Genomic DNA, 105174 nt, shown 5'->3' with positions numbered 1-105174 from the left:
CAGCGCACGACCCTGGCCCAGCTCGAGGCCCGCCTGGTGCGCGCCATCCAGGGCCGGCTGGCGACCGAGCGCCGCCGCGAGGCGCACCTGGCCCAGCGGCTGGCCGCCCACCCGCCGGGACGTCAGTTGGAGCAGGCGAGCCAGCGCCTGGCCCGGGCCCGCGGCCGGCTGCTGCCGGCCATGCAGCGCGAGCTCGCCCGCCAGCGCGAGCGGCTCGGCGGCCTGGCCCGCGAGCTGCAGGCGGTGAGCCCGCTGGCGGTGCTGGGGCGCGGCTATGCGATCCTGGAGGACGACCGGGGACAGGTGATCCGCCGGGCGACGGACACCGAGCCCGGCCAGGCGCTCACCGCCCGGCTGGGCGAGGGGCGCCTGCGGCTCGAGGTGAAGCGACGGCTGAAGGGGTGACGCTCCCCTCGCCCACGGCCAGGGGAGATCGGATTACCGATCGGTCATTCACGCCGGTCACGACCGCATGCCGCGGCAGGTAATTACCGATCGGTAATTCACTCGATGCAGGTCGGTGGATTCGGCCTTATACTTACCGAACGGTAATTCAAGGTAGGGTATCCCATGGCCGACATCGACACGCCCAAGCCTCACCAGGTGGCCGAACGGATTCGCCACAGCGAGGACCTCGGCAAGCTGATTCGCCGGGTTCGGGCCGAACAGGAGCTGTTGCAGACCGATCTCGCAGGATTGGCCGGCACCGGGAACCGCTTCATCGTCGATCTGGAGCGAGGCAAGCCGACCCTGCAACTGCAGAAGGTCCTGGATGTGCTGGACCTGATGGGTCTCGAGGTCGTCGTCCAGCGCAAGGGTGCACGACGCCATGGCGATTGATGACGCCCTGCCAGCTCGACGGCACTCCCTCGACCATCAAGTACGAGAGCGACGGCGGTCCCGGCCTGGTGCGTTGTCGTGAGCTCTTGCAGCAGGCCGGTGCACCGGCCATGGATCTGCAGCGGTTGATCGGTTGGCTCTTCTTCAACCTGCTGATCGGCAACCACGACAGCCATGCCAAGAACCTCTCGATCCTGCAGACCGATGATGGGCCTCGGTTGGCGCCGTTCTATGACCTGATGAGCACGACACTCTATAGCGGCCTGTCGCGCCGTTTCGCTTTTCGCATCGCCGGTGAGGATCGGCCCGGCTGGATCGAGAGGCCGCATCTCGAGTCATTAGCCAGGTCGATGAGGTTCCAACCACGTTACTTCATCCAGCAGGGACTCGAGCTGGCCGAACACATGCCAGCGGCCGTCGACAGAACACTCGAGACCCTCGGCGAGGTGGCCCGCCCCGGTACGGAGCACACACTACTGGAAAGGCTTCAGCAACGCCTGACGGGCAATTGCCGCAAGCTGGCGGCTCGCTGGTCGGCCGATCCGGGCTGACCGGCGCTCCCGCGCCTTCTCACTCCTCGCTGTGGCGGGCGGCCGGCTTGAAGATGCCGGGCTCGAGGTCGTGGCGGGACAGCAGCTTGTAGAAGTCGGTGCGGTTGCGCCCGGCGATGCGCGCCGCCTGGGTGACGTTGCCCTCGGTGATCTTCAGCACCTTGATCAGGTAGCTGCGCTCGAAGCCGGCGCGGGCGTCGTTGAAGGTCGGCAGGGCGTTGTCCTCGGCGGCCAGCGCCTGGGCGACCAGCGCCTCGGGGATCATCGCCGAGCTGGTCAGGGCCACGCACTGCTCGACCACGTTGACCAATTGCCGCACGTTGCCGGGCCAGCCGCTGGAGGCGAGCAGGTTGAGCGCCTCCGGCGAGAACCCCTTGACGAAGGGCTTGTGGCGCTCGGCGGCCTGAGTCACCAGGTGCTTGGCGAGCAGCGGCACGTCCTCGGCCCGCTCCTTGAGCGCCGGCAGCTTGAGGTTGACCACGTTGAGGCGGTAGTAGAGGTCCTCGCGGAACTCGCCCTCGTGCATGGCGCGGTCGAGGTCGCGGTGGGTGGCCGAGATGATGCGCACGTCGATGGGGGTCGAGACGGTCGAGCCCAGCGGGCGAATCTGGCGCTCCTGCAGGGCGCGCAGCAGCTTGACCTGCAGCGTCAGCGGCATGTCGCCGATCTCGTCGAGGAACAGGGTGCCGCCGTCGGCGGCCTGGAACAGGCCGCGGTGCTCGCTGACCGCACCGGTGAAGGCGCCCTTGGCGTGGCCGAAGAGCTCGCTCTCGAGCAGCGGCTCCGGCAGCGCGCCGCAGTTGATCGCCACGAACGGCTTGCCGGCCCGCGAGCTGGCCTTGTGGATGGCATTGGCGAGCAGTTCCTTGCCCGTGCCGGAAGCGCCGGTGACCAGCACGCTCACGTCGGAGGCCGCCACCATGCGCGCCTGCTCGAGGATGCGCTCCATGTCGGGGCTGCGGGTGATGATCGCCGCGCGCCACGACTCGTCGCCCTCGGCGGTGGGGACGCTGGTCTGGGCCAGCGCCTCGTCGATGGCGGCGAACAGCTCGTCGCGATCGACAGGCTTGGTGAGGAAGCTGAAGACCCCCTGGCGGGTGGCGCTGACGGCGTCGGGAATCGAACCATGGGCGGTGAGCAGGATCACCGGCAGCCCCGGGGCCTGTCGCTGGACCTCCTGGAACAGCCCCAGGCCGTCCATCTCGTCCATGCGCAGGTCGGTGAGCACCAGCTCGGGACGGTCGGTCTCGAGCACCTTGAGCGCCTGACGGCCGCTCTCGGCGGTGGTCACCCGGTAGCCGCGGCTCTCCAGGCGCATGCCCAGCAGCTTGAGCAGGCTGACGTCGTCGTCGACCAGCAGGATATGGGCGCTGAGCTCGCGAGAGCCGGGCATCCGCGCCGCGGGCGCTCTGTTACCTGGTATGCGTGTGGCGTGCTTCACGTCTCATCCCCCTGTCAGTCGTCGTCGGTCTGCTGTCGCAGGTTGATGTTCTGTTCGATGGCGGTGAGCGCCTCCAGCTTCTCGGCCAGGGCGTCGTTCTCCTCTTCCAGGGCGGCCAGCTCCTCGCGGGTACTCGCGACGCGGCCGGACATGGCGCGGCGCCCCTCCACCTCGTTGAGCCAGTAGCGCAGCAGCGGCTGCAGCGCCGCGGGCGCGGTGTGCAGGTCGGCCTTGAAGAGCTCGGATGCGCGATCCCACTGGCTCTCGTCGCCCCAGGCCAGCACCACGGCCCGGGCCATGCGTTGATCCTTGGTTTCGCCCTGCAGGCGGCCCAGCATGACCTCGCGCCAACCACGCTCGCCACGCTGGGAGGCCAGCCCGAAGGCGACCCAGTCAGGCAACAGACAGGCCTCGTCGTCGAAATCGGGAATCACGGCATGACAGGCATTGGCCGACGGCTCGGCCGCGGGCCGTGCCGTCGTGCCCGGCTGCTCGGGTAGCAATTCACAACCGGCCAACCAGGTCACCGCCAGGCAAGCCAGCAGAGGGCGGAAATTCATCGTCATCGGTTCCTTGCGTGGGCGCTCGATTCGCCGACGAGCGCCAGATGGTCATGAGCGATCTGCTCTGCCACGAGGACACGTGGCAAGGTCAGGCGGAAGCAGACCGCGAAGTGCGGGTCGTCCACCAGTTCCAGGCTGCCGTGCTGCAGCCTGGCGCAATCGGCGGCCACCGAGAGGCCGATGCCGGAGCCCTTGAGGGGCCCCTTGCGTCGGGCACGGCCCTGGTAGAAGGCCTCGAACAGCCGTGGCCGGTCCTCGTCGGCGATCGGCGTCCCGCTGTTGGCCACCTCGATCGTCAGGCGATCGTGGCTGCGGCGGGCACGGATCTCCAGCTCACCGGCATCTTCGCCATAGGCGATGGCGTTGGAGATCAGGTTGTCGAGGATGCGGGTGGTGGCGGTGTGATCGGCCTGCCACTCGAGCGGACCGTCGAAACAGTCGACCCGCATGCCCTTGTTGTCCAGCGCCAGGCGGTGCTTGGCCAGCACCTCCTTGGCCACGGTGGCGACATCGAGCCGCTCGGTCTCCATCTGGCGGTTGTGCTGCAGCAGGTTGTAGTCGAGCAGCTGCTCGATCAACCGCTGCAGCTCGCCGCCGCTGGCGTCGATCAGCTCGAGGATCTCGCGCTGGTGCGGAGAAAGCTCGCCGGCCACCCCGTCGGCAAGCAGCGCCGAGCCCTCGCGCACGCTGGCCAGCGGGGTCTTGAGTTCGTGGGACATGTGGCGCAGGAACTGCTGTTTCTCGGCCTCGAGCTCATCGAGGCGCGACGAGAGCCAGTCGAGCCGCTCGTCGAGCCGAACCAGCTCGGCCGGGCCCTGGATGGGCCGCACGGCATGGGACTGGTGGCCGCTGCCGATGCTCAGCACCCGGCGCTCGAGCTGTCGCACCGGGCGGATGATCAGCCAGGTGAACAGCAGCATCAGCACCAGGCTGGCCGAGACCAGCGCGGCGGTCTGTAGCCACAGCTGGGTCTGCACGGCCTCGGCACGCTCGCGGATCGCATCGATGCGGATATCGATCTGGCGGTTGGTGGCGCGCCGCACCGCCTCGGTATGCTGGGCGAAGGGCAGGAAGTCGGTGAGCCGCTCCTCGAACTCCTCCAGGGGCAGCTCGGGCAACTGGGCGAGTTCCACCAACTGCTCCTCGAGCGCCGCCACGTCGGGGTCATCGGGCAGCAGCTGGCGCTGCTGGGCAAGCAGTTCGCGGTACTCCTCGATGCGCTCGGCGTAGATCTCCAACAGGCTCTCCTGCTCGACCACCGCGTACTGGCGAGCGCCACGCTCCATCTCCAGGGCCAGGGCGCTGAGCGAGCGCGCCCGACGGGTCTCCTCCACCGCCTGGCGGGCGCTGACATCGGCCAGTCGCGACAGTTCCGACAGGGCCGGTCCAGCCTGGAGCATCAGCACGGCCAGGGGCAACATGACGACGAGGAAAGCCAGCAGAACGAGCTGCAACAGGGAGCGAGGGCGCCAGCGACGCGAGACTCGGGTGGTCATGACCAGAGCTCTTTGCAGAATGATGAGAGACATTGCCATCGTATACGCCCAAAGAGTACCAGAGTTCCGCTGGACAGCGTTCCACTTGCCGCTATGCAACCACCAAAAAGAGCCAAAAAAAGGGCCGGCAGAGCCGGCCCAAGTACGCAGGGAACTGAAGGGTCTGGAAAACGCGCCTCTCGACTGCCTGGTCAGGTCGGTCGGCCCGCTTTCCATGGGCCAAAGGCCCCGAAGCCATGTGAAGACCGTTGATTACCAGGGCCCGTCTTCACATGCGGATGGCGAACCATCGCGTGGCGCACCGCCCTGCTTCGTTCCTGGCACCACCGCCTCGGCCTGCGCCGAAGGCGATGCTGCGCGATTCGATCCCCCCGGAAGGGGGGATGAGGCGTCCTTGCCTGGGCGTCCTTGCCCTTCTGGTACACTTCCGTGCCTGTCGGCGGTACCCGTCTCATCGCAACCTAAAGTCACACATCGCTTGGAGCAGACGCTGATCGCTTCCGGGGCCGGACGCACAGGGCAGTGTTTGACCGGACTCCCTTGGCGATCGAAAGCGGCTCGAGCCGTAATGAACCGCTTCCGTTGCTCACCCATACCATTGCCAATCTCGTGCCATAAAACCGGCATCACCACTAATTTCAACAAGTTATTTCGATGGTGGAGTTGGCATACCGCCTGCCGGGGGAGGGTTTGAGGCCGACTGGCGGATTCTCGGCGGCCTTTCGTCTCCATATGGCGACGCCAATCTGGAGAGAGAAAAAAATAACTGCTGAATCAGTAACTTGAAGCGTAGCCCGATGGCGACACCCACGCAAGCCACGACGCTGCGAGGCGACAGCGCTTCGCCCCGCCTGGATCGCGAGGGGACGGCAGGGCGCCGCTCAGGCGAGCGGCTTGACCAGGATCTTCGACTTGCGGGCGTGGTTGTAGGTGTCGCGCTTGAGCGGCGGCAGGGCGTCGATGTCGGCCAGGCGGAAGCCGTGCTCGAAGAACCAGTGCGTGGTATGGGTGGTCAGCGCGAACAGCGCCGTGAGCCCGAGGCGCCGCGCGCGGCGCTCGATCTCGGCCAGCAGCAGTTCGCCCCGGGCCCCGCCGCGGTAGTCGTCGTGCACCGCCACGCAGGCCAGCTCGGCCATCTCGGCGTCGCTGAAGGTGTGCAGGGCCGCACAGCCGATGACCATGCCGTCGCGCTCGATCACCAGGTAGTCGTCGATCTCGTGCTCGAGCCGCTCGCGGGAGCGCGGCACCAGCATGCCGCGGTGCTCCAGCGGCTCGAGCAGCTCGAGCAGGCCGCCGATGTCGCCGAGTTCCGCCGGGCGCAGCTGCTCGTAGCGGTGCTGGGTGATCATGGTGCCCACCCCGTCGCGGGTGAACAGCTCGCCGAGCAGGGCGTTGTGGTCGTGCCAGGAGATCAGGTGGGTGCGGGCCACGCCATGCCGGGCGGCGGCACAGGCCGCGCCCAGGTGGCGGGCCAGCTCGCTGCCGGGGTCGGCCTGGCGCAGCAGCGGTTCGGCATCGGCCGGGGTCAGTTGACGCTGCAACTGGCCGCTGTGGTCGTACAGGCCGCTGGCCTCGCCGAGCAGGATCAACTTGTCGGCACCGAGCGCCATGGCGGCGTGCTGGGCCACCTCGGAGGCGTCGAGATCGAACACCTCGCCGGTGCTGGAGAAGCCCAGCGGCGGCAGCACCACCAGTGAGCGCTTCTCCAGCAGCCCCTCGATCGCCGCGGCCCTCACCCGCCGCACCTCGCCGCTGTGGTGGAAGTCGATGCCCTCGCGCACCCCCAGCGGCTTGGCCATCACCAGGTTGCCCGAGACCGCGGTCAGCTCGACCCCGTGCAGCGGGGTATTGGGCAGCCCCAGCGAGAGTCGCGCCTCCAGCCACAGGCGCTGCTCGGCGGCGGTGCGCTCGACGCACGCCATGATCGTCGGGTCGGCGACCCAGCGCCCCCGGTGGTGCTTGGGCGCGATGCCGGCCGCCTCGAGGGCCAGCTCGACCTGGGGGCGGATGCCGAATACCACCACCAGCCGCACGCCCAGGGTATGAAGTAGCGCCAGGTCCTGGATCAGCTGCTCGCTTCGCCCGCGCGCCATGGCCTCGCCCTCGATCAGGATGACGAAGGTTCGGCCCCGGTGAGCGTTGATATAGGGCGAGGAATTGCGGAACCAGTCGACGAAGGGGAAGCGAGTATCCAAGGCCGCACTCCGGCAGCAGATGAGAGAAAGACGATGCGAGTCTCGACTATATCAGAGCCGACAAAACGGCGGCACCACTGCCGTGGTACCGCCGCTCGATCGCGTTCGAGGCGGCTCGGCTGCTAGCCGAAGATGCCCTTGAACATGAAGAAGAACAGAATCGCCAGGCCGGCGCCGGCCGGCAGGGTGATCAGCCACGACATGATGATGGTGCCGATCACGCGCAGGTTCAGCGCCGACATGCCGCGGGCCAGGCCCACGCCGAGCACCGCCCCCACCAGGGTGTGGGTGGTGGAGATCGGCAGGCCGGTGCCCGAGGCGAGCACCACGGTGGTGGCGGCGGCCAGGGTGGCGGCGAAGCCGCGGCTCGGGGTCAGCTCGGTGATGCCGGTACCCACGGTGGCGATCACCTTGTGGCCATAGGTGACCAGGCCGACGACGATGCCGATGCCGCCCAGCAGCAGCACCCACCAGGGCACCACGGCGGAACCACCCACGGCGCCGCCGCGATGCACCACATCGACTACCGCCGCCAGCGGCCCCACGGCGTTGGCCACGTCGTTGGAGCCGTGGGCGAAGGCCATGGCACAGGCGGTGAAGATCATCAGCACGCCGAACACCCGCTCGACATTGCCGTAGCCGAAGTTGTCGTCGGCGCGACGTTCGTAGACGACCCGCCGCTCCATCAGCACGCCGATGCCCATGATCACCAGGCCGATCGGAATCGACAGCAAGAAGCTCAGGCCGAAGCCCAGGTCGAGCCCCACGTGCTTGAGGCCCTTGTTCAGGGTGACCATGGCGACGATGAAGCCGACCAGGAAGACGTAGAGCGGCAGATAGCGCTTGGCCGAGGCGAAGGGGTCGCGGGCCTCGAAGATCAGGTGCTGAACCGACTTGAACAGCAGATAGGCGATGGTGCCGGCCAGCAGCGGCGAGACCACCCAGCTGGAGGCGATCTGGCCGACCTTGCCCCAGGCCACCGCTTCCATGCCCAGGCCCACGGCGGCAAAGCCGACGATGGCACCGACGATGGAGTGGGTAGTGGAGACCGGCCAGCCCCGGGCCGAGGCGATCAGCAGCCAGATGGCCGCCGCCAGCAGTGAGGCCAGCATGCCGTAGACCAGCAGTTGGGGGTCGTTCGCGAGCAGGGTCGGATCGATGATGCCCTTGCGGACGGTATCGGTGACCTCGCCGCCGGCCAGGTAGGCGCCGAGGAACTCGAAGATCACGGCGATGATGATCGCCTGCTTGATGGTGATCGCCCGGGACCCCACCGAGGTGCCCATGGCGTTGGCGACGTCGTTGGCGCCCACGCCCCAGGCCATGAAGAAGCCGAAGGCACAGGCCAGGATGATGAAGATTTCGCCGTGCTGCGCGATGATCGACATAGGGGAAGTCGTCCTATGTGGCTGTCAGGGAGTAGCGGATTGGCGTGATGGCGGACGCGCCGCGCACCCTGTCATGCGGTGCCGCGACGGATCGCATCCTAGCGAGCCGTGAGGATCTGCAGGCGACTGCCGACGCGTTCGGCACGGTCGGAGAGTTCGCCGACCCAGTCGATGATCTTGTAGAGGAAGATCACGTCCACCGGGGGCAGCTGGCTCTCGAGCTCGAACAGCTGGCGGCGAATGGCCACCTGCTGGCTATCGGCCTGCTGCTCGAGCACGTGCAGCTCGCGGATCAGCTTCTGCATCACGTCGGAGACGTTGCGACCGAAGCCGGACTCGAGCAGGTCCTTGAGCTCCTCCAGGGCATGGCGCGCCTGGGCCACGCAGGCCACGGCGGTCTGCATGTAGTCGCGCATCGGCTGGACGAGGGGCTCCGGCACCTGCATGCGGCGGCCGAGCATGATGCCGGTGATGTCGCGTACCTTGTTGGCGATCTTGTCCTGGACGCTGATCAGGTCGAGGATGTCGGTGCGCGATACCGGCAGGAACATGGTGTTGGGAAGGTTGAGGCGCAGCTCGGTCTTGAGCTCGTCGGCCTCGTGTTCGAGCCGGGTGACGGTCTCGCGGTGTGTCTCGGCGGCCTCCCAGTCACCGACGAGGGCGGCTTCGAAGAACGGCAGCAACTGATCCGCGCATTCGTTGGCCTTGACGATATGGGCCAGCAGCGGCTGGAATGGCGAGCGGCCGAACATCGCGGAGAAAGGATTGGGTGTGACCATGGGCATCCATGTGCGCTGAAGAATTGGCGGCGACAGTATAGTGACCGCCTCCGCTCCCGTCATGAAAATATCACCTGAAGTTAACGCAAGCGAGGCGGCAATGTCATGAGCCACGAGATCGAACTCAAGCTGGCCCTGGGCCCGGAAGGTCCGGCGGCACTGCGCGGCCACCCGCTGCTCGACGGCCTCGTGCCACGACTTACCACCCTCGGCAACACCTACTTCGACACCCCCGAGGGAGCCCTGGAAACCGCCCGCATGGCGCTGCGCCTGCGCCGGGCCGATGGCCGGCTGCTGCAGACCCTCAAGACCCGCGGCCAGGGCGGCGGCGGGCTCTCGCGCCGCGGCGAGTGGGAGTGGGAAGTGCCGGGGCCGGGGCTCGATCTCGCCGGGCTCGCCGCCCTGCCGCCCATGGCCGCCCACGGCGACGCGCTGCTGGCCCGGCTGGTGCCACGCTTTGCCACCGACTTCCGCCGTGAAGCCTGGCGACTCGACTTCGGCGAGGCGCGCATCGAGGTGGCCCTCGACCTGGGCGAGATTCGTGCCGCCGGCCGTACGGTGGCGATCCGCGAACTGGAACTCGAACTCGAGGCCGGTGAGCCGGATGCCCTGTGGGACCTGGCCGAGGCACTCGCCGAGTCGGTGCCGCTGCGCCCGGCGGACACCAGCAAGGCCGCCCGGGGCGGCGCCCTGCTGGCCGGCACCTGGCCCCTGCCCGAAGGCGGCAACGCCGGGGCCTGGCTGCATCGTGCCGTGGTGGCGCTGGATGCCTTCGTCGATACCGGCGATCCCCGGTGGCGTGAGCAGGCCCGCGAAGCCTTCCTGCACCTGGTCGACTCGGCGGGCAGCCCTCATGCCACCGCCCGCGAACTGGCCCGGGGGCTCGACGATCCCGCCTGGCCGACGCCGGCCTTCGGCCGCGCCGCACTGCGCCTGGCCCGCCGCCTGCCCGCGGGCAGGCAGGCGCCATGATGGTTGCATGAGATGGGCGGTTCGTGTGATGAGGGAGGTTCGTCAATGAGCAGGTCGGCAGCCAGGAGAGCGCCATGACCCTAGACTTCAAACCCGGTGGCGCAGGGCTGCGTACCCGCATCTTCCAGATCATCTTCGAGTCGGACACGCCCCTGGCCAAGGGCTTCGATATCGCCCTGATCGGCGTGATCCTGACCAGCGTGCTGGTGGTGATGCTCGAGAGCATCCAGAGCCTGCGCGCCGACTACGGCGACCTGTTCTACTGGCTGGAGTGGGGCTTCACCCTCGCCTTCACCATCGAGCTCGCCGTGCGCCTCTACTGCCTCGACAAGCCCCTGCGCTACCTGCGCAGCTTCTACGGTGTCGTCGATGTCATCGCCATCCTGCCCACCTGGCTGGTGCTGATCGTTCCCGGCGCCCAGTCGCTGGTGGTCGTGCGCCTGCTGCGCGTGCTGCGCATCTTCCGCGTGCTGCGGCTGATGCAGTTCGTCGGCGAGGGGCGCCTGTTGCTGGGGGCCCTCAAGCGCAGCGTCCACCAGATCTTCCTGTTCCTGTTCACCGTCTTCATGCTGGTGACCATCTTCGCGGCCCTGGTCTACCTGATCGAACCGGCCGAGGCCGGCTTCACCAGCATCCCCACGGCCATCTACTGGGCCATCGTCACCCTGACCACGGTGGGCTACGGCGACATCGTCCCGGTCACCCCCATCGGCCAGGCGATCTCGGTGGTCGTCATGCTGATCGGCTACTCGATCATCGCCGTGCCCACCGGGGTGTTCTCGGCGGAGGTGATCCGTTCGATCCGCGCCGACCGTTACTCCGACGAGGCCTGCCCCGGCTGCGGCCACGACCGCCACGAGAAGCGCGCGAAATACTGCCTGCGGTGCGGCACCTGGCTCGACGAGGATACGCCGGACCCCAGGAACGACGACGCGCCCTCCACCGACGAGGCGTAGGGCGCGTCCTGGGTGGGTCCCGGCCCACCGGCCTCCCCGGCCGGTGAACCGCGAGACTCAGTCGGTCTCTAGGGGCGCCTCCCACTGCTCCAGGGGGGCATCGCTCCAGGTGCCGTAGGTGGCATTGGGGAAGACGATCCAGTCACGGCCGAAGCGCTCGGCATGCTCCTCGGCCCGCGCGTGCTGGTCCGCCAGGGGCACCTTGCTGACGAACTCCTCGGAGAAGTCGTGCAGGGTATCGCCCAGCAGCATGACCAGGGTGTGGTTCTCCTCCACGAGGTCCCGGCGCTCCTGCTTGGGCGGCCCCAGCAGCAGCACGGTGTCGTCGGAGACCTGCGGCAGCCCCAGCTCGTTCAGGGTCGCCAGGGTCGCCGCCTTGTTCTCCTGGTAGCGGTCGGAGACATAGTAGATCGCCACGCCCTGCGCGTCGGCGAACTCGAGAAACTCCATGGCCCCGGGGATCACGCCCGGAGCGCCTTCGCGCTCCCAGTGCCGCCAGGTATCCCAGCTGGTGTAGTCGTGGCACCGCTGCATGTCCCGCGCCAGCAGCGCACTGTTGTCCAGCACGGTTTCGTCCAGGTCGGTGATGATCGCCAGGTCGGCGTCTTCCCCATGCCGGTCGATCTGCTGCTCGAGACGCAGGGTGGCCAAGGCAAAGCCCTGGCGCTGCAGGGCGGCGACTTCGGCCGACTGCTGCTGGTAGCGCAGCCCCATGGTGTAGGCGGCCTGCTCGCAGAGGGCCGGCGCGGCGGCGTCCCGGGTACTCTCGTCGGCGCCGGCGGAGGCGGCAACGGACAGGGTGGTCAGGGCGATCAAGGTGGTAGTCGCGACGTTGTTCTTGGGGAAACGGCTCATCAGGGACTCCTTGCGGTGTGTCGAGGCGGGCCGGCTGCCAGCCACGGGCGGCTCCTTCGCCTCGCTCGATTGGCTCGTGGCCTGGAAGCCACGAGCATCACCCTAGGCGATATTGATTGACCGTTCAATTAAAAACCATGACCGACCTGCCCCATGACGCCCCTCTCTTCCCCGAGATCGATGCCCCCGAATGCGAAGCGCCCGGCGGGTGGCCGGGCGCTGGGAGCAGACGAATCGGCGGACAGCCGCCGCGGATCACTCGCGGAAGGGTTCGACGTCGCCTCGCCCCTCGCGGATGATCTTCGGCGGCAGGTCACGCAGGTCGATGACGCTGGTCGCCTCCAGGTGGCAGGCACCGCCGTCGATGATCAGGTCGAGATGGGCACCGAAGCGCTCGCGGATCTCCTCCGGGTCGGTCATCGGCAGCGCCTCGCCCACCGGGATCAGGGTCACGCTCATCAGCGGCTCCCCCAGGGCACCGAGCAGCGCCCGGGTGATGCTGTGGTCCGGCACCCGCATGCCGATGGAGCGGCGCTTGGGGTGCAGCAGCAGCCGCGGCACCTCGGTGGTGGCGTTGAGGATGAAGGTATAGGGTCCCGGGGTGTGGGCCTTGAGCAGCCGGAAGACGGCGTTGTCCACCTTGGCGTAGGTGCCGATCTCGGAGAGGTCCGAGCAGATCAGGGTGAAGTTGTGCTTGTCGTCCAGCGAGCGCAGCCACTTGATCTTCTCGATGGCCTTCTTGTCACCCAGGTGGCAGCCCACGGCGTAGCCCGAATCGGTGGGATAGGCCACGACGCCACCATCGCGAATGATCTGGATCGCCTGGTCGATCAGGCGCTTCTGGGGATTCTCTGGATGGATCTGGAAGAACTGGCTCATGCGAGCTCCCTGTTCGATGGCCGATGGATATTGTCACTATAACGTTGCCCACCGTTCACGCCGCCACCCCATCGACGAGACCGGCCAGGCGCGGGTGGGCCCATACCGGCGGAGTGGCGGTACGCGGGACCGGGCTCATGCTGCCCGGGGCCAGGTGGCCGCCGGGGAAGTGGAAGTCGCTGCCCACCGAGGCGTAGAGGCCACGTTCCTGCAGTTGTCGTGCCAGGTCACGGGTGGCGTCGGGGTTCTGGAAACCGCTGACCAGTTCGGCGGCCTGCCCCCCGGCGGCACGGAAGGCGTCGAGCAGCAGCCCCCGCTTGCGCCGGGTCAGGCCGTGGCGCATCGGATGCGCCAGCACCGCCACGCCACCGGCATCGAGGACCCAGCCCACGGCCTCGGCGAGCTCCGGCCAGTGCGTCTTGACGTCGCCGGCCTTGCCATTGCCGAGATGCTTCCTGAAGGCCGTGGCCACGTCGGGCACCAGCCCCGCCGCCACCAGGGCCCGCGCGAAGTCGGGCCGGCCCAGGGGGCGCGGCGAGCCGGCCTGCTCCCGGGCCCGCAACAGGGCGTTCTCGAGCCCCAGCTTCTCCAGGCGCCGGGCGATCAGCTCGGCCCTCGCCTCGCGCGCCACGGCCTGGGCCGCGAGCCCCGCGACCAGGGTGCCCCGGGGCCCCTCCGGCAGCAGGCCCACCACATGGATATTGATGCCGGCCCAGCGGGTGGAGAGCTCGGTACCGGGCAGCAGCCGGATGCCTTCGCGCGCGGCGGCGGCGCCGGCCTCGTCGATACCGGCCATGGTGTCATGGTCGGTGAGCGCCATATGGGTCAGGCCCCGGGCCTTGCATAGCGCCACCACCTCGGCGGGCGGCAGGGCGCCGTCGGACGCGGTGGAGTGCATGTGCAGGTCGATGGGAAGCGGAGTGCTCTCGCCCTCGAAACGGGCGGGAAGTGCGTTCATTGGCATGACGCCGGCAGGTGACTTTGTCAGAATATGCGTCCATGGTGCTCGCCCGGCCGACCCTGGTCAATGGCGGGCCTTGCCGGACTCTCGCGGCCCGTGCCGCCTAACCCGAGGAAGCGACTGCGATGCTCTATGCGATCATCAGCGAAGACGTGAAGAACAGCCTGGAGCGGCGCCTGGCCGCCCGCCCCGATCACCTGGCCCGGCTCGAGAAGCTGCGCGACGAGGGCCGCCTGGTGATGGCCGGGCCGCATCCGGCCATCGACAGCGAGGACCCGGGCGAGGCGGGCTTCTCCGGCAGCCTGGTGGTCGCCGAGTTCGACAGCCTCCCGGACGCCCAGGCCTGGGCCGATGCCGACCCCTACATTATCGCCGGGGCCTACGCCAGGGTGACGGTCAAGCCGTTCAAGAAAGTACTTCCCTGACTTATCCACCGACGGTTTTTCACAGTTGCTGTGGATAACACTGTTGAAACGCCGCGGACGCCTTGCGACAGCCCAGTCACGATGGCGCTACGGCACCGATGATCAAATTCTGACCAGCCGCCGCCCACCGGAGTCATGCCTTGACCGCCGCCCCTGATGGCCTGCCCCCGCTGGCGGGCCTGGAGACCGCCCGCCTCGACTGGCGCCGGGACGAGACCGGCGAGTCCGCACCGCACTCGACCGCCTTCGACGACGTCTACTTCTCCCGCCACGATGGCCGGGCCGAGACCGAGCATGTCTTCATCGCCGGCAACGACCTGCCGCGACGGTTCGCCGAGTGGCAGGCGCCGCGCCCCTTCGTGGTCGGCGAAACCGGCTTCGGCACCGGGCTCAACATGCTCTGTGCCTGGGCCTGCTTCGACGCCCACGCCCCCGCAGGCGCCAGGCTGCACCTGGTCTCCACCGAGAAGTTTCCGCTCGCCAGGGAGGATCTCGCCCGGGCGCTGGCCGCCTGGCCCGACCTGGCCGAGCGCGCCGCGCGGCTGATCGCCCAGTGGCCCGAGCCGGTGGCCGGGGTGCACCGGCTGTGGCTCGACGCGCGGGTGACCCTCGACCTGCACTTCGGCGACACCACCGAGCGGCTGGCGCTGCTCGACGGCCGGGTCGACGCCTGGTTCCTCGACGGCTTCGCCCCGGCGAAGAACCCCGAGATGTGGCGGCCCGAGCTGTTCGTCGCCATGGCGGCGCGCTCGCGGCCCGGGGCGACCCTGGCCACCTTCACCTGTGCCGGCGTGGTCAAGCGCGGCCTCGCGGCCGCCGGCTTCGCCTGGCGCAAGGTGCCGGGCTTCGGGCGCAAGCGCGAGATGCTCGCCGGCGAGATCCTCGAGCCCCCGGTGGACGCGCGCCGGCGGCGCGCCCCCTGGTTCGTGCCGCCTGCCCCCGCACCGGCGCGGCATGTCGCCGTCGTCGGCGCCGGTATCGCCGGCGCCAGCGTGGCGCATGCCCTGGCGCGGCGAGGAATCGCCGTGACCCTGCTCGACCGGGAAGGCCCCGGGGCCGGCGGCTCCGGCAACCGCCAGGGGGCGCTCTACGTCAAGCTGGCGGTGGCGACCAACCCGCAGAGCCGGGTCTATCTCGCCGGGCTGCTGCACAGCCGGCGCTGGCTCGAGGCACTCGATCCGGCCCGCACGCTCTGGCGGCCGTGCGGCGTGTTGCAGCTGGCCATGACCGAGAAGGAACAGGGCCGCCAGGCGCGCTTCCTGGCCCACCACGCCCTGCCGGCAAGCGTCGTGGAAGGCCTCGATGCCGAGGCCGCCGACGAGCGCGCCGGCCTCCGAGTAGGCGCCCCCGCCCTGGACTACCCGCTGGCGGGCTGGGTGCGGCCGGCGGCGCTCTGTGCGCACCTGGTCGACACCCCGGGGGTGAGCTACCGCCGGGGCGAGGTCAGCGACCTGGTGCGAGTGGAGAGCGGCTGGCGGCTGACGCTGACGACCGGCGACACCCTGGCGGCCGACCAAGTGGTGATCGCCACCGCCGAGCTCGCCAACCGCTTTGCCCAGACCTCGCCGCTGCCGCTGCAGCCGGTGCGCGGCCAGGTTTCGCAGCTCGGGCTGCCGACGGGGGTACCCGCGCTCGAGCGGGTGGTGTGTGCCGGCGGTTATGTCTCGCCGGCGCTCGACGGCGTGCTCACCTTCGGCGCCACCTTCGCGCCCAACGACACGACGACCGAGCTGCGCGAGGCCGACCACGCCGCCAACCTGGCGGAGCTCGAACGCACCCTGCCGGCGTTCGTGGCGGCCCTGCGCGAGACCGGTACCGACCTCGACCCGGCCCGGCTGACGGGCCGGGCGGCGATCCGCGCCGCCAGCCCCGACAAGTCGCCCTACGCCGGGCCCGTGCCCGACGCCGCGGCCTGGCGCAGCGACTACGCCGCGCTGGCCAAGGACGCCACCCGCGTGCCCGAGACCCCGGGACGCCACCATGGTGGGCTGTGGATCAGCGCCGCCCACGGCTCACGGGGGCTGGCCAGCGCACCGCTGTGCGCCGAGCTGATCGCCTCGCGGCTCTGCGACGAGCCGTTGCCGCTGGAGTGGCCGCTGGCCGATCACCTGCACCCGGGGCGGCGGGTGATCCGTGACCTGATCCGCGGCCACTGACTCCGGCGAGGCTCCCCCTCCGGGTCGGTCATCCAGGAGAGAGGGACCGATCCCTGACGACACGCTGCGTGCCCTCAGGCGACGGGACCAGGCGCCTGTCGGCACCTTCCGTCGACCGCCGGGCACGTCACGGCCGGTCGGGCGCGGAGGACGGCAACCCGAGCTCGGTATCCAGCCAGTCGACGATGCGCCTGAGCAGGGTGTTGTCGGCATGGCGCGTCTCGACCGCATAGCCGTGACTCCCGCGGGTCACCGTCGGGCCCAGCGCCATCAGCCGCCCCGCGCGCAGCAGGTCATCGACCAGCGGCGACCAGCCCAGGGCGATGCCCTGCCCGGCCTCGGCGGCACCGATCACCAGGGGATAGTTGTTGTAGGCGAACAGCCGACCGGGCTCGGCATAGGCATGGCCGGCCAGCAGGCTCCAGTGTCGCCAGTCCATCCAGCGTGGGTTGCGCCGGTCCATGTGCAGCAGCGGCAGGGTCGACCAGGCCGAGGGCGGGGCATCGGCGCTCAGGCCATGACGCTCGGCGAAGGCCGGACTGCACACGGGGAAGACGCGCTCGGGATAGAAGCGGTCGACGCCCGGGACGCGCTCGTCGAACCGGATGCCGATGTCGGCGATGCGGACGGCCGGCTCATCGCGCCGATCCGTGGCGACGACCTCGAACTCGGCCTCTTCGACCACCGCCTCCAGGCGCGCGAGACGCGGCAGCAGCCAAAGATGCGCGAAGCCGAAGTCGGCCGCCATCAGCACCCGAGGGCGGGTGGAGGCGGCACGGCTGCGCAGCGCCGCGATGGATCCCTCGATGGTCTTCAGGGCCGGGGCGATCTCGTCATAGAAGCGCCGCCCCTCCCGGGTCGGCCGCAGCCCGCCGCCCCCGCGCTCGAAGAGGACCTGCCCCACCGCCTCCTCCAGGCCACGGATGCGCTGCGAGATCGCCGGTTGGGTGGTGGACAGTGCGCGGGCGGCCGCGGAGAGCGAGCCGAGACGCAGCGTCGCCTCGAAGGCCACCAGCGCCTTGAGGGTCGGCAGCCCCTCCCTGGGTCGTTCAGTCATAAGGCGACCTGATAGTCCCCATAAGGTGCACCCTCCTTCCCGTCGTCGCCGCCATCCCTAGACTGGTCATCGTTCATTGTCCCGGAGCGAGAGCCAGTATGATGTCGAACCCCCAGTTCCAGGTCCAGGCGCATCCCCCCGGCGTCTTCATGGTCGACACCGGGCGGCGAACCGAGTTGCCCGCCCTGTGGCTGCGCGAGCGCAGCCAGGACGCCGCGAGCCTCGATGCGGTGACCCAGCAGCGCCTGTTCAACCCTCACGACCTCGAGGAGGACCTGCGGCTGATCGCCGCCGAGGCCCTGGGCGAGCAGCGCGCCCGGCTGTCGTTCAGCGACGGTCATACCGGGGTCTACGACCTGACGCGCCTGGCCGTCGAGTTCGACCCCGACGACGGCCTGCCCGAGCCGCTGCCCTGGGATGCCGGCATCGACCGCGAGGCCTTCACCTTCGACTGGGAGCGGTTGGCGGACCGAGGCCGTTTCCGCGACTCCCTCGAGGCCTATCTGCGCTACGGCGTGATCATCCTCGAGAAGGTACCGACGGAGGGCGGCACCCTGGTCGAGGTCGGCGAGACCTATGGCCGTGTGCGTTCGACCAACTTCGGCCGGTACTTCGAGGTCTTCTCCCGCCCCCGGTCTAACGACCTGGCCTATCGGCCGGTGCCCCTGGCCCCGCATACCGACAATCCCTACCGCAATCCGGTGCCGGGCATCCAGCTGCTGCATTGCCTGGTCAACGAGACGTCCGGGGGGCTCTCCACCCTGGTCGACAGCCTCTCCGTCGCCGAGCGGCTGCGCGCCGAGGATCCCGAGGGCTACCGCCTGCTGGCCACCACCCCGGTGCGCTTCCGTTTCGTCGATGATGACGTGGAGCTCATCGAGCACCGCCCCATGCTCCACCTGGATGCGGCGGGTCGCCTGACGGGGGTGCACTACAGTCCCCGGCTGGATGCCCTGCCGCTGATGGACGTGGCCACGACCCGCCGCTTCCAGCGCGCCCGTCGCCGCCTCGGCGAGCTGTTCTCGCATCCCGATCACCGCCTGGCCTTCCCGCTGCGGGCCGGCGAGCTGATGATGTTCGACAACAATCGCGTGCTGCATGGCCGCACGGCCTACGAGCCGAACGAGGGCCTGCGCCACCTGCAGGGCTGCTATATCGACCGTGACGGGCCCACCGGGCGTTACCGCGCCCTGTGCCGCTGAGCCCCGCCCCCCTGCACGAGAGAGGTCCCACCATGACCACCGACGACACCCCGCAAGTGAGCTTCACCCGCATGAAGGACGGCACCCGCGAGGACTACCTGCTGCTCGAACGGCTCGAGGAAGCCTACATCGAGGGATTGCCCGAGCGCATCCTCGCCTCCCTGCGCGGGCTGGAGAACACCCTGAGCGGGTATCGGGTCTCGCGTCTCGAGCATGTGCTGCAGTCCGCCAGCCGCGCCGAGGACGACGGCGAGGACGAGGAGATGATCGTCGCCGCCCTGATCCACGACCTCGGCGACGACCTGGCGCCGCACAACCACTCCCAGTACGCCGCCTCGATCCTCCGCCCTTATGTCAGCGCCGAGGTCACCTGGGTGATCGAGCACCACGGCCTGTTCCAGAACTACTACTACATCCACCACTTCGGCGGGGATCCGCTGGAACGCGACAGCTACCGGCATCACCCCTGCTACCAGCGCTGCGTGGACTTCTGCGAGCGCTGGGACCAGGCGTCCTTCGACCCCGACTATCCCACCCGGCCCCTCGAGTATTTCGCACCGATGGTGCGGCGCATCTTCTCCCGCCCGCCCTTCGACCCCGCGATCATCGGCGAGTCCCCCGGCGATCGGGCTTGATCGCGCCGGGCCCGGGCCTCCCGGGTCCGGTGCGAAAACTGCCTAGCCTTCTTCCTCGTCGTCGGCCAGGTCGCGGCCGAAGGCACGCCACTGGGCCAGGGTCATCACCTCGGTGGTCTCGGTCTCGAGGTCGTGGGCGATCAGCAGGTCGCCGCGCTCGAGCTGGCGCTTGAGCTCGGCGACCCAGCCGCGCATGCCCTCGCCGGTGTCGGTGGTGTCGTAGCCCTGGCGGGTGACGAAGGCCTCGAGCAGGGCCTCCAGGGTCTCGCCCGGCAGCATGCGATGGGGCACCTCGATAAAGCGACCGTCATTCATTGCGCTTCCTCTCCGTTCTCCCAGGCCTCGAGCCGGGCGAGGAAGGCGTCCTCGTCGAGCACCTCCACGCCGAGCTGCATGGCCTTCTCGAGCTTGCTGCCGGCGCCCGGGCCGGCCACCACCGCGGCGGTCTTCTTCGAGACGCTGCCGGCGACCTTGGCGCCCAGCGCCTGCAGCCGCGCCTTGCCCTCGTCGCGGGTCATGCTCTCCAGGGTGCCGGTGAGCACCCAGGTCTGGTCCGCCAGCGGCTGGGGACGCTCGCCGACCTCCTCCTCGGCCCAGGTCACGCCCTGGGCGCGGAGGGCGTCGATGGTCTCGCGGTTGTGGGGTTGGCGGAAGAAGGTGTGCACATGGGCCGCCACCACCGGGCCCACGTCATCGACGGCCTCGAGGGCCTCGACCTCGGCCCCCATCAGTGCCTCCAGGGTGCCGAAGTGGCGTGCCAGGTTGGCGGCGGTGGCCTCGCCTACCTCGCGGATGCCCAGGGCGAAGATGAAGCGCGGCAAGGTGGTGTTCTTGGCCTTCTCCAGCGCCGCGACCAGGTTCTCGGAGGACTTCTGCGCCATGCGCGGCAGTTCGGCGAGGCGCTCGGCCTCGAGCCGGAACAGGTCCGCCGGGGTGGTGACCCAGTCGCGCTCGACCAGTTGGTCGATCAGCTTCTCGCCCAGGCCGTCGATGTCCATGGCCCGCCGGGAGGCGAAGTGCTTGAGCGCCTCCTTGCGCTGGGCGGCGCAGAAGAGCCCGCCGGAGCAGCGCGAGACGACCTCGCCCTCGAGGCGCTCGATCTCGGAGTCGCACACCGGGCAGCGCTCGGGGAAGACGATCTCCCGGGCATCGGCCGGGCGCTCCTCCTCCAACACCCGCACCACCTGGGGAATGACGTCGCCGGCGCGGCGGATGGCCACGGTGTCACCGATCATCACGCCCAGGCGGGCGATCTCGTCGGCGTTGTGCAGGGTGGCGTTGGAGACCGTGACGCCGGCCACCGAGACCGGCTCGAGCCGCGCCACCGGGGTGATGGCCCCGGTGCGCCCGACCTGGAACTCCACGTCGTTGAGGCGGGTGGTCTGCTCCTGGGCGGGGAACTTGAAGGCGATGGCCCAGCGTGGCGCCCGGGCGACAAAGCCGAGTTCGCGCTGCAGGCGCAGATCGTCGACCTTGATCACCACCCCGTCGATGTCGTAGCCCAGGGCATCGCGCCGCTCGCCCAGGCGGCGACAGTAGTCGATCAGGCCCTCGCTGCCGGTGACTACCTCGAGGGCCTTGCTGGTACGGAAGCCCAGCTCGCCGAGGTGCGCCATCAGCTCGCTGTGGGCGGTGTCCCCCTGGTCCGGCTCGATCCGCGCTACCTGGTAGGCGCTGAACTCCAGCGGCCGTGTGGCGGTGATCCTGGGGTCGAGCTGGCGCAGGCTGCCGGCGGCGGCGTTGCGCGGGTTGGCGAAGACCTTGCCGCCCTCCTCGCGGGCCTTGTCGTTCAGCGCCTCGAAGCCGTCATGGCTCATGATCACCTCGCCACGCACCTCCAGCAGTGCCGGGTGATCGCTGCCGCGCAGCCTGAGCGGGATGGAGCGCAGGGTACGCAGGTTGGAGGTGATGCCCTCGCCGGTGCGGCCGTCGCCGCGGGTGGCACCACTGACCAGCTCGCCCCGCTCGTAGACCAGCGACACCGCGGCGCCGTCGAGCTTGGGCTCGCAGCAGAAGGCAAGCGCCTCGCCGTCGGTCTCGAGGCGGTCGGCGACCCGCTTGACGAAGGCGCTGAGCTCCTCCTCGTTGAAGGCGTTGTCCAGCGACAGCATGGGCACGGCATGCTGGATTTCGGGGAAGCCGGCCGCCGGCGCCGCGCCGACCCGCTGGGTGGGCGAATCGGGGGTCGCGAGCTCGGGGTACTCGGTCTCGATCTCCTGCAGGCGGCGCAGCCGGCGGTCGTAGTCGGCATCGGTCAGGCGCGGTTCGTCGAGCACGTAGTAGCGAAAATTGGCGTCGTCGAGTTCGGCACGCAGGCGCGACGCCTCGGCGAGAATGTCCTTGTCGGGCTGGGTCATTGAGTCCTGGTTCCCGGTTTATAGCGAGGGCCGCGAAGCTCGAAGCTCGAAGCTCGAAGCTCGAAGCTCGAAGCTCGAAGCTCGAAGCTCGAAGCCAGCGTGATTCCCTAGCTTATCAAAGCGACAACCCCCGGTGGGACGCCACCGGGGGTTGTCTTCCAGCTTCAAGCTTACGGCTTACCGCTAATTCACCTGATAGCGATTGAGACGATTGCGCCGCTCGAACTCCTGGACCCGCTGGCGGGCGAATCCCACGGTCTGGGCGGTCATCACACTCTGGTTCTCGTCCTTCAACTCGCCGCCCAGGTGACGCACGACGACCATGGCGGTCTCGACCATCGCCTCGAAGGCGGCCCCGGTGTCGCTGGCCCCCGGCAGGGGCATCAGCAGGGTCACGCCAGGCGTGCGGAAGTCGCCCATGGCCTCGATGGGGAAGGTGCCGGGCTTGATCACGTTGACCATCGAGAACTGCAGCTGACTCTCCGGGTCCTCGGTCTCGAAGCGATGGAAGATGCCCATGTCGCGACTGTAGCGCAGCCCGCAGGCGAGCATCAGGTCGAGCAGCGCGGTGCCGGAGAAGCCCTGCTCGTCGCGGGACATCACGCTGATGACGATGATCTCCTCGGCGTGGCTGAGCGCGTGCCGGGCATGCTCGGCGCTGACGTCGTGACGCAGCGCCTTCTCGAGCACCGGGTGGGCACGCACCACATCGCTCTGCCGGAAGGGCTCCTCCTGCGCCGCGGCCTCGTCACCGGGCGCTTCACGTACCGACGCGTCGCCGTCGGGGCGCCGGGAGGCGTACGCATCCGACGGCAGCGCCTCGGCATCGCGCAGCCGGGGCGGGGCGAACAATGGGTCGTCATCGTCGGCTTGCTCGATCGCCTCGGCCTCGAGCCGGCGACGCTCCTCCTCGCGGGCAGCCTTCGCCGTTTCGGCCTGGCGTCGCTGCTCGGCATCGCGCGCGGCCTTCTCGGCCCTTTCCTGCTCGCGACGCTGCTTCTCGAGCCGCTTCTGCTCACGACGCTCGGCAATGGACTTCTGCAGCGACGCACCGAAACGTTGCATGGAGGCCCCTACCCGCAGCGTGCCACTCTTGAGCGAGTCACTCATCCCGTCGAGGTCGACCAGCCGATAGCGCTCGGCATCCTGGTGATCGTCATGATCCTCGGGATCCGCAGCCAGGGGCTCCGATCCCGTCACGCTCGCCATGGACGCCTCGTCTTCCAGCGCCGAGAGGCTGGGCTCGCGACGCTCGACGCCGGCCGGCTCGCTCGGCTCTGCCTGCGTGGCTCCCGAAACCGCCGCGGCGGCTTCGTGCCGGCGGTTGGGTGAGCGGGCCTCGGTACTCTCGGTGCCCGACGCTTCGCTGACTGCCTCTCGCTTGGCGACTCGCTGCTCTGCTTCGTCCGCAGGCGCGATGGCCTCCGGCTCCACCCGCGGCGTCGGGGCCTGGTCACGGTGGGCCGCTGCGGCATTCACCGCCTCGGCCGGCTCGGCGGACGTCCGCGATTGCGCGGTCGCCTCCTGCCCGGCGTTGGCCTTGAAGCCCGCCAGCACACGCGAAGGGCCGGGATGTTCCCGGCGCTCGAGCTTGGGCATGGGTTGCATGCCACTGTAGTCCGCGGGCCTGACGACTCGCGCCCCTCCGTTGGGCAGCTCCCAGTTGATTTCAGCCTCGCGGGCCGCCGCTTCGGGGTCGAGGTCCTGCCCTCGGGCGTCGCCTTCCACCTCGTCGAGACGAGGGATTCGACGCTGACGCTGCAGGCGACGCACCCCATCGATGACGATGAGGGTCACCAGCGCCAACCCCAGGATGATCAGCCACTCTCTAAGTTCCATGGGTCGTCATGCCTTTTGCTAAGGCGCCATGCCTGATGGTTGTCCGTCAACAGCATAGCGCGATTGCCAAAAAAAGGGCCACTTTTTTGTTTGTCAAGCCTGGCATTTTCCTGCCGAGAGTCGACGGTGCCCTGTGCAATCGCCCTTCCATAATCCCTGTGCATCCATGCAATGCAGCAACATTACCTTCCTTGTTACCCCTTTTGCCGTTCACGATCAAGTCCGTCAGGCCTCGGCGAGCGCCGCGGCCTCCTCGACGCCCACTGCCACCAGGCGGGAAACCCCCGGCTCCTGCATGGTCACCCCCATGAGACGTTCCGACGCCTCCATGGCGATCTTGTTGTGGGTGATATAGATGAACTGGACCGACTCCGACATCTCCTTCACCAGCTTGGCGTAGCGACCCACATTGGCATCATCGAGAGGTGCATCCACCTCGTCGAGCATGCAGAAGGGGGCCGGATTGAGCTGGAAGATCGCGAAGACCATCGACAAGGCGGTGAGGGCCTTTTCGCCACCGGACAACAGATGAATGGTGCTGTTCTTCTTGCCCGGTGGCCTGGCCATGATGGCCACGCCGGTCTCGAGTAAATCCTCACCGGTCAGGGTCAACCATGCGGTTCCACCACCGAAGACTCGCGGGAAAAGGGCCTGCAGGCCGGCATTGACTCGCTCGAAGGTCTCGCGGAAACGGGTGCGGGTTTCCTGATCGATGCGGCGGATCGCCCGGTCGAGGGTCTCCAGCGCCTCGCTGAGTTCGGCGTGCTGGGCCTCCAGGTAGTCGCGGCGCTCGGCCTGCTGGTCGTACTCTTCGATGGCCGCCAGGTTGATGGCACCGAGCCGGCGGATGCGCTCGCCGAGCTCCTCGAGGCGGGCCTGCCAGGCGGATTCGGTGGCGTTGGGATCGAGCGACTCGGCCAGCTCGCGCTCGTCGTGGCCCAGCTCCCGGAGCTGCTCGTCCTGGGTCTCGGCCTTGAGGCTGAGCGCCTGGACCTGCATCCGCGCCTCCTGCAGCCGCTCGCGGATGCCCTCGAGGTTGCGCTCGTGAGCCTGCCGCGCCTGCTCGTCCTCGCGCAATCGCTCGACCAGCTCGGCGGCCCGGCCTCGTACCTCGTTGAGCGCGCGCTCCTCGCGCTCGCGGCGATCGAGCAACTCGTCGAGGCGCTCGCGGCGCTCCTCCTCGGGCTCGCGCAGCAACTCGCGCTCCTCCTCGAGCTCGGCGGCACGCAGTTCGAGGCGCTCCCGCGCCTCACCGGCGCGGCCCTGCTGCTCGGCGAGCCCGGAGCGTTCGGTGGTCAGGCGCTCCTGCTCCAGGGCGAGCTGCTGGACCTTCTCGGCCAGCGGGCGCTGGCGTCCCCGTAGCGAGGCGAGCCGCTCGCGGGCCTCGCCGCGCTCGCGGTCGAGCCGCTCGCGCCGTTCGGCCCCCTCCTCGAGCCGCGCCATGGCCTGCTGCCAGCGGTCGCGCACCTCCTCGATGGCCAGCAGCGCCTCCTCGCGCGCCTCGCCGAGCCCGGCGAGCTCCTCGGCGAGCTCGGCGGCCCGCCCTTCCAGGTGCTCGAGGCGACTGGCCAGCCCGCTGTCCTGCACCGCAAGCTGCTGGTGCTGCTGGTCGAGGTCGCGCTCCTCCAGCCGCGTCGCCTCCAGGGCCGTTTCGGTCTGTTCGACCCGCTCGGCGGCGTCGGCGAGGCGCGCTTGCTGTTCGTCGAGGCGCGCCTCGACGATCTCGAGTTCGGCGCGGGCCTCGGCCTCGCGGCGACGGCTGACCAGCAGGGCGTCGAGCCCCTCGCCCCCACCACGGTGGCGGGCCCAGCCCGTGCCCAGCCAGAGGCCGTCGGCGGTGATCAGGCTCTCGCCTGGCGCCAGCGACTCGCGAGCCGCCCAGGCCGCTGCGCGGGACTCGACACAGCGGATGCCAGCCAGCCATTGGGCGGCGGCGCCGGCGCCCCGCACACGAGCGGCGAGACTCTGCGACGGGGCGGCGTCCTCTCCGGCCTCGAGCAGGCCGAGCTCGCCGGGGGCACCATCGAGGGCGGCGCGCCCCTCGCCAAGCGGGCCCAGTCGGGCCCGCAGCCAGGGGGCGAGCACCCAGGAGACGGCCTCTTCCCAGCCGGGCTCGACCTCGAGGCTCTCGCCCAGGCGCGGGGCCTCGGCCAGGCCGTGCTCGGCCAGGTGGGTGTCGAGTGCCTCGTCGTGATCGGCCAGGCCCGCCTGGATCAGCGCCTCCAGCGAGGCCAGTTCGCCCTGCAGGGTACTGCGCCGCTGGCGGTCCGCCTCGCGCTCGGCCTCGGCCTGGCGGACCCGCTCCCGGGCCTCGTCGCGGCCCGCCTGGAGCGCTTCGCGGCGCTCCTCCACCGCCTCGCGCGACAGCGCCAGCTCGGCCAGGCGCTCGGCCAGCTCGCCGCGCTGCCCGGCGAGCAGGGCGATGTCGGGCAGCTCCTCGTGCTGCTGGCGGCGGCGACGCGCGTCGGCCTCGAGGCGCTCGAGCCGCCCCTCGAGCTCGCGCAGGCGGTCCTGGGCGCGCTCCGCCTCGCGGCTCTGCTCCCGCCACTGCTCGTTGAAGGCCTCCCAGGCGGCATCGGTCTCCTCGGCCAGGGGCTCGGCGTCCTCGAGGCCAGCCTCGAGCTCGGCGAGCCGCTCGGCGACCTCCTCGCGCTCGGGGGCCAGGATCTCGAGGCGCTCGTCGAGCCGCGCCAGGCGGTCGCCGTCGTCCTCGCCCAGGCGGTCGAGCTCGACGAGCTCGCGCCGGGCGTTCTCCAGGTCACGGGCGAGCTGGGCGTCCCGGGAGCGGGCGTGCTCGATGTCCTGCTCGAGGCGAGCGATGGCGGTGGTGGTCTCGTAGAAGCGTGCCTGCTGGGCATCGAGCTCGGAGGCCAGGCGATCGTGGTCGGCGCGGGCCTCCTCGAGGCGGGTCTCGCACTGGCGCAGCCCCAGCACCTCGCGCTCGACGCCGGTCTCCAGCTCGCGGACGCGGGTCTCCTCCTCGGCCTGGCTGGCGCGCAGGGCGCGGGCGCGCAGCAGCGCCAGCTCGCCCTTGACCCGATGCTCCTCCTGCTTGAGGGTCTGGTAACGACGGGCGGCCTCGGCCTGGCGCCTCAGGCGCTCGAGCTGCTTGTCGAGCTCCTCGCGGATGTCCTCCAGGCGCTCCAGGTTCTCCTGGGTGCGGCGCATGCGGTTCTCGGTCTCGCGGCGGCGCTCCTTGTACTTGGAGATGCCGGCGGCCTCCTCGAGGGTGGCGCGCAGCTCCTCGGGACGCGCCTCGATCAGCCGCGAGATCATGCCCTGGCCGATGATGGCGTAGGAACGCGGCCCGAGGCCGGTACCGAGGAAGAGGTCGGCGATGTCGCGGCGACGACACTTCTGGCCGTTGAAGAAGTAGCTCGACTGGGCGTCGCGGGTGACCAGGCGCTTGACGGCGATCTCGGCATACTGGGCGTAGATCCCGCCCATGGTGCCGTCGCGGTTGTCGAACAGCAGTTCGATGGAGGCCTGCCCCACCGGCTTGCGGCCGGTGGAACCGTTGAAGATGACGTCGGTCATCGACTCGCCGCGCAGGGTCTTGGCCGAGGATTCGCCCATCACCCAGCGCACGGCGTCGATGATGTTCGACTTGCCGCAGCCGTTGGGGCCGACGATGGCGGTCATGTTGCCGTCGAAGGGCACGGTGACCGGATCGACGAACGACTTGAACCCTACCAGGCGAATCGACTTGAGGCGCATCCCTGCTGACTCCTCCGCTAGCCCGTGGCCATCATTCGAAGACCCGGTCGATCACCAGCTCGACGGGCGCGCCGTCGACGCTGCCCACCGGCACGCCCTCGCGGTCACCGAACAGGTCGCCGGCCTGGGGAGTCGCCTCGCCGCTGGGCGAGACGCGCACCACCAGTCGCGCCTGGCTCACCCGGGAGAGGCTCGCCTCGGAAGACATCGCGCGGCTGTCATCGAGCACCAGGTCGGCCGGCAGGTCGCCGAGGCTCAGCCGGGCCACGGCCAGCGGCGGCAGTTCGCCCTCCATGTCCCGGGCCACCACGAACACCGCGGCATCGTCGTCGACGCGATCGGCGAGAGCGTCGTCGAGGCTCACCCGCACATGGATGCCGGGCCCCTCGGCGGCGGCCTGTTCCCGCTCTTCCGGCGCCACCCCCAGGCGCTGCTGGGCCACGCGGATGCCCTCGCGCAGGGCCTCGCCGGAGGCCGGGTCATCCATGCCGGCGATGGCGCGCCGCCAGTTGTCGATGGCCGTCTCGTAGTCGCCGCGGTCGAAGGCCGCGATGCCGAGGATGCCGAGCACGGTGGGCTGGCTGGAGTCCAGCGCCAGGGTCTCGTCGACCAGTGCCTGCACCTCGTCGGTGAGCCGACGGTCGGCGGCGAAGAACTCGATCTGGGCCAGTTGGCCGAGCAGCGATGCATGGCGGCCCTCGATCTCGATCAGTCGCTCCAGGGCATCGATCGCCTGGTCGGCCCGGCCGGCATCGCGGTAGAGCGGGAACAGCATCATCCAGACGTTGGGGTTGCTCGGCTGGCGAGCGGCCTGCTCCTCGAGACGCTCGATCATCATCGCCATCGAGCCGTCGGGATGGTTCACCACCTCCTGCCGCACCCCCAGCAGGGCGAGGTCGCCCTCGGCGCCTTCGTGCTGATACCAGAGCACGCTGGCGACCACCACCATCACCATCACCACCGGCACCACGAGCCTGCCGGCGGCGGAGGGCTTGAGCGGGGCGCGCCCGAGGCTCTCGGTGTCCTCGAGCAGGCTGCGCTCGAGCTCGAGGCGGTCCTCCTCGAAGCGGGCCTGGTCGATGTCGCCGCGCTCCCGGGCGGCCTCCAGCGAGGCCAGCCGACGGCGATAGATGGCCAGGTTCTGATCGGCGGAGCGGTCGTTGGCCTCGAAGTCGCGCTGGGCGTCGCGCAGGGCACGCGCACGCCGCAGCGGCGACACCAGCAGCCACAGGGCCGGTAACAGCAGGACGGCGAAGGCGATCCAGAGCAGGGTCATTCGGTCCTCTCGCGATTGATCAGGGCGTCGAGGCGGGCGCGCTCCTCGGCGCTCAGGCGCCGGGACGCCGTGCGGCGGCGGGCGCGCACCAGGAGGATCACCACCAGGGCACCGAGCAGCACCAGGGCCGCGGGCAGGCCCCACAACAGCAGGGTGCGGCCCTCGAGCCGTGGATTGTAGAGCACATAGTCACCGAAGCGATTGACCATGAAGTCGAGGATCTCCTTGTCGGAGCGACCCTCCTGGAGCAGCACGTAGACCCGATCGCGCATGTCACCGGCGATGGGCGAGTCGGAGTCGTCGATCGCCTGATTCTCGCACTTGGGGCAGCGCAGGGTGGCGGTGAGATCCCGGTAGCGCTGCTCGGTCACCGGGTCGTCGAACTCGCGGATCTCCACCGCCGCCTGGCCCAGGGCCGGCAGCAGCAGGAGGGCGCAGAGCAGCCATCGCATCATCAGCGCCATTTCTCCACCTCCGGCAGTATCGTGTCGCGTACGTCCTCCGGCTTGATGTAGCCGGTGTGGTGGTAGCGGATCACCCCGTCGCGATCGACCAGGAAGGTCTCCGGGGCGCCATAGACCCCCAGGTCGAAGCCCAGGGTCCCGTCCGGGTCGAAGATGTTGACCTCGAAGGGGTTGCCGAACTCGTCGAGGAACTCGCTGCCCTTCTCGCGGGTGTCCTTGTAGTCGATCCCTACCAGGCGCACGCCGCGCTCGGCGAGGTCGAGCAACTGGGGCATCTCCTGCTTGCAGGTCGGGCACCATTCGCCCCAGACGTTGACCAGGGTGACTTCGCCCTCGAGCAGCGACGCGTCCACCACCCGCTCGGGGTCTTCCAGGGTGGGGAGCTCGAAGGCCGGGAAGTCGCGGGCCATCAGCGCCGAGTCACGCTCGAAGGGGTTGATCGACAGCCCCATGTAGAGGAAGACGCCGAGCACCAGGAAGCCGACAAGCGGCAGCAACAGCAGCAGGCGACGCTTCATGCGGTGGCCTCCCGGGACTTCTCGGCCGGGGCCCGTTCCGGATCGCGGGCGGTGACGCTGCGCCGGTAGCGCCGGTCGACCACCGCCAGCACGCCACCGGCGGCCATCAGCAGCGCCCCCAGCCACAGCCAGCGCACGAAGGGCTTGTACTGGACACGCATGGCCCAGCTGCCGTCGTCCAGGTCCTCGCCCATGGCCACGTAGAGGTCACGGAACAGTCCCGGGCGCAGCGCGACCTGGGTCATCGGCATGCCGCGGGCGATATAGAGACGCTTCTCGGGGGTCATGGTGAAGCTGCGCCGGCTGTCGCCGCGCCGCACCTCGACCTCGGCGGCATCTGCCAGGTAGTTCGGCCCCCGGCGGCTGGCCAGGTCGGTCATGGTGAAGGTGTAGCCGGCCACCTGGACACTATCGCCCACGCCCATCCGCACGTTGCGCTCGATGGCGTAGTTGGAGACCACGGTGACGCCGACGATGGTCACCGCCATCCCCAGGTGCCCGAGGATCATCCCCCAGTAGGCCAGCGACAGCCGCTTCACGCCGGCCAGGCGGCCGGACGAGTGACGCGTCCTGGTCCAGAGGTCGCGCAGCATGGGCAGCACGATCCACAGCGCCACCACCACCCCCAGGCTCACCTTGAGGTTCCACTCGCCGCGGTAGAGCAGCGGGGCGGCCGCGCCGATGACCAGGGCGACGAGCCCGGCGAGCCAGCTGCGCCGCAGCAGGTCGCCACTGTCGGTATGCTTCCAGCGGGCCAGGGGGCCGAGGCCCATGAACAGGCAGAGCATCACCGTCAACGGCACGAAGAGGGCATTGAAGTAGGGGGGGCCCACGCTGATCTTGCCCAGGTTCAGGGCATCGAGCAGCAGCGGATAGACCGTGCCCAGCAACACGGTGACGGTCATGATCACCAGCAGGATGTTGTTGATCAGCAGCAGGGCGTCCCGCGACAGCCAGCCGAAGCCGACCTGGTGGCTGACCCGGGGGGCGCGCAGGGCGAACAGCAGCAGCGAGAGGCCCACGGTGATGCCCAGCAGCACCAGGATGAAGAGCCCGCGGGCGGGGTCGTTGGCGAAGGCGTGCACCGAGGTGAGCACGCCCGAGCGCACCAGGAAGGTGCCCATCAGCGACAACGAGAAGGTGGTGATCGCCAGCAGCACCGTCCAGCTCTTGAAGGCGCCGCGCTTCTCGGTGACGGCCAGGGAGTGGATCAGCGCGGTGCCGGCCAGCCAGGGCAGCAGCGAGGCGTTCTCCACCGGGTCCCAGAACCACCAGCCGCCCCAGCCGAGCTCGTAGTAGGCCCACCAGCTGCCCAGCGCGATGCCCACGGTGAGGAAGGCCCAGGCGATGTTGGTCCAGGGCCGCGCCCAGCGGGTCCAGGCGGCGTCCAGGCGCCCGCCCAGCAACGCCGCGATGGCGAAGGCGAAGACCACCGAGAAGCCCACGTAGCCCATGTAGAGCATCGGCGGGTGCACGATCAGCCCGAAGTCCTGCAGCAGCGGGTTGAGGTCGGCACCGTCCTGGGGAATGTTGGGCAGCAACCGCTCGAAGGGGTTGGAGGTGACCAGCACGAAGGCCAGGAAGCCCACGCTGACCAGCCCCATCACGCCCAGCACCCGGGCCAGCATGTCGCGGGGCAGTTCCCGGGAGAAGCGGCTCACGGCGAAGGACCAGGCCGCCAGGATCAGGCTCCACAGCAGCACCGAGCCCTCGTGATTGCCCCACACGGCGCTGGCCTTGTAGTACCAGGGCAGCATGGAGTTGGAGTTGTTGGCGACGTTGGCCACGCTGAAGTCGTCGAGCAGGTAACTGGCGGTCAGGCAGGCGTAGGCGATGGCCAGGAACAGGAACTGGCCGGTGGCCATGGGCCGCGCATAGGCCATCCACAGCGGACGGCGGGTCGCCGCGCCGGCCAGGGGCATCACCCCCTGGACCACCGCCATCAGCAGGGCGATGATCAGGGCGTAGTGGCCGATTTCGGGGATCATCAGGGTCTGCATGGACACTCCGGATCAGTTCTGGCCGGCGCCGTCGCCCTGGGCGTCGAGCCGCTTGCCCACCTCGGCGGCCTTGGCCTGGTAGTCGGCGGGCGAGTAACCGGCCTCCTCCAGGGCCTGGGCCACTTCCGGCGGCATGTAGTTCTCGTCGTGGCGGGCCAGCACCTGGTCGGCCCTGAGCCAGCCGTCGCTCTGGAGCTCGCCGACCACCACCACGCCCTGCCCCTCGCGGAACAGGTCGGGAAGGATCCCGCTGTAGCGCACCTCGAGGTCATCGACGTAGTCGGTCACGGTGAACACCACCTCGAGGCTCTCGCGGTCGCGCGACACCGTGCCCTCCTTGACCATGCCGCCGGCACGGATCTGGCGCTCGAAGGGGGCCTCCCCGGCGGCGATCTGCACCGGGCTGAAGAACAGGTTGATGTTGCTGCGCAGGGCGTAGAGGGCCAGGCCCACGGCAATGGCCGCCAGGGAGACCAGCCCCAGGATCACGAACAGCTTCTGCTTGCGTTTAGGTGTCATCGTTGTGTGCACCCCTCTGATGGGAAACCGTTGCCTCGCCGCCGACGAGCCGCCGCTCGCGCCGCGCCCGGCGCTGCAGGTGGCGCAGCAGGTGGCGACGCTCGCTGCGGGCGTGCAGCACGATCCCCCCGAGGAGTGCCGCGGTGACGGCCCAGGCGGCCCAGACGTAAGGGCCGTGGCCGCCCATGGCAAGAAACTCGCCGAAGGTCGCGAAGGCCATCACGCCTCCTCCGCGGCCAGGTCACGCACCCAGCGCTTGGTCGACTCGCGGCGCAGGATCTCGCTGCGAGTGCGCATCAGCGTCAGGGCGATGAAGAAGCTGTAGAACCCCAGCACCATGATCAACAGCGGCAACCACATCTCCACGGGCATGGTCGGACGCGAGGTGACGGTGAAGGTGGCCGGCTGATGCAGGGTGTACCACCAGTCCACCGAGTACTTGATGATCGGGATGTTGATCACGCCGACCATCGCCAGTACCGAGGCGGCCCGGGAGGCGCTGTCGCGGCTCGCGAAGGCGCCGCGCAGGGCGATCACGCCGAAGTAGAGGAACAGCAGGATCAGCATCGAGGTCAGGCGGGCATCCCACATCCACCAGGTGCCCCAGGTGGGTACGCCCCACACCGCCCCGGAGAACAGCGCGATGAAGGTCATGGCCGCGCCCAGCGGCGCCATCATCGCCGCCGCCATGTCGGCGACCTTGATCTTCCAGACCATGAAGATCAACCCGGCCACCGCCATGGCGACGAAGATCGACTGGGCCAGGAAGGCCGCCGGCACGTGCACGTAGATGATGCGGAAGCTGTTGCCCTGCTGGTAGTCGGCCGGCGCGAAGGCCAGCCCCCAGACGCTGCCGACCAGCAGCAACAGCGCCGCCGCGGCCCAGAACCAGGGTTGCAGGCGGGCGCTGATGGCGTAGAACCACTTCGGTGACCCGAGCTTGTGAATGAAGGCCCACATGCCTCGTCAATTCCTCAACCGTTGATACTGATTCGCAGCGACGCGGCAATCGCCCAGGGGGCGAACATCAGCGTCACCGCCAGCAGAGCGCCGAGAATGGCCAGATGCGCCGCAACGCCATCGCCCAGGATCGCCGCCTGCACGGCACCGGCGCCGAAGATCAACACCGGTATATAGAGTGGCAGCACCAGCAGCGAGAGCAGCACGCCGCCGCGCGCGAGCCCCACCGTCAGGGCCGCCCCGATGGCCCCGATCAGGCTCAGGCTGGCGGTACCCAGCGCCAGCGACAGGGCCAGCACCCCATAGCTGCCGGCCGGCAGCGACAGCATGATGCCGAGCACCGGCGCCATCATGGCCAGCGGCAGGCCGGTGAGCAGCCAGTGCACCGCCACCTTGGCGAGCCCCAGGGCGGCCAACGGCTGGGGCGTGAGCAACAACTGCTCGAGAGAGCCGTCGTCGTAGTCGCCGCGAAACAGGGTGTCCAGCGAGAGCAGGGCCGCCAGCAGCGCCGCGACCCACAGCAGGCCGGGGGCGATGGTGGCCAGCAGCTCCGGATCCGGCGAGATGCCGATCGGGAACAGGGTGATCACCAGCGCGAAGAACACCAGCGGGTTGAGCACCTCGCTGCGCCGACGCAGCAGCAGGACCAGATCGCGCTTCAGGGTCGCCCGCAATGCGACCACCAGGCCGCCGTGAGGTTCCCGATGGAGGGCCATGGCCGCCTCGGTGTCGGTCATCGGTGTCTCAGTGCCGGGCATCGTCCCCTCCCCGACCGAGACGGATACGCGTCAGCTCATCGGTGGCCCGCAGCTCATGGTGGGTGGTGACCAGCACGCACCCCCCGGCTCGCGCATGGGCGACGAGGCGCGCCTCGAGGGCCGTCACACCGTCACGGTCGATGGCGGTGAAGGGCTCGTCGAGCACCCACAGCGGCCGCGGCGTCAGGTCCAGCCGGGCCAGCGCCACGCGGCGCTGCTGCCCTGCCGAGAGCTGTCCCGTCGGCACGTCCTCGAAGCCGGCGAGCCCCACGCCTTCCAACGCCACCAGACGCGCCCGTTCGTCACCGGCCTCGCCGGCCAGCGCCTGGTACCAGGCGAGATTCTCCAGCGGCGTCAGGGCGGCCTTGATGCCCGGCGCATGGCCCAGATAGAGCAGGCTGGCGAGGAAGTCGCCACGCGCCCGGCGCATCGGCATCCCGTTCCAGAACAGCTCGCCCCGATAGTCGGTCAGCTGCCCCGACAGGATCTTGAGCAGCGTGGTCTTGCCGCTGCCGTTGGGTCCTTCGACCCGCACGATCTCGCCGGCGCGAATGTCCAGATCGAGATCCTCGAACAGCCAGCGATCATCACGCTCACAAGCCAGCTCACGGGCTTCAAGACGCAGGGGCAAGGCACTCTCCCGGCATGGGGGATTTCGCCCGGAACTCTACACGGAAAGGGCTTTTGCTGCCAGCGGAGCTCGTGCGTCAGCCGGTCGCAGTTGACCTGCATCAACGCTTCCGTCGGAGGCCGGCCCTTGCCAGATCCCGGCTCCCTGCTATGCTTCAGATTCACTGTACGTATCGACAGGGGTTTATCCACCGGTCTGCCGACAGGAGAGACGCATCATGCCAGAGGTCATACCGCAGTTCCTGCATCGCCGGCCCAACCTGCCACTGGCGGAGGCCTGGGAGGCCATCGAGGACGACGACCTGAACCGGGACGAACTGGTCGAGGTACCGCTGCTCGGCCGGGTCTCGGCGGGGCTGCCCATCGAGGCCTGCCTGGACGCCGGCAGCATTCACGTGCCCTCGCGCATGGTGCGCCGCAATACCTACGCGCTGAAGGTGCGCGGTGACTCGATGATCGATTGCAACATCTTCGACGGGGATGTGATCATCATCGAACGGCAGGAGAGCGCCGAGAACGGCGAGACCGCCGTGGTAATGATCAACGACCAGGAGGTCACCCTGAAGAAGCTCTATATCGAGAAATCGGGCGTCCGCCTGCAACCGGCCAACGAGAGCATGGCCCCCATCTACCTGAAGAACAGCGACATCCAGGTGCTGGGGCTGGTGATGGGCGTGGTGCGCCAGACGGGGCTGGCCGCCTGATGCGCTATGCGGTGCCCGACATCCCCGTCGGGCAGTGGCGCGAGAGCGAGCTGGAAGTGGAGAAGAGCCGCTTTATCGCCTGGCTCTGCCATGCCCCCGACACCGCCGCCTTCGATACCCTGCTGGCCGCGGCGCGCCGCACCCACCCCACTGCCAGCCACCACTGCAGCGCCTTCATCGCCGGCCCGCCCGGCGAGCAGGCCGCGATCGGCTTCTCCGACGACGGCGAGCCCGGCGGCACCGCCGGCCGCCCCATGTTCCAGGTCCTCGCCGGTGCCGGCCTCGGCCAGGTGGGCTGCGTGGTCACCCGCTACTTCGGCGGTACCAAGCTCGGCACCGGCGGCCTGGCCCGGGCCTACGCCCAGGCGGTCGCCCGGGCGCTGGAGGGCCTGCCCCGGCGCGAGGTCGTCGAACGCACCCCACTGCAGTTGCAGGTCGACTTCGCCGGCGAGGCCGAGGCCCGCGCCTGGCTGGCCGGCCACGCCATCCCCGTGGAGCGGGCCGCCTACGGCGCCGACGGCGTGCTGCTGACCGTCGGCTGGCCGCGAGACACCGACGTCGACCTGGCTTCGCTGGAGGCCCGGCTGCGCGGTCGGGTCAACCTCATCACCCCAAGTACTTGATCATCACCCCGGCGGCCACCGCCGAGCCGATTACCCCGGCCACGTTGGGCCCCATGGCATGCATCAGCAGGAAGTTGTGCGGGTTGGACTCCAGCCCCACCTTGTTGGAGACCCGCGCCGCCATCGGCACCGCCGAGACCCCCGCCGAGCCGATCAGCGGGTTGATCGGCATCTTGCTCACCGTGTTCAACAGCTTGGCCATCAACACGCCGCAGGCGGTGCCGATGGCGAAGGCCACCATGCCCAGCCCCAGGATCCCCAGGGTCTCGAAGGCCAGGAAGCGATCGGCCATCAGCTTGGAGCCCACCGACAGCCCCAGGAAGATGGTCACGATATTGATCAGCGCATTCTGTGCCGTATCGCTCAGGCGTTCGACCACCCCGCACTCGCGCATCAGGTTGCCGAAGCAGAACATCCCCAGCAGCGGCGCGGCATCGGGCAGGAACAGCACCACCAGGATCAGCAGCGACAGCGGGAAGACGACCTTCTCCAGCTTCGACACCGGCCGCAGCTGGGTCATGGCGATCTCGCGCTCCTGCTTCGTGGTCAGCGCCTTCATGATCGGCGGCTGGATCAGCGGCACCAGCGCCATGTAGGAGTAGGAGGCCACGGCGATGGCGCCCAGCAGTTCCGGCGCCAGGATGCTCGACACATAGATCGAGGTGGGGCCGTCGGCGCCGCCGATGATGCCGATGGCGGCGGCCTGCTTGAGCGAGAAGTCCATCCAGCCCAGCGCCGACATGCCCACCGCCCCGAGCAGGGTGGCGAAGATCCCGAACTGCGCCGCCGCCCCCAGGAACAGGGTGCGGGGGTTGGCCAGCAGCGGGCCGAAGTCGGTCATCGCGCCCACGCCCATGAAGATCACCAGCGGGGCGATGCCCGAGGCGATCGCCACGTTGTAGAACTGGTAGAGCACGCCGTGGGCAAAGCCCGCGTCCATGGCCACGTCGTTGGCCGCGCGGATCAGCGCCGGGGAGGTGTCACCATGCAGCACCTCGGCGACCTCATGCCGCCACCCCTCGACGCCGCTCGCCGGCTCGAGGCCAAACTGCAGCGCCGCGGCCAGCTGTTCCAGCACCTCGGGGCGCGCCAGGTGCGCCGCCTGCTCGGCGGCGGACAGCGCCAGCCCCGCCTCGGGAATGTTGGCCAGGATGCCGCCGAAGCCGATCGGCACCAGCAGCAACGGCTCGAAGCGCTTGTGGATCGCCAGCCACAGCAGCACCAGGCCGACCACGACCATCACGGCCTGGCCCAGCGTCAGGTTGTAGAGGCCCGAGCCTTCCCATAGCGTCAGTAACTTTTCCATGGGGCCACCCTCAGAGCTCGATCAGGGTGTCGCCGACGGCGACGCTGTCGCCCTCGTTGACCCGGATGGCCGACACCGTGCCGGCACTGGCGGCACGCACCTCGGTTTCCATCTTCATGGCCTCGAGGATGATCACCACGTCGCCGGCCTTGACGCTGTCGCCCTGGCGAACGTTGACCTTGAAGATGTTGCCGGCCAGCGGCGCGCTGATCGCCTCGCCGCTCGGCGCGGGCGCCGGTGCGGCGGCGGGCTGGGCCTGCTCCTCGACGGCACCGATCTCGCCGCCCTCGGCGACTTCGACGACGTAGGCCTTGCCGTTGACCTTGACGGTATAGGTCTCGGGGCCGGCCGGCGCCTTGGCGGGAGCGCCGCCCTGCCGCGAGGCGACCGGCAGCGTCGCGGCCGAGCCGGGGTTGTCGGCGGCCTGGGGCACCGGCTCGAAGGCGTCGGGGTCGTCGCGGTGCTTGAGGAACTTCAGGCCGATCTGCGGGAACAGCGCATAGGTCAACACGTCGTCGATCTCGCGCTCGCCCTCGGCCAGGCGGACGCCCTCGGCCTTGGCCTTCTCCTTGAGCTCGGCGGCGAGCCTGTCCATCTCCGGGGCGAGGTTGTCGGCCGGGCGGCAGGTGATCGGCTGCTTGCCCTCCAGCACGCGGGCCTGCAGCTCCTGGTTGAACGCGGACGGGGCGGCGCCATACTCGCCCTTGAGCAGCGCCTGGACCTCCTTGGAGATCGACTTGTAGCGCTCCCCCATCATCACGTTCATCACCGCCTGGGTGCCGACGATCTGCGAGGTCGGGGTGACCAGCGGGATGAAGCCCAGGTCTTCCCGCACCCTGGGAATTTCCTGGAGGACGTCGTCGAGCCGGTCGCCGGCGCCCTGCTCCTTGAGCTGGCTTTCCATGTTGGTGAGCATGCCGCCCGGCACCTGGGCGATCAGGATGCGCGAGTCGATGCCCTTCAGCGAGCCCTCGAAGGCGGCGTACTTCTTGCGCACCTCGCGGAAGTAGGCGGCGATCTCCTCGAGCAGCTCGAGATCGAGGCCGGTGTCACGCTCGGTGCCCGCCAGGATCGCCACCACCGACTCGGTGGGGCTGTGGCCGTAGGTCATCGACATCGAGGAGATGGCGGTGTCGACGTTGTCGATGCCCGCCTCGGCGGCCTTGATCGCGGTGGCGGTGGACATGCCGGTGGTGGCATGACACTGCATATGGATGGGAATCGAGACCGCCTGCTTCAGGCGTGACACCAGTTCATAGGCGTCGTAGGGCTTGAGCAGGCCGGCCATGTCCTTGATCGCCAGGGAGTCGGCGCCCATGGCGGCGATGGTCTTGCCGAGCTCGACCCAGCCGTCCAGGGTGTGCACCGGGCTCACGGTGTAGGACAGCGTGCCCTGGGCATGGCCCTCGACCTTGCGCACCGCCTGGATGGCGCGCTCGAGGTTGCGCGGGTCGTTCATGGCGTCGAACACGCGGAACACGTCGACGCCGTTGGTGCGGGCCCGCTCGACGAAGCGGTCGACCACGTCGTCGGCGTAGTGGCGATAGCCGAGCAGGTTCTGGCCACGCAGCAGCATCTGCTGGGGGGTGTTGGGCATGACCTCCTTCAACGCCCGAATCCGCTCCCAGGGGTCCTCGCCGAGGTAGCGGATACAGGCGTCGAAGGTGGCGCCGCCCCAGGACTCCAGGGACCAGAAGCCGACGCGGTCGAGCTTCTCGGCGATGGGCAGCATGTCGTCCAGGCGCATCCGCGTGGCGAACAGCGACTGGTGGGCATCGCGCAGGACGACATCGGTGATGCCCAGCGGGCGAGCAGTGTTGTCAGTCATGGGAGTGACCTTGTCGTTATGGGATGGAGGATGAAACCGGGAAGGAGATGCCTCAGCGGCGATGGCGCTGACGGTGACGGTGCAGGGCGGCGCCGATCACTACCATCAGTTCGCCGTCTTCCTGACGCGGGGCCGGGGGACGCGGGCCATCAGGGACGGACGGGCCCGGCTCGGGGAAGAAGCGCCCGATGGTCTTGGACATCAGGGTGGTGACGATCACCAGCACGGTAAGAAAAACAAAAACAAAGCCCATGCCGAGGCCCATCAGGGCAAGCCCTTCCTGTAGAAGCTCGGTGTCCTGCATGCGGCATTCTCCTGAATCTAGTCTCCAGCCGGGGCCTATCTCACGCGATCAGGGCGGCTTGCGTAATTTTTTCGATCGTATAACCTGCCACACTCCCGGCAGATTGCAATGGCGAGATGGTGGAAATCAGCGTTGTTAATTTACTACATGACGGCCGCATCGGCCTAGCGCCCATGGAGGGCGTCATCGATGCCGTGGCCCGCGACCTTCTGACGCGCCGCGGCGGCTTCGACTGGGCGGTCACCGAGTTCGTGCGTGTCGTGGACGCTCGCCTGCCGCCTCGCGTCTTCCTCAAGCACTGCCCCGAGCTCGCGAGTTCCCGGGTGGCCACGCCCAGTGGCACGGCGGTGCACCTGCAACTGCTGGGATCCGCCCCCCAGGCCCTGGCCGCCAACGCCCGCCAGGCACTCGCACTGGGCGCCGTGAGCCTCGATCTCAATTTCGGCTGCCCGGCGAAACTGGTCAACCGCCATGACGGCGGCGCCTCGCTGCTGCGCGACCCGCGCCGGGTGCAGGCCGCCGTGACCGCCGTGCATGCCGCAGTGGGCGACGCGATCCCGGTGACGGCCAAGATTCGCCTGGGCTTCGCCGACCGACGCCTGGCGCTCGAGTGCGCCCTGGCCGCCGAGGACGGCGGCGCACGACAGCTGGTGGTCCACGGCCGCACCCGAGACGAGGGCTATCGGCCGCCCGCCCACTGGGAGTGGATCGGCCGCATTCGCCAGCGGCTGCACATCCCGGTGGTGGCCAACGGCGACATCTGGACCCTCGAGGATTACTGGAAGGCCCGCACCCTCTCGGGCTGCCGCGATGTCATGCTGGGTCGCGGCGCCCTGGCCGATCCCTGGCTCGCCCCGCGCATCCGCCACTGGCAAGCCACCGGCGAGCAGCTGCCGCCTACCGACTGGTCACGGCGAGGCGAGCTCCTGGCCGAGTATGCTGCATTGCAGCGTAACACACTCCCCGACCGGGTTGTCACCTCCCTGGTGAAGCAGTGGCTGAATCAGATGCGCACGCGAGACCCCGAAGCGGCGCGCCGCTTCCAGGCACTCAAGCGCCTCACCGACCTGGACGCCCTGATGGCGGGACTGCAGGCAGCGACCCTGCTCCCCTCCGGCGGCGCGGCACGCACAGCATCGAGCCGGGCAGGCGCCGGAACACCGGGGGCGGACGGGAAGTGCATCGACAAAAAAGAGGCGCTCGTCACATCGTGACGGCGCCCCAAACGATCGCGGAACCGAGGTGCGAGCTGCGACGCCGACTCGGCCAGCAGACTATGCGGGTCCGGAAAGTGGAAGACCCGCCCTCGGACCGAGGACGGGTCGGAATCTGGCGCGCCCGGGAGGATTCGAACCTCCGACCACCTGATTCGTAGTCAGGTACTCTATCCAGCTGAGCTACGGGCGCTGATGGCAGCGATGGACTCACTGCGCGGAATGCGACACGAGGCGAGATGCCGTCGAAGCCACATTCGATCCGCTCGAAGATGGCGCGCCCGGGAGGATTCGAACCTCCGACCACCTGATTCGTAGTCAGGTACTCTATCCAGCTGAGCTACGGGCGCTCTATCTTCACACTGTGTCAAACCGTTCCCGACGGGCATCCGATGAATGCGTCTTCGGGGACTTGGCGGAGAGGGAGGGATTCGAACCCTCGATGGGGCTATAAACCCCATACTCCCTTAGCAGGGGAGCGCCTTCAGCCACTCGGCCACCTCTCCCTCATCGACACGGCGCGTATGTTACCGTTTCTGAAGGCCATTGTCCAGCGACCTCCATGGTTTTTTCGGGCCGACGGCGACCGTCTCTCGACCACGTCTCAGCTTTCCTGATCACCACCCTCCGTATCGGCCTTCTCGCGCTGTATGCGCTGGTAGATCTCCTCACGATGCACAGCGACATCCTTGGGGGCGTTGACGCCGATTCGGACCTGGTTTCCCTTGACGCCCAGCACGGTGACGGTGATGTCGTCTCCGATCATCAGGGTTTCGCCGACACGGCGGGTCAGGATGAGCATGGCTGATCTCCTTCTCAGACTTGTTCTCGGACTTGCTGGCAACGGGATGTTCGCCGACAGGGCAGCGCCGCCTCATTATGTGGCATAGCGTCGTCCCTGACCAATGGCGCCGACTCCATGACACCCGAGAGCCCCGTTGAAGGGAAGCACCGTTACACGGGAGTCACGGACTTCCCTACAAGCGTAGAAGGTGTCGGCCGCACGCGACGCCCTTATTCGCCCTCGATGTCGCTCTTGTCGAGGCCGAAGGCCGTATGCAGCGCGCGTACGCCGAGCTCCATGTGCTTCTCGTCGATCACCACGGAGATCTTGATCTCGGAGGTGGAGACCATGCGGATATTGATGTTCTCGTCGGCCAGCACGCGGAACATTTTCGAGGCCACGCCGGCGTGGGAACGCATGCCGACGCCGACCAGCGAGAGCTTGGCGATGTTGTCGTCACCGCGCACCTCGCCGCCACCCAGCTCGGGGATCACCTGCTCCTTGAGGATCTTCAGGGTCTGCTTGTAGTCGCCCTTGGCCACGGTGAAGGTGAAGTCGGTGTAGTCCCCGGCGGGCGCCACGTTCTGCACGATCATGTCGACTTCGATGTTGGCGTCGGCGATCGGCCCCAGGATGCGCGAGGCCACGCCCGGCACGTCGGGGGTGTTGAGCAGGGTCAGCTTGGCTTCGTTGGCGGTGAAGGCGATGCCGGAGATCAGCGGTTCTTCCATGGAATCCTCGTCTTGGTCGGAGTCTGCAACGATCAGGGTGCCGGGGCCGTCCTCGAAGCTGGACAGCACACGCAGCGCCACATTGTACTTGCCGGCGAACTCGACGGCGCGGATCTGCAACACCTTGGACCCCAGGCTCGCCAGCTCGAGCATCTCCTCGACGGTGATGGTATCCAGGCGCTGGGCCTTGGAGCAGACCCGGGGGTCGGTGGTGTAGACGCCATCGACGTCGGTGTAGATCTGGCACTCGTCGGCCTTCAGCGCCGCGGCCAGGGCCACACCGGTGGTGTCGGAGCCACCGCGCCCCAGGGTGGTGATGTTGCCCTCTTCGTCGACCCCCTGGAAACCGGCGACCACGACCACCTTGCCGTCGTCCAGGTCCTCGCGCATCTCGTCGGTCTCGATACGCTGGATGCGCGCCTTGGTATGGGCGCTGTCGGTGAGGATGCCGACCTGGGAGCCGGTGTAGGAGGTGGCCGGCACGCCCAGCTTGTGCAGGGCCATGGCGAGCAGCGAGATGGTGACCTGCTCACCGGTGGAGACCAGCATGTCCATCTCGCGGGGCGTCGGCTCGTCGTTGATCTCGTTGGCCATGCCGATCAGGCGGTTGGTCTCGCCGCTCATGGCGGAGACCACGACCACCACCTGATGGCCGTTGTCGCGGAAGCCCTTGACCTTCTCGGCCACGGCCTTGATGCGCTCCACGGAGCCCACCGAAGTGCCGCCGAACTTCTGTACGTATAGTGCCATATGCCGTTTTCCCTCGTATGTCGAGCGGGTCGCGCCCGGATGAGTGAAAGGTGTAACAAAGTGACCAGGGCCGGGGCATTGCTGCCACCGGCCCTGGGAGAACGGTTACTGGAGCCGCGACTCGACCCAGGCCGGTACGCTCGCGAGCGCCCCGGGCAGGGCCGCCACGTCGTTGCCACCGGCCTGGGCCATGTCGGGCCGGCCGCCGCCCTTGCCGCCGACCTGGGAGGCCACGTGGTTGACCAGCTCGCCGGCCTTGATGCGGCCGGTGAGGTCCGCTGTGACCCCGGCGATCAGGCTCACCTTGCCGGCACTCTCGTCGGCCACGCCGAGCACCACGATGCCGGAGCCCAGCTTCTGCTTGAGCTGGTCGAGCATGCCCCGCAGCTCCTTGCCGGAGACCCCCTCGAGGCGGGTGGCCAGCACCTTGACGCCGTTGACCTCGCGCGCCTGGCCGAGCATGTCGCTGCCGGCGGCGCTGGCGAGCTTGGCCTTGAGCCGCTCGAGCTCCTTCTCCAGGCCGCGGTTGCGCTCGAGCAGTGACTCGACCCGTTCCTCCGCCTGCTCCGGCCTGGCCTTGAGGCGCTCGCCGATGCGAGCCAATCGAGCCTCCTGCTCGCGGAACCAGGTCAGCGCGCCCTGGCCGGTGATCGCCTCGATGCGACGCACGCCCGAGGCGATGCCGGCCTCGCTGACGATATGGAAGCAGCCGATGTCGCCGCTGCGCGCCACGTGGGTGCCGCCACACAGCTCGACGGAGAAGTCGTCGGCGCCGATGGTCAGCACCCGCACGCTGTCGGCGTACTTGGCTTCGAACAGCGCCGCCGCGCCCTTTTCCTTGGCCTGGTCGAGGGTCATCTGCTCGATCTTCGTCGGCGCGTTGGCCAGGATCTGCTCGTTGACCAGGCGCTCCACCTCGGCGAGCTGCTCCGGCGTCATCGCCTCGAAGTGGCTGAAGTCGAAGCGCAGTCGCTCGGGGGTGACCAGCGAGCCCTTCTGCTGCACATGGTCGCCGAGCACCAGGCGCAGCGCCTGGTGCATCAGGTGGGTGGCCGAGTGGTTGCGCACCGTGGCCGCCCGCAGGCTGGCGTCGACCTGGGGGCGCACCTCGGCGCCCACCGCGATAGCGCCCTCGAGCAGCACGCCGTGGTGCAGATGGTGGCCGGCCTGCTTCTGGGTGTCGGTGACCAGGAAGCGACCGCCGTCGAGGTGCAGGTAGCCGGTGTCGCCCACCTGGCCGCCCGATTCGCCGTAGAAGGGGGTGCGGTCGAGTACCACCACGGCCTTCTGCTCGGGCGCGAGCGCCGCCAGCTCGTTGCCGGCACTGTCGACGATGGCGGTGACGGTGGCACGGTCCTCCAGGCGGTCGTAGCCAGTGAAGGCGGTCTCGCCCTCGAGCTCCAGGGCGGCGCCGTAGTCGGCGCCGAACTGGCTGGCGGCACGCGCCCGCTCGCGCTGGGCCTCGAGCTCGCGCTCGAAACCCGCCTCGTCGAGGGTCACGCCGCGCTCGCGGCAGACGTCGGCGGTGAGATCGTAGGGGAAGCCGTAGGTGTCGTAGAGCTTGAACACCGTCTCGCCGGGCAGCACCTCGCCGGCGAGACCGCCCAGCGCCTCCTCGAGCAGGCTCATGCCGTGCTCCAGGGTGCGGGCGAACTGCTCCTCCTCCTTGAGCAGGATGCGCTCGATCTGGGCGCGCGCCCGGCGCAGCTCCGGGAAGGCCTCGCCCATCTCGGCGTCGAGCGCCCCCACCAGCTTGTGGAAGAAGCTGCCCTGGGCGCCGAGCTTGTGGCCGTGGCGGATGGCGCGGCGGATGATCCGGCGCAGCACGTAACCGCGCCCCTCGTTGGAGGGCAGCACATCGTCGGCGATCAGGAAGGCGCAGGAGCGGATATGGTCGGCGATCACCCGCAGCGACGGCGTGGTGGTATCGCCGTGGCCGGTGGCCCGGGCCGCCGCCTCGAGCAGGTTCTGGAACAGGTCGATCTCGTAGTTGGAGTGCACGCCCTGCATCACCGCGGCGATGCGCTCCAGCCCCATGCCGGTGTCGATGGAGGGCTTGGGCAGCGGGTTCAGGGTGCCGGCCGCGTCGCGGTCGAACTGCATGAACACCAGGTTCCAGATCTCGATGTAGCGGTCGCCGTCCTCCTCGGGGCTGCCGGGAGGCCCGCCCCACACCTCGGGGCCGTGGTCGAAGAAGATCTCCGAGCTCGGCCCGCAGGGGCCGGTATCTCCCATCTGCCAGAAGTTGTCCTCGTCGAGCTTGGAGAAGCGCGCCGGGTCGATGCCCATCTCGTCCTTCCAGATGCGCTCGGCCTCGTCGTCGCTGACGTGCACCGTAACCCACAGCTTCTCCTTCGGCAGGCCCAGCGTCTCGGTGAGGAAGGTCCAGGCGAAGCGGATGGCGTCACGCTTGAAGTAGTCGCCGAAGCTGAAGTTGCCCAGCATCTCGAAGAAGGTGTGGTGCCGGGCGGTGTAGCCGACATTGTCGAGGTCGTTGTGCTTGCCGCCGGCGCGCACGCAGCGCTGGGACGAGGCCGCCCGCACATAGGGGCGCGGATCGCGGCCGAGGAAGACGTCCTTGAAGGGCACCATGCCGGCGTTGGTGAACAGCAGGGTCGGGTCGTTGCCCGGCACCAGGGAGCTGGACGGCACGACGGTGTGGCCGTGCTGCTCGAAGAAACTCAGAAAGGCCTGTCTGATGTCTGCGCTTTTCATGGGGTATCCGTGGCGATGGCATGGTGACCCGGCGGGCAGGCGGGAGTCCGGCGAGAGCCGGACACGTCGCACCAGCGCGCGCTGCTCGCGCCACCCGGGGCTTTCGCAAAGGGAGCCATTATACCGCAGTTGTCAAGCGACTGAAGGGGCGCCGCTGACTGCACCACTCAGGGCTGATTTCGGGGCTGATCCGGCGGTAGGCCTGCGAGGAGGCGCTGTAAACCCGTCCCTGGGCGCTACTTTTGCCTTCCTTGGCAAAAGACCTCCTCTCCGACCTGCCCCCGGCGCCCCTCGCCAACTGCGATTGCCCTGCCGGGCGGGCGCCTAGTCGTCGCTCGTCCAGGCATGGGCCAGCGCATGGCGCAGCTGGTCGAAGTCGAAGCCGCGCTGGGCCAGGAAGCGCTCGCGGCGGGCTCGCTCGCGGGGCGTGTCACCGGGGCCGGGGAAGCGCCTGGACAGGGTCTCGCAGGCCAGGGCGAACCAGTCGGCCTCGCCCGCCTCCTCGGACGCGGCGAAGGCGGCGCGAATACCTTCGCGATCGATGCCGCGCCGCTCAAGCTCGGCGCGGATCTTCAGCGGCCCCTGCCCTCGAGCGATCCGCGAGCGCAGGAAGCTCTCGGCGAAGCGGGCATCGGACTGCAACCCCTGTTCGGCCAGGTCGTCGAGGCAGGCCAGGATATCGCTCGCCTCATGGCCGCGGGCAGACAGTCGCTCGCGCAGCTCGGCGCGTGAGTACTCGCGCCGGGCCAGCAAACGGATGGCATCGTCCCGTGGGGAAGACGCACACTCTTCGGGCTGGGCAGGCATGGCTTAGAGCAGGCCGTCCTCGCGCTCGGCGTCGGCGGGCACCGGCTCCCCGGCCTCCTCCTCCTTGGGCGCGACCGTCGCCAGCAGCTGGCCACGGATCTGGCTTTCGATCTCCTCCATCACCGCCGGGTTGTCCTCGAGGAACTGGGCGGCGTTGGCCTTGCCCTGGCCGATCTTGTTGCCCTGGTAGCTGTACCAGGCTCCGGCCTTGTCGACCAGGTTGCACTGCACGCCCAGGTCGACCACCTCGCCGGCGTGGTAGATGCCCTTGCCGTAGAGGATCTGGAACTCGGCCTGACGGAACGGCGGCGCCACCTTGTTCTTGACCACCTTGACCCGGGTCTCGTTGCCGGTCACCTCGTCGCCCTGCTTCACCGAACCGGTGCGGCGGATGTCGAGACGCACGCTGGCATAGAACTTCAGCGCGTTGCCGCCGGTGGTGGTCTCGGGGCTGCCGAACATCACGCCGATCTTCATGCGGATCTGGTTGATGAACACCACCATGCAGTTGGCGTTCTTGATGTGACCGGTGATCTTGCGCAGCGCCTGGGACATCAGGCGCGCCTGCAGGCCGACGTGGGAGTCGCCCATCTCGCCCTCGATCTCGGCCCGCGGGGTGAGTGCAGCCACCGAGTCGATGATGATCACGTCGACGCCGCCGGAGCGCACCAGCATGTCGCAGATCTCCAGGGCCTGTTCACCGGTGTCGGGCTGGGAGACCAGCAGGTCGTCGAGGTTGACGCCGAGCTTCTCGGCATAGCTGGGGTCCAGGGCATGCTCGGCATCGATGAAGGCGCAGGTCTTGCCCTGCTTCTGGGCCTCGGCGATCACCGACAGGGTCAGGGTGGTCTTGCCCGAGGACTCCGGCCCGAAGATCTCCACCACTCGGCCGTAGGGTAGACCGCCGATGCCGAGCGCGATATCGAGCCCGAGCGAACCGGTGGACACCGACGGCATGACCACCCGCGGGGTATCGCCGAGGCGCATCACGGTGCCCTTGCCGAACTGGCGCTCGATCTGGGAAAGCGCGGCATTCAGCGCCTTGGAACGGTTGTCGTCCTGAGCCATCACGGGTCTCCTGGCAATGGAATGAAACGAGAGGAATGGATTGGGTACTGTATGACTGCACAGTAGTATGGCGAAAAAAACCTCGCTCGGCCAGCCTCGGCGACGGAGGCGTGTCAGTCGCGCTCCAGATGCCGGATCAGCCCGACGAGGGCCTCGCGCACCGCCTGCTCGCGCACCGCACGACGATCGCCGGGAAAGTGGCGACAGACCGCCTGCTGGCGCTCGCCGTCGCCCCAGGCCAGCCAGACGGTGCCCACCGGTTTCCCGGGGCTGCCGCCACCGGGGCCGGCCACCCCGCTGATCGCCACGCCGAGGTCCGCGCCGCTGTCGTGGCAGGCGCCGGCGACCATGGCCTCGACCACCTCGCGACTGACCGCGCCATGCTCGGCCAGCACGGCCTCCGGCACGCCGAGCAGACGGGTCTTGGCACCGTTGGCATAGGTCACGTAGCCGGTCTCGAACCAGTCGGAGCTGCCGGCCACCGCGGTGATCGCACTGGCCACCCCGCCACCGGTGCAGGACTCGGCGGCCGTCACCGTCACGCCACGTTCGCGGCAGGCCCGGCCCAGCCGCTCGGCGAGCAGTGTCAGGTCGAGGTTGGCCAGGCTGGCGGCACTATGGGGCATCGCATCGCTCCTGAAGGAATTTGCGTCGACTTTTCCGTACAATACTGCCTTTGTTCGCGACATGCAGGCCCGTGTGCGCCACGCCGCCGCGGCCCCACGGAACCCGACGGAGACTCACAGGAACCCCATGTCCCAGGCCAGCGCCCAGCATACCCCCATGATGGCCCAGTACCTGAAGATCAAGCGCGAGCACCCGGACGTGCTGCTCTTCTACCGCATGGGCGACTTCTACGAGCTGTTCTTCGACGACGCCAGGCGCGCCGCATCGCTGCTCGACATCACCCTGACCCAGCGGGGCCAGTCCGCCGGCAAGCCGATTCCCATGGCCGGGGTCCCCTACCACAGCGCCGAAGGCTATCTGGCCCGCCTGGTGGCCGCCGGCGAGTCGGTGGCGATCTGCGAGCAGTTCGGCGATCCGGCGACCAGCAAGGGGCCGGTGGAGCGCCGGGTGGTACGCGTCGTCACCCCGGGGACCCTCTACGACGAGGCGCTGCTCGACGCCCGCCGCGACAACCTGCTGGTCGCCCTGCATCCCCAGGGCGAGTGCTGGGGGCTGGCCTGGCTGGAGCTCTCCAGCGGCCGCTTCAGCGTGCTCGAAGTCGAGGGCGAGGGCGAGATGCTGGCCGAGCTCCAGCGCCTCGACCCGGCCGAGCTGCTGGTCGCCGAGGGGCTGGACCTGCCACCGAGCCTCGACGGGCGCCGCGGCCTGCGCCGCCAGAGCGACTGGCTATTCGATCGTGAGAGCGCCCACCGCACCCTGTGCGATCAGTTCCAGGTCCAGGACCTGCGCGGCTTCGGCTGCGCCCACCTGGAGGCCGCCATCACCGCCGCCGGGGTGTTGATCGACTACGCCCGCGACACCCAGCGCTCCAGGCTGCCCCACGTCACCGCCATCGGGGTGGAGAGCCGCGACGACGCCGTGGTGATCGATGCCGCCAGCCGCCGCAACCTGGAGATCGACGTGAACCTCGGCGGTACCGCCGACAACACCCTGGCCAGCGTGCTCGACACCACCGCCACCGCCATGGGCTCGCGACTGCTCAAGCGCTGGCTCAACCGGCCGCTGCGCGACCGGGAGCAGGTCGCGGCCCGGCAGTCGGCGGTGACCCTGCTGCTCGACGTCGAGGGTTTCGTGCCCCTGCGCGAGGCGCTCAAGGCGATCGGCGACATGGAGCGTATCCTGGCGCGGGTGGCGCTCTACAGTGCCCGCCCGCGGGATCTCGCCCGGCTGCGCGACGCCCTCGCGGCCCTGCCCGAGCTGGAGCGGGAGCTCGCCGTCTACAGCGCGGGCACGGCACTCGACGAACTGCGCCGGCACATTCGCCCCTACCCCGAACTGGGCGACACCCTGACCCGCGCCTTGGTCGAGAACCCGCCAGTGGTGATCCGCGATGGCGGGGTGATCGCCGAGGGCTTCGACGCCGAGCTCGACGAGCATCGCGGGCTCGCCGAGCACGCCGGTGACTACCTGGTCCGGCTGGAGACCCGCGAGCGGGAGCGTACCGGTCTGCCCGGGCTCAAGGTCGGCTACAACCGGGTCCACGGCTACTACATCGAGATCCCCCGCGCCCAGGCCCGCGACGCCCCGGCGGACTACGTCCGCCGCCAGACCCTGAAGAACGCCGAGCGCTTCATCATCCCCGAACTCAAGGAGTTCGAGGACAAGGCGCTGTCGGCCAAGTCCCGCGCCCTGGCCCGGGAAAAGCTGCTCTACGACGGCCTGCTCGACACCCTCAACGCCGACCTCGACGCCCTGCAGGCCACCGGCCGGGCACTGGCGGCGCTGGACGTACTGTGCGCCTTCGCCGAGCGCGCCCAGGCCCTGGACTTCGCCCGCCCCCGTCTCGCCGAGGCACCCGGCATCAGCATTCGCGGCGGCCGCCACCCGGTGGTGGAACAGGTCAGCGAGACGCCCTTCGTGCCCAACGACCTGATCATGAATGATGAGCGGCGGATGCTCGTCATTACGGGCCCCAACATGGGCGGCAAGTCCACCTACATGCGCCAGGCGGCGCTGATCACCCTGCTCGCCCATACCGGCAGCTTCGTGCCGGCGGACGCGGCGGAGATCGGCCCGGTCGACCGCATCTTCACCCGCATCGGTTCCTCCGACGACCTCGCCGGCGGGCGCTCCACCTTCATGGTGGAGATGACCGAGACCGCCAGCATCCTGCACAACGCCACCGACCACAGCCTGGTGCTGATGGACGAGATCGGCCGCGGTACCAGCACCTTCGACGGCCTGTCGCTGGCCTGGGCCAGCGCCGAGCACCTGACCCGCACCCGCGCCTTCACCCTGTTCGCCACCCACTACTTCGAGATGACGGCGCTGGCCGAGCAGGCCGGGAGCGTGGCCAACGTGCACCTGACGGCGGCGGAGCACAGGGACGGCATCGTCTTCATGCACCGGGTCGAGGAAGGCCCGGCCAGCCAGAGCTACGGCCTGCAGGTGGCCCAGCTCGCCGGCGTTCCGCCGGCGGTGATCGCTCGTGCCCGGGAGAAGCTCACCCTGCTCGAGCAGCAGGAGATCGACCAGGGGAGTCGCCAGCTCGCCTCCCCGGCGGGAGGGCCGGCCATTCCACAGCAGACCGATCTCTTCGCCAGCGCCCCCCACCCGCTGGTGGAAGAGCTCGGCACCCTGGCCGTGGACGACCTGACCCCACGGCAGGCGCTGGCGCTGCTCTATCGCTGGAAGGAAACAGTATGAATGGTCGACAATGGGGTCGGAGGCGACTTGCGGGAAAGCCTGCGCCACGACTAGAATGGCCCGATCAAATCATCAGGATTATAAGAAATAATTTTCTTATAACCAATTTTGGATTCATCATTACCGGCCGCGGTCTGTCCCGGCCCGAGGGAGGGAGACTGGCATGACATTCGTCGTCACCGAGAACTGCATCAAGTGCAAGTACACCGACTGTGTCGAGGTCTGCCCGGTAGACTGCTTCTATGAAGGCCCCAACTTCCTGGTGATCCACCCCGACGAGTGCATCGACTGCGCCCTGTGCGAGCCGGAGTGTCCCGCCGAGGCGATCTTCTCGGAGGATGAACTGCCCGAGGGACAGGAGCCGTTCATCGAGATCAACGCCGAGCTGGCCGAGGTGTGGCCGAACATCAGCGAGAAGAAGGACCCGCTGCCCGATGCCGAGGAGTGGGACGGCAAGTCGGGCAAGCTCGAGCAGCTCGAGCGCTGACCCCGGCCCCCGGAGCACGAAAACGCCGCCGCCGAATGTCTCACGACNATTCGGCGGCGGCGTTTCTGCCTTGAGCGAAGAAGGAGAACACCAGGCAAAAAGGCGGCCCGCAGGCCGCCCGCTCCCAGCCGATCCTTGGGCGGCTCCCTCCGCCCGACTCCTGTGGCGCCTTCCTTGCCCGGAAGCGACTTCCTGTCGCACCAGGCGCACCACACTTGCATCCCGTTGCATCCTGCCGAGAGAACCTTGCCGTCCTCCCTTGTCCCGAGTCCATTGTGGCAGCCCTGCGCTGCAGCACAACCCTCCCCCCTGCCGTGATTCCGCGGTGAGGCGATCCGCCCTCCGGGCAGGGCAGAAAAACAAATCATTTAAAATCAACAACATAAAAAAGACCGACATCCATGGATGTCGGTCTTCTCAGTGCATGATTAGCGAATCTCTTCGCCTTCTTGTAGGTGATTTCCTACAAGAAATCACGCAAAAGACAACAGCGTTCGCTTACTGCCCCTTGATGGCCGCACGGCCCGGGTAGCTCACCCGGTCACCCAACTCCTGCTCGATCACCAGCAGGCGGTTGTACTTGGCGACGCGATCGGAGCGGCTCAGCGAGCCGGTCTTGATCTGGCCGGCACAGGTTCCCACGGCCAGGTCGGCGATGGTGGTGTCCTCGGTTTCGCCGGAGCGATGCGAGATCACCGCGGTGAAGCCGGCGTCCTGGGCCATGCGGATCGCCTCGAGGGTCTCGGAGAGCGAGCCGATCTGATTGAACTTGATCAGGATGGAGTTGCCGATCTGCTCGTCGATGCCGCGCTTGAGGATCCGGGTGTTGGTCACGAACAGGTCGTCGCCGACCAGTTGCACCTTGTCGCCGAGCTTGTCGGTCAGCGCCTTCCAACCGGCCCAGTCGGACTCGTCCATGCCGTCCTCGATGGAGACGATGGGGAACTGGTCGCACAACTCGGCCAGGTAGTCGACGAACCCGGCGGCATCGAAGACCTTGCCCTCACCGGAGAGGTCGTACTTGCCGTCCCGGTAGAACTCGGAAGACGCGCAGTCGAGCGCCAGGGTCACGTCGCGGCCGAGTTCGTAGCCGGCATCGGACACCGCCTGCTTGATCACCGCCAGGGCCTCGGCGTTGGAGGCCAGGTTCGGTGCGAAGCCGCCCTCGTCGCCCACCGAGGTGGCCAGCCCCTTGGCCGACAGCACCTTCTTCAGGGCGTGGAAGATCTCGGCGCCCATGCGCAGGCCTTCGCGGAAGGTCGGCGCGCCGACCGGCTGGACCATGAACTCCTGGATGTCGACGTTGTTGTCGGCGTGCTCGCCGCCGTTGAGGATATTCATCATCGGCAGCGGCATGCTGTACTGGCCCGGCTGGCCGTAGAGCTCGGCGATATGGGCGTAGAGTGGCATGCCCTTGGCGTTGGCCGCGGCCTTGGCGGCGGCCAGCGAGACGGCGAGGATGGCGTTGGCGCCGAGCTTGGCCTTGTTGTCGGTGCCGTCGAGCTCGAGCATGGCGTCGTCGAGGCCGCGCTGATCACGGGCGTCCATGCCCAGCAGACGCTCGCGGATGGGACCCTTGACCGCCTCGACGGCCTTGAGCACGCCCTTGCCGAGATAGCGCGCCTTGTCGCCGTCGCGCAGCTCGAGCGCCTCGCGGGAGCCGGTGGAGGCGCCGCTCGGCGCGCAGGCCACGCCCACCGCACCACTTTCCAGGCGCACCTCGGCCTGCACGGTGGGGTTGCCGCGGGAGTCGAGCACCTCGAGGGCGCGAATATCGACGATCTTGGTCATATGCGTTTTCCTTTTGTCGTGTCAGCGTGATGATGAATCAGGAGATCTCGAGCGGCGCGAACCCCTTCACCAGGTCATCGATGGCCTTGAGCTGGGCCAGGAAGGGCTCCAGCCTGTCCAGCGGCAGCGCACAGGGGCCGTCGCACTTGGCGTTGTCGGGGTCCGGGTGGGCCTCCAGAAAGACCCCGGCCAGCCCCACGGCGACGCCGGCCCGGGCGAGCTCGGCGACCTGGGCGCGGCGGCCGTCGGCACTGTCGGCCCGTCCACCGGGGCGCTGCAGCGCGTGGGTGACGTCGAAGAACAGCGGATAGCCGGTCTGCTTCATGTCGCCGAAGCCGAGCATGTCGACCACCAGGTTGTTGTAGCCGAAGCTCGAGCCCCGCTCGCAGAGGATCAGGCGGTCGTTGCCGGCCTCCTCGCACTTGCGGATGATGTGGCGCATCTCGTGGGGCGCCAGGAACTGCGGTTTCTTGATATTGATCACCGCCCCGGTCTCTGCCATGGCCACCACCAGGTCGGTCTGGCGGGCGAGGAAGGCCGGCAACTGGATGATGTCGGCGACCTCGGCCGCGGGGGCTGCCTGCCAGGGCTCGTGGACATCGGTGAGGATCGGCACCCCGAAGCGCGCCTTCACCTCGGCGAGGATCTCGAGCCCCTTCTCCAGGCCGGGGCCGCGGAAGGAGTGGATCGAGCTGCGGTTGGCCTTGTCGAAGCTGGCCTTGAACACATAGGGCATGCCGAGCCGGCCGGTGACCTCGGCATAGGCCTCGGCGACCTCGAGGGCCAGCTCCCGGGACTCGAGCACGTTCATGCCACCGAACAGCATCAGCGGCAAGGAATTGCCGGCGGTGAGGCCGGCAACTGATATATGACGCTCCGGGATGTGACGTTCGGATCGGGACGCGGTCATGACAGACATGGGCCTCACTCCTGGTGCGAGGGCTGGACACGGGTACGTGCCGCCTTGTGCTCCAGCGCCGCGTTGACGAAACCGGTGAACAGCGGATGACCGTCACGGGGCGTGGAGGTGAACTCCGGATGGAACTGGCAGGCCACGAACCAGGGGTGATCCGGCAGCTCGACCATCTCCACCAGGGAGTTGTCGACGCTCCTGCCGGAGACCACCAGACCCGCCTTCTCCAGCGCCTCGATGAACTGGTTGTTGACCTCGAAGCGGTGGCGATGACGCTCGACGATCTCGTCGTTGCCATAGGCCTCACGGGCCTTGGTACCGGCCGTCAGGTGGCAGATCTGGCCCCCCAGGCGCATGGTGCCGCCCAGATCGGAGGCGGCGTCGCGCAGCTCGATCTTGCCCTCGGCGTTGATCCACTCGGTGATCAGACCCACTACCGGATGCTGGGTGTCGTGGGTGAACTCGGTGGAGTTGGCGTCTTCCCAGCCGGCTTTGTTCCGGGCGAACTCGATCACCGCCACCTGCATGCCGAGGCAGATGCCGAGATAGGGGATACCGTTCTCGCGGGCATAGCGGGCGGTGGCGATCTTGCCCTCCACGCCGCGTTCGCCGAAGCCGCCGGGGACCAGGATGGCGTCCTTGCCGGCCAGGCGCTCGGTGCCGTGGCGCTCGATGTCCTCGGAGTCGATGTAGTCGACGTTGACCTTGACCCGGGTCTGGATCCCGGCGTGGATCAGCGCCTCGTTGAGCGACTTGTAGGCGTCGAGCAGCTCCATGTACTTGCCGACCATGGCGATGTTGATCGACTTCAGCGGGTTGAGCTTGGCGTCGAGGACGTGCACCCACTCGCTCAGATCGGCCTCGTCGGCGGTGAGGCGCAGCTTGTCACAGACGATCTCGTCGAGGCCGTGCTCGTGGAGCATCAGCGGGATGCGGTAGATGGTGTCGGCATCCTGCAGCGGAATGACCGCGCGCTCTTCCACGTTGGTGAACAGCGCGATCTTGCGGCGCTCGGCCTCCTCGAGCTCGACCTCGCTGCGGCAGATCAGGATATCCGGCTGGATACCGATGGAGCGCAGCTCCTTGACGCTGTGCTGGGTCGGCTTGGTCTTGGTCTCGCCGGCGGTCTTGATATAAGGCACTAACGTAAGGTGCATGAAGATCGCCCGGCTCGCCCCCAGCTCGCTTCTGATCTGGCGGATCGACTCCAGGAAGGGCAGCGACTCGATGTCGCCCACGGTGCCGCCGATCTCGACCAGCGCCACGTCGAAGCCCTCGCCGCCGGCATAGACCCGGCGCTTGATCTCGTCGGTGATGTGGGGGATCACCTGCACGGTACCGCCCAGGTAGTCGCCGCGGCGCTCGCGGCGCAGCACGTGCTCGTAGACACGCCCGGTGGTGAAGTTGTTGCCCTGGGTCATCTTCGTGCGGATGAAGCGCTCGTAGTGACCGAGGTCGAGGTCGGTCTCGGCGCCATCCTCGGTGACGAACACCTCGCCGTGCTGGAAGGGACTCATGGTGCCGGGATCGACGTTGATGTACGGATCCAGCTTGAGCATGGTGACCTTGAGGCCGCGCGCCTCGAGAATCGCCGCCAGCGAGGCCGACGCGATGCCCTTGCCGAGAGAGGACACAACGCCGCCGGTCACGAAGATATATCGTGTCATGGAGAACCTGTCGAAACGTGATCATGAGGCGTGGCAGGAAGCCGCGCCGGGATGGGACGACAGACTAGCAGAATACGACCAATGGCTCAATTTTGGCCAGCGTCGGCAGCCATGGCCTCATGGACCGCGGCTGTTCCGGCGACAGGTCTTCGCGGAGGCGCTGTGAACCCTTCCCTGGGCGCTACATTCTTCATCCATGAAGAATGACCTCCGCCCCGACCCGTCCCCGGCGCCGCTCACCACTCGGCAGCGGGGCCGCATCGTCACACGCCCAGGTAGTCGAGGATGCCCTCGCCGGCCTGGCGGCCCTCGTAGATGGCGGTGACCACCAGGTCGGAGCCGCGCACCATGTCGCCACCGGCGAAGATCTTCTCGTTGGTGGTCTGGAAGGCGTAGGCGCCCTCTTCCGGCGCCTTGACCCGGTCGCGCTCGTCGAGCTCGATGCCCACGGTCGCGAACCAGGGCGCCGGGTTCGGCTGGAAGCCGAAGGCGATGACCACGGCATCGGCGGGGACGACCTCCTCGGAACCCGGCACCACCTCGGGGCGCTGGCGGCCGTTCTCGTCGGGCTCGCCCAGGCGGGTGCGCACCACCTTGACCCCCTCGACCTTGCCTTCGCCCACCACCGCCACCGGCTGGCGGTTGAACAGGAACTCGACGCCCTCCTCGCGGGCGTTGGCCACCTCGCGCCGCGAGCCCGGCATGTTCTCCTCGTCGCGACGATAGGCGCAGGTCACGCTCGCCGCCCCCTGGCGGATCGAGGTGCGGTTGCAGTCCATGGCGGTGTCCCCGCCGCCCAGCACCACCACCCGCTGGCCCTCGAAGGAGATGTAGTCGCGGGGATCCTCCTCGAAGCCCAGGCAGTGATTGACGTTGGCGATCAGGTAATCCAGCGCCTTGTGGACACCGGGCAGCTCCTCGCCCGGGAAGCCCCCCTCCATGTACTTGTAGGTGCCCATGCCGAGGAAGACCGCGTCGTACTCCTCGAGCAGGGTGTCGAAGGCGATGTCGCGGCCGATCTCGACGCCGAGACAGAACTCCACGCCCATCTCCTCGAACACCGCCCGGCGACGCTCCATGACGTTCTTCTCGAGCTTGAACTCGGGAATGCCGAAGGTCAGCAGCCCCCCGATCTCCGGGTACTTGTCGAACACTACCGGCTTGACGCCGTTGCGCACCAGGATGTCGGCACAGCCGAGCCCCGCCGGGCCGGCCCCGATCACCGCCACCTTCCTGTCGGTCCAGGCCACCTTGGACATGTCGGGGCGCCAGCCCATGGCGAAGGCGGTATCGGTGATGTACTTCTCCACCGAGCCGATGGTCACCGCGCCGAAGCCGTCGTTGAGGGTGCAGTCCCCCTCGCACAGGCGGTCCTGGGGACAGACCCGGCCACACACCTCGGGCAGGGTATTGGTCTTGTGCGACAGCTCGGCGGCCTCGAGGATGTTGCCCTCGCTGACCAGCTGCAGCCAGTTGGGAATGTAGTTGTGGACCGGGCACTTCCACTCGCAGTACGGGTTGCCGCAGTGCAGGCAGCGATGCGCCTGGCTGGCCGCCTCCTGGGGCTTGTAGGGCTCGTAGATCTCGGCGAACTCCCGCGAGCGGGTCCGCGCGTCCTTCTTCTTCGGGTCCTGGCGACCCACGTCGATGAACTGGAAATCGTTGCTCAGACGGTTTGCCATGGTCTCTGCTCCTCTCTGCCTGGCTTACTCGGGACGCCGACGGGATTCAGCAAGCAGGCCGTTGAGGCTCGCTGCCTTGGGCTTCACCAGCCAGAAATGGCGAATGAAGTCGCTGAAGTCCTCGAGGATCGCCTTGCCCCGGGCAGAGCCGGTCTCGGCGACGAACTCCTCGATGACCTCCCGCAGGTGACGCCGGTAGGCCTCCATGGCCTCGGTGTTCACGCGGTGGATCTCCACCAGTTCATGGTTGTACTTGTCGACGAAGGAGCGGTCCTCGTCGAGCACGTAGGCGAAGCCGCCGGTCATGCCGGCACCGAAGTTGACCCCGGTCTCGCCGAGCACGCAGATCATGCCGCCGGTCATGTACTCGCAGCAGTGGTCGCCGGAGCCCTCGATCACCGCATGGACGCCGGAGTTGCGCACCCCGAAGCGCTCGCCGGCGGTGCCCGCGGCGAACAGCTTGCCGCCGGTGGCCCCATACAGGCAGGTGTTGCCGATGATCGCCGTCCGGTGGCTCTCGAACTGGCTGCCCGCCGGCGGCACGATCACCACCTTGCCGCCGTTCATGCCCTTGCCGACGTAGTCGTTGGCATCGCCCTCCAGGTAGAGGTGCAGGCCGCGGGCGTTCCACACGCCGAAGCTCTGGCCGGCCACGCCCTTGAAGCGCACGACGATCGGCGCGTCCTCGAGCCCCTCCTCGCCATAGCGCTTGGCGATGGCGCCGGAGGTCAGCGCCGCCACGGAGCGGTCGCAGTTGGTGATGGTGAAGTCGAACTCGCCGCCGGACTTCGCCTCGATGGCGTCCTTGAGCGCCTCGAACACCTCCCGGTTCTTGGCGCCCGGGTCATGGGGCACGTTGCGGCTGACCTGGCAGAATTGCGGGGCGTCCTCGGGCACGAAGTCGTTGGCCAGCAATGGCGTCAGATCGAGGTTGCGCTGGGATGGCGTGATCCCCTCGAGCACCTCGAGCAGGTCGGTGCGGCCGATCAGGTCGGTGAGCTGACGCACCCCCAGCATGGCCATCAGCTCGCGCACCTCCTCGGCGATGAAGCGGAAGTAGTGCTTGACCATGTCGACGGTGCCGCGGAAGTGCTCGTCACGCAGGTAGTCGTGCTGGGTGGCCACACCGGTGGCGCAGTTGTTGAGGTGGCAGATGCGCAGGTACTTGCAGCCCAGCGCCACCATCGGCGCGGTGCCGAAGCCGAAGCTCTCGGCGCCGAGAATCGCCGCCTTGACCACGTCGAGGCCGGTCTTCAGGCCGCCGTCGGTCTGCAGGCGGATCTTGTCGCGCAGGCCATTGATGCGCAGCGCCTGGTGCACCTCGGGCAGGCCCAGCTCCCAGGGCGAGCCGGCGTGCTTGATCGAGGTCAGCGGGCTCGCCGCGGTGCCGCCGTCGTAGCCGGAGACGGTGATCAGGTCGGCGTAGGCCTTGGCCACCCCGGTGGCGATGGTGCCGATGCCGGGCTCGGAGACCAGCTTCACCGACACCTGGGCGTCGGGGTTGACCTGCTTGAGGTCGAAGATCAGCTGCGCCAGGTCCTCGATGGAGTAGATGTCGTGGTGCGGCGGCGGCGAGATCAGGGTCACCCCGGGCACCGAGTAGCGCAGTCGGGCGATCAGGTCATTGACCTTGCCGCCGGGCAGCTGGCCGCCCTCGCCGGGCTTGGCGCCCTGGGCCACCTTGATCTGCAGCACCTCGGCGTTGACCAGGTAGGCCGGGGTGACGCCGAAGCGCCCCGAGGCGATCTGCTTGATCTTGGAGGAGCGAACGGTGCCGTAGCGGGCCGGGTCCTCGCCGCCCTCGCCGGAGTTCGAGCGGCCACCGGCCTCGTTCATGGCCTGGGCCAGGGCCTCGTGGGCTTCCGGTGACAGCGCGCCCAGCGACATGCCGGCACTGTCGAAGCGCGGGATCAGGTCCTCGACCGCCTCGACCTCCTCCAGGGGCATCGGCTCGGCGGCCGGCTTGAGCGCCAGCAGGTCGCGGATGGTGGCCGGCGCCCGCTCGTTGACCAGCGCCGCGAACTTCTTCCACTTGCCGTAATCGCCTTCCTGCACCGCCTCCTGCAGCGCCTTGATCACGTCCGGGTTGTAGGCGTGGTACTCGTGGCCGTGCACGTACTTGACCAGGCCGCCCTGGGAGATGCCCTTGCGGGGGCTCCAGGCATCGCGGGCCAACCACTCCTGCTGCAGCTGCAGCTCGCTGAAGCCGGTGCCCTCGATGCGCGACGCCATGCCGGTGAAGCACAGCGCCATCACCTCGGAGGAGAGCCCCACCGCCTCGAACAGCTGAGAGCCGCGGTAGGAGGCCAGCGTCGAGATGCCCATCTTGGAGAGAATCTTGAACAGCCCCTTCTGCAGCCCCTTGCGATAGTTCTCGCGGGCGTCGGCGGGGTTGCCGACCAGTTCGCCGGTGCGGTGCATGTCGGCCATCACCTGGTAGGCGAGCCACGGGAAGACCGCGGTGGCGCCCACTCCGAACAGTACCGCCATCTGGTGGGCATCGCGGGCATAACCGGTCTCGACCACGATATTGGCCCGCGGGCGCAGCGCCAGGCGGCCCAGGTGGTGGTGCACGGCGCCGACGGCCAGGGCGGCGTGGATCGGCAGCTGCCCCTGTGCGAGGTTGGCATCCGACAGCACCAGGACCACCTTGCCGTCACGCACCGCGGCCTCGGCCCGGCGGCAGAGCTCGGTGATCGCCCCCTTGAGGCCGACCTGCTCGGGGTCATAGCCGAGCGACAGGGCATGACTGGCGAAGATGGGGTCGTCCTGGTCGACCAGCGCGGAGAACTTGCGCGGCGAGAGGATCGGCGCCGTCAGGATGATGCGGTGGGCGTGCTCGGGGGTCGCCTTGAAAACGTTGAGCTCGGGCCCGATGCAGGTCTCCAGCGACATCACGATGGCTTCGCGCAGCGGGTCGATGGCCGGGTTGGTGACCTGGGCAAACTTCTGGCGGAAATAGTCGGTGAGCAGGCGCTGCTTGCCGGAGAGCACCGCCATGGGGGTGTCGTCACCCATGGAGCCGACCGCCTCCTGGCCGCTCTCGGCCAGCGGACGCAGCAGCTGGTCACGCTCCTCGAAGCTGACCTGGAACATCTTCTGCTGCACGCTCAGCGCATCGACGTTCATGGTCTGGAAGCTGGCGAGTTCGGTGAGCGCCGACTCCAGGTAGTTGGCTTCCTGCTTCAGCCAGCGCTTGTAGGGGTAGGCCGACTTGAGGCGCTCGTCGATGTCGCTGGTGTGCAGCACCTCGCCGGTCTCGGTATCCACGGCCAGTATCTGGCCCGGGCCGACGCGCCCCTTGGCGACCACGTCCTCGGGCTGGTAGTCGTAGGTACCGATCTCGGAGGCCAGGGTGATGTAGCCGTTACGGGTGATCACCCAGCGGGCCGGTCGCAGGCCGTTGCGGTCGAGCATGCAGACCGCCTGGCGGCCGTCGGTCATCACCACCCCGGCCGGACCGTCCCAGGGCTCCATGTGCATGGAGTTGTACTCGTAGAAGGCGCGCAGCTCGCCGTCCATGAGTTCGACGTTCTGCCAGGCCGGAGGCACCATCATGCGCACGGCACGGTGCAGCTCCATGCCGCCGGTCAGCAGCACCTCGAGCATGTTGTCCATGCTCGAGGAGTCGGACCCGGTGGTATTGACGATCTCGTCGAGCTCGGCGATGTCGGGCAGCCGCTCGTTGACGAAGTTCTCCTTGCGGGAGTTCGCCCAGCCGCGGTTGGCCTCGATGGTGTTGATCTCGCCGTTGTGGGCCAGCAGGCGGAACGGCTGGGCCAGCGGCCAGCGCGGTGCGGTGTTGGTGGAGAAGCGCTGGTGGAAGACGCAGATGGCGGTCTCCAGGCGCTCATCGCCCAGGTCGCGGTAGAAGGCCGGCAGGTCGACCGGCATCACCAGGCCCTTGTAGGAGACCACTTCCGGCGACAGCGAGCAGACATAGAAGTCCTCGTCGTCGCGCAGCGCCTGCTCGGCACGCCGGCGGGCCATGTAGAGATCGACGTCGAAGTTGCCGGCATCTTCGCCACCCGGCGCGACGAACAGCTGGCGGATGCGCGGCAGGCAGTCCAGCGCCATGGGACCGCAGACGCTCGAATCCACCGGCACCTCGCGCCAGCCCAGCACCTTCAGGCCGCGGGCCTCGAGTTCGGCTTCCAGGGTCTTGCGCCCGTGGGTCTCGCGGGCATCGTCGTCGGGCAGGAAGACCGCGCCTACCGCATAACGCTCGCCCAGCGTGACGCCCAACGCCTCCTCGGCGACCTGCCGCATGAAGGCATCGGGCATCTTCAGCAGCAGGCCGCAGCCGTCGCCGGTCTTGCCGTCGGCGGCGATGCCGCCACGGTGGGTCATGCAGGTCAGCGACTCGATGGCCGTCTTGAGCAGATCGTGGCTGGCCTGTCCTTCCATATGGGCGATCAGGCCGAACCCGCAGTTGTCACGGAACTCGCCGGGCTGGTGAAGACCTCTATTCATGGGCGCGCCTCGGATAATGATGTTTCTTTTACAGTCGATACATGATATTTTTATCGGTTTTTCTTCTTTCTGGTGTCACCACCGAATGCATCGACTGCGCGGCAAAAAGGCTAGCAAGCATAGCGAGCCCGGCCGCCTTCACGCAATCATCCCGCCCATCTCGCGTCTCGAAAAACGACGGCAAATCCAGCACTTGCGCCCTCCTTGCCGCAAAAAAACCCAACAAGTCAACGACTTGCAAAACCCTAAAACGATTTTTCAACGACCTTGGTGGAGGCATAGACTTTAGTCTAAAATGCGGCATCAACCCCATGCCGATACGGCATAACACATGCGGATTGATGAATCCCGGGAAGGGCGCCGATTGCCGCGGCAGGATCGAGAGGGACGCATGCAAACGCCGACGCCCGCGCGTGGCGGGCGTCGGCGACAACACTCTCGGGGATTCAGCGGCGCGGGAATTCCGCAAGCAGCGCGGCAAGCGTCTCGGGCGGCGTCTCGTCATGCACGCAGGCGTCCCCCGGGGCACGCAGCAGGATCAGCCGCAGGCGGCTGTCGAGGTTCTTCTTGTCCAGGCGCATGATGTCGAGAAAATCCTCGACCGCCATGTCGGCGGGAGCGGCCAGCGGCAGGGCCGCGGCCTCGAGAATGGTGCGCACCCTCTCCACTTCGCCCGCGGTGAGCCAACCCAGGCGCTGCGAGAGGCCGGCGGCCATCAGCATGCCGGCGCCCACGGCCTCGCCGTGCAACCAGTGGCCGTAGCCCTGGTGCGCCTCGATGGCGTGGCCGAAGGTGTGCCCCAGGTTGAGCAGCGCCCTCACCCCCTGCTCGGTCTCGTCCTCGGCGACGATCTCGGCCTTGAGCGCACAGCTGCGCTCGATGGCCCGGGCCAGGGCCGCGGCATCGAGGCCGCGCAGCGCCCCCATCTCCGCCTCCAGCCAGGCGAGGAAGTCGGCATCGCGAATCAGCCCGTACTTGATCACCTCGGCGAGCCCCGCGGAGAGCTCCCGTGGCGGCAGGGTGGCCAGGGTGTCGGTGTCGATCAGCACCGCACGGGGCTGCCAGAAGGCGCCGATCATGTTCTTGCCGCGCGGATGATTCACCCCGGTCTTGCCGCCCACCGAGGAGTCCACCTGGGCCAGCAGGGTGGTGGGCACCTGGACGAAGGCCACCCCGCGCTGATAGCAGGCCGCGGCGAAGCCGGCCATGTCGCCGATCACTCCGCCGCCAAGGGCGATGAGGGTGCAGCGGCGGTTGAAGCCGGCCGCGAGCAGCGCATCCCAGATCCGCTCGACGCTGGCCAGGGTCTTGGTCGCCTCGCCGTCCGGCAGCACCAGCTCGCGCACCTCGAGGCCATCCGGCAGGCCGGCGCGGCAGCGCTCGAGATAGAGCGGCGCGACGGTCTCGTTGGTGACGATCATCACCTGGCGCCCGGCCAGGTAGGGGGCCAGCCAGCGGGGATCGCCGAGCAGGCCAGGGCCGATATGGATGGGGTAGCTACGCTCGCCCAGCGCGACCTGGAGGGTGTGCGGGGCGTCCTGGGAATCGCTCATGGGATCAGGCCTTGCATTGCAGGGGATCGACCAGGCGCGTGACGCGCCGCACGATCTCGTTGACCACGGCCCGCGGGCCGCGACGATCGGTACGCACGATGACATCCGCGGTGGCGCGGTAGAGCGGGTCGCGCAGGGCGAACATCTCGCGCAGCACCTCCTCGCGGTCACCACGCTGCAGCAGCGGCCGGTTGCGGTCCTTGGCGGTGCGCCTGAGCTGCTGCTCCACGGTGGTGAACAGGTAGATCACGGTGCCACGCTCACGCAGGGCGCGGCGATTCTCCTCGCGCAGCACCGCCCCGCCACCGGTGGCGATGACCACGCCCTCGAGGTGGGTCAGTTCGTCGATCATCTGGGACTCGCGATCGCGAAACCCCGCCTCGCCCTCGACGTCGAAGATCCAGGGGATGTCCGCACCGCAGCGCGCCTGGATCTCGTGGTCGCTGTCGAGGAACTCGCGTGACAGTTCGGCCGCCAGCAGGCGGCCGATGGTGCTCTTGCCGGCCCCCATGGGGCCGATCAGTATCAGGTTGGGTAAGTCCAGCATCAGCGAATGGCCAGGCCGTCCTCCAGGATTCTGGGAGTGATGAAGACCAACAACTCCACTTTCTGGTTACTGCTCTCATTGTATCGGAAAAGCCGCCCCAGTACCGGCAGGTCGCCGAAGAACGGCGTCTTGGCCAGCCGGGTCAACTCTTCGGTGGTGAGTATACCACCCAATACGACGGTCTCGCCGTTGTCGACCAGCACCTGGGTCTGGATCTGGTTGGTGTCGATGGCCGGCACCCCGCCGAACACCTGATCGGCGATGGTGTCGTTGTTGATCACCAGGTCCATGATGATGCGGTTGTCCGGGGTGATCTGCGGCGTCACCTCCAGCGACAGCACCGCCTCCTTGAACTCGATGTTGGTCGCCCCGCTGGAGGTCGACTCCTGGTAGGGAATCTCCTGCCCCTGCTTGATCACCGCGGTGCGCTGGTTGGCGGTGATCACCCGTGGCTGGGAGATGGTCTGGCTCTTGTTCTCGCTCTCCAGCGCGCGCAGCTCGAGATCGAGCAGGATGTCGCCGGACAGGTAGCCGAAGCTGAAGTTCGTCATGGGGTTGTCACTGCCCAGGTCGACCGCCAGGCCGCCGCGCTGGAACTGGCTGCCGGTCGGGTCGTCGAAGCCGCCGAGAAACTCGCCGCGCGATTCGCGCCGACCGCCGAAGCCTTCGCCGAAGGTGGCCACCGGCTGACCGGAAGAGGCTCCCCCCAGGTTGAAGCGGCTGCCTTCCCCGGACAGCCCCCAGTTGACCCCCAGTTCCTGGGTGACGCCGTCGCGGGCGATGACGATGCGCGCCTCGATCTGCACCTGACGCACCGCAACGTCGAGCTGATCGAGGGTGCGCACGATCTCGTCGATCTGCTCGGCAGTATCCTGGATCAGCAGGGTGTTGGTGCGCTGGTCGACGGCCACCCGGCCGCGCTCCGAGAGCAAGCCGAACCCCTCTCCGCCGCGCAGCAGCTGCGCCAGGTCGTCCGCCTTGGCATAGCGCACCTGGACATACTCCGAGGTCAGCGGCGCCAGGGTTTCCATCTGGCTGCGCGCCTCGATCTGCTGGCGCTCGATATCGGCGAGCTCCGACGCCGGCGCCACCACGATGACGTTGCCCTCCTGACGGCTGGCCAGGCCGTGGCTCTTGAGCACCAGGTCCAGCGCCTGGTCCCAGGGCACCTCCTGGAGATTGAGGGTCACGCGCCCGGTGACGCTGTCGCTGGCCACCAGGTTGAGTCCGGTGAAATCGGCGATGATCGCCAGCACCGAGCGCACCTCGATGTCCTGGAAATTCAGGGTGATGCGCTCGCCGGTATAGGCAAACTGATCGCGGACGCGTTGCTCGCGCTCCGCCGGGGTCACCGGCTGCGCCTCGATGGTCAGCTGGCGGCCGCTCTGGGTGGCGACCATGGCGAACTCGCCGCTGCCCTCGATGTCCAGGGTCACGCCGTCGCGACCGACCCGGGGCGTGACCCGCCGCAGCGGGGTGCCGAAGTCGCTGACGTCATAGACCTGGTTCAGGGAATCGGGCAGCGCGACGCCGCGCAGCTCGGCGGTGATGCGGTTGCGGCCGGTTTCCCGCACCCGGGCATCGACACCGGCACGGTCGAAGGTGACGACCAGCCGCCCGGCCCCACCGTCGCCGCGGCGAAAGTCGATGTTCTCGACCGCGGGATCACCGGTACTGGCCGGTGCCGGAGACGGCGCCCTGCTCGGCGGCGCCGCCGGCGAGGCCTCGGCAGCCTGGCTGGCGACTCCGCCCCCGATCGAGAGCCGCAGCCGGTCGCCCTGCTGCGAGGTGTTGTAGGGCAGCGGCCCCGACAGGTCGAAGACCAGCCGGGTCCGGGAGCCGGCTTCCAGGGCGGTGACCCGCTCGACCCCGCCGATGCCGAGGTCGAAGCGGCGCTGGTCGAGCCGGCTCGAGGTGTCCATCAGGTCGATGGTCAGCCGGGCGGGGTCGTCGAGGCGGTAGCCGCGCACCTCGGGCACCGGGCCGCCGAACCCCAGGTCCACCTCCAGCTCGCCGCCACTGCCCTGGCGAAAGTCCAGCTCGTCCAGGGTGGAGGCCGCCAGGGCCGCCGAGGAGGCCGCCAGCAGCACCAGTGTCGCGAGTCCGCGCATCATCTGTGTCATCGTTCCCTTCCCCCGCTGCAGTGTCGCCCGCTCCTGCGCGGCGCGACGACACCCCTGTTATCGGTTCTTCAAGCGCTGTCAGTCATCCAGCGACAGTCGCGTGCTGCGCTCGAGCCAGCCGCCTCGCCCCGTCGGCACCACTTCGACCAGCTGGACCGAGGCGTCAGTGATGCTGACGATGCGTCCGAAATCGCTCCCCAGGTGGTCGCCGACCCGCAGGCGATGCACCTGGCCATCGGGTGAACGCACCAGGGCGGAGGGCTGCCCGCCGACCTGCAGGGTGCCCACCAGGTCGAGCTCGCCGAGCCCGAAGGCCTCCAGTGGCTCCCGGGGCCGGGTCAGGTCAGGCGCCAGGTCCTCGGACCCCCGGGGAGGCTGCTCCGCTTCCGGCAGCCGGGCGACGAAGGGGCTGCGCCGGTCGGCCTCGTCGTAGGGCACCGCCTCGTACTCGGGAATCTCGGGCAGCTCCACCCGCGGCACCTGGCCAGGGTCGTTGCGGATCGCCGCGAGATCGCGATCGAGGCTCCCCAGCTCGGGGTCCGCACAGCCGGCAAGCAGCACCAGCAGCCCGACGGCGGGGCCGAACATCCTGAGCACTGCCATCATGGCGCCTCCCCCTCGCTCGGCCGGTAGCTGTACGTCCGGGCCAGCATCGACAGCCGCAGACGCTGGCCGCTGCCCCCCTCGACGGGCGCCAGGGTGAAGTCGTGCTGGGTGACGATGCGCGGTAACCCGGCGACCCCCGCGAGGAAGGACGCTATCCGGTGATAGTCGCCCTGGACCTGGATATCGAAGGGTTGCTCGATGTAATGCTCCTGGGGCACCTGACTGCGCAGGCGGATGAAGTCGATGATCAACTGGTTGTCGATGGCCGTTTCGCTGATGCTGTCGATCAGCGACGGTATCTCGGCACCGCTGGGCAGCATCTCGCGCAGCGTCTCCATGCGTGCCTCGAGGTCGGCCATCTGTTCACGCATCACGGGCAGGTTGGCGGCCTGGGAGGCCTTGCTCTGGTAGTCGCGCAACAGTTGGCGCTCCTCGACCCGCACCCTGTCCAGTGCCTCGGCCTTGGGTGCCGCCAGGTACCAGTGCATGCCGGCGAAGGTCAGCCCCAGGGCCAGCAGGCAGCAGATCAGCTGCAGCGACCAGGGCCAACTGCCGGCTTCCTTGATGTCCAGTTCGCGCCAGTCCAACTCGCGCAACCGACGCAGCTCCCCCTTGAGGCTCATGGCACCTCCCGTGCGTTCTCGGCCGGCGCCCCGTCCGCCATGCGCTGGTTCATGCTCAGGCTGAACCGGCGGCGCTCACCGCCGCCCTCGGCCTCCACCTCGGACAGCACCGGCACCGAGAAGGTGTCGGCGGCCGCCAGGGCGCGGAGCTGGTCGGAGACCTGCCGATTGCTCGCGGCCAGGCCAACCAGGCGCAGGCTCTCCTGCTGTCGGGAGAGCTCGGTGTAGTGCACCCCGTCGACCAGGCTGGTGGCGAGATCGCGGAACACCTGGACGGTCCGGGTGCGCCCCAACTGCAGGCCGGTGAAGACCTGGACCTGCTCGAGCATGCGCTCGCGGATCGCCTCCAGCTCGCTGATCTCGCGGATCCCCGCGTCGAGCTGCCGGCTCTGGGCCTGGATGTGGGCATTGCGCTGCTGCTGGGCATCGAACTGCTGCTCGTAGTGCCAGGTCATGCCGTAGCCGCCGCCGAGCCCCAGCACCGCCATCATCCCCAGCGCCAGGAAGAAACGCTTGCTGCGCCGGGCGCGAACTTCCTCGCGCCAGGGCAGCAGATTGATCTCGATGGTCATGTGCAGGACCTCATCGCCAGGCCGCAGGCCGTGAGCATGGCCGGGGCGTCACCGGCCAGGGTCTGCACATCGATGCGGCTATTGACCTTCATGCGCTGGAGGGGATTGGCGATCACCACCTGCATGCCGCTCTCCTGGCCCAGGCGTTCGGCCAGGCCGGGAATCACGCAGGAACCACCGGCCAGCACCATGCGCCGCACCTCGTGCTTGCGGCCGGCGGTGTAGTAGAGCTGCAGCGAGCGACCGACCTGCTGCACCAGGGTGTCGAGGAAGGGGTCGAGCACGCCTCGCTGGTAATCCTCGGGCAGGCCTCCGCGCTTCTTGGCCAACCCCGCCTCCTCCAGGCTCAACCCGTAGCGGCTGCGGATCTCTTCGGTGAGCTGGCGACCGCCGAAGACGGTGTCACGGGTATAGACGATGCGCCCTTCGCGCAGCACGTGGAAGGCATTCATGGTGGCACCGATGTCCACCAGGGCCACGCAGTCCTCCTCGCCGGTGGTGGCCGGCAGCTGGTGGCGCAGCTCGGTGTAGGCCCGCTCCATGGCGAAGCTCTCCACATCCACTGCATCGGGGGTCAGGCCGGCCTGCAGCAGGGCGTCGGTCAACTGGCTGACGTCCTGCTGGCGGCAAGCGACCAGCAGGACGTCCTGCTGGTCGCCGTAGCGGGCATTGAGACCCAGGCGCTGGAAATCGAAGGCAACTTCGCTGAACGGAAAGGGAATATGCTTGTCAGAGTCGAGTTGGATGCGCGCCTCGATCTCATCGTCATTGAGTGAGGCGGGCAGGGTCAGGGTCTTGGTGATCGCCGCACCGGCCGGCACCGCCACCGCGGCCCGGCGAGAGGACGGCCGGGCTTGCTGGACCGCACGCGCGAGGGCGTCGACCACTTCGCCCATGTCACGGATCCGCCGCTCGACCACCGCCCCCTCGCGCAGGGGGCGAACGGCGTAGCTGTCGACCTGATAGTGGGCACCAGTTCGCTTGAGCTCGAGTAGCTTGACGGTGGCCGACGTGATATCGACACCGATCAGTCCCTTGCCGGATGCTCTGAGTCGCATCTAGGTCATGCCCCTGCCTGATCCATGCGGCTTGCCGCTCATTATAGTGTCCATCCCTCCGCGTGAGAGGAATGGGCTACGGAAATCATACCTCGTCCTGTAATCTGAGGTTACATGATATTGCCTACCCTCACACTGCAAAGCCTGTCGCGAAACGTCAACGCTGGTGACAACCCGCCCGGCTTCTTATAATGGCGGCGCAAAGGAAAATCCCCTATATCGCCGCCAGACCACTCCTGTACTCATCACGGATACCGCGATTTCATGAAGTTTCTCAGAACCCTGATCCTTTCGGCCGCGTGGTTGCTGGTATCGCTTACCGCTGCCACGGTCCTGGGCGTGGTGGGTGCCGCCCTCTACTTTGCCCCGGGACTGCCCGATGTCCGACAGCTGCAGGATTTCGAGCTGCATACGCCACTGCGCATCTTCACCCGTGACGGCAAGCTGATCGGCGAGTTCGGCGATGAGCGGCGCATGCCCGTGGAGTTCGGCGAGATCCCGCCGGAGATGACCCAGGCCCTGCTGGCCGCCGAGGACTCGGGGTTCTTCGAGCACCGCGGGGTCGACCCCCGTGGCCTGGCGCGGGCCGCCTTCGAGCTGGTCGCCAGCGGCGGCGACATCCAGTCCGGCGGCTCCACCATCACCATGCAGGTGGCCCGCAACTACCTGCTGACCCTTGACCGCACCTTCACCCGCAAGATCCGCGAGATACTGCTGGCCCTGCAGATGGAGCAGATCCTCTCCAAGGAGGAGATCCTCGAGCTCTACGTGAACAAGATCTTCCTCGGTCATCGCGCCTACGGCATCGCCGCGGCATCCGAGACCTACTACAACCGCCCGCTCGAAGAGCTGACCCTTGCCGAGAAGGCGATGATCGCCGGCCTGCCCAAGGCGCCCTCCTCCTTCAACCCGCTCGCCAACCCCGAGCGCTCGCTGATCCGCCGCAACTGGATCCTGTTCCGCATGCGCGAGCTGGGCCATATCGACCAGGCGGCCTACGACGAGGCGGTGCAGGCACCGATCACCGCCCGTCGCCACATCACCCGACCCGAGGTCGATGCCGCGTACGTGGCCGAAATGGCCCGCCAGTTCGCCATCGAGCGCTTCGGCGAGGAGGCCTACACCGGGGGCTATCGCATTCACACCACCCTCGACAGCGAGCTCCAGCCCTATGCCCGCCGCGCCCTGGCCGATGGCCTGATCGCCTACGATACCCGCCACGGCTGGCGCGGCCCCGAGGAACGCGATATCCCGCCGAGCCTGGTGGAGGCCCAGGACCGCACCGAGCGCCAGGGGCTCGAGGAGGAGCTGTCCGAGTCGCCCGAGGTGATGCAGACCGCTCGCCGTGCCGCCGAGCGCAGCCAGACCGAGGTCGAGGGCATCGACGGCGATGTCAGCAACTGGCTGCAGGTGCTCGAGCGTACCCCCGGGTTCGGCCCGCTGCAGCCGGCCATCGTGGTGACGAGCGAGGGCCGCGAGATGCAGGTCATGGCACGCGGCGGCGAACTGCATACCCTCGACTGGGAGGGCCTGAGCTGGGCCCGCCCCTATCTCAGCCCCAGGAGCCGCGGCCCCGAGCCGGGCTCCGCCGCCGAGATCGCCGAGCCCGGCGACCTGGTGCGCATCCTCGCCCGGGAAGACGGCAGCCACCGCCTCTCCCAGCGCCCGGAAGCCGAGGGCTCGCTGGTGGTGATGGAACCCGACACCGGCGCCATCCTGGCGCTGCAGGGCGGCTTCGACTTCAGCGCCAGCAAGTTCAATCGCGCGGTGCAGGCCCAACGCCAATCCGGCTCGATCTTCAAGCCCTTCGTCTACCTGGCCGCCCTCGACAGCGGCCTGATGACCGCCGCCAGCGTGGTCAACGACGCCCCGGTGGTGATGGAGGACGGCAGCAACGAGCTGTGGCGCCCGGTCAATTCCAGCCGTGACTTCCTCGGCCCCACGCGACTGCGGGTGGCCCTGGCGCGCTCGCGCAACCTGGTCACCATCCGCGTGCTGCAGCAGGTCGGGATGGATGCCACCCTCGACTTTCTCAAGGGCTTCGGCTTCGCCGAGGGTCGCCTGCCCAATGGGCTGTCGCTGGCGCTGGGCAGCGCCGACCTGACGCCGCTGGAGATGACCAACGCCTACGCGGTGCTGGCCAACGGCGGCTTCCAGGTCTCCCCCTGGTTCATCGAGCGCATCACCCGTGGCGACGACAGCAACGTGCTCGACGAGGCGCTGCCGAAGGTCGCCTGCCGCGAGTGTCGCGACGGCCAGAGTGAGGTCGAGATCGACGGTCGCCGCCACCCGGTGGCACCGCGCGTGGCCGACCCCACCGCCGTCTACATCCTGCGCGACATGCTGCGCGACGTGATCGAGAGCGGCACCGGCCGTGCCGCCCTGGAACTGGAGCGCAACGACCTCGTCGGCAAGACCGGCACCACCAACGGCTACCGTGACGCCTGGTTCGCCGGCTACAACAGCGACCTGGTGACCACCGTCTGGGTGGGCAAGGACGACAACGAGACCATCGCCGAGTACGGCGGCAATGCCGCCCTGCCGATCTGGATCGACTTCATGGGCGCGGCCCTCGAGGGCCGCTCCGAGGCGATGCCCGCACCGCCATCCGACCTCGTGACCGCCCGCGTCGACCCCCAGACCGGCCGACGCCTGCATGACGGCGAGACGGGCGGCATCAGCGAGATCTTCCACCCCGACCACCTGCCCGACTACCAGTCGCGGCGCGTCGACCGCGAGGTGGAACAGCGCAGCGGGTCGCAGGGCACCGGGGCCTATGAGGCCATCTTCTGAAGACACGCTCCAGGCGGCAGGGAGGCCGCCCGTCTCATCTGCCAACCGTGCGTGCCGCCTTCGGCGGCGGCCCCGACAATCGGCAACCCGTGGAGATACCCATGCCACGTTCTGCGACAAGCCGCTCCAGGCCCACGTGGTGGGCCCTGTGCGGCCTGCTGGCGGCCGCCGGCAGCGTGCAGGCCACCCCCTTCTATGCCCCACCGCCTCCTGACGAGGATGCCAAGACCTTCAGCGGCGAGGCCGAGCTGGGCTATACCCGGCTTTCCGGCAACACCGACAGCCAGACCCTGATCGGCAAGGGTCGCCTGACCTGGCTCAACGGCAAGTGGACCCACACCCTGCGTAGCGAGGCGCGCAACGTCGCCCGCGGCGGCGACACCGACGCCGAGCAGTACCTGCTGGCCGGACGCGAGCGCTACGAGCTCGAGGGCCCTCACTACATGTTCGGCTTCGCCCGTTGGGAAAAGGACCGCTTCAGCGGCTACGACCAGCAGTTCACCGCCATCGCCGGCTATGGTCGCGACCTGATCGACAGCCAGCGCCAGCTGCTCTCGTTGGAGGCCGGCCCGGGCTTCCGCCACGACCGCATCCAGGACGAAGCGAACGAGACGCTGGCGGTGGCCTATGGCGCCCTGGCCTACGAGTACGAGCTCTCCGATGCCTCGGCCCTGTCACAGGAGCTCTCGGTGGAGGCCACCGACGACAACACCACCTCCCGTTCGTTGTCGTCGCTCACCGCCCGCCTCAACTCGCGCCTGGCACTCAAGCTCTCCCACGAGATCAAGAGCAACTCCCAGCCCCCCGAGGCCGCCATGGCTCGGACCGACCACACCACCAGCGCGTCGCTGCTCTATAACTGGTAGCTCCCGCCAGCTCGGCAGCCACAGACGACGACGCCGGCCCTCGGGCCGGCGTCGTCGTGTCGCGGGTCTGGCGGCGATCAGCAGCGGTCATCCACCATAGACGTCATCCACGGTGGCCAGCGGGTAGTGGGAGGGATAGGGCTTGCGCGCCACCCCGGAATCCACCGCCGCCTGGGCCACCGCCGAGGAGATACGCTCGAGCAGGCGCACGTCCACGGGGGTCGGGATGATGTATTCGGGCCCGAAGCTCATGCTCTCCTTCTCGTAGGCCTCCAGCACCGCCTGGGGCACCGGCTCGCGGGCCAGGTCCTTGAGCGCATGCACGGCCGCCACCTTCATCTCCTCGTTGATGCGGGTCGCCCGGACGTCCAGGGCACCGCGGAAGATGAACGGGAAGCCCAGCACGTTGTTGACCTGGTTGGGGTAGTCGGAGCGACCGGTGGCCATGATCACGTCGGGGCGCGTCTCGCGGGCCAGCTCGGGATCGATCTCGGGGTCCGGGTTGGTGCAGGCGAAGACCACCGGGGTCGGGGCCATCTTGCGGATATGGTCGGCGGTCATCAGCCCCGGGCCGGACAGGCCGACGAACACGTCGGCGCCGTCGATGGCGTCATCCAGGGTGCGCTTGTCGGTGTCGACGGCGAACATCGCCTTGTACTGGTTGAGATCCTCGCGCCCGGCGTGGATCACGCCCTTGCGGTCGAGCATCACGATGTTCTCGGGGTGTGCGCCGCAGGAGACCAGCAGCTTCATGCAGGCGATCGCCGCGGCACCGGCGCCCAGGCAGACGATGCGCGCGCTGTCCAGCGACTTGCCGGCGATCTCCAGGGCATTGAGCATGCCCGCCGCGGTGACGATGGCGGTGCCGTGCTGGTCGTCATGGAAGACCGGAATGTTGCACTGCTCGATCAGCGCCTGCTCGATCTCGAAGCACTCCGGCGCCTTGATGTCCTCGAGGTTGATGCCGCCCCAGGTATCGGCGATACGCGCCACGGTGTCGATGAACGCCTGGGGGCTCTCGGCGTTGACCTCGATGTCCACCGAGTTGATGCCGGCAAAGCGCTTGAACAGCACGCCCTTGCCCTCCATCACCGGCTTGCTCGCCAGCGGCCCGAGATTGCCCAGGCCGAGGATGGCGCTGCCATCGGAAATCACCGCCACCAGGTTGCCCTTGCCGGTATAGAGGTAGGCATTCTCCGGATCGCGCGCAATCTCGCGGACAGGCTCGGCCACGCCCGGGCTGTAGGCCAGGGACAGATCCCGCGCCGTGGCGGTGGGCTTGGTCAGCTCCACCGACAGTTTTCCGGGAATAGGTTTCGCGTGGTAGTCCAGCGCCGCCTTTCTTGCGTCTGTCATGCTCTCGATCCGGTCAGGTGACTATAGAGGGCAGCCAGAGTATAGAAAAACCTTCCACTCCTCAACAAAGTGAATTTTCCCACCTTTGTACGCTCGTTTGACGCCATTTCCAGGCATTTGTTGCAACTTATACCTGACGCGGCCAACCATAAGGCATTGCTTATCGGCGCGCTCACGAAGCGGCGGGCAAAAAAAGACCCGCCTCGATGGGCGGGTCGTTTCGACGGGCGAAGCCGTGACGGGACGTCGATCAGCCCCGCTTGATGGCGGCACCGAAACGCTTGTTGAAGCGCTCGACGCGACCGCCGGTAGTCGCCTGCTTCTGCTTGCCGGTGTAGAAGGGGTGGCACTGCGAGCAGACGTCCAGGGACAGGTCTTGACCCACGGTGGAGCCGACCTCGAAGGTGGCGCCGCAGGAACAGGTCGCGGTGACCGTCTTGTAATCCGGGTGGATACCTTGTTTCATCTTGAGCCTCATGGAGCTGTATGCCGCCACCTGATCCGCTGCCAGGCACCGCATACGGGTTTGTGTCGACGTACGAACCGGTTTTGCCGCCACGTACACCCGAGGTGCTCGTGGAGGCGGGGCATTCTAGCAGAGCCGACGCCGGAGGCCAATTGTCCAATCCCCCCCGCCCGAACACGCCCCGCGTGCTGGGCATCGCCATCCCCTCGCCGCTGCGCCGCCTGTTCGACTATCGCCCCTGCCGGGAAGCCCCGCCCGGCGGCTGGCAACCCGGGCTGCGCGTGCGGGTGCCCTTCGGCCGCCGCCAACTGGTGGGCGTGGTGGTCGAGTGCCGCGATGGCAGCGAGTTACCGCTGGCCGATCTCAAGCCGGTGGACACGTGCCTGGACGGCACGCCGCTGCCCGCCGACTGGCTGTGGCTGTGCCGCTTCACCGCCCGGTACTATCAGCACGGCCTGGGTGACACCCTGCACCAGGCCATGCCGGTCCTGCTGCGCCAGGGTCGCCCCCTGGAGGCCCGCACCCGCGAGCGCTGGCAGCCCACCCCCGCCGGCCTGGAAACCGATCCGCCGGGGCTCGCCCGCGCACCACGCCAGGCCGAGCTGCTGGCGATGCTGCGCCAGCACCCCCACGGCCTCGGCACCCAGGCGATCCTCGCCCAGTCGTTCACCCGCGAGCAGCTCCGCGCCCTGGCCGACAAGGGCCTGGTCGGCTGCCGGGAGGAGCCGCTCACCGCCCCCTGGAAGGCCGGGGAGCCGCTGCTCGCCGAGCCCCCGCTGCCGCTCAACAGCGAGCAGGCCACGGCCCTCGCGGCGCTCCACGAGCGCCTCGACGCCTACCACCCCTGCCTGCTCGAGGGGGTCACGGGCAGCGGCAAGACCGAAGTCTACCTGCAACTGATCGAGGCGGTGGTGGGCCGTGGCCGCCAGGCCCTGGTCCTGGTGCCCGAGATCGGCCTCACCCCCCAGACCCTGGCCCGCTTCCGGAGCCGCTTCCGGGTGCCGGTGGTGGCGCTGCACTCGGGGCTCACCGACAACGAGCGGCTCGATGCCTGGGAGGCCGCCGCCAGCGGCCGCGCGCCCATCGTCATCGGCACCCGTTCGGCGATCTTCACCCCCCTGGCCCAGCCCGGGGCGATCATCGTCGACGAGGAGCACGACGGCTCCTTCAAGCAGCAGGACGGCTTGCGCTACCACGCCCGCGACCTCGCCGTGGCCCGCGCTCATCGCCACGGTATCCCCGTGGTGCTGGGCAGTGCCACCCCATCGCTGGAGAGCCTGGCCAGGGCCCGCAGCGGCGACTGGCGCCACCTGCTGCTGACTCGCCGTGCCAGCCGCCATGCTCCGGCTCGCCTCGAACTGGTCGACCTGCGCGGTCGCCGTCGCCAGGGCGGGCTCATCCCGCCGGTGATCGAGGCCATCCGCGAGACGCTCACCGCCGGCCACCAGGTGCTGGTGTTCATCAACCGTCGCGGTTTCGCCCCCACCCTGGCCTGTCATGCCTGCGGCTGGCTCGCCGAGTGCGACCACTGCGATGCCCGCATGACCCTGCACCGCCAGCCGCCACTCCTCGCCTGCCACCACTGCGACCGCCGCCGCGCCCTGCCCGACGTCTGCCCCAGTTGCGGCAGCGGCGACCTGCGCCCCCTGGGCAGCGGCACCGAACGCACCGAGGAGACCCTGGCGGCGCTGTTCCCCGAGGTGCCGGTACACCGCATCGATCGCGACAGTACCCGGCGTCGCGACGCCTTCGAGCGTGTGCTCACCGAGGTACGCCGCGGCGAGCCCTGCCTGCTGGTCGGCACCCAGATGCTGGCCAAGGGACACCACCTGCCCCATGTCACCCTGGTGGTGGTGGTCAACGCCGACGCCGGCCTCTACGCCAGCGACTTCCGTGCCCTGGAGCAGAGCGCCCAGCTGCTGGTGCAGGTGGCCGGGCGTGCCGGCCGTGCCGCCCACCCCGGCCGGGTGCTGGTGCAGACCCTGCACGGCGACGACCCGCACCTGCGACGGCTGGCCGAGCAGGGCTACGCCGCCCTGGCCGACCAGTTGCTGGAGGAACGGCGGGCCGCCGGCCTGCCCCCCTTCCGTTTCCTCGCCCTGCTGCGCCTCGAGAGCCCCCGGGAAGAGGCGGTGAACGCCCTCGGCGGCCAGGCCGCCGACGCCCTGAGGAGCTGGCTCGGCGAGCGGGGCCTGGCGGTGGACTGCCTGGGCCCGGTGCCCGCGCCCATGGAGCGTCGCCAGAACCGCTACCACCTGCAACTGATGCTCGCCAGCTCGCGACGCAGCATGCTGCACGAGGCCGGCGCCGGTCTGGTCGCCTGGCTCGAGGCCACACCGGAAGCCCGCCGGGTGCGCTGGTCGCTGGATATCGACCCGCAGACGTTGAGCTGAAAGCCGTAAGCCCGAAGGCTGTTGTCAGCGCTTCTGATGGCAAAGGCTTTCTCTTATAGCTTAAAGCTTATGGCTTCTAGCTCCGGGCGCAGCCCGGCTGGGCTTTAAAGCCACGCCACAATTGCCGATAATGGCCGACCATGCCCATCCACGGGCACCGAACTTCCACGCCCGAGCCCATCGCGAGCGCCTCGTCATCGCCCTTTACCTCGCACCGGCCGGCGCCACAGGACATCCGACGCTTCATGAAAGACACCATCATCACGCTGCTCGAGGGCGCCCTCGACACTCTCAAGCGGCAGGGCGTGCTGCCCGCCGACCTCTCGCCGACCATCAAGGTCGACCCCACCCGCGACAAGGCCCACGGCGACTACGCCACCAACCTGGCACTGATGCTGGCCAAGCCCGCCGGCAAGCCGCCCCGCGAGCTGGCCGAGGCGCTGGTCGGCGCCCTGCCCGAGAGCCGCGCCGTGAGCAGGGTGGAGATCGCCGGTCCCGGCTTCGTCAACTTCTTCGCCGCCACCGACGCCGCCGCCCAGGTGGTGCGCCGGGTACTCGACGCGGGTGACACCTACGGCCGCAGCCTCACCGGCCAGGGCGAGAAGGTGCAGGTGGAGTTCGTCTCCGCCAACCCCACCGGTCCGCTGCACGTCGGCCATGGCCGCGGGGCGGCCATCGGCGACTGCATCTGCCGGCTGCTGGAAGCCACCGGCCATGACGTGACCCGCGAGTTCTACTACAACGACGCCGGCGCCCAGATCAGTAACCTGGCGCTCTCAGTGCAGGCCCGCGTCCAGGGCATCGACCCCGACGACGAGGGCTGGCCCGCCGACGGCTACCGCGGCGGCTACATCATCGACGTGGCCAATGCCTACCTGGCCGGCGAGACCGTGCATGCCGATGACCGCCATGTCACCGCCAAGGCCGACCCGGACGATCTCGACGCCATCCGCGACTTCGCGGTGGCCTACCTGCGCCGCGAGCAGGACCTCGACCTGCGCGCCTTCGGTGTCGAGTTCGATGTCTACTTCCTGGAGTCCTCGCTCTACGAGGACGGCAAGGTCGAGGCCACCGTCGAGCAGCTGATCGCCAAGGGCCACACCTTTGAACAGGACGGCGCCCTGTGGCTGCGCACCACCGACTTCGGTGACGACAAGGACCGGGTGATGCGCAAGACCGACGGCCACTACACCTACTTCCTGCCCGACGTCGCCTACCACCTCGACAAGTGGCAGCGCGGCTTCACCACGGTGATCAACGAACAGGGCGCCGACCATCACTCCACGGTGACGCGGGTGCGCGCCGGGCTGCAGGCGCTGGAGGCCGGCATTCCCCGAGGCTGGCCCGACTACGTGCTGCACCAGATGGTGATGGTGACCCGCTCCGGGGTCGAGGTGAAACTCTCCAAGCGTGCCGGCAGCTATGTCACGGTGCGCGACCTGATCGACGAGGTCGGCCGCGATGCCACGCGCTTCTTCCTGGCCGCCCGCCGTGCCGACTCTCAACTGACCTTCGACATCGACCTGGCCCGCTCCCAGTCCAACGACAACCCGGTCTACTATGTGCAGTACGCCCACGCCCGGGTCTGCAGCATGCTGCGCAAGGCCGAGACGGAGGGCCAGCCCTTCGACCATGGCCTGGCCATGGAGAGCCTCGCGCTTCTCGAGGAGGACCAGGAGAAGGCCGTCATGAACCGCCTGGCCCGCTACCCCGAAGTGGTCGAGCACGCCGCCGCGTCCCGCGAACCCCAGCAGATCGCCCAGTACCTGCTCGACCTCGCCGCCGAGTTCCACACCTGCTACAACGCGGTGAAGGTGATGGTCGAGGACGACGCCCAGCGCAACGCCCGCCTGGCGCTGGGCCTGGCCGCTCGCCAGGTGCTGCGCAACGGCCTCGACCTGATGGGCGTCGGTGCTCCCGAGGAGATGTAAGCCATGGCCCGTCGTCCCGCCCCGAAGAAGCGCGGTGCCACGTCCAGCAAGCGTCGTGCCGCCCCCCGGACAAGCCGCGGCGTGCCGGGCTGGCTGTGGGGCCTCGTCGGCCTCGCGGCCGGCTTCCTGCTCGCCCAGCATCAGCACGGCACGGCCCCCTGGCAGGAGGGCGGCGACTCCCCGCTGGCTACCGTGATGCCCCGCACCCCCCCTGCCGGCGACGAGGCCGCTCCGCGCACGCCATCCCGCCCCACGCCGGAGGAGCCGCGCATGCCGACCTTCGAGTTCTACACCCTGCTGCCCGAGTCCGAGGTGGTCGCACCGCGGGGCGAGGTGCCCGCCTCCACCGCGCGGCCTCCGGCCCCACCCCCCGAGGTGGCCGAGACCGAGACCGAGACCGAGGCGGCGGCCCCCCCCGATGACGACCCCATCGCCCAGGTGATCGCCGCCAACCTGCGCCCCCAGGACACCGCCCCGGCGGAGCCCGCGCCGAACCCGGCCGCCGGTCAGCGCTACATGCTTCAGGCCGCCTCCTTCCGCGAATCCGGCGATGCCCAGCAACTCCAGCAGCGCCTGCGCAACCTCAGCCTGGTGGCCCAGGTCAGCCAGGTACAGGCCTCGGGCGGCGAGACCTGGCACCGGGTGCAGGTCGGCCCCTTCGATGACAGCCGCGAACTCAACCGGGCCCAGGACCTGATGGTCACCCAGGGCATCGAGCCGCTGTTGATCAGGCTGCAGAACTGATCTGCCGACTCGCCGCCGGCACCCGGCGGTTGAATTCCGGGCCGGCTGCCCGCACTTCCCCTGAAAGCTCAGCCACGGCGCCCGGGCCACCCCGCGGCGCCGAAAGTCATCGGGAGCCAACCGCTCCCCCAAGGAGTCCCCTCCATGACCACGATCGTTTCCGTGCGCCGCGGTGACCAGGTCGCACTGGCCGGCGACGGCCAGGTTTCCCTGGGCAATACCGTGATGAAGGGCAATGCCAGCAAGGTGCGCCGCCTCTACCGTGGCGAGGTACTGGCGGGCTTCGCCGGCGGCACCGCCGATGCCTTCACCCTCTTCGAGCGCTTCGAGGCACAGCTGGAGAAGCACCAGGGCAACCTGGTCAAGGCCGCCGTGGAGCTGGCCAAGGACTGGCGCACCGACCGTGCCCTGCGCCGCCTGGAAGCGCTGCTGGCGGTCGCCAACAAGGATGCCTCGCTGATCATCACCGGCAACGGCGACGTGGTGGAGCCCGAGCGAGGGATCATCGCCATCGGCTCCGGCGGCAACTTCGCCCTGGCCGCGGCCCGCGCCCTGCTCGAGAACACCGACCTCTCGGCCCGGGAGATCACCGAGAAGTCGCTGGAGATCGCCGGCGACATCTGCGTGTTCACCAACCACCACGTCACCCTCGAAGAGCTCTGAAGGCCGCCACCATGACCCAGATGACACCCCGCGAGATCGTCCACGCCCTGGATCAATACATCATCGGCCAGCAGGACGCCAAGCGCGCCGTGGCCATCGCCCTGCGCAACCGCTGGCGGCGCATGCAGCTCGACGACGAACTGCGCCAGGAAGTGACCCCCAAGAACATCCTGATGATCGGCCCCACCGGGGTCGGCAAGACCGAGATCGCCCGGCGCCTGGCCAAGCTCGCCCGCGCGCCCTTCATCAAGGTCGAGGCGACCAAGTTCACCGAGGTGGGCTACGTGGGCCGCGACGTGGAGTCGATCGTGCGCGACCTGACCGAGGCCGCCATCAAGCTGGTGCGTGAACAGGCCAAGGAAGAGGTGGGTCACCGCGCCGAGGACGCCGCCGAGGACCGCATCCTCGATGCCCTGCTGCCGCCGCCCCGCGGCCAGGAGGATGCCCCCCGTGGCGACAGCTCGACTCGCCAGCTCTTCCGCAAGAAGCTGCGCGAGGGACAGCTCGACGACAAGGAGATCGACATCGAGATCACCCCCCAGGGGCCGGGCATCGACATCATGACCCCGCCGGGCATGGAGGAGATGACCAGCCAGCTGCAGAGCCTGTTCGCCGGCATGGGCAAGCAGAAGACCGAGACCCGCCGCGTGGCGGTGAAGGACGCCTTCGCCCTGCTGCGTGACGAGGAGGCCGCCAAGCTGGTCAACGAGGAGGAGATCAAGCACCGCGCCATCGAGGCGGTGGAGCAGAACGGCATCGTCTTCCTCGACGAGATCGACAAGGTGGCCAAGGGCAGCGGCCAGTCCAGCGGCGGCGAGGTCTCCCGGGAAGGCGTACAGCGTGACCTGCTGCCGCTGATCGAGGGGTCCACGGTCTCGACCAAGTACGGCATGGTCAAGACCGACCATATCCTCTTCATCGCCTCCGGCGCCTTCCACCTGTCGCGGCCCTCGGACCTGATCCCCGAGCTGCAGGGACGGTTGCCGATCCGGGTCGAGCTCAATGCGCTGACCCCTGACGACTTCAAGCGCATCCTCACCGAGCCCTCGGCGTCGCTCACCAAGCAGTACCAGGCCCTGCTGGCCACCGAGGGGCTCGACATCTCGTTCACCGAGGATGGCATCGAGCGCATCGCCGAGATCGCCTGGAAGGTCAACGAGGGTACCGAGAACATCGGTGCCCGCCGCCTGCATACGGTGATGGAGCGCCTGCTCGAGGAGGCCTCGTTCAAGGGTGCCGACGTGGGCACGCCGCTGGCGATCGACGCCGCCTACGTCGACTCCCAGCTCGCCGAGCTGGCGATGGACGAGGATCTGTCGCGGTATATTCTCTAATCCCAGCTATAAGCCTTAAGCTATAAGCTGCAAGCCCTAGGGCGCGGACTGCGCGGCGCCGGGGACAGGTCGAAGCGGAGGTCCGATGCCATGGATGGCATCGGTAGCGCCCAGGGAGGGGTTCACAGCGCCTCCGCGATGGTCCGACACTTCGGGGCCTGTCGCCGGGATAGCCGCGCCTCCACCACGCCATAAGCGGAGGCATACCATGACCGCCCCGATTCCCGTCAAGGTGCATTACCACAAGAAGGACCGCGAGCTCGAGCTCACCTACGAGGGCGGCGAGAGCTACCGGCTGTCGGTGGAGTACCTGAGGGTCTTCTCGCCCTCGGCCGAGGTGCGCGGCCACGGCGGCGATACCGCCACCCTGCAGGTGGGCAAGAAGCACGTCGGCCTGAAGAACATCACCCAGGCCGGTCGCTACGCGCTCAAGCTGCATTTCGACGATGGCCATGACAGCGGCCTGTACAGCTGGGACTACCTGCATGCGCTGATCCGCGACCGGGAGGCCAACTGGGCCGACTACCTGCGGCGGCTGGAGGAGGCCGGCGCCTCGCGCGAGCCGCTTGGCATCGAGATCAAGCAGCTGTAGAGCACCACGTGGGACGCCGGGGATAGCTCGAAGGGGAGGTCATTCGACAGGGATGTCGAATGTAGCGCCCATGGAGGGGTTCACAGCGCCTCCCCGCAGAGCTATCGCCGGAACAGGCCCGTGTGGTGATGCCCCACTCCCGTCAAGACAATCGCCGCTGGGGGAGGCTACAATATCGCCGTTTGCTGACGTGCCCGGCGCGTCACTCGCCCGAATTCAGCCCAGGGGTCATCCATGGACAAGCGCACCACCCACTTCGGCTATCAGGAAGTTCCGGTCGAGGAGAAGGCCTCCCGTGTGGCCGACGTCTTCCATTCGGTGGCGGCCCGCTACGATGTGATGAACGACCTGATGTCGCTGGGCATCCACCGCCTGTGGAAGCGCCTGACCATCGAGCGCTCAGGCGTGCGCCCCGGCCACAGCGTGCTCGATATCGCCGGCGGCACCGGCGACCTGACGCTGAAGTTCTCGCGCATGGTGGGGCCCCGCGGGCGGGTCGTGCTGGCCGACATCAACGAGTCCATGCTCCGGGTCGGCCGCGACAAGCTGCTCGACCATGGGGTCGGCGGCAACGTCGAGTATGTGCAGGCCAACGCCGAGACCCTGCCCTTCCCCGACAACACCTTCGACTGCATCACCATCGCCTTCGGCCTGCGCAATGTCACCGACAAGGACGCCGCCCTGCGCTCCATGGCCCGGGTGCTCAAGCCCGGCGGCCGGCTGCTGGTGCTGGAGTTCTCCAAGCCAGCCAATCCGTTGCTCTCCAGGGCCTACGACGAGTACTCCTTCCGCCTGCTGCCCAGGATGGGCGAGCTGGTGGCAAGCGACGGCGACAGCTATCGCTACCTGGCCGAGTCGATCCGCATGCACCCCGACCAGGAGACCCTCAAGGGCATGATGGAAGCCGCCGGCCTGGAACGCGTCGAGTACACCAACCTCACCGGGGGCATCGTCGCCCTGCATCGCGGCATAAAGCTGTGAGGTCGAGATGTCGCTGACCCTGCTGCTGGCTGGCCTCGAGCGCACCCTCAATGCCCTGCTCGCCCGCGACCCGGCTGCCCCCGGGAGACTCGCACGCCTCGCCGGCCACCGCATCCTGTTGCGGCTCGAGCACCCCAGCCTGGCGCTGGCGGTTCATTTCCACCCCCACGGCCTCGACCTGCTGCGCCCGGACGACACCGTAGAGGAGGCCTTCGACGCCGTCGTCGAGCTCGATGCCGAGACCGCCGGCGAGCTGCTCGGCGGTGCCTCCATCGAACGGCTGATGTTCCAGGGCAAGCTCGCGGTACGGGGGCGCATCCACCTGCTCGAGGCGACCCGCGACCTGCTGCTCGACCTCGACCTGGACTGGGAGGGCGAACTGGCCCGCTGGCTCGGCGACATGCCCGCCCACAGCCTCGCCGAGGGGCTGCGCGGCATCACCCGCTGGGGCCTGCGCACCCGCGACGAGTTCCGCGCCGACGTCGCCGAGTATGTCTTCGAAGAGGCGCGTCTGCTGCCCGGGCGCCACCAGCTCGCCGTGCTGCGCGACCACCTCACCGAACTCGAGGTCGCCACCGACCGTCTCGAGGCGCGCCTCGCCCGGCTGCATCGCCGGCTGGTCGACGGAGAGCCCCACCCATGATGAGCCTTCGGCTGCTGCGCATCTTCTGGGTGATCACCCGCTATCGGCTGGACACCCTGCTGCCCCTGGGCCGACTGCCCTGGTGGCTGCGTACCCTGCTGCGGCTCTCGCCGCTGCGCCTGGTGCCGATCGGCCCACGCTCGCGCGGCGAGCGACTACGCCTGGCCCTGGAGGCCCTGGGGCCGATCTTCGTCAAGTTCGGCCAGGTGCTCTCGACCCGGCGCGACCTGCTGCCCGAGGACATCGCCGACGAGCTGCGCCGCCTGCAGGACCAGGTCCCCCCCTTCCCCGGCGCCCAGGCGCGGGCCCGGGTGGAAGAGGAGCTCGGGATGTCCACCGACGAGGCCTTCGCGCACTTCGAGCCCGAGGCGCTCGCCTCGGCCTCCATCGCCCAGGTCCATGCCGCGCGGCTGCACGGTGGCGAAGAGGTGGTGGTCAAGATCATCCGCCCCGATATCGAGCGGGTGATGCGCCAGGACATGGCGTTGATGTACCGCGTCGCGAGCGTCCTCAAGCATATCCCGGAGGCGCGCCGGCTGCGCCCGGTCGAGGTGGTGCGCGACTACGAGGCGACCCTGTTCGACGAGCTCGACCTGACCAAGGAGGCCGCCAACACCTCCCAGCTCAAGCGCAACTTCAAGGACTCGCCGCTGCTGTTCGTGCCGGCGACCCACTGGGAGCTGACCCGTCGGCGGGTCATGGTCCAGGAGCGCATCCATGGGGTACCGGTGGCCAACACCGCGGCCCTGGTCGCCCAGGGTACCGACCTCAAGAAGCTCGCCGAGCGCGGTGTGGAGATCTTCTTCACCCAGGTGTTCCGCGACAACTTCTTCCACGCCGACATGCACCCGGGCAACATCTTCGTCTCCTTAGAGCGGCCCCACGACCCGCAGTACATCGCCATCGACTGCGGCATCGTCGGCAGCCTCACCCGCGAGGACCAGGACTACCTGGCGCGCAACCTGCTGGCCTTCTTCCACCAGGACTACTACGAGGTGGCCGCGCTGCATATCGAGTCGGGCTGGGTCGGCGAGAATACCCGGGCCAACGAGTTCGCCGCGGCGATTCGCACCGTCTGCGAGCCGATCCTCGAGAAGCCGCTCAAGGACATCTCCTTCGGCCAGGTGCTGCTGGGGCTGTTCCAGACCGCCCGGCGCTTCAACATGGAGGTGCAGCCGCAACTGGTACTGCTGCAGAAGACCCTGCTCAATATCGAGGGGCTGGGGCGACAGCTCTATCCGGACCTGGACCTGTGGCGCACCGCCAAGCCCTATCTCGAGCAGTGGATGAAGGAGCGGGCCGGCGCCAGCGGCTTCTGGGACTCGCTCAAGCGCCAGGCGCCGGAGCTGACGCGCCAGCTCCCGGAACTGCCGGTGCTCGCGCATCAGGCGCTGAGCCGCATCGAGCACGAACACCGGCAGCGTCATCGCCAGGCCGAGGCGATGAGCGGCATCCGCAGCCTGCTGCAGCGCCAGGGCAGCAGTCGTCGCCGCCTGCGGCTGGGGCTGCTGTTACTGGCCATGGCGCTGGCCTGGCAGCCACTGACCCAGTGGGCCACGGGGCAACCCTGGCCGGTGGTGGCCGCCGCCGTCATCGGCGTGCTGCTGCTGGCCTGGCACTGACCCTCGGCCGAAATGCGGGGTCACACCCATTAGACACACGTCAAGGGAACCGTCATCGATGAGCGATATTCTCGACCGCCTGCAGGTTGTCCTGGATCAACGACGCCAGGCCGACCCGCAGGACTCCTACGTCGCCGCCTTGCATCACAAGGGCCTGAACAAGATACTCGAGAAGGTGGGCGAGGAAGCCACCGAGACCCTGCTGGCCGCCAAGGATGCCGAGCATGGCGGCGACGCCGAGCGACAAGCGGTGATCGCCGAAACGGCCGACCTGTGGTTTCATAGCCTGGTGATGCTGGCACATCTGGATCTCGATCACCGGGCGGTGCTCGACGAGCTGGCCCGCCGCTTCGGCGTCTCCGGCCACGACGAGAAGGCCGCAAGGCAACGATAGAACGAACTGGCCATTCCGGGGTCTTCCCGTAGCCCCCAACCAGAGGAACGACTTATGTTAGGTGGTATCAGTATCTGGCAGCTGCTGATCGTACTCGGCATCATCATCCTGATCTTCGGCACCAAGAAGCTGCGCAACGTCGGCGGCGACCTGGGTGGCGCCGTGAAGGGCTTCAAGAAGGCCATGCACGAGGACGAGAAGGACAAGGAGAACGAAGCGGACAAGCCCCAGGCCCAGGTGCGCCATGACGACGAGGGCGATACCTATGACGTCAAGGCCGAGCGAAAGGCCGAAGACCAGGAAGAGCGCAAGTAAGCCGCCATGTTCGATATGGGCTTTCTCGAACTGCTGATCATCGGCGTGGTGGGGCTGCTGGTACTGGGCCCGGAGCGCCTGCCCAAGGCCGCGCGTACCCTGGGGCTGTGGATCGGCAAGATCAAGCGTAGCGTGTCCGGCATGCAGCGCGAGATCAGCGCCCAGCTCGAGGCCGAGGAGCTGCGTCAGAAGCTCAACGAGCAGCAGAAGAAGCTCGACGAGAGCGTCAAGCAGGTCAAGCGCGACGTGGAGAGCCTTGCCGAGTCCGGCCAGACGGCCGACGAGTCGAGTCAGGCTTCAGGCCCCGAGCGGCCGACTGCCGAGGAGGCGCCGAGCGAGCCGCCGGAGAAGCGCCTGGACGACGCCCTCGCCCGGGCCCGCCTCGATACGCCTGCGGATGAGCCTGCCGACGCCGCCGACAAGGACGCCACCTCCCGATGAGCAAGACCGGTGACCCCCAGGAACAGAACCAGGCCCCACTGATCGAGCACCTGATCGAGCTGCGTTCGCGCCTGATACGCGCCGTGGTGGCGATCCTGGTGATCTTCCTGGGCCTCTTTCCGTTCGCCAACGAGATCTACACCTTCGTGGCCCAGCCGCTGATGGCGCTGCTGCCCGAAGGCTCCCAGATGATCGCCACCGAAGTGGCCTCGCCCTTTCTCGCGCCCTTCAAGCTGACCCTGGTGCTGGCGGTCTTCATCGCCATCCCCTTCGTGCTGCACCAGGCCTGGGCCTTCGTCGCGCCGGGCCTCTACGACAACGAGAAGGCGCTGGCGCTGCCGATCCTGGCCTCCAGCGTGATGCTCTTCTACGCCGGTGCCGCCTTCGCCTACTACGTGGTCTTCCCGCTGCTGTTCGAGTTCTTCACCCAGACCGGGCCGGAGAACGTGGCGGTGATGACCGACATCAACCAGTACCTCAACTTCGTACTGAAGCTGTTCTTTGCCTTCGGCGTGGCCTTCGAGATCCCCATCGCCACCTTCCTGCTGATCCTCTCCGGGGCCACCACGGTGGAGAGCCTGTCGCAGAAGCGCCCCTACGTCATCCTCGGCTGCTTCGTGGTGGGCATGCTGCTGACCCCGCCGGACGTGATCTCCCAGAGCCTGCTGGCGGTACCCATGTACCTGCTCTACGAGGTGGGGCTGCTGTTCGGTCGCCTGGTACGGCGCAAGACGCACGACGCCGAGGAAGACGAATAGCACCGAACAGGATGGTGCCCGACATCGCGGCTTTCCCGGCTTCAGGCTTGCAAATCCATCATTTCGTCCACGCGATCGACCAGCTTGAAGATGCCGGTGGCCGCCTCGCTGATGCGGGTCGCCAGCATGTAGGCCGGGGTGGTGACCACCCGGTTCTCGAAGTCGACCACGATGTCCTCGACACCACAGCTACGGTGCAGCCCACCCATGGCGCTGATCGCCCCGGCCACCCCCGGGTCGTGCCCCACGGTCACGGCGATGCCCGATCCCAGCAGTCGCGGCACCAGCACCGGGCTGATGCACATCAGGCCGATCGGCTTGCGCTCCTCGTGGAAACCGGCGAGCGCCTCGGCCAGTTCGCCGAGCACCTCCATCTCGTCGCCGGCCTCGGCAAAGGTCGAGAGGGTCTTGGCGGCGCCGAAACCGCCCGGCAGGATCACCGCATCGAAGTCGCCGGCCTCGAGTTCGTCCAGCGAGGAGATCTCGCCCCGGGCCAGGCGCGCCGACTCCTCCAGCACGTTGCGAGATTCGCCCTCGGCCACCTCGCCACTGCGGTGGTCGATGACATGGTGCTGCGCGATGTCGGGAGCGAAACAGCGATAGCCGATGCCCAGTTGATCGAGGCGCAGCAGGGTCAGGGTGGTCTCGTAGATCTCCGAGCCATCGAACACGCCGCAGCCCGAGAGGATGACCGCCACCTGTTTGCTCATGCCTTTCTCCTTGAGGTATGCGCCTGCCGACGAGCAGGCCCGATAATCCGAACCCAACACTTTAGAGAGTCGCCCGGGGTGCGACAAGGCGCGACTTTCGGCGCAGGGCCGCACTGATATACTCCAAGGCAACGACACCCCGTCATCGCATCGTCATCGTCGCCCGCCACACTGAGCCCGTGGCGGTCCTCACCTCACCGCTGGAGACACGCCTTGAGCTTCATGACCACACGCCAGTTCCCCGCCACTCGCCTGCGCCGCATGCGGCGTGACGACTTCTCGCGTCGCCTGATGCGCGAATCGCTGCTGACCCCCGCCGACCTGATCTGGCCGGTGTTCGTGCTCGAGGGCGAGGGTCAGCGGGAAGCCGTGCCTTCCATGCCCGGCGTCGAGCGGCTGTCGCTGGACCTGCTCATCGAGGAGGCCCGCGAGGCCCATGAACTGGGCATCCCTGCCCTGGCGCTGTTCCCGGTGATCGATGCCTCGCTGAAGAGCGAAATGGCCGAGGAGGCCTACAACGCCGCCGGCCTGGTCCAGCGCAGCGTGCGTGCCCTGAAGGACGCCGTCCCCGGGCTCGGCCTCATGACCGACGTGGCGCTGGACCCCTACACCAGCCATGGCCAGGACGGCATCCTCGACGAGCACGGCTACGTGCACAACGACCGTACCGTCGAGACCCTGCTCAAGCAGGCGCTCTCCCACGCCGAGGCCGGCGCCGACGTGGTGGCCCCCTCGGACATGATGGACGGGCGCATCGGGGCCATCCGGCAGGTACTCGAACAGGAGCACCTGGCCAATACCCGCATCATGGCCTACAGCGCCAAGTACGCCTCGCGCTACTACGGCCCCTTCCGTGACGCCGTGGGCTCCGCCGCCAACCTCGGCCGTGCCGACAAGACCACCTACCAGATGGATCCGGCCAACGGCGACGAGGCCCTCCACGAGGTGGCCCTCGACCTCGCCGAGGGGGCCGACATGGTGATGATCAAGCCCGGCATGCCCTATCTCGACGTGGTGCGCCGGGTCAAGGACGAGCTTAAGGTCCCGACCTTCGCCTATCAGGTCAGCGGCGAGTACGCCATGCACATGGCCGCCTTCGACAACGGCTGGCTCGACGCCGACTCCGTCATCCTCGAGTCGCTGCTCTGCTTCAAGCGCGCCGGCGCCGACGGCGTGCTGACCTATTTCGCCAAGCGGGCAGCGCGGCTGCTCGCCTAGTGAGGAAAGGGCCCGGTTGACCCGGCCCGGGCCCTTCCCTCGACGCCAGGAGACAAGATGGAAGCCCCGCACAGCCCCGACCTCCAGGGTCCCCCCGATGTCCCGCCGGTCGACCCCACGGCCGGCGACCCCCTGTCCAGCGAGACGACGGCCGAGCAACCCACCCCGCGGCTGAACCAGACGCGCACCGGGATCAAGCCCAGGGCGCTCCCCGACCCCCAGGCCGATCTCACCGATCCGAGCCTCTACTTCAACCGCGAGCTGTCGCACCTGCAGTTCAACGTCAGGGTGCTGGAGCAGGCCCTGGACGCGGCTCATCCGCTGCTCAACCGGCTGATGTTCCTGCTGATCTTCTCCTCCAACATGGACGAGTTCTTCGAGATCCGCGTGGCCGGGCTGAAGAATCAGGTGGCACTGGGGGACGACGCCAGCGGCGCCGACGGGCGCTCGCCGCGCTCGGTGCTCGCCGAGATCTCGCGCATCGCCCACGACCAGGTGGCACGCCAGTACCGGATCCTCAACGAGGTGCTGATTCCCGCGCTGGAGGCCCACAAGCTGCGCTTCCGCCGCCGCGACGACTGGAGCGACGCCCAGCGCGCCTGGGTCCGCGATATCGTCGACGCCGAGATCATGCCGGTGGTCAGCCCCATCGGCCTGGACCCCTCGCACCCCTTCCCGCGCCTGGTCAACAAGAGCCTCAACTTCATCGTCGAGCTCGAGGGCAAGGACGCCTTCGGTCGCGAGGGCGGCCTGGCCATCCTGCCGGCACCACGCTCGCTGCCACGGGTGATCGCCCTGCCCGCCGAGCTCTGCGAGGAGGGCTTCAGCGAGTACGTCTTCCTGTCGTCGATGATCCACGCCCACGCCGAGGAGGTCTTTCCCGGCATGACGGTGCACGGCTGCTACCAGTTCCGCCTGACCCGCAACGCCGACTTCTCGGTCGACCCGGAGGAGGTCTCGGACCTCGCCTCGGCACTGCGCGGCGAGCTGCTGGCACGCCGCTACGGCAGCGGGGTACGACTCGAAGTGGCCAGCAACTGCCCCGACGAGCTGGCGCGCTTCCTGCTTGCCCAGTTCTCCCTGGAGGAGGGCGATCTCTATCGGGTCGACGGCCCGGTGAACCTGACCCGCATGATGTCGGTGCTTGGCGAGGTCGACCGCCCGGAGCTGCTCTACCGACCGTTCACCCCGGGACTGCCCAAGCCCCTGGGCCGCAAGGAGAGCCTGTTCGCCGCCATCGGCGCCGGCGACATCCTGCTGCACCACCCCTTCCAGGCCTTCTCGCCGGTGGAGGAACTGCTGCGCGAGGCGGCCCGCGACGCCGATGTGCTGGCCATCAAGCAGACCCTCTACCGCACCGGCGCCGACTCGCCCATCGTCAATGCGCTGGTGGAGGCGGCCGGCAACGGCAAGGAGGTCACGGTGGTGATCGAGCTGCGTGCCCGTTTCGACGAGGCCGACAACCTGGCCCTGGCCTCGCGGCTGCAGGAGGCCGGCGCCATCGTCATCTACGGCGTCATGGCCTACAAGACCCACGCCAAGATGCTGCACATCGTGCGGCGCGAGCGCGGCAAGCTGCGCCACTACGCCCACCTGGGCACCGGCAACTATCACTCGAGGACGGCCAGGCTCTACACCGACTACAGCCTGCTCACCGCCCGTCCCGGCCTGTGCGAGGACGTCCACCGGGTCTTCCAGCAACTCTCGGGCATGGGCCAGACCCGCCGGATCGAGACCCTGCTGCACGCGCCCTTCACCCTCCACGAGCGGCTGGTGGCGATGATCGAGCGGGAAGCGGAGCACGCCCGCCGGGGCCGGCCCGCTCACCTGATCGTCAAGTGCAACTCGCTGACCGAGCCCCGGCTGATCCAGGCGCTCTACCGTGCCTCACGTGCCGGCGTGACGTGCGACCTGATCATCCGCGGCATGTGCTGCCTGAGGCCGGGCATTCCCGGCATCTCGGAGACCATCCGGGTACGCTCGATCATCGGCCGTTTCCTCGAACACACCCGGGTCTTTCACTTCCACAACGACGGCAAGCCGGAGACCTGGTGCTCCAGCGCCGACTTCATGGCCCGCAACATGTTCCACCGGGTCGAGATCGGCTTTCCACTGTTGGAGAAGAAGCTCGCCGCCCGGGTGCGCAAGGACCTGGAGACCTACCTGGTGGACAACTGCCAGAGCTGGCTGCTGCAGCCCGACGGCAGCTACCTGAAGCAGCAGCCCGGCGACGAGGCCCCGATCAGTGCCCAGGAGACGCTGCTCTACGCCTATGCCACCAGGGCTTAGCGGCGCCGGAAGGCGCGCAGGTCCTCGGGATCGAAGCCGTCGACCCGCTCGGGCAGCCCCTTCTCCCGGCGAGCTAGCCTGACGGTCTCGCGCTCGGCGAGCAGCTCGGCGTCGTCGTCCAGGGTGCGGCCGTTGAGCTCGGCGAGCTGGGCCATGCCCTGGTGGTAGAAGGAGAGCACCGCCAGCGCCGTGTCGTTGTCTTCCGCCACGCCCCGCCGCAGCGCCGGCAGATAGCCGCTGACCCGCGACAGATGGTGCTTGAGCTGCCAGACGTAGCGCATCTCGGTCATCCAGGGCCGCTCGCGCAGCACGGCGAACACCAGGCTGGTGGCGACCAGCCCCAGCAGCACGCCCAGCACGTTGAGCCAGAAGCCGCCATCGAAGGCGGTCTGCAGCAGCTGGACGAACACCAGGCCGAAGACGATCAGCTGGCCGGCCATGGCCAGGCTGATGAAACGGCCCTTGCGGCGATAGGTTTCGGGGTCGTGGTCTTCGAGCTGGAAGGGCATGGCATCTCCTGGACCGGTGCTAGGCGGCAAATGGCGGCATTATCCCGACATCGCCCCCGAGGGTACAGGCCTTCTCCATCGTCCCCAGCGCATTGCAGATAGGCTGCACCACTCGGGGCTGATCCGGCGGCAGGCCTTCGAGGAGGCGCTGTGAACCCTTCCCTGGGCGCTACATTCGCCCTGCTTCGCTCTCGATTCCTTCTTCGCTTGCAGGACCGGGGTTGGCCATCCATGGCCAACCCGTTCGGCGGAGTCCGCCTCACCCCTGGCGAATGACCTCCTCTTCGGCCTGCCCCCGGCGCCCCTCGCTACGGACCATCTCAGCGCAGGCGTTCTGCGGCGCTAAGCAGCAGCTGCTCGGTGGTCTCCCAGCCGAGGCAGGCGTCGGTGACCGAGACCCCGTAGCGCAGCTTGCCCGGCGCCAGCGGCTGCTTGCCCTCGTGCAGGTGGCTCTCGATCATCAGGCCACACAGGGCCGACTCGCCGGCCAGGCGCTGGGCCAGCACGTCGCGCATCACCTCGCCCTGGCGGCGGTGCTCCTTGCGCGCATTGGCGTGGCTGCAGTCGACCATCAGCCGCGGCGTCAGGCCGGCCTGCTCCAGGGCCTGGCGTGCCGCCGTCACGTGAGGCGCCTGGTAGTTGGGCTCGCCGTGGCCACCGCGCAGCACCAGGTGGGTGTGGGCGTTGCCCGCCGTCTCCTGCACCACCGGACGCCCCTCGGGGTCGAGGCCGAAGTGGCGATGGGGATGGGCGGCGGCGCTCATCGCGTCCAGTGCCACCTGGATATCGCCGCTGGTGGCGTTCTTGAAGCCCACCACGGCCGGAATCCCGCTGGCCAGTTCCCGGTGCAGCTGGGACTCAGTGGTGCGGGCGCCGATCGCGACCCAGGCCAGCAGGTCGTCGAGATAGGGCGCCAGCATCGGCTGCAGCAGCTCGGTGGCCAGCGGCAGGCCGAGCTCGGCGATGTCGCGCATCAGCCGCCGCGAGAGTTCCAGCCCGGTCGCCATGTCGCCGCTGCCATCCAGGTCGGGATCGTAGGCGAGCCCCTTCCAGCCCACGGTGGTGCGCGGCTTCTCCACGTAGACCCGCATCACCAGCAGCAGGCGGTCCTCGACCCGCGGCGCCAGCTCGGCCAGGCGTCGGGCATAGGCCAGGGCCGCGTCGGGGTCATGGATGGAGCAGGGACCGACGACCACCAGCAGGCGGTCGTCGCGGCCGTCGAGGATGTCGCGAATGGCCTGGCGCTGGCCGGCGATGCGCGCGGCGAGCCCCGGGGGCAACGGCAGGGCACGGCAGAGCTCGCCGGCGGTGGGCAGGGCCCGGACAGGATGGCGGGCCGGGCGGGCGGTGTCGTTCAGGGTCGCGGTGGCAAGCGAAGCGGTCATGGTATCAACTCCGGGAAACGGACAGACATCGTGTCGTGGGACACATCATATTCATGCCACCGGTGGTACCACGGTCGGAGGTGGCGCACTGGGCCGACCGCGCGTCGCTAAATCGCCAGGCCCCGTAATAGCCACGGCCGAGGGTCGTGAAGCAGGGCTGGTAAGCGATGGTGGCGGTCATGGTGCGTCTCCTCGATGCGGGTCTCTGTGTCGTCCAGAGCCGAAAGGCAGAACCCCCGGGCGGGGTTGCCGTCCGGGGGTTCTGTGGTGGAGGCAACCCTTGGGGGCGTGCCTCGCGACGATGTCTCTGCTCAGTCTGTCGTCAGGACATGGCCACCGGCACGCCGGTGCTAAACCAATACCCGAACCAGTAGCGACGCCCCGTAACAAGCGCCTCACCACGGCCAGCGGTCACCACGCCGCGGGCGGCGTTCGGGCAACGGGGGGCAGGATGGCGGGGCGAGGTCATGGTCATCTCCTGAGCGATACGAGCATCGTGCCGTGCCGACGGGGATTTGGCAAGGCCTTCGGCGTCACTCAGGCAAAGTACTGCACCCAACCGATGGTCGCCGGCAGTGCGCTCATGCTCACCAGGACCACCAGGCCCAGCACCACGGCCAGCAGGCCGCTCTCGTCCTTGAAATTCTCGTCGTGTCCGGCCATCTGTCACTCCTTCTTCGAGGGTTGCGTTGTCGGGGTGGTGGGGATTCTAGCGGAGATGCCGTCCGCCATCGACCGGTAGTGTGACCCCGGTCACGTAGCGATTGTCGAGCAGGTAGCGCAGGCTCTGGTAGATCACCCCCGGCCCGGGAACCATCCCCATCGCCGACTGGGCCCTGGCCTTCTCGACATAGGCCTCGCTGTCGCCCTCATTGAGCATGATCAGCGCCGGGGCGATGGCGTTGACCTGGATCGCGGGAGCGTACATGGCCGCGAAGGAGAGCGTCAGATTGGCCAGCCCCGCCTTGGTGGCGGCATAGCCGGCATGCCCCCTCGAGCCTTGCTGCACCACGTGATCGGTCAGGTGCACGATGTCGCGCTGGGGCTCGCTGCACGCCTCCAGCAGCTCGCGGCAGTGCAGGTTGATCAGGTAGGGGGCCAGCATATGCACCCGGAACAGCCGCTCGAAGGTGGCCCCGGCCTCCTCGCCGGTGGCGTCCGGTGCCCAGTCGCTGGCGTTGTGGACGATCGCCCGCAGCGACCCGGTGTGTGCCTTGAGCCGGGCGATAAAGTCGAGTATCCCCGCCTCGGTCGAGAAGTCGGCCTTGAGTGTCACGATGCCCCGCTCGCGCAGCTCATCCAGCTCGGGGCGCTCGCGGCGGTAGCTGACGATCACCGGATGGCCATCGTCGCGCAACCGCTCGGCGCAGTGGCGACCCAGGCGGCGTGCACCGCCGGTGATCAGGATCGGCGAGGCGCTCATCCGCGCCCCTCCCTCACCAGGCTGCCCACCGTGGGCACCAGCGGCTCCCGGGGGGCGTAGGCGAAGACATCGGAGAAGACCCGCGAGCGCTCGAGCCCCAGGGACGCCAGCACGTCGACGCAGGCGTAGACCATGCCCGGTGACCCCGAGAGGTAGACGTCCTGGCCGGCGATGTCGTCGAGGCTCTCGGCGAGGGCCTGGTCGATGCGACCGAGGTGGGCGAGTACCCGCTCGCCCGCCACGGGCTCCTCGGGCGCTTTCTCGGTCACGACGTGGAAACGGACGCCCGCGTGGGTCTCGGCCCACTCCCGGGGCAGCCACTCCAGATAGAAGTCGCGATGCTCCCGTGCCGCCCACCAGAGGTCGATGCGGCGCTCGGGGTCGGCGTGCAGTGCCGCCTCGACGATCGCCTTCATCTGGGCGAACCCGGTGCCGGCGGCGACCAGCAACAAGGGCCGCGTGCTCTCCGGGTCGAGCACGCAGTCGCCACCCGGCAGGCGCAGGGTGAGCCGCTCGGCCACCTGGACCAGCTCGCGCAGTCGCGCCGAATTCTCGCGCTCCGGCCAGTGCTGGATATGCAGCTCGATCACGCCGTCGCCGCCATGGGCGTTGGCGATCGAGAACGGTACCCAGGTCGCGTCGTCGAGCTTGAGCTCCAGATACTGGCCGGGCGCGTGGGCCACGGCCTCGGCTCGGCCTTCCAGGGTGACGCGGAAGACGTCGGGGGTGAGATCCTCCACCTCGGTCACCTGGCAGGTCAGGGTCCTTGCCGTCATGAATGCCTCGTGTCGTTGTCGGGGGGGAGCACGATGCCCAGGTCGTCCCAGCGGTCGTTGACGCGGGCCTTGATGGCCTCGTCCATGACGATGGGCGTGCCCCACTCGCGGTCGGTCTCACCGGGCCACTTACCGGTGGCATCCAGCCCCATCTTGGAGCCCAGGCCGGCCACCGGCGAGGCGAAGTCCAGGTAGTCGATGGGGGTATTCTCGACCAGCACGGTGTCCCGGGCCGGGTCCATGCGGGTGGTGATCGCCCAGATCACGTCCTTCCAGTCGCGGGCATCGACGTCGTCGTCGAGCACTACCACGAACTTGGTGTACATGAACTGGCGCAGGAAGCTCCACACGCCCATCATCACCCGCTTGGCGTGGCCCGGGTACTGCTTCTTCATGGTCACCACCGCCATGCGGTAGGAACAGCCCTCCGGTGGCAGGTAGAAGTCGACGATCTCGGGAAACTGCCGCCTCAGGATGGGCACGAAGACCTCGTTGAGCGCCAGCCCGAGGATCGCCGGCTCGTCGGGCGGGCGACCGGTATAGGTGGAGTGATAGATGGCGTTCTCGCGCATGGTCATGCGCGTCACCGTGAACACCGGGAACTGCTCGACCTCGTTGTAGTAGCCGGTGTGGTCGCCGTAGGGACCCTCCGGCGCCATGTCATCGGGGTAGATGAAGCCCTCGAGGATGATCTCCGCCGAGGCCGGCACCTCGAGGTCGGCATGGCCGCACCTGACCAGCTCGGTGCGCGAGCCACGCAGCAGCCCGGCAAAGGCGTACTCGGAGAGCGAGTCCGGCACCGGGGTGACCGCGCCGAGAATGGTCGCCGGGTCGGCGCCCAGCGCCACCGCCACCGGGAAGGGCTCGCCGGGGTGGGCCCGCTGGAACTCCTGGAAGTCGAGCGCCCCGCCACGGTGGGAGAGCCAGCGCATGATCAGGCGATTGCGGCCGAGCTTCTGCTGGCGGTAGATGCCGAGGTTCTGGCGCTTCTTGTGCGGTCCGCGGGTCACCACCAGGGCCCAGGTGACCAGGGGCGCCACGTCGCCCGGCCAGCAGTGCTGGATCGGCAGGCGGTCGAGGTCGACCTCATCGCCCTCGTAGGCCAGGGCCTGCACCGGGGCCGAGCGCACCGTCTTCGGCCCCATGCTCATCACCTGCTTGAAGATCGGCAGCTTGCTCCAGGCGTCGCGCAGGCCCCTGGGGGGCTCGGGCTCCTTGAGGAAGGCGAGCAGCTCGCCCACCTCGCGCAGGGCGGCGACGCTGTCCTGTCCCATGCCCATGGCCACCCGCTGCGGCGTGCCGAACAGGTTGCCGAGCAGCGGCATGGCGTGTCCCTTGACGTTCTCGAACAGCAGCGCCGGCCCGCCGGCGCGCAGGGTGCGATCGCAGATCTCGGTGATCTCGAGGTAGGGATCGACCTCGGCGGTGACGCGCGTCAGTTCCCCGTGGGCTTCCAGGGCGGCGATGAAGTCGCGCAGATCCTTGTACTTCATGTATGAAGTTCCCGTTTCCCGAACGACGAAAGGGGCAGAATAACATCTGCCCCTTTGCGGTGCCGCGGCGCCGGCGTTAGCGGCGCTTCATGGCCTCGAAGAACTCCAGGTTGGTCTTGGTGTCCTTGAGACGGTCGATCAGGAATTCGGTGGCCGCGGTGTCGTCCATGGGATTGAGTAGCTTGCGCAGGATCCACATGCGCTGCATCTCGTCCTCGGAGGCGATCAGGTCCTCGCGGCGGGTGCCGCTGCGGCGGATGTTGAGCGCCGGGTAGACCCGCCTCTCGGCCAGCTTGCGGTCGAGATGGGCCTCCATGTTGCCGGTACCCTTGAACTCCTCGAAGATCACCTCGTCCATCTTCGAGCCGGTGTCGACCAGGGCGGTGGCGATGATGGTCAGGCTGCCGCCCTCCTCGATGTTGCGCGCGGCACCGAAGAAGCGCTTGGGCTTCTCCAGGGCGTGGGCGTCGACGCCCCCGGTGAGCACCTTGCCCGAGGAGGGCACCACGGTGTTGTAGGCTCGCGCCAGGCGGGTGATGGAGTCGAGCAGGATCACCACGTCCTTCTTGTGCTCGACCAGGCGCTTGGCCTTCTCGATCACCATCTCGGCGACCTGGACGTGACGCGCCGGCGGCTCGTCGAAGGTCGAGGCCACCACCTCGCCACGCACGGTGCGTGACATCTCGGTCACCTCTTCCGGGCGCTCGTCGATCAGCAGCACGATCAGGTGGCACTCGGGGTTGTTGCGGGTGATCGAGGTGGCGATGTTCTGCAGCATCAGCGTCTTGCCCGCCTTGGGCGGCGAGACGAGCAGGCCACGCTGGCCCTTGCCGATGGGCGCGGTCAGGTCGATGATCCGCGCGGTGAGATCCTCGGTGGAGCCGTTGCCGATCTCCATGCGCAGCCGTTCCTGGGGAAACAGCGGCGTGAGGTTCTCGAACAGGATCTTGTGCTTGGCGTTCTCCGGCTTGTCGAAGTTGATCTCGCTGACCTTGAGCAGCGCGAAGTAGCGCTCCCCTTCCTTCGGCGGACGAATCTTGCCGGAAATGGAGTCGCCCTTGCGCAGGTTGAAGCGCCGGATCTGCGAGGGCGACACATAGATGTCGTCGGGCCCCGCGAGGTAGGAGCTGTCGGCGCTGCGCAGGAAACCGAAGCCGTCCTGGAGGATCTCCAGCACCCCATCGCCGTAGATGGCTTCGCCGCTCTTGGCGTGCTTCTTGAGGATGGCGAAGATGATGTCCTGCTTGCGGGACCGTGCCAGGTTGTCGATGCCCATCTCGCGGGCGATCTCCAACAGCTCCGGCACTGGCTTTTGCTTGAGTTCGGTAAGATTCATCGGTGTGTTCAGAAGTTGCTCTTGGAAGCCGGGCGGCAGTGCGCCATGCGGAAAGACAGGGGCGAGACGAATACGCCGCGTGAGTGCGTTCAGGGCCCTCGCAGGCATCCACTCGTCGTATCGCGGGGCTCGTCAGGAAGTACGGACCGGGGGCAGGCGACCGGAAAAGTGGTCACCGCGGCGATGACAGATTCGAGGGAGCAGCATCATTTTCGCCTGATCAGCGGTTCACGGCAACATGGCCATGATTGCACGCTGACGCAGTGGGCTTTCTGACGACTTGGAAACTGACCGAGACGGGGACGCCGTGTAACGGTCGGGAAGCATTCGGAACAGGCGAACGCCTCGATACTAGTCAAGGGCGCGGACAAACGCAAGCCCCTGCCGGACGAGCCGCCACAATTGACAAGCCCCGGGGGTGCCCGCACCCTTGGCGTCTCGACCGAAGGACACCTGCATGAACCAGCCCACGGCCAGGCACCCCCACCGCTCCCGGGTGCCCGCGAGCCGGCCGGCAACGGCCCCGCGGCGCCTCGCCGCCATCGACCTCGGCTCCAACAGCTTCCACCTGCTGGTGGCCAACTACCAGGACGACCGGCTGCAGGTGGTGGCCCGGCTCGGCGAGAAGGTCCAGCTGGCCGCCGGCCTGGACGACGAGGGCCAGTTGAGCGAGCCGGCCATGCAGCGCGCCCTGGCGTGCCTGGCCCGCTTCGCCCCCTTCCTCGAGGGCATCGCCCCCGGCCATCTGCGGGTGGTGGGCACCAACGCCCTGCGCGATGCCGCCAACAGCCAGGCCTTCATCGAACGCGCCGAGGCGCTGCTGGGCAACCGCATCGAGATCGTCGCCGGTCGCGAGGAGGCGCGCCTGATCTACCTGGGCGCCGCCCACGCCCTGGCCGAAGATGGCCGACGGCTGATCGTCGACATCGGCGGCGGCTCCACCGAGTTCATCATCGGCGAGCGCTTCGAACCGCTGGCCCTGGAGAGCCTGCGCCTGGGCTGCGTGACCTTCACCCGCCGCTTCTTCGGCGACGGCGAGATCGGCGAGAAGCGCATGCGCCGCGCCGAGCTCGCCGCCCTCTCCGAGCTGGCCTGCATCCGCCGCCCCTACCGGGAACTGGGCTGGACCGACCCGGTGGGCTCGAGCGGCACCATCAAGGCCGCCGCCGCGGTGATGGCCGCCGCGGGCGCCGCCCCCGAGGGGATGATCACCCGCCAGGGGCTGCGCGACCTGCGCGAACGGCTGATCGCGTGCAAGCGTCTCGACCGGGTCGCCATGGAAGGCCTCAAGGCCGACCGGGCGAGGGTCTTCCCCGCCGGGGTCGCGATTCTGGTCGCCATCTTCGAGGCCCTGGGGCTCGAGCAGATGCGCTACGCCGACGGCGCCCTGCGCGAGGGGGTGCTCTACGACATGGTAGGACGCCACGGCCTGGAGGATTCGCGGCTCAAGACCCTGGCCGGGCTCGAGCGCAGCTACGGCGTGGACGCCCGCCAGGCGTCCAATGTGGCCGACACCGCCCGGGCCCTGTTCGAGCAGGTCCGCGTGCCCTGGGGGCTCGACGACGACCAGGCGCGTTTCCTCGGCTGGGCCAGCCGGCTCCACGAGATCGGCCTGGCGATCTCCCACAGCCAGTTCCATCGCCACGGCGCCTACCTGCTGGAGCACTCCGATCTCGCCGGCTTCTCGCGGCCCGAGCAGCGGCTGCTGGCCTTCCTGGTCCGCGCCCACCGCCGCAAGTTCCCGCTCAAGGAGTGGCAGGCCCTGCCCGCCTCGGAGCAGTGCTCCCATGCCCGACTGGCCCGGCTACTGCGCCTGGCGGTACTGCTCAACCACTCCCGTCCCGAGCAGCCTCCCGCCCCGCCTCGCCTCGAGGCCAGCGGCGACGGACTGCGGTTGCGGCTCGACGGCGGCGACGACCAGGCGCTGCTGCTCACCGACCTCGAACAGGAGGCCGGCTACCAGCAGGCGGCCGGATTCCCGCTGGCCCTGGCGCGTCGCTGAGCCAGCCCTCGGCGACCGCGAGCCAGCGCCCCTCCCCGGCATCCAGCACGGCCACGGTGTCGCTGTCCTGGTGGACCACCAGCAGCCGCTCGCGGACCCAGGGCGGCACGTCCAGCTCCTGTAGCAGGCGCTTCAGGTCCCGCCGACCGCGCCCGGCCAGTCGCAGCCACTCGCCGCCCCGGCGTGGGGCGACCCGCAGCCGCACCGGCTCACCGTCATCGCGCACCAGGCCCACTGCGACCTCGCCCAACGGCGTCATCAGCGCTGCCTCACCATCCCAGTCGGCCTGCCAGCCCACCGGCAGGGGCGATACCGGCGCCAGCAGGTAGAGGTGGTCCCGCCAGAGCCGCGCCTCGGCGCCCGGCCACGCCACCCGCACCTCGGCATCGGGTCGTGCGCCGAGCTGCGCCAGCAGCGTCTCCAGGCGCCTCGCCGGCGGCGTGGGCAACCCCAGTTGCCCGGAGGCGTAGCGGATCAGCAGCCGCCGGCGCTCCGCAGGGAGCTCGGCCAGTTCCGCCACGGGCAACCGCTCGGCATCACCGCCCAGGCGTGCGAGATCCCGTGCGGCCAGCGCCTCGAGCAACGCATCGGCCTCGCCGGCATGCCCGGCAGCAGCGGCCAGTGCCGCGCCGGCATGAGGCCAGCGGCTCTCGAGCAGCGGCATCACGGTGCGGCGCAGGAAGTTGCGATCCAGGGTGGTGTCAGCGTTGGAAGGATCCTCGACCCAGGCGAGGTCGAGCCGGGCCGCCTCGGCCTCGAGCTCGGCTCGCGGTCGACCCAGCAGCGGGCGTGCCACCCCCCGGCCCTGCCAGTCGCGGCGCGGCGGCATCGCCGCCAGGCCGCGCACCCCGCTGCCGCGCAGGGCGGCGAGCAGGAAGGTCTCGGCCTGGTCGTCGCGGTGCTGGGCCAGCCACAGGGTCTCGCCGGGCGAGACGCGCCGGGCGAAGGCGGCGTAGCGGGCTTCGCGGGCCGCGCCCTCGAGGCCCGCTCCCACCGGATCGACGGTGACCCGCTCGAGAAACAGCGGCACGCCGAGCCGCGAGGCGAGCCGGCGGCTGTGGGCCGCGAAGTCATCGGCGGCGACCTGCAGGCCATGGTGCACATGCAGGGCCCGGAGCGGACGGGGGTAACGCCGGCAGGCATCGGCGGCCAGGGTCAGCAGCAGCGAGGAGTCGAGCCCACCGGAGAGCGCGACCCAGACGCAATGCCCCGGCGGGGTCTGGGCCAGGGCGTCATCGATAAGAAGCTGAAGGGACATGGCACGCACCCTGATAGGCAAATCGCCGAGGCTGTCCCTGTGGGGTCAGACCCCAGCCGAATTGCCAGGCCTGTCATCGTGCATGTGACGAGCGGATTCGACACCGCCGGGGTCTGACCCCACAGGGCCAGGTCGCCGAGATACGAAGCTTATGCCGGCGCCCCATAGCTCATCAGTCGCTCATACCGCCGCTCGAGCAGGGCATCGCTGTCCATGGCGTCGAGGCGATCCAGGCTCTCCAGCAGCGAGTCCCGGACCCGCTCGGCGGTGGTCACCGGATGGCGGTGGGCGCCGCCCAGGGGCTCCTCGATCAGGGTATCGACGAAGCCCAGCTCCTTGAGCCGCTCGGCGGTGATGCCCATGGCCTGGGCCGCATCGGAGGCCTTCTCGGCGCTCTTCCACAGGATCGAGGCACAGCCCTCCGGCGAGATCACCGCGTAGGTGGAGTACTGCAGCATGGCGAGCTCGTCGCACACGCCGATGGCGAGCGCTCCCCCGGAGCCGCCCTCGCCCACCACGGTGGCGATGATCGGCGTCCTGAGGCGTGACATCACCGCCAGGTTGTAGGCGATCGCCTCGCTCTGGCCGCGCTCTTCGGCATCGATGCCCGGATACGCCCCCGGCGTATCGATGAAGGTCAGCACCGGCATCCGGAAGCGCTCGGCCATCTCCATCAGGCGGCACGCCTTGCGGTAGCCCTCGGGGCGCGGCATGCCGAAGTTGCGGCGCACCTTCTCCTTGACGTCGCGGCCCTTCTGGTGGCCGATCACCATCACCGGACGGTCGTCGAGGCGGGCGACGCCGCCGACGATGGCGGCATCGTCGGCGAAGTTGCGATCACCATGGAGTTCGTCGAAGTCGGTGAAGACATGCTCGAGGTAGTCCAGGGTGTAGGGGCGCTGGGGGTGGCGCGACAGCTGGGAGACCTGCCAGGGGGTCAGGTCCTTGAAGATCGACTCGGTGAGCTTGCGGCTCTTCTCCTCGAGCCGGCCGATCTCGTCGTTGAGGTTGACCTGGCTGTCGTTGCCGACCAGGCGCAGCTCCTCGATCTTGGCCTGGAGTTCGGCGATGGGCTGTTCGAAGTCGAGATAGTTGGGATTCATTGGCCAGATGCCTTGTCGTGTTTCACCGCCCTGACCATCGAGGCCAGGCACGGCGCGAGAAATGAAGTGGCTGGCATTATCGCACCCTCAACGCGCGGCGCAAGGCGACTCCTTCACAGGCTTGCATCGCATGCCGCGGGGCGCCGGGGACAGCCCTAAGGGGAGGTCATTTGCCATGGATGGCAAATGTTGCGCCCAGGGACGGGTTCACAGCGCCTCCCCGAAGGGCTGTCACCGGCTCGGCCCCGATGCCTCGACGCCAGGGAATCCGGGCCATGAGATTCACAAGCTCAGCGGTATTTCAGCCGAACGCCATCCTGCCCCTGCACCTCGCGCAGGGCGATCAGCAGCTCGTCGCTGGGGGAGACCTTCCACTCATCGGCCAGTTCCAGCCAGCCGACGGCCTCGCCATTGCGGTAGCGCAGCCGTACCGGCAGGCCATCGCCGTCACGCCAGGGAGCAAGGCTGTCGCGCAGGCTGTCGACCAGCCGGCCGTTGGCCCGGGCGCCGTCCAGTGACAGCTCCACCGCCTGGCCGTAGCGGGTGCGGGCCGCCACCATGGGGGTGACCTCCTTGCCGCGCAGGCGCAGGCCGCCGGAGTAGTCGTCGCTTGCCACCTCGCCCTCGACGATCAGCACCTGATCGGCCTCGATCTGGCCGCGCAGCTGGTCATAGAGCTCGCCGAACAGCGACGCCTCGATGCGCCCGGTGCGATCGTCCAGGGTGACGAAGGCCATGGTGTCGCCGCGCTTGGACTTCATGGTGCGCACGCCGATCACCAGCCCGGCGACCCGCTGCGGCTCCCGCGACGGCTTGAGATCGCTGATGCGGGTGGAGACGAAGCGCTCGAGCTCCTTCTCGTACTCGTCGATGGGGTGGCCGGTCAGGTAGAGCCCCAGGGTCTCCTTCTCGCCGGCCAGGCGCTCCTTGTCGGTCCAGCCGCGCACCGTCAGGTAGTCGGCATAGGCATCCCCTGCCGCCTCGTCGGCGAAGGCCTCGCCGAACATGTCGATCATGCCCAGGCTCTGGTTGGCCTGGTTCTGGGCCGCGGCCTTGAGGGCGTCGTCCAGGGCAGCGGCAAGCACCGAGCGGTTCGGCCCCAGGTTGTCCAGCGCCCCGGAGCGGATCAATGCCTCCAGGGTGCGCTTGTTCATACGCCTGGGGTCGACCCGCCGGCAGAAGTCGAACAGGTCGGCGAACGGACCATCGGCCTCGCGGGCCTCGACGATGGCGCCGATCGGCCCCTCGCCCACGCCACGGATGGCACCCAGTCCGTAGACCACCCGGCCCTCGGTGTCGACGGTGAACTTGTAGCCGCCGATATTGACGTCCGGCGGCGTCACGGTAAGACCGATTCGCCGCGACTCCTCGATCAGCGGCACCACCTTGTCGAGGTTGTCCATCTCGGTGGACATCACCGCCGCCATGAAGGGGCCGGGATAGTGCGCCTTGAGCCAGGCGGTCTGGTAGGAGACCAGGCCGTAGGCCGCCGAGTGGGACTTGTTGAAGCCGTAACCGGCGAATTTCTCCACCAGATCGAAGATGTTACCCGCCAGCTCCTTGTCGATGCCGTTGGCCGCACAGCCCTCCATGAAGCCGGCGCGCTGCTTGGCCATCTCCTCGGGCTTCTTCTTGCCCATGGCGCGGCGCAGCATGTCGGCCTGACCCAGGCTGTAGCCCGCCAGCACCTGGGCGATCTGCATCACCTGCTCCTGATAGAGGATGATGCCGTAGGTGGGCTCGAGCACCGGCTTGAGCCACTCGTGCTGATAGTCCGGGTGGGGATAGGAGAGTTCGGCGCGGCCGTGCTTGCGGTTGATGAAGTCGTCGACCATGCCCGACTGCAGCGGCCCTGGGCGGAACAGGGCGACGAGGGCGATCATGTCCTCCAGCGAGTCGGGCAGCAGGCGCTTGATCAGCTCCTTCATGCCACGCGATTCGAGCTGGAACACCGCCGTGGTCTCGGCGCGCTTGAGCATCTCGAAGGTGGGCCCGTCATCGAGCGGGATGCTGTCGATATTGAGCGGCCCCTCGCCCTTGACGGCACGCACCTTGTCGACCATCTCCAGCGCCCAGTCGATGATGGTCAGGGTGCGCAGGCCGAGGAAGTCGAACTTGACCAGCCCGGCCTCCTCGATGTCGTTCTTGTCGAACTGCACGACCAGGCCGTTGCCCTCCTCGTCGCACAGCAGCGGCGAGAAGTCGGTGAGCTTGGTGGGCGCGATCACCACGCCGCCGGCGTGCTTGCCGGTGCCCCGGGTGATGCCCTCGAGCTTGACCGCCATCTCCCAGATCTCGGCGGCCTCCTCGTCATTCTCGACGAACTCCTTGAGCGCCGGCTCCGCCTCGATGGCCTTGGCCAGGGTCATGCCGACCTCGAAGGGAATCAGCTTGGAGAGCTTGTCACCCAGCGAATAGGGCTTGCCCTGGGCGCGGGCCACGTCGCGCACCACCGCCTTGGCGGCCATGGTGCCGAAGGTGACGATCTGCGACACGGCGTTGCGGCCGTAACGGTCGGCGACGTACTCGATCACCCGGTCGCGCTTCTCCATGCAGAAGTCGACGTCGAAGTCGGGCATCGAGACCCGCTCGGGGTTGAGAAAGCGCTCGAACAGCAGGTCGTACTGCAGCGGATCGAGATCGGTGATCTTCTGCGCGTAGGCCACCAGCGAGCCGGCACCGGAGCCGCGCCCCGGCCCCACCGGGACGTCGTTGTCCTTGGCCCACTG

90 protein-coding genes and 3 tRNA genes (1 of these 93 cut by a window edge) are annotated in these 105174 nt (G+C 68.5%); 32 read left to right on the top strand and 61 right to left on the bottom strand.

The genetic code is table 11. From position 1 onward, the window contains the following. The 3 genes from QLQ85_RS16590 to QLQ85_RS16580 all read left to right on the top strand — a co-directional run. Nucleotides 1–405: exodeoxyribonuclease VII large subunit (locus tag QLQ85_RS16590; protein WP_282740002.1), on the top strand; the 405-nt coding region annotated here is incomplete at its 5' end. 165 nt (nucleotides 406–570) lie between these two features. Next, entirely contained in the window at nucleotides 571–840 is a 270-nt protein-coding gene (locus tag QLQ85_RS16585) for a type II toxin-antitoxin system Y4mF family antitoxin (protein WP_282740001.1), read from the top strand. Next, nucleotides 840–1391, top strand: coding sequence for a HipA domain-containing protein (locus QLQ85_RS16580; protein WP_282740008.1), 552 nt, complete (start codon nucleotides 840–842; stop codon nucleotides 1389–1391). Before QLQ85_RS16585 ends, QLQ85_RS16580 begins: the two co-directional genes overlap by 1 nt. A 19-nt stretch (nucleotides 1392–1410) precedes the next feature. On the opposite strand, the gene glrR is transcribed toward QLQ85_RS16580, so the two are convergent. From glrR to QLQ85_RS16550, 6 genes are all read right to left on the bottom strand, one after another. Then, a complete protein-coding gene (glrR, locus tag QLQ85_RS16575) occupies nucleotides 1411–2784 on the bottom strand; it encodes a two-component system response regulator GlrR (RefSeq protein WP_282740000.1) in 1374 nt (457 codons plus the stop codon). Between the two features lie 62 nt (nucleotides 2785–2846). Next, nucleotides 2847–3392 carry a hypothetical protein gene (locus tag QLQ85_RS16570; protein ID WP_282739999.1) on the bottom strand — a complete coding sequence of 182 codons (546 nt, stop codon included), beginning with the start codon at nucleotides 3390–3392 and terminating at the stop codon, nucleotides 2847–2849. Between the two features lie 2 nt (nucleotides 3393–3394). After that, complete coding sequence (locus tag QLQ85_RS16565; RefSeq protein ID WP_282739998.1) at nucleotides 3395–4891, bottom strand: sensor histidine kinase; 1497 nt, start codon at nucleotides 4889–4891, stop codon at nucleotides 3395–3397. A gap of 881 nt (nucleotides 4892–5772) precedes the next feature. Further along, the gene (argA, locus tag QLQ85_RS16560) at nucleotides 5773–7086 is read right to left on the bottom strand and encodes an amino-acid N-acetyltransferase (RefSeq protein WP_282739997.1); all 1314 of its coding nucleotides are present in this window, start codon (nucleotides 7084–7086) and stop codon (nucleotides 5773–5775) included. 122 nt (nucleotides 7087–7208) lie between these two features. Next, complete coding sequence (locus tag QLQ85_RS16555; RefSeq protein WP_282739996.1) at nucleotides 7209–8474, bottom strand: inorganic phosphate transporter; 1266 nt, start codon at nucleotides 8472–8474, stop codon at nucleotides 7209–7211. Between the two features lie 98 nt (nucleotides 8475–8572). After that, the gene (locus QLQ85_RS16550) at nucleotides 8573–9253 is read right to left on the bottom strand and encodes a TIGR00153 family protein (protein WP_282739995.1); all 681 of its coding nucleotides are present in this window, start codon (nucleotides 9251–9253) and stop codon (nucleotides 8573–8575) included. Nucleotides 9254–9358: 105 nt separating this feature from the next. On the opposite strand from QLQ85_RS16550, the gene QLQ85_RS16545 reads away from it, so the two are divergent. Further along, on the top strand, nucleotides 9359–10225 hold the full coding sequence (locus tag QLQ85_RS16545) for a CYTH domain-containing protein (protein WP_282739994.1): 867 nt from the start codon (nucleotides 9359–9361) through the stop codon (nucleotides 10223–10225). Nucleotides 10226–10299: 74 nt separating this feature from the next. Further along, entirely contained in the window at nucleotides 10300–11181 is an 882-nt protein-coding gene (locus QLQ85_RS16540) for an ion transporter (RefSeq protein WP_282739993.1), read from the top strand. 57 nt (nucleotides 11182–11238) lie between these two features. Here the strand turns inward: QLQ85_RS16540 and QLQ85_RS16535 are convergent, their stop codons facing one another. From QLQ85_RS16535 to QLQ85_RS16525, 3 genes are all read right to left on the bottom strand, one after another. Beyond that, nucleotides 11239–12036, bottom strand: coding sequence for a 5'-nucleotidase, lipoprotein e(P4) family (locus tag QLQ85_RS16535; RefSeq protein ID WP_282739992.1), 798 nt, complete (start codon nucleotides 12034–12036; stop codon nucleotides 11239–11241). Nucleotides 12037–12291: 255 nt separating this feature from the next. Beyond that, nucleotides 12292–12915: an L-threonylcarbamoyladenylate synthase gene (locus QLQ85_RS16530; RefSeq protein WP_282739991.1), complete on the bottom strand. Its 624-nt coding sequence runs from the start codon at nucleotides 12913–12915 to the stop codon at nucleotides 12292–12294. 55 nt (nucleotides 12916–12970) lie between these two features. After that, nucleotides 12971–13879, bottom strand: coding sequence for a PHP domain-containing protein (locus QLQ85_RS16525; protein ID WP_282739990.1), 909 nt, complete (start codon nucleotides 13877–13879; stop codon nucleotides 12971–12973). A 122-nt stretch (nucleotides 13880–14001) separates the two neighbouring features. Here QLQ85_RS16525 and QLQ85_RS16520 point away from each other — a divergent pair, with 122 nt between their 5' ends. Together QLQ85_RS16520 and mnmC are read left to right on the top strand one after the other, a co-directional pair. After that, on the top strand, nucleotides 14002–14301 hold the full coding sequence (locus QLQ85_RS16520; protein WP_282739989.1) for a YciI family protein: 300 nt from the start codon (nucleotides 14002–14004) through the stop codon (nucleotides 14299–14301). A 140-nt stretch (nucleotides 14302–14441) separates the two neighbouring features. Next, the gene (gene mnmC / locus QLQ85_RS16515) at nucleotides 14442–16457 is read left to right on the top strand and encodes a bifunctional tRNA (5-methylaminomethyl-2-thiouridine)(34)-methyltransferase MnmD/FAD-dependent 5-carboxymethylaminomethyl-2-thiouridine(34) oxidoreductase MnmC (protein WP_282739988.1); all 2016 of its coding nucleotides are present in this window, start codon (nucleotides 14442–14444) and stop codon (nucleotides 16455–16457) included. A 127-nt stretch (nucleotides 16458–16584) separates the two neighbouring features. Here the strand turns inward: mnmC and QLQ85_RS16510 are convergent, their stop codons facing one another. Continuing rightward, nucleotides 16585–17514, bottom strand: a complete 930-nt coding sequence (locus QLQ85_RS16510; RefSeq protein WP_282739987.1) for a LysR family transcriptional regulator — start codon at nucleotides 17512–17514, stop codon at nucleotides 16585–16587. 98 nt (nucleotides 17515–17612) lie between these two features. Here QLQ85_RS16510 and QLQ85_RS16505 point away from each other — a divergent pair, with 98 nt between their 5' ends. Together QLQ85_RS16505 and QLQ85_RS16500 are read left to right on the top strand one after the other, a co-directional pair. Continuing rightward, nucleotides 17613–18716: a TauD/TfdA family dioxygenase gene (locus tag QLQ85_RS16505; RefSeq protein ID WP_282739986.1), complete on the top strand. Its 1104-nt coding sequence runs from the start codon at nucleotides 17613–17615 to the stop codon at nucleotides 18714–18716. Between the two features lie 32 nt (nucleotides 18717–18748). Continuing rightward, entirely contained in the window at nucleotides 18749–19351 is a 603-nt protein-coding gene (locus QLQ85_RS16500; protein WP_282739985.1) for an HD domain-containing protein, read from the top strand. Nucleotides 19352–19393: 42 nt separating this feature from the next. Here QLQ85_RS16500 and QLQ85_RS16495 read toward each other — a convergent pair whose 3' ends face one another. The 13 genes from QLQ85_RS16495 to ccmA all read right to left on the bottom strand — a co-directional run bounded on the left by QLQ85_RS16495 (nucleotide 19394) and on the right by ccmA (nucleotide 34390). Next, entirely contained in the window at nucleotides 19394–19666 is a 273-nt protein-coding gene (locus QLQ85_RS16495) for a YheU family protein (RefSeq protein WP_282739984.1), read from the bottom strand. After that, the gene (gene ligA, locus QLQ85_RS16490; RefSeq protein ID WP_282739983.1) at nucleotides 19663–21708 is read right to left on the bottom strand and encodes an NAD-dependent DNA ligase LigA; all 2046 of its coding nucleotides are present in this window, start codon (nucleotides 21706–21708) and stop codon (nucleotides 19663–19665) included. Before ligA ends, QLQ85_RS16495 begins: the two co-directional genes overlap by 4 nt. A gap of 183 nt (nucleotides 21709–21891) precedes the next feature. Further along, nucleotides 21892–23547: a cell division protein ZipA gene (gene zipA / locus QLQ85_RS16485; protein WP_282739982.1), complete on the bottom strand. Its 1656-nt coding sequence runs from the start codon at nucleotides 23545–23547 to the stop codon at nucleotides 21892–21894. Nucleotides 23548–23772: 225 nt separating this feature from the next. After that, a complete protein-coding gene (gene smc, locus QLQ85_RS16480) occupies nucleotides 23773–27264 on the bottom strand; it encodes a chromosome segregation protein SMC (protein ID WP_282739981.1) in 3492 nt (1163 codons plus the stop codon). A gap of 31 nt (nucleotides 27265–27295) precedes the next feature. Beyond that, nucleotides 27296–28540, bottom strand: coding sequence for a c-type cytochrome biogenesis protein CcmI (gene ccmI / locus QLQ85_RS16475; RefSeq protein WP_282739980.1), 1245 nt, complete (start codon nucleotides 28538–28540; stop codon nucleotides 27296–27298). Further along, nucleotides 28537–29004, bottom strand: a complete 468-nt coding sequence (locus QLQ85_RS16470) for a cytochrome c-type biogenesis protein (RefSeq protein WP_282723299.1) — start codon at nucleotides 29002–29004, stop codon at nucleotides 28537–28539. The genes ccmI and QLQ85_RS16470 overlap by 4 nt, the downstream gene beginning before the upstream one ends. Next, nucleotides 28995–29522: a DsbE family thiol:disulfide interchange protein gene (locus QLQ85_RS16465; RefSeq protein WP_282739979.1), complete on the bottom strand. Its 528-nt coding sequence runs from the start codon at nucleotides 29520–29522 to the stop codon at nucleotides 28995–28997. Before QLQ85_RS16465 ends, QLQ85_RS16470 begins: the two co-directional genes overlap by 10 nt. Continuing rightward, the gene (locus QLQ85_RS16460; RefSeq protein WP_456070616.1) at nucleotides 29519–31510 is read right to left on the bottom strand and encodes a heme lyase CcmF/NrfE family subunit; all 1992 of its coding nucleotides are present in this window, start codon (nucleotides 31508–31510) and stop codon (nucleotides 29519–29521) included. The genes QLQ85_RS16465 and QLQ85_RS16460 overlap by 4 nt, the downstream gene beginning before the upstream one ends. A 24-nt stretch (nucleotides 31511–31534) precedes the next feature. Continuing rightward, nucleotides 31535–32041: a cytochrome c maturation protein CcmE gene (gene ccmE / locus QLQ85_RS16455; protein WP_282739977.1), complete on the bottom strand. Its 507-nt coding sequence runs from the start codon at nucleotides 32039–32041 to the stop codon at nucleotides 31535–31537. Further along, nucleotides 32031–32261, bottom strand: a complete 231-nt coding sequence (gene ccmD / locus QLQ85_RS16450; protein ID WP_282739976.1) for a heme exporter protein CcmD — start codon at nucleotides 32259–32261, stop codon at nucleotides 32031–32033. The genes ccmE and ccmD overlap by 11 nt, the downstream gene beginning before the upstream one ends. Then, nucleotides 32261–33001 (bottom strand): heme ABC transporter permease, encoded by a 741-nt coding sequence (locus tag QLQ85_RS16445; protein WP_282723304.1) that lies wholly within the window; start codon nucleotides 32999–33001, stop codon nucleotides 32261–32263. The genes ccmD and QLQ85_RS16445 overlap by 1 nt, the downstream gene beginning before the upstream one ends. A 14-nt stretch (nucleotides 33002–33015) precedes the next feature. Then, a complete protein-coding gene (gene ccmB / locus QLQ85_RS16440) occupies nucleotides 33016–33738 on the bottom strand; it encodes a heme exporter protein CcmB (protein WP_282740007.1) in 723 nt (240 codons plus the stop codon). A gap of 7 nt (nucleotides 33739–33745) precedes the next feature. Continuing rightward, nucleotides 33746–34390 carry a cytochrome c biogenesis heme-transporting ATPase CcmA gene (gene ccmA, locus QLQ85_RS16435; RefSeq protein WP_282739975.1) on the bottom strand — a complete coding sequence of 215 codons (645 nt, stop codon included), beginning with the start codon at nucleotides 34388–34390 and terminating at the stop codon, nucleotides 33746–33748. A 217-nt stretch (nucleotides 34391–34607) separates the two neighbouring features. Here ccmA and lexA point away from each other — a divergent pair, with 217 nt between their 5' ends. Both lexA and QLQ85_RS16425 read left to right on the top strand, forming a co-directional pair. Beyond that, nucleotides 34608–35093 carry a transcriptional repressor LexA gene (gene lexA, locus QLQ85_RS16430; protein WP_282739974.1) on the top strand — a complete coding sequence of 162 codons (486 nt, stop codon included), beginning with the start codon at nucleotides 34608–34610 and terminating at the stop codon, nucleotides 35091–35093. Further along, complete coding sequence (locus QLQ85_RS16425; RefSeq protein ID WP_282739973.1) at nucleotides 35093–35716, top strand: IMPACT family protein; 624 nt, start codon at nucleotides 35093–35095, stop codon at nucleotides 35714–35716. The genes lexA and QLQ85_RS16425 overlap by 1 nt, the downstream gene beginning before the upstream one ends. Here QLQ85_RS16425 and QLQ85_RS16420 read toward each other — a convergent pair. Genes QLQ85_RS16420 through QLQ85_RS16410 form a run of 3 tightly spaced genes read right to left on the bottom strand, consistent with a single transcriptional unit; the run spans nucleotide 35700 to nucleotide 39154 of the window. Then, nucleotides 35700–37022: a sodium ion-translocating decarboxylase subunit beta gene (locus QLQ85_RS16420; protein ID WP_282739972.1), complete on the bottom strand. Its 1323-nt coding sequence runs from the start codon at nucleotides 37020–37022 to the stop codon at nucleotides 35700–35702. The genes QLQ85_RS16425 and QLQ85_RS16420 overlap by 17 nt on opposite strands. Nucleotides 37023–37032: 10 nt before the next feature. After that, on the bottom strand, nucleotides 37033–38850 hold the full coding sequence (gene oadA / locus QLQ85_RS16415; protein WP_282739971.1) for a sodium-extruding oxaloacetate decarboxylase subunit alpha: 1818 nt from the start codon (nucleotides 38848–38850) through the stop codon (nucleotides 37033–37035). 52 nt (nucleotides 38851–38902) lie between these two features. Beyond that, complete coding sequence (locus QLQ85_RS16410; protein WP_282739970.1) at nucleotides 38903–39154, bottom strand: OadG family protein; 252 nt, start codon at nucleotides 39152–39154, stop codon at nucleotides 38903–38905. 173 nt (nucleotides 39155–39327) lie between these two features. Here QLQ85_RS16410 and QLQ85_RS16405 point away from each other — a divergent pair, with 173 nt between their 5' ends. After that, on the top strand, nucleotides 39328–40368 hold the full coding sequence (locus tag QLQ85_RS16405) for a tRNA dihydrouridine synthase (RefSeq protein ID WP_282739969.1): 1041 nt from the start codon (nucleotides 39328–39330) through the stop codon (nucleotides 40366–40368). A 116-nt stretch (nucleotides 40369–40484) separates the two neighbouring features. Here the strand turns inward: QLQ85_RS16405 and QLQ85_RS16400 are convergent. From QLQ85_RS16400 to QLQ85_RS16360, 9 genes are all read right to left on the bottom strand, one after another. Beyond that, a tRNA-Arg gene (locus QLQ85_RS16400) sits at nucleotides 40485–40561 on the bottom strand. 80 nt (nucleotides 40562–40641) lie between these two features. Further along, a tRNA-Arg gene (locus QLQ85_RS16395) sits at nucleotides 40642–40718 on the bottom strand. A 63-nt stretch (nucleotides 40719–40781) separates the two neighbouring features. Beyond that, a tRNA-Ser gene (locus tag QLQ85_RS16390) sits at nucleotides 40782–40874 on the bottom strand. Nucleotides 40875–40972: 98 nt separating this feature from the next. After that, nucleotides 40973–41170 (bottom strand): carbon storage regulator CsrA, encoded by a 198-nt coding sequence (gene csrA / locus QLQ85_RS16385; protein ID WP_282739968.1) that lies wholly within the window; start codon nucleotides 41168–41170, stop codon nucleotides 40973–40975. Between the two features lie 212 nt (nucleotides 41171–41382). Further along, a complete protein-coding gene (locus QLQ85_RS16380) occupies nucleotides 41383–42633 on the bottom strand; it encodes an aspartate kinase (RefSeq protein ID WP_282739967.1) in 1251 nt (416 codons plus the stop codon). 105 nt (nucleotides 42634–42738) lie between these two features. Continuing rightward, nucleotides 42739–45348 (bottom strand): alanine--tRNA ligase, encoded by a 2610-nt coding sequence (gene alaS / locus QLQ85_RS16375; protein WP_282739966.1) that lies wholly within the window; start codon nucleotides 45346–45348, stop codon nucleotides 42739–42741. Nucleotides 45349–45672: 324 nt separating this feature from the next. Further along, nucleotides 45673–46155, bottom strand: coding sequence for a regulatory protein RecX (locus tag QLQ85_RS16370; protein WP_282739965.1), 483 nt, complete (start codon nucleotides 46153–46155; stop codon nucleotides 45673–45675). Nucleotides 46156–46158: 3 nt separating this feature from the next. Continuing rightward, on the bottom strand, nucleotides 46159–47223 hold the full coding sequence (recA, locus tag QLQ85_RS16365) for a recombinase RecA (protein ID WP_282739964.1): 1065 nt from the start codon (nucleotides 47221–47223) through the stop codon (nucleotides 46159–46161). A gap of 113 nt (nucleotides 47224–47336) precedes the next feature. Then, the gene (locus tag QLQ85_RS16360) at nucleotides 47337–47849 is read right to left on the bottom strand and encodes a CinA family protein (protein ID WP_282739963.1); all 513 of its coding nucleotides are present in this window, start codon (nucleotides 47847–47849) and stop codon (nucleotides 47337–47339) included. A 127-nt stretch (nucleotides 47850–47976) separates the two neighbouring features. On the opposite strand from QLQ85_RS16360, the gene mutS reads away from it, so the two are divergent. Next, complete coding sequence (gene mutS, locus QLQ85_RS16355) at nucleotides 47977–50556, top strand: DNA mismatch repair protein MutS (RefSeq protein ID WP_282739962.1); 2580 nt, start codon at nucleotides 47977–47979, stop codon at nucleotides 50554–50556. Between the two features lie 163 nt (nucleotides 50557–50719). Continuing rightward, the gene (gene fdxA, locus QLQ85_RS16350; protein ID WP_282739961.1) at nucleotides 50720–51043 is read left to right on the top strand and encodes a ferredoxin FdxA; all 324 of its coding nucleotides are present in this window, start codon (nucleotides 50720–50722) and stop codon (nucleotides 51041–51043) included. A gap of 498 nt (nucleotides 51044–51541) precedes the next feature. Here the strand turns inward: fdxA and eno are convergent, their stop codons facing one another. From eno to pilM, 13 genes are all read right to left on the bottom strand, one after another. Beyond that, nucleotides 51542–52834 carry a phosphopyruvate hydratase gene (eno, locus tag QLQ85_RS16345; protein WP_282739960.1) on the bottom strand — a complete coding sequence of 431 codons (1293 nt, stop codon included), beginning with the start codon at nucleotides 52832–52834 and terminating at the stop codon, nucleotides 51542–51544. Nucleotides 52835–52871: 37 nt separating this feature from the next. Continuing rightward, the gene (gene kdsA / locus QLQ85_RS16340; protein ID WP_282740006.1) at nucleotides 52872–53744 is read right to left on the bottom strand and encodes a 3-deoxy-8-phosphooctulonate synthase; all 873 of its coding nucleotides are present in this window, start codon (nucleotides 53742–53744) and stop codon (nucleotides 52872–52874) included. A 14-nt stretch (nucleotides 53745–53758) separates the two neighbouring features. Continuing rightward, nucleotides 53759–55414, bottom strand: coding sequence for a CTP synthase (locus QLQ85_RS16335; protein WP_282739959.1), 1656 nt, complete (start codon nucleotides 55412–55414; stop codon nucleotides 53759–53761). A gap of 263 nt (nucleotides 55415–55677) precedes the next feature. Continuing rightward, nucleotides 55678–57096: an FAD-dependent oxidoreductase gene (locus QLQ85_RS16330; protein WP_282739958.1), complete on the bottom strand. Its 1419-nt coding sequence runs from the start codon at nucleotides 57094–57096 to the stop codon at nucleotides 55678–55680. A gap of 24 nt (nucleotides 57097–57120) precedes the next feature. Further along, nucleotides 57121–61569: a glutamate synthase large subunit gene (gene gltB, locus QLQ85_RS16325; protein WP_282739957.1), complete on the bottom strand. Its 4449-nt coding sequence runs from the start codon at nucleotides 61567–61569 to the stop codon at nucleotides 57121–57123. A gap of 28 nt (nucleotides 61570–61597) precedes the next feature. Further along, nucleotides 61598–61762: a hypothetical protein gene (locus tag QLQ85_RS16320; protein ID WP_282739956.1), complete on the bottom strand. Its 165-nt coding sequence runs from the start codon at nucleotides 61760–61762 to the stop codon at nucleotides 61598–61600. A gap of 253 nt (nucleotides 61763–62015) precedes the next feature. Next, nucleotides 62016–63122: a 3-dehydroquinate synthase gene (gene aroB / locus QLQ85_RS16315; RefSeq protein ID WP_282739955.1), complete on the bottom strand. Its 1107-nt coding sequence runs from the start codon at nucleotides 63120–63122 to the stop codon at nucleotides 62016–62018. A 4-nt stretch (nucleotides 63123–63126) separates the two neighbouring features. Next, complete coding sequence (aroK, locus tag QLQ85_RS16310; protein ID WP_282719914.1) at nucleotides 63127–63669, bottom strand: shikimate kinase AroK; 543 nt, start codon at nucleotides 63667–63669, stop codon at nucleotides 63127–63129. Further along, entirely contained in the window at nucleotides 63669–65792 is a 2124-nt protein-coding gene (pilQ, locus tag QLQ85_RS16305; protein ID WP_282739954.1) for a type IV pilus secretin PilQ, read from the bottom strand. Before pilQ ends, aroK begins: the two co-directional genes overlap by 1 nt. A gap of 78 nt (nucleotides 65793–65870) precedes the next feature. Continuing rightward, the gene (locus QLQ85_RS16300; RefSeq protein WP_282739953.1) at nucleotides 65871–66398 is read right to left on the bottom strand and encodes a pilus assembly protein PilP; all 528 of its coding nucleotides are present in this window, start codon (nucleotides 66396–66398) and stop codon (nucleotides 65871–65873) included. Next, nucleotides 66395–67021, bottom strand: coding sequence for a type IV pilus inner membrane component PilO (locus QLQ85_RS16295; protein WP_282739952.1), 627 nt, complete (start codon nucleotides 67019–67021; stop codon nucleotides 66395–66397). The genes QLQ85_RS16300 and QLQ85_RS16295 overlap by 4 nt, the downstream gene beginning before the upstream one ends. Next, nucleotides 67018–67593 carry a PilN domain-containing protein gene (locus tag QLQ85_RS16290; RefSeq protein WP_282739951.1) on the bottom strand — a complete coding sequence of 192 codons (576 nt, stop codon included), beginning with the start codon at nucleotides 67591–67593 and terminating at the stop codon, nucleotides 67018–67020. The genes QLQ85_RS16295 and QLQ85_RS16290 overlap by 4 nt, the downstream gene beginning before the upstream one ends. Then, entirely contained in the window at nucleotides 67590–68651 is a 1062-nt protein-coding gene (pilM, locus tag QLQ85_RS16285; protein WP_282739950.1) for a type IV pilus assembly protein PilM, read from the bottom strand. The genes QLQ85_RS16290 and pilM overlap by 4 nt, the downstream gene beginning before the upstream one ends. Before the next feature lie 264 nt (nucleotides 68652–68915). Here pilM and QLQ85_RS16280 point away from each other — a divergent pair, with 264 nt between their 5' ends. Further along, nucleotides 68916–71444: a penicillin-binding protein 1A gene (locus tag QLQ85_RS16280; protein WP_282739949.1), complete on the top strand. Its 2529-nt coding sequence runs from the start codon at nucleotides 68916–68918 to the stop codon at nucleotides 71442–71444. Between the two features lie 101 nt (nucleotides 71445–71545). Beyond that, a complete protein-coding gene (locus QLQ85_RS16275; protein WP_282739948.1) occupies nucleotides 71546–72310 on the top strand; it encodes a DUF481 domain-containing protein in 765 nt (254 codons plus the stop codon). 87 nt (nucleotides 72311–72397) lie between these two features. Here the strand turns inward: QLQ85_RS16275 and QLQ85_RS16270 are convergent, their stop codons facing one another. Further along, complete coding sequence (locus tag QLQ85_RS16270; protein ID WP_282739947.1) at nucleotides 72398–73666, bottom strand: malic enzyme-like NAD(P)-binding protein; 1269 nt, start codon at nucleotides 73664–73666, stop codon at nucleotides 72398–72400. A gap of 250 nt (nucleotides 73667–73916) precedes the next feature. Beyond that, nucleotides 73917–74132 (bottom strand): 50S ribosomal protein L31, encoded by a 216-nt coding sequence (gene rpmE / locus QLQ85_RS16265; protein ID WP_102627021.1) that lies wholly within the window; start codon nucleotides 74130–74132, stop codon nucleotides 73917–73919. A gap of 20 nt (nucleotides 74133–74152) precedes the next feature. Between rpmE and QLQ85_RS16260 the strand changes: the two genes are divergently transcribed. From QLQ85_RS16260 to tatC, 13 genes are all read left to right on the top strand, one after another. After that, nucleotides 74153–76525: a primosomal protein N' gene (locus QLQ85_RS16260; protein WP_282739946.1), complete on the top strand. Its 2373-nt coding sequence runs from the start codon at nucleotides 74153–74155 to the stop codon at nucleotides 76523–76525. Nucleotides 76526–76770: 245 nt separating this feature from the next. Beyond that, a complete protein-coding gene (argS, locus tag QLQ85_RS16255) occupies nucleotides 76771–78456 on the top strand; it encodes an arginine--tRNA ligase (RefSeq protein WP_282739945.1) in 1686 nt (561 codons plus the stop codon). A 3-nt stretch (nucleotides 78457–78459) separates the two neighbouring features. Next, nucleotides 78460–79200 carry an SPOR domain-containing protein gene (locus QLQ85_RS16250; protein WP_282739944.1) on the top strand — a complete coding sequence of 247 codons (741 nt, stop codon included), beginning with the start codon at nucleotides 78460–78462 and terminating at the stop codon, nucleotides 79198–79200. A gap of 144 nt (nucleotides 79201–79344) precedes the next feature. Next, the gene (gene hslV / locus QLQ85_RS16245) at nucleotides 79345–79863 is read left to right on the top strand and encodes an ATP-dependent protease subunit HslV (protein WP_102627017.1); all 519 of its coding nucleotides are present in this window, start codon (nucleotides 79345–79347) and stop codon (nucleotides 79861–79863) included. A gap of 11 nt (nucleotides 79864–79874) precedes the next feature. Continuing rightward, nucleotides 79875–81197: an ATP-dependent protease ATPase subunit HslU gene (gene hslU, locus QLQ85_RS16240; RefSeq protein ID WP_282739943.1), complete on the top strand. Its 1323-nt coding sequence runs from the start codon at nucleotides 79875–79877 to the stop codon at nucleotides 81195–81197. Nucleotides 81198–81405: 208 nt separating this feature from the next. After that, nucleotides 81406–81789, top strand: a complete 384-nt coding sequence (locus tag QLQ85_RS16235) for a DUF971 domain-containing protein (RefSeq protein WP_282739942.1) — start codon at nucleotides 81406–81408, stop codon at nucleotides 81787–81789. 234 nt (nucleotides 81790–82023) lie between these two features. Then, entirely contained in the window at nucleotides 82024–82770 is a 747-nt protein-coding gene (gene ubiE / locus QLQ85_RS16230) for a bifunctional demethylmenaquinone methyltransferase/2-methoxy-6-polyprenyl-1,4-benzoquinol methylase UbiE (protein WP_102627014.1), read from the top strand. A gap of 7 nt (nucleotides 82771–82777) precedes the next feature. After that, nucleotides 82778–83413 (top strand): ubiquinone biosynthesis accessory factor UbiJ, encoded by a 636-nt coding sequence (locus QLQ85_RS16225; protein WP_282739941.1) that lies wholly within the window; start codon nucleotides 82778–82780, stop codon nucleotides 83411–83413. After that, on the top strand, nucleotides 83413–85035 hold the full coding sequence (gene ubiB / locus QLQ85_RS16220) for a ubiquinone biosynthesis regulatory protein kinase UbiB (RefSeq protein ID WP_282740005.1): 1623 nt from the start codon (nucleotides 83413–83415) through the stop codon (nucleotides 85033–85035). Before QLQ85_RS16225 ends, ubiB begins: the two co-directional genes overlap by 1 nt. Nucleotides 85036–85093: 58 nt before the next feature. Continuing rightward, the gene (locus QLQ85_RS16215; protein WP_282719888.1) at nucleotides 85094–85429 is read left to right on the top strand and encodes a phosphoribosyl-ATP diphosphatase; all 336 of its coding nucleotides are present in this window, start codon (nucleotides 85094–85096) and stop codon (nucleotides 85427–85429) included. 54 nt (nucleotides 85430–85483) lie between these two features. After that, complete coding sequence (gene tatA / locus QLQ85_RS16210; RefSeq protein WP_282719886.1) at nucleotides 85484–85744, top strand: Sec-independent protein translocase subunit TatA; 261 nt, start codon at nucleotides 85484–85486, stop codon at nucleotides 85742–85744. A 6-nt stretch (nucleotides 85745–85750) separates the two neighbouring features. After that, nucleotides 85751–86185 carry a Sec-independent protein translocase protein TatB gene (gene tatB / locus QLQ85_RS16205; RefSeq protein ID WP_282739940.1) on the top strand — a complete coding sequence of 145 codons (435 nt, stop codon included), beginning with the start codon at nucleotides 85751–85753 and terminating at the stop codon, nucleotides 86183–86185. After that, nucleotides 86182–86943: a twin-arginine translocase subunit TatC gene (gene tatC / locus QLQ85_RS16200; protein WP_282739939.1), complete on the top strand. Its 762-nt coding sequence runs from the start codon at nucleotides 86182–86184 to the stop codon at nucleotides 86941–86943. The genes tatB and tatC overlap by 4 nt, the downstream gene beginning before the upstream one ends. Nucleotides 86944–86984: 41 nt before the next feature. Here the strand turns inward: tatC and elbB are convergent, their stop codons facing one another. After that, nucleotides 86985–87653 (bottom strand): isoprenoid biosynthesis glyoxalase ElbB, encoded by a 669-nt coding sequence (elbB, locus tag QLQ85_RS16195; RefSeq protein ID WP_282719882.1) that lies wholly within the window; start codon nucleotides 87651–87653, stop codon nucleotides 86985–86987. 222 nt (nucleotides 87654–87875) lie between these two features. On the opposite strand from elbB, the gene hemB reads away from it, so the two are divergent. Both hemB and ppk1 read left to right on the top strand, forming a co-directional pair. Then, nucleotides 87876–88871, top strand: coding sequence for a porphobilinogen synthase (hemB, locus tag QLQ85_RS16190; RefSeq protein ID WP_407650403.1), 996 nt, complete (start codon nucleotides 87876–87878; stop codon nucleotides 88869–88871). Nucleotides 88872–88928: 57 nt separating this feature from the next. Next, nucleotides 88929–91160 (top strand): polyphosphate kinase 1, encoded by a 2232-nt coding sequence (gene ppk1, locus QLQ85_RS16185; RefSeq protein ID WP_282739938.1) that lies wholly within the window; start codon nucleotides 88929–88931, stop codon nucleotides 91158–91160. Here the strand turns inward: ppk1 and QLQ85_RS16180 are convergent. The 7 genes from QLQ85_RS16180 to rho all read right to left on the bottom strand — a co-directional run bounded on the left by QLQ85_RS16180 (nucleotide 91157) and on the right by rho (nucleotide 98082). Next, the gene (locus QLQ85_RS16180; RefSeq protein ID WP_282739937.1) at nucleotides 91157–91669 is read right to left on the bottom strand and encodes a DUF3087 family protein; all 513 of its coding nucleotides are present in this window, start codon (nucleotides 91667–91669) and stop codon (nucleotides 91157–91159) included. The two genes, ppk1 and QLQ85_RS16180, sit on opposite strands and share 4 nt — an antisense overlap. A 320-nt stretch (nucleotides 91670–91989) precedes the next feature. Beyond that, nucleotides 91990–93054, bottom strand: a complete 1065-nt coding sequence (locus tag QLQ85_RS16175) for a 3-deoxy-7-phosphoheptulonate synthase (RefSeq protein ID WP_282739936.1) — start codon at nucleotides 93052–93054, stop codon at nucleotides 91990–91992. A 537-nt stretch (nucleotides 93055–93591) separates the two neighbouring features. Continuing rightward, a complete protein-coding gene (locus QLQ85_RS16170) occupies nucleotides 93592–93717 on the bottom strand; it encodes a hypothetical protein (RefSeq protein WP_282719877.1) in 126 nt (41 codons plus the stop codon). Between the two features lie 46 nt (nucleotides 93718–93763). After that, nucleotides 93764–94477, bottom strand: coding sequence for a dihydromonapterin reductase (gene folM, locus QLQ85_RS16165; RefSeq protein WP_282739935.1), 714 nt, complete (start codon nucleotides 94475–94477; stop codon nucleotides 93764–93766). Next, complete coding sequence (locus tag QLQ85_RS16160) at nucleotides 94474–95253, bottom strand: NAD(P)H-flavin reductase (RefSeq protein ID WP_282739934.1); 780 nt, start codon at nucleotides 95251–95253, stop codon at nucleotides 94474–94476. Before QLQ85_RS16160 ends, folM begins: the two co-directional genes overlap by 4 nt. Continuing rightward, nucleotides 95250–96746 carry a 4-hydroxy-3-polyprenylbenzoate decarboxylase gene (gene ubiD, locus QLQ85_RS16155; protein WP_282739933.1) on the bottom strand — a complete coding sequence of 499 codons (1497 nt, stop codon included), beginning with the start codon at nucleotides 96744–96746 and terminating at the stop codon, nucleotides 95250–95252. The genes QLQ85_RS16160 and ubiD overlap by 4 nt, the downstream gene beginning before the upstream one ends. 76 nt (nucleotides 96747–96822) lie before the next feature. Beyond that, entirely contained in the window at nucleotides 96823–98082 is a 1260-nt protein-coding gene (gene rho, locus QLQ85_RS16150; protein WP_102627000.1) for a transcription termination factor Rho, read from the bottom strand. Between the two features lie 457 nt (nucleotides 98083–98539). Between rho and ppx the strand changes: the two genes are divergently transcribed. After that, nucleotides 98540–100084 carry an exopolyphosphatase gene (gene ppx / locus QLQ85_RS16145; RefSeq protein WP_282739932.1) on the top strand — a complete coding sequence of 515 codons (1545 nt, stop codon included), beginning with the start codon at nucleotides 98540–98542 and terminating at the stop codon, nucleotides 100082–100084. Here the strand turns inward: ppx and tilS are convergent. From tilS to dnaE, 3 genes are all read right to left on the bottom strand, one after another. Continuing rightward, a complete protein-coding gene (gene tilS / locus QLQ85_RS16140; RefSeq protein WP_282739931.1) occupies nucleotides 100014–101342 on the bottom strand; it encodes a tRNA lysidine(34) synthetase TilS in 1329 nt (442 codons plus the stop codon). The genes ppx and tilS overlap by 71 nt on opposite strands. Nucleotides 101343–101491: 149 nt before the next feature. Continuing rightward, nucleotides 101492–102445 (bottom strand): acetyl-CoA carboxylase carboxyl transferase subunit alpha, encoded by a 954-nt coding sequence (gene accA, locus QLQ85_RS16135; protein WP_282739930.1) that lies wholly within the window; start codon nucleotides 102443–102445, stop codon nucleotides 101492–101494. Between the two features lie 290 nt (nucleotides 102446–102735). Further along, nucleotides 102736–105174, bottom strand: the 3' portion of a protein-coding gene (gene dnaE, locus QLQ85_RS16130) for a DNA polymerase III subunit alpha (RefSeq protein WP_282739929.1). Its footprint extends 1062 nt past the window's final position; only the last 2439 of its 3501 coding nucleotides appear in the window; its start codon lies beyond the right edge, outside the window; it ends in the stop codon at nucleotides 102736–102738.

It is taken from the genome of Halomonas kalidii (assembly GCF_030010475.1).
In the GTDB taxonomy this organism is placed as follows: domain Bacteria; phylum Pseudomonadota; class Gammaproteobacteria; order Pseudomonadales; family Halomonadaceae; genus Halomonas; species Halomonas heilongjiangensis.
Note: the sequence above shows the minus strand (reverse complement) of the source record. Positions and strands in the feature narration are given on the sequence as shown.

Bases quoted from the DNA above. Each gene is read 5' to 3' on its own strand.
- QLQ85_RS16585 (WP_282740001.1), top strand. From the start codon at position 571: ATGGCCGACATCGACACGCCCAAGCCTCACCAGGTGGCCGAACGGATT.
- QLQ85_RS16580 (WP_282740008.1), top strand. From the start codon at position 840: ATGACGCCCTGCCAGCTCGACGGCACTCCCTCGACCATCAAGTACGAG.
- glrR (WP_282740000.1), bottom strand. From the start codon at position 2,784: ATGCCCGGCTCTCGCGAGCTCAGCGCCCATATCCTGCTGGTCGACGAC.
- QLQ85_RS16570 (WP_282739999.1), bottom strand. From the start codon at position 3,392: ATGAATTTCCGCCCTCTGCTGGCTTGCCTGGCGGTGACCTGGTTGGCC.
- QLQ85_RS16565 (WP_282739998.1), bottom strand. From the start codon at position 4,891: ATGACCACCCGAGTCTCGCGTCGCTGGCGCCCTCGCTCCCTGTTGCAG.
- QLQ85_RS16555 (WP_282739996.1), bottom strand. From the start codon at position 8,474: ATGTCGATCATCGCGCAGCACGGCGAAATCTTCATCATCCTGGCCTGT.
- QLQ85_RS16550 (WP_282739995.1), bottom strand. From the start codon at position 9,253: ATGGTCACACCCAATCCTTTCTCCGCGATGTTCGGCCGCTCGCCATTC.
- QLQ85_RS16545 (WP_282739994.1), top strand. From the start codon at position 9,359: ATGAGCCACGAGATCGAACTCAAGCTGGCCCTGGGCCCGGAAGGTCCG.
- QLQ85_RS16540 (WP_282739993.1), top strand. From the start codon at position 10,300: ATGACCCTAGACTTCAAACCCGGTGGCGCAGGGCTGCGTACCCGCATC.
- QLQ85_RS16535 (WP_282739992.1), bottom strand. From the start codon at position 12,036: ATGAGCCGTTTCCCCAAGAACAACGTCGCGACTACCACCTTGATCGCC.
- QLQ85_RS16530 (WP_282739991.1), bottom strand. From the start codon at position 12,915: ATGAGCCAGTTCTTCCAGATCCATCCAGAGAATCCCCAGAAGCGCCTG.
- QLQ85_RS16525 (WP_282739990.1), bottom strand. From the start codon at position 13,879: ATGCCAATGAACGCACTTCCCGCCCGTTTCGAGGGCGAGAGCACTCCG.
- QLQ85_RS16520 (WP_282739989.1), top strand. From the start codon at position 14,002: ATGCTCTATGCGATCATCAGCGAAGACGTGAAGAACAGCCTGGAGCGG.
- QLQ85_RS16510 (WP_282739987.1), bottom strand. From the start codon at position 17,514: ATGACTGAACGACCCAGGGAGGGGCTGCCGACCCTCAAGGCGCTGGTG.
- QLQ85_RS16505 (WP_282739986.1), top strand. From the start codon at position 17,613: ATGATGTCGAACCCCCAGTTCCAGGTCCAGGCGCATCCCCCCGGCGTC.
- QLQ85_RS16500 (WP_282739985.1), top strand. From the start codon at position 18,749: ATGACCACCGACGACACCCCGCAAGTGAGCTTCACCCGCATGAAGGAC.
- QLQ85_RS16495 (WP_282739984.1), bottom strand. From the start codon at position 19,666: ATGAATGACGGTCGCTTTATCGAGGTGCCCCATCGCATGCTGCCGGGC.
- ligA (WP_282739983.1), bottom strand. From the start codon at position 21,708: ATGACCCAGCCCGACAAGGACATTCTCGCCGAGGCGTCGCGCCTGCGT.
- zipA (WP_282739982.1), bottom strand. From the start codon at position 23,547: ATGGAACTTAGAGAGTGGCTGATCATCCTGGGGTTGGCGCTGGTGACC.
- smc (WP_282739981.1), bottom strand. From the start codon at position 27,264: ATGCGCCTCAAGTCGATTCGCCTGGTAGGGTTCAAGTCGTTCGTCGAT.
- ccmI (WP_282739980.1), bottom strand. From the start codon at position 28,540: ATGACCCTGCTCTGGATCGCCTTCGCCGTCCTGCTGTTACCGGCCCTG.
- QLQ85_RS16470 (WP_282723299.1), bottom strand. From the start codon at position 29,004: ATGGCGCTGATGATGCGATGGCTGCTCTGCGCCCTCCTGCTGCTGCCG.
- QLQ85_RS16465 (WP_282739979.1), bottom strand. From the start codon at position 29,522: ATGAAGCGTCGCCTGCTGCTGTTGCTGCCGCTTGTCGGCTTCCTGGTG.
- QLQ85_RS16460 (WP_456070616.1), bottom strand. From the start codon at position 31,510: ATGATCCCCGAAATCGGCCACTACGCCCTGATCATCGCCCTGCTGATG.
- ccmE (WP_282739977.1), bottom strand. From the start codon at position 32,041: ATGACACCTAAACGCAAGCAGAAGCTGTTCGTGATCCTGGGGCTGGTC.
- ccmD (WP_282739976.1), bottom strand. From the start codon at position 32,261: ATGGCCTTCGCGACCTTCGGCGAGTTTCTTGCCATGGGCGGCCACGGC.
- QLQ85_RS16445 (WP_282723304.1), bottom strand. From the start codon at position 33,001: ATGTGGGCCTTCATTCACAAGCTCGGGTCACCGAAGTGGTTCTACGCC.
- ccmB (WP_282740007.1), bottom strand. From the start codon at position 33,738: ATGACCGACACCGAGGCGGCCATGGCCCTCCATCGGGAACCTCACGGC.
- lexA (WP_282739974.1), top strand. From the start codon at position 34,608: ATGCCAGAGGTCATACCGCAGTTCCTGCATCGCCGGCCCAACCTGCCA.
- QLQ85_RS16425 (WP_282739973.1), top strand. From the start codon at position 35,093: ATGCGCTATGCGGTGCCCGACATCCCCGTCGGGCAGTGGCGCGAGAGC.
- QLQ85_RS16420 (WP_282739972.1), bottom strand. From the start codon at position 37,022: ATGGAAAAGTTACTGACGCTATGGGAAGGCTCGGGCCTCTACAACCTG.
- oadA (WP_282739971.1), bottom strand. From the start codon at position 38,850: ATGACTGACAACACTGCTCGCCCGCTGGGCATCACCGATGTCGTCCTG.
- QLQ85_RS16410 (WP_282739970.1), bottom strand. From the start codon at position 39,154: ATGCAGGACACCGAGCTTCTACAGGAAGGGCTTGCCCTGATGGGCCTC.
- QLQ85_RS16405 (WP_282739969.1), top strand. From the start codon at position 39,328: ATGGAGGGCGTCATCGATGCCGTGGCCCGCGACCTTCTGACGCGCCGC.
- csrA (WP_282739968.1), bottom strand. From the start codon at position 41,170: ATGCTCATCCTGACCCGCCGTGTCGGCGAAACCCTGATGATCGGAGAC.
- QLQ85_RS16380 (WP_282739967.1), bottom strand. From the start codon at position 42,633: ATGGCACTATACGTACAGAAGTTCGGCGGCACTTCGGTGGGCTCCGTG.
- alaS (WP_282739966.1), bottom strand. From the start codon at position 45,348: ATGAAAAGCGCAGACATCAGACAGGCCTTTCTGAGTTTCTTCGAGCAG.
- QLQ85_RS16370 (WP_282739965.1), bottom strand. From the start codon at position 46,155: ATGCCTGCCCAGCCCGAAGAGTGTGCGTCTTCCCCACGGGACGATGCC.
- recA (WP_282739964.1), bottom strand. From the start codon at position 47,223: ATGGCTCAGGACGACAACCGTTCCAAGGCGCTGAATGCCGCGCTTTCC.
- QLQ85_RS16360 (WP_282739963.1), bottom strand. From the start codon at position 47,849: ATGCCCCATAGTGCCGCCAGCCTGGCCAACCTCGACCTGACACTGCTC.
- mutS (WP_282739962.1), top strand. From the start codon at position 47,977: ATGTCCCAGGCCAGCGCCCAGCATACCCCCATGATGGCCCAGTACCTG.
- fdxA (WP_282739961.1), top strand. From the start codon at position 50,720: ATGACATTCGTCGTCACCGAGAACTGCATCAAGTGCAAGTACACCGAC.
- eno (WP_282739960.1), bottom strand. From the start codon at position 52,834: ATGACCAAGATCGTCGATATTCGCGCCCTCGAGGTGCTCGACTCCCGC.
- kdsA (WP_282740006.1), bottom strand. From the start codon at position 53,744: ATGACCGCGTCCCGATCCGAACGTCACATCCCGGAGCGTCATATATCA.
- QLQ85_RS16335 (WP_282739959.1), bottom strand. From the start codon at position 55,414: ATGACACGATATATCTTCGTGACCGGCGGCGTTGTGTCCTCTCTCGGC.
- QLQ85_RS16330 (WP_282739958.1), bottom strand. From the start codon at position 57,096: ATGGCAAACCGTCTGAGCAACGATTTCCAGTTCATCGACGTGGGTCGC.
- gltB (WP_282739957.1), bottom strand. From the start codon at position 61,569: ATGAATAGAGGTCTTCACCAGCCCGGCGAGTTCCGTGACAACTGCGGG.
- aroB (WP_282739955.1), bottom strand. From the start codon at position 63,122: ATGAGCGATTCCCAGGACGCCCCGCACACCCTCCAGGTCGCGCTGGGC.
- aroK (WP_282719914.1), bottom strand. From the start codon at position 63,669: ATGCTGGACTTACCCAACCTGATACTGATCGGCCCCATGGGGGCCGGC.
- pilQ (WP_282739954.1), bottom strand. From the start codon at position 65,792: ATGACACAGATGATGCGCGGACTCGCGACACTGGTGCTGCTGGCGGCC.
- QLQ85_RS16300 (WP_282739953.1), bottom strand. From the start codon at position 66,398: ATGATGGCAGTGCTCAGGATGTTCGGCCCCGCCGTCGGGCTGCTGGTG.
- QLQ85_RS16295 (WP_282739952.1), bottom strand. From the start codon at position 67,021: ATGAGCCTCAAGGGGGAGCTGCGTCGGTTGCGCGAGTTGGACTGGCGC.
- QLQ85_RS16290 (WP_282739951.1), bottom strand. From the start codon at position 67,593: ATGACCATCGAGATCAATCTGCTGCCCTGGCGCGAGGAAGTTCGCGCC.
- pilM (WP_282739950.1), bottom strand. From the start codon at position 68,651: ATGCGACTCAGAGCATCCGGCAAGGGACTGATCGGTGTCGATATCACG.
- QLQ85_RS16280 (WP_282739949.1), top strand. From the start codon at position 68,916: ATGAAGTTTCTCAGAACCCTGATCCTTTCGGCCGCGTGGTTGCTGGTA.
- QLQ85_RS16275 (WP_282739948.1), top strand. From the start codon at position 71,546: ATGCCACGTTCTGCGACAAGCCGCTCCAGGCCCACGTGGTGGGCCCTG.
- QLQ85_RS16270 (WP_282739947.1), bottom strand. From the start codon at position 73,666: ATGACAGACGCAAGAAAGGCGGCGCTGGACTACCACGCGAAACCTATT.
- rpmE (WP_102627021.1), bottom strand. From the start codon at position 74,132: ATGAAACAAGGTATCCACCCGGATTACAAGACGGTCACCGCGACCTGT.
- QLQ85_RS16260 (WP_282739946.1), top strand. From the start codon at position 74,153: ATGCCGCCACCTGATCCGCTGCCAGGCACCGCATACGGGTTTGTGTCG.
- argS (WP_282739945.1), top strand. From the start codon at position 76,771: ATGAAAGACACCATCATCACGCTGCTCGAGGGCGCCCTCGACACTCTC.
- QLQ85_RS16250 (WP_282739944.1), top strand. From the start codon at position 78,460: ATGGCCCGTCGTCCCGCCCCGAAGAAGCGCGGTGCCACGTCCAGCAAG.
- hslV (WP_102627017.1), top strand. From the start codon at position 79,345: ATGACCACGATCGTTTCCGTGCGCCGCGGTGACCAGGTCGCACTGGCC.
- hslU (WP_282739943.1), top strand. From the start codon at position 79,875: ATGACCCAGATGACACCCCGCGAGATCGTCCACGCCCTGGATCAATAC.
- QLQ85_RS16235 (WP_282739942.1), top strand. From the start codon at position 81,406: ATGACCGCCCCGATTCCCGTCAAGGTGCATTACCACAAGAAGGACCGC.
- ubiE (WP_102627014.1), top strand. From the start codon at position 82,024: ATGGACAAGCGCACCACCCACTTCGGCTATCAGGAAGTTCCGGTCGAG.
- QLQ85_RS16225 (WP_282739941.1), top strand. From the start codon at position 82,778: ATGTCGCTGACCCTGCTGCTGGCTGGCCTCGAGCGCACCCTCAATGCC.
- ubiB (WP_282740005.1), top strand. From the start codon at position 83,413: ATGAGCCTTCGGCTGCTGCGCATCTTCTGGGTGATCACCCGCTATCGG.
- QLQ85_RS16215 (WP_282719888.1), top strand. From the start codon at position 85,094: ATGAGCGATATTCTCGACCGCCTGCAGGTTGTCCTGGATCAACGACGC.
- tatA (WP_282719886.1), top strand. From the start codon at position 85,484: ATGTTAGGTGGTATCAGTATCTGGCAGCTGCTGATCGTACTCGGCATC.
- tatB (WP_282739940.1), top strand. From the start codon at position 85,751: ATGTTCGATATGGGCTTTCTCGAACTGCTGATCATCGGCGTGGTGGGG.
- tatC (WP_282739939.1), top strand. From the start codon at position 86,182: ATGAGCAAGACCGGTGACCCCCAGGAACAGAACCAGGCCCCACTGATC.
- elbB (WP_282719882.1), bottom strand. From the start codon at position 87,653: ATGAGCAAACAGGTGGCGGTCATCCTCTCGGGCTGCGGCGTGTTCGAT.
- hemB (WP_407650403.1), top strand. From the start codon at position 87,876: ATGACCACACGCCAGTTCCCCGCCACTCGCCTGCGCCGCATGCGGCGT.
- ppk1 (WP_282739938.1), top strand. From the start codon at position 88,929: ATGGAAGCCCCGCACAGCCCCGACCTCCAGGGTCCCCCCGATGTCCCG.
- QLQ85_RS16180 (WP_282739937.1), bottom strand. From the start codon at position 91,669: ATGCCCTTCCAGCTCGAAGACCACGACCCCGAAACCTATCGCCGCAAG.
- QLQ85_RS16175 (WP_282739936.1), bottom strand. From the start codon at position 93,054: ATGACCGCTTCGCTTGCCACCGCGACCCTGAACGACACCGCCCGCCCG.
- QLQ85_RS16170 (WP_282719877.1), bottom strand. From the start codon at position 93,717: ATGGCCGGACACGACGAGAATTTCAAGGACGAGAGCGGCCTGCTGGCC.
- folM (WP_282739935.1), bottom strand. From the start codon at position 94,477: ATGAGCGCCTCGCCGATCCTGATCACCGGCGGTGCACGCCGCCTGGGT.
- QLQ85_RS16160 (WP_282739934.1), bottom strand. From the start codon at position 95,253: ATGACGGCAAGGACCCTGACCTGCCAGGTGACCGAGGTGGAGGATCTC.
- ubiD (WP_282739933.1), bottom strand. From the start codon at position 96,746: ATGAAGTACAAGGATCTGCGCGACTTCATCGCCGCCCTGGAAGCCCAC.
- rho (WP_102627000.1), bottom strand. From the start codon at position 98,082: ATGAATCTTACCGAACTCAAGCAAAAGCCAGTGCCGGAGCTGTTGGAG.
- ppx (WP_282739932.1), top strand. From the start codon at position 98,540: ATGAACCAGCCCACGGCCAGGCACCCCCACCGCTCCCGGGTGCCCGCG.
- tilS (WP_282739931.1), bottom strand. From the start codon at position 101,342: ATGTCCCTTCAGCTTCTTATCGATGACGCCCTGGCCCAGACCCCGCCG.
- accA (WP_282739930.1), bottom strand. From the start codon at position 102,445: ATGAATCCCAACTATCTCGACTTCGAACAGCCCATCGCCGAACTCCAG.